Here is a 115,343-nt window from a genome sequence, read left to right as displayed (position 1 = left end):
TTAATAAAAAGAAGCGATGAAATAAATCGCTTCTTTTTTGTTTAGATATTCTTTTTTTATAAATTCTTCAGCTGCAACCAATTATAGAAAAATCATATGAATCCATAGTTTTCATACAGGTTGCATGTAAAAACTTCTTTTTCTCTCTATGTTTTTTCTTTTCCTTATAGAATCCTTATAATTGTCATTTATTCTAGAATTACAATATACGAGGAGGAAGTTTAGGATGAATGAGATTATGTTAGAAACAAAAAATCTTTGTAAAACATTTAGAAAGCAAAGTGTGGTACAAAATATTTCGCTTTCTGTACCGAAATATTCAATTTATGGATTGTTAGGTCCTAATGGAGCGGGGAAATCGACCACTTTAAAAATGATAACAGGCATGCTTACACCTACTTCTGGTGAGATTTACTTTGATGGTCATAAATGGACGCGGCACGATCTACATTCTATTGGTGCTTTAATTGAGTCTCCTCCGCTTTATGAAAATTTAACAGCAAGAGAAAACCTGCAGGTTCGTACGACTGTTTTAGGTTTGCCTAAATCAAGGATTAATGAAGTATTGCATGTTGTGGAGCTAGAGAATACAGAAAAGAAAAAAGCAAAGGATTTTTCTATGGGGATGAAACAACGATTGGGAATTGCGATTGCATTGCTGAACCATCCGAAGTTTTTAATATTAGACGAGCCGATGAATGGACTGGATCCTTTTGGAATTCAGGAATTAAGAAAACTCATTCTATCCTTTCCTGGAAAAGGAATTACGGTCATTTTATCGAGTCATATTTTAAGCGAAGTAAGTCAAATTGCAGATCATGTTGGGATTATATCAGGTGGTGTATTGGGGTATCAGGGGAAATTGAATAAGAATGATGACTTGGAAGATTTATTTGTACAAGTGGCTGGAAAGTATAGAAGGGAGGCATAAGAAATGAATCTATATATTGCATCTGAAAAAATTAAAATTAGACATACTTTTTTGAATAAACTTATATGGCTAGTTCCATTTGCTACAATGCTAATTGCCTTTTTATTATCGGCGGATTATTTTCAATTATCTAGTTACAACTGGTGGTACATTACGATGCTTCCGGGAATGGTTTCTTTAAGTTGTGTACTTCTTGCGGAGAAAGATAAAAAAATGAATAATCGTTCCATCTTATCGTTACCAGTTTCATTAAAACGAGTATGGATTTCTAAAGTATTACTAATTTTAGGGATTTTGAGTTTTTCATGCATACTGTTTTTCTGTGGAATCGAGTTATCTAGTTTACTAGTAAATAAAGAGAATTTCCGAATCATTCCTACGGTAAATGCACTATTAGGAAGCGTTCTTTTAATCGTTACTTTTATGTGGCAAATTCCAATCTGCTTGTTTTTAGGTAACAAAATAGGTTTATTTCCGACGCTTCTGTTGAATGTAGGGGCAAATGGAATTTTTGGAGTTGTATTGGCAACAAAAAATATTTGGATGATTAGTCCATACACATATCCAAGTAGACTGATGATCCCTATTTTGAAAATACTACCAAATGGTTTGTATGCAGAAACCGGAAGTGTAACGTTTAAACCAGAACTACTTTCCTACGATGCAATTTTGCCAGGCATAGTAATTTCTGTTGTGTTGTTCCTGTTATTCACTTACGTGACGGCAAAGTGGTTTGAAAAGCAGGAGGCAAAATAATATGGCGGTTTTGTCGAGGATATTAAGAGCTGATTTTATAAAAATGAAACACACGATTTTTTTCTGGATACATGTAGCGATGCCAATCATCGGTATTGCTCTTTTTTTAAGTTATTATTCCTTTTCAAAATTTGATTCTATAAATAAAGTTTCAGGCTATATACAAGTATTATCGATATCTTTTCCGTTGCTAATTAGCATAGTGTGTTCTTCTGTCGTGGAACAGGAAGCTTTGGCAGGAAATTTTAAAGAACTTTTATCAATGGAATACGGAAGACGTAAAGCGTTAATTAGTAAAGTATGTTTACTTTTAATATGTGGGTTTTGTTCCACTATGTTGGCAGTCGTTGGGTTTGCGACAGGTTTTCATTTTCTGCTAGGACAAAATGAAATTCCATTTGCTTTGTATGTTGAAATTTCCTTCATTCTTTTTAGTTGTCAAATCTTTATGTATATATGGCATCTGTTCTTAAATTTTCGCTTTAGTAAAGGTGCTTCCATTGGGATTGGAATTATAGACAGCTTGCTGGCAGCTTTAATGCTTACAGGGATGGGGGATGTAATTTGGAAATACATGCCATGTGCATGGGGCGCGAGATTATGCAATTATTTTTTGGGATACAAATTAAGTTCTAGTTCTATTCGTGTCTTACCAGTAGAAGCAGCAACTGGAGCAGTGATTTGTGTTTGTTTCACGATCATTGCATTTGTTATTTCTCTTATGTGGTTTTCCTTTTATGAAGGCCGTAAAGAAATGTAAGTACATTTGTATTATAATGGAAGCGAGAGGAGGGATTTTATATGGCAAGAATATTAGCAATTGATGATGAAGAAGGCATCCTTTATATTATAAAAAGTGCTTTAGAGAAAGAAGGCCATGAGGTAACTGCTGTTAGTAATCCTCTTACTATACCAAAGGAGAAATTTTGTCATTATGATTTAATTCTATTAGATGTCATGATGCCAGAAATAGATGGTTTTACACTTTGTAAGGAAATACGGGATTTGGTTGATAGTCCAATTGTATTTCTAACAGCCAAAATAATGGAGAAGGATCTAATCACAGGGCTTAGTCTCGGTGGAGATGACTATATTACAAAACCTTTTGGAATTGGAGAACTGCGTGCGAGGGTATCCGCGCATGTAAGGCGTGAGCATAGAGAAAAGCAAAATGCATTTTTCCTGTCAGGTCTTACATTTCATCTGTCATGTAAAGAAATATGGCATGACGATACATCTATCGCATTTACGAAAAGTGAGTATGGAATTTGCGAATATTTAGCTTTGAATCATGGACAAGTATTTTCAAGAGAAAAGATTTATGAAAATGTTTTTGGTTATGAGGGAGAAAGTGATAACCAAGTAATTGTGGAACATATTAAAAATATCCGTCATAAATTATCTAAGTATGGCATGAATCCAATAGAAACAGTATGGGGAATTGGTTATAAATGGAGAAAGTGAAAAAGCAAGTCAATCTTAGTAAGATTTTAATACAGTATATTTTTGCATTTTCAATAGGGACGATTGCATTAGTTACTTTTTTTATGATTCTATTCCAAGTTGGAGTTAACGCAGAGGTAATCCTGCCAGCAAATTATTATGAAAAGCAGATTGAGTCGCAAAGAGATGCTATAGTTAAAGCGAAGCAGGAAGATGATCAAATTTTAAAACAATATAAATATGCTCTGTATGATTTTTCAGGAAACCTTATACAAGGGAGTATTAATAAAGATTATGCAGGACAAATATGGAATAACATACATAATGATGAAAAAGGTGATAGTAAGTACTACTATGCAGTTATAGAACGTGATAAAGATATTTGTGTCATTCTATATACGTTACATGCTACTTTTAAAAATCCTTCTTTGCAGAAGTATTTACCGAGTCCGGAAGTTTGTGAAATTGTTCTTTTTATTCTACTATTTGTTGTCGAAGTGATATTTCTATCTCGCTCTTTTGGTAAATCATTGTCAAAGGAAATGATGATTTTGAGAAAGGTAACAGATAAAATTCAAAAGGAAGATTTAGATTTTCAAGTGGAACAATCTAAAATAAAAGAAGTGAATGAAGTATTAACTTCTTTAGTAAAAATGAAAGGTGAATTAAACCATTCGTTACGTACACAGTGGAATATGGAAACAAATAGAAGAGAGCAGATTGCTGCTTTGGCACATGACATTAAAACGCCGTTAACGATATTGAGAGGGAATGCAGAGCTATTAAATGAATCAACGCTAGATTCAAATCAGAAGAAATGTAATGAGCATATTTTGAAAAGTATTGATGAGATGGAAATATATATGAAATCTTTACTCGATATTACGAAATGTGAGGAAGGAGCTCCACTTCAATTCAAGCAAACAGATCTCCACGACTTTATTCATAATATTATAGAAGAAAGTGCAATTTGTGTTTTAGGCAAACAGTTAAATCTAATTGAAAATGTTCAGAACATACCAAATTTTATTCCTATTGACGAGACCGCTTTGAAAAGAGCAATTATGAATATAATGATGAATGCAATTGAATATTCTCCGACAAAGGGTGACTTGATGTTCTCAGTGGAAATGATTAGTGAAAAACTGCAATTTATTGTAGAGGACTCGGGAAGAGGGTTTACAGAAGAGGAAATGCATTCAGCTACAGAGCAGTTTTATAGGGGAGATAAAAGTAGAAACTCCAAAGATCATCATGGAATGGGGTTATACATTGCTAAAAGCTTTGCAAAGCAACACGGTGGAAACCTTTACTTAAGTAATTCGGAAAAGCTGCACGGTGCAAAAGTTGTTTTGGAAATATCAGCGTAGTAGAGAAGGAGCTTACGTTAGAAGAAAAATATGCACGTTTAGAAGCGGAGCGAAACCTACTAAAAGCTGAAAATGAGTTATTAAAAAAGATCAAATATAAACTAGAGATAACCTCAACCTATTTGTAATTTATATGTGCGTTCTCAATTTGTTTGTAAGGAAAGAGGTTTTTAATTTACAGATTTATCAGAATTATGTAAAGTGTAGATAAAACCATAAAATGGGGTGTTCTTTATGTGTACTAGTTTGACATTAGAGACAAAAAACGGTCAGCATCTTTTTGCAAGAACGATGGACTTCACATTAGATATGAATCAAGAAGTAATAATCATTCCTCGGCATTACCAGTGGAATAATATAACTGGTGAAATCATTAATACGAAACATGCTACGGTCGGAATGGGAATTAATCATCAAGGAAGGATCATTATGGCGGACGGAGTAAATGAAGCAGGTATGACATGTGCAACACTCTATTTTCCAGGATTCGCTACTTATAGTCAAAGCATAGATGACATTAAAACGAATTTAGCTCCATTTGATTTTGTAGCTTGGAGTCTTACACAATTCAATTCTGTCAAAGAGTTAAAGAAATCTGTAGATAGCATTACCTTTTTGGATATACCATTACCGGATTTAGGACTTACGCCACCGCTACATTGGATCTTAGCGGATAAATGGGGAGATTGCATTGTACTGGAGCCGACAAATGAAGGATTAAAGATGTATGATAACCCACTAGGAGTGATGACGAATAGTCCGGAGTTTAATTGGCATTTGCAAAATTTAAGACAATATATTGGCCTTAAATCGCAGCCATTCGCGCCAACAGAATGGAGTAATTTACCATTAAGTGCTTTTGGCCAGGGCTCAGGCTCAATGGGACTTCCAGGGGATTTCACCCCGCCATCGAGGTTTGTGCGGGCAGCATATGGCAAACAAAACATTCAAGGTATAGATAGTGAAGAAGAGGGAGTATCCGCCCTTTTTCATATCTTATCAAATTGCGAGGTACCTAAAGGTGGAGTAATAACAGAAGAAGGTGCATTAGATAATACCATATATACAAGTGTAATGTGTATGGAGTCCGGAACATATTATTATCATACTTACGATTGTAGACAAATTATAGCTATTCATTTATTTCATGAAAATTTAGATACAGATGAGATTAAAGCCTATCCGTTCCAACGGAAACAAAAAATATTTTATGAAAACTAAGCAGCTTTGAAACAATGTTTGGTGCATTTTTGAATATATATAATAGAGCAATAATGGTTTATATCATTCTTGGATGCTTCTTTAGCTTTGGGATTTATCATAAATTTACTCCTTTCTTCAATGACTCCAACAAGTAGAATTTTGCTGCTAGGAGCATTGGCTAAGGAGCAGTGAAGGTGGAATTTATTTATAAATAGTAAAGAACAAAAAAGGTGTGGAAAATATCCATACCTTTTTTGTTCTTCTATTATCTATGTATAAAAAAGCGCTGTATATCAGCACTTTTTAAAAGTACATGAGTTGTATAAGAAAGCCTTATATATTACCTATAACTATGCAAGGTCTAATATAGATTCTTATTTGATTAATTGTTATAAGAGCCTATACGCTTATTTATTTTTATTATTATTAATTTTTTCCGTATATAGCACCTGCTCTTTATAATGCTTCTTAATTGGGAAAGTATGTGTACCAGAGCCGTTTTTGAAATTTTTATTGATAGGGTTTTTTAGCGGGATTGTTGTAGTTTCAGTAAATTCATACGGGTAGTTTATTTTAGATTTATCTTCAAACATGAAAATGCCTCCTTTTACGATTTCCTGAATTCTTTACTATAACATGATATGCATATAGATTTTTTTTGGACTAGTTATTTATAGAGGTTAATGGAATTTAATTACGTAACTACTGAAGTGTTCTAAAGGAAAACAATTCGAGAAAGATATTGTATGAATAGCTGCTCACTATTGTTGTTGTTTAAATTATCATGGTGTATGTGAAATTCTGAAGAAACTTAGTATATATGTTTATCAAACAAGCACTATGTGATGAACTCTTTTATGTTAGGTGAAGTGATTTTTGCATATATATTCGTTATAAATTGTTTTTATAATATGTTTCATATAGGGTTTTCCTGATAATATAATGCGGGATATTATAGTGTTATTATGTTATTAGGAACATTTAATGCTGTTTCATAACTGAAAGGGAATTGAAAAAAAACTGAAACTTTTCTCATAAAAATTCAATCTTACTTGAAAAATGAAAGGAAAATGAAATTTTCCAAAAGATATTCTTTGTTAAGATAAAAAGCATACATAAATAAAGTGTTGACATATCTTAAAAATGTATTTTCAAGATATAGTGGGGGAAAAGATGAGAATAGAAAAACAATTAATAAAAAAGATGTATTATGAAACATTTCTAATGGAGAATGTAACAAAATCACCTCTTGACGTACTTGGAGAAGCTTATGTAAATGAAGAAAAAAATGAGGTTTCTGATGGATCTTATATTCGTTTTGCGCAAGGTGAATTTTATTATCGCCATCAAGATTTTGAAGCAGCTATTTTTAAATGGGAGAAGGTTAGTAATGAATTAGCACCGTGGGCACAAAAAAATATTGCGGATGCGTATTTCGAACTGAATCAATTATCAATTGCTGAAAATGTATATACTTCCATTACTACTGATAATAAAATATTGATGACTGAAATTAGACTACAATTACTTTCTCTTTACATAGAGCAAAATAATTTTGATTCAGCTTTCGCTGTTATTAAAGAAGCAGTTTCTTTAAATCCAGACTATCCGAATGTTACAAAAATTGCCCGTTCTTTTTATGAGGAACAACAAGATTTTGATAGTGCAGTAGAGCTTGCTGTGAATGAGTTAATTCGAACAGAATCTTATCCGTGGTTTGAGGTGTTAAAAGGATATATCGATAAAGGATTTACTAAACATATTTCACCAGATTATTTTTATGATGCATTAGTTACATTAAATAATGTAGATCAAGTACAATTTACGCAAATGGTTTCATCACTTTGGAACAGTTATAAAAATGAACAAAATTACTTATTGTGGCTTAACACAATAAATGAATTTTTCTTACATATTGAAATAGAGTCTTCCGATATATGGGACAAAATTTCTTCTCTTTACGAAGAAACATACTTTGCATTAATTCAAGGGAAATATACGCTTAGACAATTACACGATATCATTCCAAGTCTTTTAACAAATTGGTTAAAAGTAGTCAATCCGTCTTATGCTGTATTTCCATCAGCAGCTGTATTGGCATGGGATGAAATTTTTCCTAACCAAATAGATTCATCAAATATAAAACATGCGGAAAACCTACTGTCATATTCTATGAATCATGTGAATGCTTTAGAGTACAGTCTACATCTTTTTGAATCTATTACACAGTGGGCACAAAAGCACAATATAGAAATAGGTCACCGATTTAGATGGTTAGTTGACGAACTTGCGGATTTAAGAACAAATCGTATTTTAGTAACGGGAACTTCAGGGAACGGAAAAACTACATTTATTAACTCTATATTAGGAGAAAATATAGTAGAAAAATCAATTTCAAATGTAGTAGTTTTAAAAAATGATGCTCATACAGAAATTAACGCCATAACAGACGCTGCAATTACAACAACGGAAGATATCTCTGATTATCATAATATGATGTCTCAGCACCATCAAACGTATAGAGATAGAGCATGTGTTGAATTTAAATTACCATGTAGATTTTTAAATGAAAATAAACTTACATTTGTAGTTACACCTGGATTTAATAGGAATAATGACACTAGGGATGAAGTATTTGAATATCTAAATTCTGTGGATGAATTATTGTTTGTATTGAATGCGGATTCACCGTTTACTGATAAAGAGCGTGATATTTTATTAAGCATTCAAGAACATACACCAAATTTACAAATTCATTTCTTATTAAATAAAATTGATAACATTTACAGTGAAGCAGAAGTGAAAAGAGTATTACAAGATACGGCAGCGAGAATAAACACATATTTCCCGCAAGCGAGAATTTTTCCTTATTCTTCGTTATATACAAGCAATCAACAATTAAATGAGTTAACTGAGTTTATTCATTTTAACTTTAATCATAAAAATATTGATGCAGAACGTACTGAAAAGCTATTGTTCTTCATCCGAAAAACAATTACATATCTTTTAAATAAACGTGTTGAAAAAGAAAACAATCTTGTGGATGCTATTAATTGGAATGAAGATATGCTAGTGAAACTAAACGGTAGCATGAATAACCTTACTGCGTTTGAGAGGGAAAAAATTCATTTCATTACACAGTCATATCGTACAATGAAAATGGAAATTACGAACGAACTTACTGAAAATATACCGAAGATATTACAGAGTTGTTCTGATTTAATGAGTGAAGACAGTGATTTCGGTCACATGGATACAGAACTAAACAAAGCAATGAACGAAAGAGTGCATAAATATTTAGAACAAACTGTATTACCTCATCTTGCTCTTTCTATGCAAAATTGGATTGCCACTTCTCATAATGAGCTCCTTCAAAGTCAATCGTACTTAGAAGAACTTAGTGAAGGACTTAATTCTTTATTTGGAGAAAATCGAATACAGTTAGAATGTGACTTTAAAGTGCTTGATGACTGGCGCAGAGATACTGACAGAATGACGAATAGCATACAAATGGATGAAGTAAATATTTTACGTCGATTTACGCCAGCACAATTTTTATTGAAAAGTGCCGGTAAATTATTTGGAGTTCTTCCGAAAAACAAAACTATGCTATATAACAAATACAAACAGTATGTAGAAAATGAAGATTATACCGAGGTAACGGATTCTATTATGAAGAAATTTTTCTTGCAATTTGAGCTATTCGAAAACACACAAGAGCGAGATATTCATATATTCTTTAGGAATCCATTTAACTCCTTGAAACAAGCTGTAGAAAATATGCAATTCGAAATACAAGAAAAACAAGAGATGTTACATAAAATGAAATCAAACCCTGAAGTTTATCATGATTCTATCATGCTCTTTGAATTGAGATTACGTCAATGTGAAGTAATTTTACATATGGGTGATGATCATACTTATACAGATGTAATTTTAGAAACAAGTGCAGAATAAAAGTAAAATATATAAGATTTTTTATGTGAAATTGCATCACATGTTATAAGAGAGTAAAAGGGAGCAACTGTAACGAGTTGCTCCCTTTTCATATTAAGATTATTTTTCAGTCTCTTTAATTTTAGTTTGTACTTCACCAGTTTTAATTTTATTACTTTCTGAGAAACGTAATAAATCGCCTTCAATAATTTTGTCAGACATTCGTAATTCATTTTGTGCACGGTTAATGAGTGCTTGAGCTTCTTTTTTTGGTAAATTTACAATTTCACCTGTTATGCGGTCATAGAAAGTGTTGTTTTTGTATGCGTATTTGTCTGTAATGAAGCTACCATCACGTAAAACGACAAAACCGGTATATTTATCTGAAAACATATCATGACCAAAATGAATATCGTTCGTAGTATCAATCCCTAATAAATTGAGAATAGTAGGTTTTATATCGATTTGGCCCGTAGGCTTTGAAATCGTTTCACCTTCTGTTTGACCAGGCATATGAATATATAAAGGTGTACGTTGTAAATTTAAAGTGTCAAATTCTGTTATTTGATCTTTTTCTAAAAACTGTGCCATTGCGCGATTATGTTTTTCAGAAATGCCATAATGATCACCATATAAAACAATAATAGAATCATCATACATTCCCTCGGCTTTTAAACGCTCAATAAACTTTTTAATGGATTCGTCTAAGTAACGTGCTGTTACGATATAACGATCAAATACGCCATTACCAGAGTCATATGGTTCAATGAATTTAGTATCTTCATCATACGTAAATGGATAATGGTTCGTTAAAGTAAGGAAACGAGCGTAAAATGGTTGATCAATAGTTTTTAATATATCTACTGATTGATCAAAGTACTCGATATCTTTTAAGCCCCAATTTAAATTTGTTTCAGGCGTAATTTTGTAATCAAGTTCATTATAGTAACGATCATAACCGAGAGCAGAGTACATGATATTACGATTCCAAAATGTTGCATTATTCGCATGGAATACAGAAGTGAAATAACCTTGCTGACGTAAAATTTCTGGAGTCGCAGTATAATCATTGTTACCGTGTGTGAAGAATACAGCTCCTCGATTTAATGGATATAACGACGTATCGATTAGAAATTCAGAATCGGATGTTTTTCCTTGCCCAGTTTGGTGGAAAAAGTTATCAAAGTAATAGCTTTCATTTATGAATTCATTCAAAAATGGTGTAACTTCTTGTCCGTTAACTGTTGCGCCTATTAAAAAGGTTTGTAAGGATTCAAGAGTAACAACAATTACGTTTTTTCCTTTCGCTATACCAAACATGTTAGGATTCGGCTCACTTTCGTTTGCCTTCACGTAGTTTTCTGTTTCTTGTAATTTACTACTATCAGCAAGTGCCTTTTGTGATCCTGCTTTTACTTGTAGTGTTAAATCATATACTTGATGCGTGTATAGTCCTAAATTTTTAACAAGCATGACTCGGTCGAAAGATCTCGTTAGTAATTCAGGTCGCTCTTTTTCTGCAAGATGTAGATTTGCAAAAAATACACCAATCGTTAAGAGAAAATATAACAAGCGTGCCGAATGAGTTACGCGCCCCGTTTGGAAGACTAGTGCTTTCTTCTTTAATAAAATAAAGAAGAAAATAATATCTGCGAATGCGAGTATAATTTTGTAGTTCAATATTTCTATAATACTACCGCCTAATTGGCCAAAGTTTGATGTTTGTCCAAGTACTGGTAACGTAATGAAATCACTATAAAAATCATAGAACATTACATTCCCAACAAGTACAATTGTTAATAAGAAATTAATACATAGCGCGATATAATTTCGCTTTTCACCGGTTGCAAATAATGCGAATCCGACAAAAGCTAATGATGCAGCGAGAGGGCTAATAAACAAAATAAGCTCTTGTGTAGAAGATTCAATTTTTAAATCAAAACTGAATCTTGTAATAAGATATGTTTTTAACCATACTGCTAAAGCAATTATTAAAACAAAGCTTATATTTTGCATTTGTAAATTGATTTTATTTTTCATTTTTACTCCTTCTTTATACAATTTATTTAACTTGTGTTATATATTATATTTTTATAACTATTAGAGTGTAATAAACCAATTAGCTAATGGTTTCTAAAGGTAATAATATAAAGTATTCACATACGTACAATGAGGAAATGTAAAGCGTAAATCTATTTTTTAGAACAGAGCAGATAAAGTCATAGTTGTAGTAAAAAATACTTATAGACATCCTAACATATTAAACACTATGATGATGTTACAAAATATCGAACAAATGAAATGAGAAATGAATAGAGGCTTGTAAAACGATTGACATTCAATTCTAATAAATTGAATGTCAATCGTTTTACATACATAGTTATATTACATATGTATCTCGTAAAATTCCGATTTTTTACGGGGGAGTCGTTAGCGGGGGGAAGGATAAGGTACATAAATAAAGCGTTGTGAAATTTAAAATATTTAATTGGTATTTTAAAAGAATTTAAACCATAGATAAATATTTTCCAACATACAACCCACTTGCAGCAGCTTGAGATAATGAATGAGTGACGCCTGAACAATCTCCGACTAAAAATAGCCCATGTATACTGGTTTCAAAATGGTTATTGAGTTTTATCGTAGGAGCATAAAACTTTCCGTCAATTCCATATAATAAAGTATCTGTATCGATCGGTTCTTGGATAAATTGTTCTAAGCGTAATAAAAATTCTTTAAGTCCTTCAATATATAAGGGAGGAATTTCTGTATTCAAATCTCCATAATCTCCTTGTAGTGTAGGCTGTATACGGTTATGTTTCATATCGTTCGCTATTGTAGGTTCTTTTTTTAATAAGTCCTCTAAGCGCTGTATAACAATTCGCTCTCGTCCTTGGTTAATGTTTTTAATAATTGAGCTTGCATACAGATTTGCTTCTTTGAGAGTTGGAAAATAGCGCGGGATAAATAAAGTGAAATTTAAGTTAGGTGTACCAGTTCCTTTCTCTCGAAAATTTTGACCGTCAGGCATAACTAAACCTTCTTCGTACTTTCTAATGATGCGTCCTTTTGGATTCATACAGTACGTAGTTGCTGTGAAATCTTCCTGCTCATAAGAAAGTTTCGTCTCGAATGTATCTTTTAATATAGAGCGTAATTGGTGTTCTTTCATCTCTACTCTAATACCTAAATCTACACGAGTTTGTTCTTGAGAAATATTTAGTGAAGTACACATTTTTTTTAACCAGTTTGCTCCGGAACGCCCAGTTGCAAATACTAGTTGCTCAGATTGAACTGTTCCTTCATTTGTCTCTATTGTAAAATGATCTTTCTGTTTCATAATATGTTGCACATCTATATGAAATTGTATATTTATTTTCGGAAGTAAAAATTCATAGAGTTGATGAAAAATGTCACTTGAAAGGGTAGTACCAAGATGCCGTACTTCTGTTGTTAGCATTTGCAAACCACAAGCTTCAGCCCTCTTATTGAGAGTTGGATTTTCTGTAGAATATTTTGAAACAGAGCTTCCTCCGAACTGACATAGAATTTCATCTACTTCAGCCATAAGTTGTTTAAAGCCTTCTTTGCCGACTTTTTGCTCAAGTTCTCCACCAAATCCGTTTGTATAATTAAATTTCCCTTCAGATTTTCCTAGCCCGCCAAACCCAAAATATTTATCACATGTAGTACAAGTACACACTTTTCCTTCGTCTAAAGGACAATGGCGATCTTCTAGCGCTTTCCCTTTATCCAGAATTAAAACCTTTTTGTTACTGTTAGCTAGTAAATAAGCCATAAAAATGCTACTTACTCCAGCGCCGATAATTGTAACATCATACATATTCTTTCACCCGCTAACGAATAGTTTGTTTTTTATTTTTCTAGTGTATAACAATTTTATGAAGTTAAGAAATAGCTTTTATGAATAAAGAGGGAGTTTTTGAACTTGATGCTTTCTTAATTTTTCAGAGTGGTGGAGTAAATACAAATTTTTTATTTGAAAGAAGAGATAGTTTTAAAAGATCACTATGTCATATGATTAATAAAATCTTACATATAAAAAAACAGACCTTTTAAGTGAAGAGGTCTGTTAATGATTTTAAATGTTATTTAGCGAAGACGTGGTTACCGATTACTGCTACTGTTTGACGTGTCGTAATCCATTTGTCTGTTGATGTTTTTGGATTGTAGAAATAAAGCCAATCAGAATGTATTCCATTTGTGGAGATAGCCTCATCTACTGCCATTTTTGCTTCTGGGCTTGCAGGATGATTAATTCTTCCATCTGTAACAGGAGTAAATGCATATCCATATGTAATAGGTTCATAAATAACGCCTGTTATTGTATTTGGAAACCCGTTTGCATTTACACGGTTTAGGATAACTTTTGCTACAGCCACTTTTCCTTTATATGATTCTCCACCTGCTTCAGCGGTAACTAAGCGTGCCATTAAGTCTTTTTCTTTTTCTGAAATGCTTGAGTTGATTTTCAAATGTTGTCCTGCATAGAGCTTGTTTCCCACTGTATTGTTAATTTGCTTTATAGATTGAACGGTAACATTGTAACGCTTTGCTATCGTTTCCAATGAATCTCCCGGTTGTACTTGATAAATAATTTGCTCAGAAATGTTCGCAGGTTTGGCGTTTTGGTGAACAGTGATTTCATTTGAGTTGACGGAACCTGGAATATGTAACTGTTCGCCAATGAAAGTTTGATCGTTTCCTTTATGGTTAGCCTGTTTAATGGATTGTATTGAAACGTCGTATTGTTTACTAATGCCCCAAAGTGTATCATTCTTTTTTACTGTATGAATGGTAGAAGCCTCAGCTGTACTTTGACTACATACGAATGTAATTGCAGCCGCAGATAAAGGGATTATATGTTTTATTTTTAATAATTTCATTGTAAATCCTCCTAAGAAAAAATTAAGGTGAAGCTGTTCAGTAATCTAGTTTTGGATATTTATATACTTAATATATTAATGTAAGTATATTAGCACATATAAAATAAATAATCATTATAAGTTTCTTATTCATGTATTGTAGAGTTCTAATATGAAATATTGCATATGAAAATACATTGAAGTTCATATTGCTGATTACTATAATCTATTTAGTAGAAAGGGAATATGTTATATAAATAAAATCACTATAAATTAATATAATGATTAATTGTTGTTAATAGGAGGATTGAAGTAATGAAAATATTTCGAAAAATGTGTGCGTCAACTGTAATCATTACAACACTTTTAGGAACAGGAGGCACTATCAATAGTGTACATGCTAATTCTATAGAGCAGCAGAGTAAATTAGGAATAGATCAAGAAACAGATAAGCAAATCATTGTAAAATTTAAAGCGGATTTGAAATTTCCATATGAAGATGGTATTGAAAAACAAATACAATCTCAAACGAACGACAAAGTACTAGAAGATCTTTTGGTAGAATATCCAGATGTAACATTCACGCGTTTATTCACATCTGTAAGTCCAGAGGAAATAGAAGACCTTGAAGTGAAAGCACCCAATAATGTATCTACAAATTTATTAAACTACTATATTCTTCAAACTCAAAATGGTGAGCAGAAAGAAGAACTAGTAGATAGGTTAAAGAAATCTTCTTTAATAGGAGATGTGTATATGAAGAAGCAAGAAAAAATAACGCCACCAGAAGTGCGACCATCAAGTGTATCTCTTAGTCCTAATAACAATCCTAGATTTAAACAACAAGGTTATTTAGAAGCAGCACCATACGGTATTAATGCGCCCTTCGCCTGGGAAGTTCAAGGCGGTAACGGAAATGGTATAACTTTTGTTGATATGGAATATGGATGGTTATTAAATCATGAGGATTTAGTACATCAAAATATTGAATTAATGTCTGGAATAAATATAGATCAACATGTCGGTCATGGGACGTCTGTACTAGGAATTGTATCCTCTGAGGACAATGAAGTTGGGAATATTGGGATTGCGCCAAAAGCGAAAGCAAAGGTGATCTCTCAAATAAGAGATAACGGACAGTATAATACAGCTGATGCAATATTAAGTGCTGTGAATCAGTTAGAAGCTGGGGATGTTTTATTATTAGAGGCACAAGCTTCCTTTGATGGATATGGTGATAAATATTTACCTGTTGAGGTACAACCAGATATCTTTGATGCAATTCGTGCCGGTACAGATAAAGGTGTTGTCATTATAGAAGCTGGAGCAAATGGTTGGAATGATTTAGACCAATTTAAAGATAGAAATGGTAAACAAATTTTAAATCGTAATAGTAAAGATTTTAAAGATTCAGGTGCAATTATGGTAGGAGCGGGCTCTTCATCTTTCCCTCATGAGCGTATGTGGTTTTCGAATTATGGCAGCCGTATTGATGTGTATGGATGGGGAGAAAACGTAGATACAACTACAGCAGAGCAAAGTCGAAGTGCTGTAAATCTTTATACCTCTAGCTTTAGTGGCACGTCGAGTGCGTCACCTATTATTGCCGGAGCAGCGACTTTAGTACAAAGCATTGCGAAAGAAAATTTAGGACAACCATATAGACCGAGTGAACTAAGAGCAATATTAAGCAACCAGAGCACAGGAACAAAATCTAAAGATCCATATGCAGATAAAATTGGTGTTTTACCAGATTTGAAGTCTATACTAGTTAACTTAGGGTATGGACAAAGAAAACCAAACGGTGGGAATGAGTTACAAGTAACAGAAAATGAACCAAATAATGAACGTATACAGGCAAATAAAGTTAACTTTCATACACCGGTGAAAGGAACGTTACATAATAGTGATAGAGTAGATGTATTTACTTTCCAAATTGACTCTATGGAAAATATTAGCATATCCCTACTAAATGAACAAAATATCGGAATGACATGGGTACTTCATCATGAATCAGATTTAAATAACTATGTAGCATATGGTGAAAATGAAGGAAATGTAGTGAAAGGAACTTATAATGCAAAGCCAGGTAAATATTATTTATACGTCTATAAGTATGAGAATAAAGATGGTTCATATGTATTGAATATAAAGTAAACGAAAGGAGCTTCAGATGAAGTTCCTTTAAATTTTTCTAATTCAGGATATATGAATGTTTTTTAACTTTATTTCTATGCAATATTTCATACTTATGAAATGATATTTATTTTTTACTCACTAGATTATATTATATTCAATAAGTTTGATATAAAACAAAAAAGGAGGAATAATAATGGGCAGTAAGAAATTTATTTTGAAATTATTCATATGTAGTACGATATTTATCACATTTGTATTTGCTTTACATGAGAAGAGAGTCGTCGCGGCTAGCTCTGTTAATGAGCTTGAAAATTGGTCAAAATGGATGCAACCTATACCTGATAATATCCCGTTAGCACGAATTTCAATTCCAGGAACACATGATAGTGGAACGTTCAAGTTGCAAAATCCGATTAAGCAAGTATGGGGAATGACGCAAGAGTATGATTTTCGCTATCAAATGGATCATGGAGCTCGCATTTTTGATATAAGAGGACGCTTAACAGATGATAATACGATAGTTCTTCATCATGGGCCATTATATCTTTATGTAACACTGCATGAATTCATAAATGAAGCGAAACAATTTTTAAAAGATAACCCGAGTGAAACAATTATTATGTCTTTAAAAAAAGAGTATGAGGATATGAAAGGAGCAGAAGGTTCCTTTAGTAATACGTTTGAAAAAAATTATTTTGTTGATCCTATCTTTTTAAAAACAGAAGGAAATATAAAACTTGGAGATGCTCGTGGGAAAATTGTACTACTAAAAAGATATGGCGGTAGTAATGAATCTGGAGGATATAATAATTTTTATTGGCCAGATAATGAGACGTTTACGACAACTGTAAATCAAAACGTAAATGTAACGGTACAAGATAAATATAAAGTGGGTTATGATGAGAAAGTAAAATCTATTAAAGATACGATCAATGAAACGATGAATAATAGTGAGGATTTACATCATCTATATATTAATTTTACAAGTTTGTCTTCTGGTGGTACAGCATGGAATAGTCCATATTACTATGCCTCTTATATAAATCCTGAAATTGCAAACTATATAAAACAAAAGAGTCCTACAAGAGTAGGTTGGATCATTCAAGACTACATAAATGAAAAGTGGTCACCATTGCTGTATCAAGAAGTTATAAGAGCGAATAAGTCATTAATAAGAGATTAAAGATGATGAGAGTAAGAAGCGATAAAATATGTCGCTTCTTATTAAAAAACAGTGTATCTTGTAAATGGAACAATTTTTGAGTTATCTCAATCGATTTTTCATTATGAAGAGGCTAAACTTTTAAATCAAATTAATTTCAAATGAAAATTAGCATAAATAATCCTGCAAAAAAGCAACTGATCATAAGTGTTCAGTTGCTTTTTATTTTTAAAGTGGAGGAGCAAAAAAACATGAAAGTGGTTGGTCCGTTTTTGGCAAACATCCATTATGATAAGAGAAGAAAGGTAGTATGTTATTAACGTTTTAAAGAGGAAGTTCTTAATAAAAATAGACTGGCCTTAGAGAGGTGAAAATACAATGAGCTTTGCGATTTCACTAGTCGTTATTATTGTAGTTGGATCGCTGTTTGGGACCGTGCTAGTTGCGCGAAATGTGGAGGAGAATTACGGCAAGTCCACAAAGAGAAATGTGAAAAATTTATCTGCAATCTATATTCTCCTTCTTTTTGTACTACTGCTAGGGGTAACATGGTATGCGGTAATAATTTGATAGTTTGTAACAGAACTAAAGCGAGAGTATGAAGCTGGAATTTCAGAAGCTATCGAGTAATCAGAAACGGAGCTATTTTAATATATCCATTTTAGGATGAGAAAATGTGACTAATTAATACTATTTTTACGGTAAATACTGTTAGTAATAAATTGAGGGTAGTTAGCTTTGAAAGGAGGCAACTATATGGAATGGAAACCAAATCGTGCAGATAAGACGCCTGTATATAAACAAATAGCGGATTATATTGAAAGGGGTATTTCTTCAGGTGAGTTTCCTTCTGACAGTAAGTTACCTTCTGAGCGCATGTTAGCAAAAGAATTACAGGTGAATAGGAGTACGATAGTAGCTGCATATGAAGAATTAAAATCACTTGGAGTAGTAGAACGGCAAAAAGGAAGCGGAACACGGGTGAATACAGACATATGGGGTGTTTCACATAAACGAATACCGAACTGGGGTAGGTACGTTGAGGATGGATCGTTCTTACCTAACGTACCACTCGTTCAACAAATTAGAACGGAAACACAAAAAGAAGACTTAATTAATTTAGCGAGTGGTGAATTGTCACCAGAATTAATTCCGAGTGATAGATTCCGAACAATTTTGTCGGAGAAAACATTTATGGAAAACCTCGGTTATGACCATCCACTTGGAAATGAAATGTTGAGAAAAACAATTGCGGCACATGTTCAGCAATATAAACAAATTGAAGCAGATTCGAATTCTATCCTTATTACATCAGGAGCACAGCAGGCACTTAATCTTATCGTTCAATGCTTATTAAAACCTGGCGATGCGATTGCAATTGAGGACCCTTCGTATTGTTTTTCACTGCCGATGTTTAAATCTGCTGGCTTAAAAATATTCCATTTACCTGTTGATCAGCATGGAATGAATCCAGAAGACTTAATTGATTTGCATAAAAAGCATCGTATTCGTATGGTATTTTTAAATCCGGATTATCAAAATCCAACTGGAACTGTGCTTTCATTAGCAAGACGTAAAAAGATTTTAGAACTGTCTTCTGAATTTGGTATACCGATTGTAGAAGATGATCCGTATAGCTTAACTTCATTTAATGGAGAGGTGAATCCAACATTAAAATCAATGGATCAAAACGGCAATGTTCTTTATATAAGTTCATTATCAAAAATTGTTGCATCAGGATTACGTATTGGCTGGGTAATTGGCCCAATGCGTGTAATAGAACGTTTAGCGGATGCAAAGCAGCAAGTTGATTTTGGCCATAGCGTATTTACGCAGTGGGTGGCAAATCAATTTTTAGAATCAGAAGATTTTCATGCACATATTACAATGCTCCGTGGACAATTGAAGGAAAGAAGAGATGTGTTAATTAGAAAGCTTGAAGAAATATTAGGGGACCAGGTTGAATTCTTTGTTCCAGAGGGTGGAATACATTTATGGTGCAAAGTGCAAGGAACGTTTGATGAATATCATTTATTAGGTGAATCTATACGAAATGGTGTAGCGTTTGTCCCGGGGAGTGTTTTAGGTACTAAAAGTGAATATGTTCGTTTTACTTTTGGGAGAGTAAATGTCGAACAAATTCAGCTGGGAATGACGAGATTTGCGGAAACGTTAAATGAAATTTCATAATAGTAATGCGTAATATTGAAATGAGGGAAAGAAATGAAGTACGTGATGCTTTTACTTCAAGTAGGCGTGCTATATGTATTTAGCTTAGTTGGTACGTGGATTCAAGGGGTATTCCATCTATCAATGCCAGGAAGTTTAATAGGGATGTTAATGCTTTTTCTACTCCTTTCTATTCGTATTTTACCATTAAAGTGGTTTGAGGAAGGTGCGGAAAAGTTAATCGTATTTTTACCGTTATTTTTAATCCCTTCGACAACAGGACTGATGGAATATGGGTCTTTTCTTTTTAGTAAGGGAAGTAGTATATTCATTTTAGTAGTTGCAAGTACGGTAGTAACTTTGATTGTTTCAGGGTATATAAGTCAATTAGTAGTAACATCCAAAAAATAAAATCGACAAGGTGCAAGATGCAAATGGTCTTAATTATTATTACAGTAGTAATTTATTTATTGGCGACAAAGTTATATGAAAAATTTACGTTTCCATTCACGTTACCGGTGTTAACAGTTACTACAATTATGATTTGTTTATTTTTGATTTTTGGTATTTCTCATCATGAGTATAGGGGAAATGGGGGAGACATTCTTTCAAGCTTATTGAGTCCTGCAATCGTAGCGTTAGCGATACCACTATTTAAAGAGCGAAAGATACTGATGAAAAACTTTTTATCGATACTAATCGGCGTAGTGACAGGTATACTGGCTTTAACGACTATGAATGTAGTGATTGGTGGAATGTTACATATAGATAAGGAACTTATACTAACCACCCTACCACAATTAGCAACGATGCCTATTGCTATTTCAATAGCGGAGCAAATTGGTGGCATTCCATCTATGACTGCTAGTTTTGTAGTTGTTGCGGGAATAACAGGTGCTATGATTGGACCAACAGTACTTAAGTTGTTCCGTATAACAAGTACGATTGGAAAAGGAGTGGGAATGGGCTGCGCATCACATATTATCGGGGTAAGTCGTCTCGTGAAGGAAGGCGAGGGAGAAGCGACAATCGGTTCGGTGACGATGATTGTTACGGGAATACTTATTAGTATATTCATACCGTTTGGAACGAAATTTATATTTTAACATGTAATGGAGATGATGAAAATGACAACATGGTTTATAGTTACATTATTTGTTTTTGGAGCTATTAAAGTATTAGTTTCTAGTATGCCGACTTCTGTTGTAGAATCAATTATTAGTAAATTTGAATTGCATCAAAAACTTGAGGAAGAGAATACCTCTATATCGATAGATGGAAAAAATATAGAGGGAGAAACGAAACTACAAGTTATTCATGAATTTAATGAGGCTTTATTTTTAGATAAGCATTATTTTCCGCCGCACGGGGAAGGAACACCAATCGTGATTAAAACGAAGAAAGGGAATAAAGAGATTAGCTTTTCTCTATATAGCCATGAAGAACATGTTGATGTAATAAAGCAATATAAAAAGAAAATTGTTGCCTATCGTTTACGTTCAAAAAGTCTTCAAACTCTTGCACCATTAATAATAACCGAAGAGTATGCTTAAGAAGAGATCTATAAGGATTTTTCAGACTGTAGACAAACTATTTTTTAAGAGTTCAGATGCTAAAAATAGTTTGTCTCTTACTTTATAGTAAATTTACCCAATGAGATATATACGTAGTGTTTTCTATGCTACAATTTACTATAAGTGAGGAAGGAAGGTGTCTTATGAAAATATCCGTTTATGTTGCAAGTGCATTTAGCAAGGAGCATAAAGGCGGAAATAAAGCAGGAGTGGTATTTACTGAGAATAATACATTGACCACAACTCAAAAAATGGCAATAGCTAAACAACTGGGCTATGCGGAAACCGCATTTATATCAGAATCTGAAATTGCTGATTATAAATTTGAGTATTTTACACCAAAAGAAGAAGTTGATTTATGTGGTCACGCTACAATTGGCTCTTTCGTGATACTGATGCATTTAAATAAACTTTGCCAGAATCGCTATACGATTGAAACGAACAGCGGTGTTCTTACTATTACCATAAAAGATGACATCATATTTATGGAACAAAACAAACCGATATTCTATGATGTTGTATCTCCAAACGAGTTCATCGACTGTTTTGACATGAAAGCTATAGACGATAAATATCCAATTCAAATTGTCTCCACAGGCTTAAAAGATATTTTAATTCCTATAAAAAGCGAAACACGATTACATACACTGCAACCTAATTTTGAAAAAATTAAAGAAATTAGCAAGTATTATAATGTTGTCGGAATGCATCTATATACTTTTAATGACAATCGAATTATATGCAGAAATTTTGCTCCACTATACGACATCAATGAAGAAGCAGCGACTGGAACTTCAAACGGTGCATTAGCTTGCTACCTTTATGAACAGCACAACTTGCAAAAAGAAGTCTATGTATTTGAACAAGGTTATTCTTTACACTCGCCTTCTGAAATATTAGTTAAATTAGCAACCAATAGCAACAATAAAGTAGAAAAAGTTTATGTTGGCGGCAAAGGCTACTACTGTGAAACTAAGTATTTAAATGTAGAAAATATTGATTGAAAATAAAGAGATCTATAAGGATCTCTTTATTTTTGTATGAAATCATATACTTTCCAAATAAAAGAAAAGAAAATCATATAGCCAAATAAAGAATATGTATGATTCCAATCTAAGCAATGAATAAAGAAACCGAATCTTTCAGCAATCTGTTCAAAAATGCTAGCACAAATACCGATTGAAATAATAAAAAGAATTCTAGAAACTGTAGATAATCTTTTTGAAATTTGTATAAAAATCGTTGTTAAAATCGGTAGTACAAAGAGAGTAAAGCCGATGTTAACTGAAAATATGGAGGGAAAGGGTCTAACCGGAAAGGAATATAATTGTTTTGCAACAAAAAATGCATCTAAGTAAGTTCCGATAATAGAAGAGAGTAAGATTGTAATGACTAATGCGAAAAGGTTATTCGTCTTCTCGAAGGAGAACATTTTTCTTTGCAAGAATGGCAAGTTCAATTTTTTCGAGTGTTTTACAGTACTCTTCTGTAATTTGTCCATTTATATTTTCCTCCTTATCCACTAAGTAATTTACGACTTGCCAGTCCGTAAACCAATCTTCACTGTCAACTTCTTCATGCTCTATATCTCGCCATGCGTAGATGAGTGCAGGACTGTATATACGATAAGCGCCATTACGCAACTGGCATTTCTTTATTCGGCGTTTATAAAACTCACGGGAAAAAGATTCATTCACACTTGAAAATAAATGAGGCCAGTAATCTTTCCTTGAGCCTGTATGAGGATGGTGTTGGGCCCAGCTTATTACTTGAGATAAAACATGTGTATCCCGAAATAATAATGAATACAACCTTTTTCCAATTAAGATCCGTTCGTGTAAGGAAGTGAAATGTTTCATTGTATCACCAAATAGTAATACGTTTTGTTTCTTATCATTTGCGTAGAATGGGAACAGGATATGATTAAACTGAAAGAAATCAAATAGTTTAAATCCAATACTATTTAGTACAGTCTTTTTAAAGTGTACATTTTGAATCACTCTTTTTTCTAAGTAGTTTTGTTCATTAATAATAGTTGCAATTGCTAATGTTTTTTTGTTACCTGTTTTCCAAAAATCGTTCCACATCGTTTCCATAAATGTAGAAACATTTAGGTGAGGGAGAAGGTGAAATAGCTTTTGTGTTCTTTTTACACTTTGTTCATAAAGCAGAAATTGAGGATAGACATCTTGAAAAATAAGCCAATTTCCTCTTTCTAAAAAAGAAAAAAATGTGATTTGCTCTTTCTCTGATAAAATTTTCGTATATAAATCTCCCCTTAAATCAGTCATATTCCAACCGCCGTTACGTGATACCATATGCCCAAGTAGTGCCCAATGTATTTCCGGATATTGAACGTAAAATTGGTAGTATGCACGTGTTCTTGTGACATTATTTTTATTTAGCTGTTCTGTCTGCATTTTTATGTTGTTGATGATGATTTGCTCTTCTTTCGTTAATTTATACATCGTGCCAGAATGAGTGAGTTTACTTTTTTGTTTCAATTCATTTTTCACATCAAATAGGGAGAGAGGCAGTGCCTTGGAAGGTCCGTTATATGTATGATTTGAATTGCTTCGGTACATTCCGTTACCTCCCTTTTTCATAAATTTAAACATGACTATTGGCTATGAATCATTCTATTTATTTTATTACGAGTATAAGAAATAAATGAGCGCTGTTTATTACAAGGAATTTATCATACAAACAGTATAAAAAATCTTACTGTTTTTTATTTTGTCAATTAAATGTAACAAACGACGATTATGATTTGAATCAATTGAAAATAATTCAATAAATGTTAATTGAAATGCTTGGTAGGAGGAAAAGGAATGCTAAATAAAATAATTTTAATCACTGGTGGCACAGGTTCGTGGGGGCATGAGCTTATAAAGCAACTATTAGAAAAATCACCGAAAGAAATTAGGGTTTTTTCAAGAAATGAAACGGTTCAGTTTGAAATGCAGCAACAGTTTATAAATGATGATAGATTAAAATTTATTATTGGAGATATTCGTGACAAGGATCAATTAGTTTATGCATGCCAAGGTGTACATTATGTATTCCATCTTGCAGCTTTAAAACATGTTCCAGTATGTGAGTATTATCCTTATGAAGCTATAAAAACTAATATACATGGTACGCAAAATGTAATCGAAGCATCTTTACAGATGCAAGTTGAGAAAGTTATATATGTTTCAACGGATAAAGCAGCCGATCCATCAAATACGTATGGGATGACAAAAGCAATTGGTGAAAAGTTAATGGTTCATGCGAATGTACAAACGAAGAAAACAAAATTTATTTGTGTTCGTGGTGGAAATGTTTTAGGGACGAGTGGAAGTGTGGTACCGCTTTTTAAAAAACAAATTAAAAAATCTTCACAAGTAGGGATTACCGATGCGAATATGACTAGATTTTTCTTAACAATTGAAGATGCTGTTGGATTGTTATTTAAAGCCGTATATCAAGGCAGAGGCGGGGAGATCTTTGTTATGAAAATGCCGGCATGTAAAATAACAGATTTAGCAGAAGTGTTAATTGAAGATTCGAAAAAAGAAAATGTGAAGTTAAAAGAGGTAGGGATCAGGCCGGGTGAAAAATTAAGTGAAATGCTTTTATCTGAGGTAGAGAGTAAAACGAGTATAAGTTTTGATCAAAATTATTTTGTGGTACTACCTACTATTCCTATAGAAGGGCTTCAAGAATATTATGCTAGTTTTCCGCTTGTGGATGTGAAGAGTTTTAGTTCACAACAAGACTTACTTGCAAAACATGAAGTGAAACAAATGCTATTAAAAGGAGGATTTTTACGATGAAAAAAAATGCGAGCCTTTTAATAACTGGTGCAAATGGTTTTACAGGACGCCATGCTTGCCAATATTTTTTAGAACAGGGCTTTCATGTAATTCCTATGTTTCAAAATCGTACACATAGAGAAAAAAATGAAAATGGTATTACTTGTAATTTAACGAATAAGAGCGAAGTAATGAAGGTAATGAAACAAATAAAGCCAGATTATGTATTACATTTAGCCGGTAGGAATTCAGTCATAGAGTCTTGGACAGCTGCTCTTGAATATGTAGAAATTAATGCAATAGGGACGTTATATTTATTAGAGGCAATTAAGCAAGAAGCCTCGCATTGTAGAACATTAGTTATAGGATCTGCTTTGCAAGCAGATAGTATAAACGAAATAAAAATTTCAAATCCATATAGTTTAAGTAAAACGATGCAAGTCATTATTGCAGAGGCTTGGGGCGAATTAATGGGTTCAAATATTATCATTGCAAAGCCCTCAAACTTAATTGGTCCAGGAGTATCAAATGGCATTTGTTCGATTCTCGCAAAAAAAATGATAGATATAGAATCAGGTAGAAGTAAAGCCATTATTGAAGTAAACAGTTTGAAAGATAGTAGGGATTTTCTAGATGTACGTGATGCGGTTAAAGCGTATCATGTGTTATTACGAGATGGAATAAATGGAAAACAGTATAATATCGGATCAGGAGTGAAACGATCTTTATTAGAGGTACTAGAACAATATAAAGAATTAACTCAGCTGAATTTTTTCATAGAGGAAACAGAAAAAAGTGGGAGTGATTCAAATGATAGTTTAGTAATAGAGGAAATAAAAAGGTTAGGTTGGATCCCAGAAATTCAATTCCATCAATCATTAAAAGATGTACTTGAGTATGAGAAGTGTAGTGACATCTGCATGCAATGAAAAACAAAAAGGGTGTAAGAAATATATGAATGGCTATGAAACAATAAATAATCAAAATACACTATTTCTTTTAATTGTTGATACGCTGGACTGGAAGAATGAAGAAGAGCATGCTTTGCGTATCTATGAGGCGATAAATAAATGTCGAGCCTATGTGGAAGGGAAAAAGGGTGATCGAAAAAATCCAGTAATAGATGCAGGAACTAGGCCTGTAATCCGAGTTTTTGCTCAGTATGAATGTAGTGAGTATGGAAATGATTTTTATGACCTCATGAAAGATTTTTTGCAAGATATAGGATTTGAGTTAAAGGTTTATATATATAATGCTAAGGTTACTTACATGTAATAGATTAGTATAAAATAAGATTTTTTAATCATAAAGGTGGATATAAATTATGAATAAAAAGATTCTCTTTACTGGGGGCGGTACAGCCGGACACGTAATGATTAATATAGTATTGATTCCTAAATTTATGGAAAAAGGATGGGGAGTTGAGTATATTGGATCTCAAAATGGAATTGAAAAACTATTAGTTCAAAATGTTAAATACAATATTGTTTCAACAGGAAAGCTTAGGAGATATTGGGATTTGGAGAACTTTAAAGATCCTTTTAAAATAATAAAAGGTTGCATTCAAAGCTATAAATTAATGAAACGAATAAAACCAGATGTTATTTTTTCGGCAGGAGGATTTGTTTCTGTTCCTGTAGTAATAGGAGCATGGATGAATAAAGTACCCGTAATAATACGTGAACCAGATAGTACGTTAGGATTAGCAAATAAAATAGCATTACCTTTTACTACAAAACTATGTACAACATTTCCTCAGACAGGAGAAAATGTAAGTAATGAGAAGAAGGTTTATGTAGGACCAATTGTAAGGGAAGAAATTGAGAGAGGCAACGTATTGCGGGGAAGAAGCTATTGTAAATTTAAGCAAGATAAACCGGTATTGTTAATTATGGGTGGGAGTCAAGGCGCTCAATGGATAAATGATATGGTAAGAAAAAGTTTGGAAACATTGTTGTTAAATTTTAATATTGTTCATATGTGCGGTAAAGGGAAGGTAGATTCATCTGTTGGCATGGAAGGTTATATGCAATTCGAATATATAGGGGAAGAATTGCCGCACATACTAAATATGGCGAGTGTTGTAGTTTCCAGAGCGGGTTCTACTGCTATTTCTGAATTGTTATTTTTGAAGAAACCGATGTTGCTTATCCCGTTAACTAACAGTTCCAGTAGGGGAGATCAAGTTTTAAATGCTGAATATTTTTCTCGGCAAGGATATGCGGAAGTTATACTCCAAGACAGAGTAAGTACGAATACATTTATACATGCAGTAAATAAGTTGTATACAAATAAGGAGAGATATATTCAAAACATGAATGGATATAAGAAAACTAATAATGAGGGGATTCATCAATTAATAGATATAATAAATGAAGTAGTGAAGTAATAGAAATGTAAATAAAAAACAAAAGGAAAGAAGATCTCTTCTTTCCTTTTTGCTATAGTTGTTCAAATTCATTATTACTTATAACAATTAGCCATGTACTATGGGTGAATCCCGATTTCTAATAGTTCAGTAAATGCATGCGTATGGATAGGTTTACTATAATAGTACCCTTGAATAAACTGACATTTATTTTTTTGAAGGAAACTCACGTGTTCTTTCGTTTCTACACCTTCAGCGATAACTGACATTCCTAATGTATTTGCTAATGTGATGATCGTTTTAATAATTTCCATTCCATCATCACATGTTTCAGACATTGTAATAAATTCTCTCGGGATTTTTAACGTATCGATTGGATATAAAGGTAAATAGGCTAGCGAAGAATAACCAGTACCAAAGTCGTCAATTGAAATGTGAACGCCTAAACTCTTTAGTGTACGCAGTTTTATTAATGTTTCTCGCTCATCCATCATTGCAATTCGTTCTGTTAATTCAAGATCAAGAGAACTTGCTGGTAAACCTGTATTTGTTAATGTAGCAGAAATAGACTTTACAAAATCTTCTTGTTCAAATTCTTTAGCAGATAAATTTACACCTATTTTCAAATGTGAATATCCGCTTGTGTGCCAACGTTTCATTTGCTCACAAGCTTGTTGTAGTGTCCATTTTCCTATTGGAATGATTTGTAGCGTTTCTTCTGCAATCGGAATAAACTCGTATGGAGAAATAACACCTAATTCAGGATGATTCCACCTAATTAAAGCTTCAGCACCGATAATTTTGTTAGACTTGCTATCAACTTGAGGTTGATATAAAAGGAACAATTCTTCATTTTGAATTGCATTTGGTAAATCTTTTTCTAATCGCAATCGTCTTTCAATTTTTTTTGCAATTACATCATCATAAATAGAGACAGAATTAAGTTCTTTTGCTTTCGCATCATACATTGCAACATTAGCGTTTTTCAGAAGTGTAGCGGTATCGATTCCGGAATGTGGATAAATAGCGATGCCGATACTTAGTGATAAAGTTAATGTATGTTCATATATGACAAACGATTTTTCCATGCATTCAAATAACTGGTTGCATAACTCGAATAAGGAATCTTCGTCAGTATAGTTTTCAATTAAGATTGTAAATTCATCGCCACCGATTCTTGATAGATGAGTATGTGATGGAAGACATGATTGGAATCGCTTCGCTACTTCTTCTAATATGTGATCTCCTGCCGAATGTCCAAGTGTATCGTTAATTGCTTTAAAGCGATCTAAGTCCAAATATAATAATGCAAACTCGCTTTCTGTCGTTTTAGCATTTTTTATAATTCTTTTTAATTTCTTATGGAAAAAGGCACGGTTCCCAATTTTCGTTACAGTATCATGGAATGCTAAATATTTTATTTCTTCTTGCTGTTTTTTTAGCGCAGTAATATCTTTCATCATAATATAGCTTCCTGAAATTTGCCCGTCTATCATAATAGGGACGATGGTAACGTATAAAGAATAAGTAAATCCATCTTTATATTGAGAACTAAGTTGTAAGGATGCTGATTCTTGTTGTTTCACTTTTTCTAATGCAGATGCTAGTTTATATTTGTCTTCATCTAAAATAATCGAAAAACAAGTTTCACCAAGTAACTCATCCGTTGGTACACCGAGTAGTATACTTCCAGCTTTATTTACATTTAAGAATACGCCATTTAAATCAATTGTAAAAATAGGGTCAGGATGATATTCATATAATGATTTGAATTTTTGTTGCTTTTGAGATAGAGCCTCAGATTTATGAACTAAATCTGAAGTCCGTAAAGTAACCTTTTCTTCTAGTTGAGCATTAAATGCCTGTAAACGTTTAGTTAGGGAATTGTTTTGCATACGTACAATAGAATGACGAATGAGTACGAAAATAAAAGTAATACAATTTCCCGTAATGAGAGTGGAAGATGATGTTTGTTCCTTTAATGTAAACCCAATTAGTATTGCAACAGCAAGATAGGGAAATACAACTAAAGCCTTTTTTCCTATTATAGGGTTTACAATGAAATAATTTTTATGACTATTACGATCTTCTGAAATAGATCCAGCTATTGCAATAAGTAATATAGGTATTCTATATAAAAGACGTAATAATGTTATCGCTTCAGTTGATAAATGGTTATTTAAGTAAAAATAAATATAGTTAAAAGTTGCAGAACTTATTAATACAAAAATAAAGATATAAATTTTCCGTTTAGAATTAAAAATTGTTGGACGGAAAAAGAGACTAACACCTAGTAGAAGGAATAATAAATCTGCAATTGGATATAGAAATGAAAGAAAAACATCTCCTAGTGAAAGAGAGAATATATTTAAATTTGGTTGATTAAATAAATACCACTCTAATGTGAATATGGAAGTAAGTACTATGCATATATCACAAATAAAGAATGCTTTTTCCCATTTATCGCATTCTTTTAGGATTTTATAGCAGAAAGCGATAAGACAGAAGAGTAGAAAAAGCATATAAAATACATCAGAAATAGTAAAACGATGTATTGGAATTTTGAAGAAGCTATCTTGATATGTATATACTATTTTTCCTAATAAAAAACTACCAATTGCTATCGTGATACATATCCAAAACGGATTTGAACTAACTTTTTTAGAATATATAGAATAAATGAGTGATACAAATGTAATGGCTTCAACAATAAGTGAAGCGAAGCGTACATCCGAATTTGAAAAATGAGTGGGGAATAGATAGAAAAACATAAAATAGATTGAATAACATATTAATGTTCCAATTAATATACATAGTTGTAAATTTTTATTTAATTTCAATAAAATCACCTTCTTTAATTATGTACCATATTCGTAATATCTATACATAATAATATTATTTAAGAATTGTATCAGATTTCCTTATAAAAATCATGTTTATAAGGAAGTTTTGAAAAGTATAATTGCTCTAAAAAATGAAAAATATTGCATTTGATAGTATATACTGCATAAAGATTTTAAATAGAAATTGTATATTTAGTCATCTTTTGAATTGTAAAGGTTTTTTAGTGATTTGAAAGTAGAGATGCAAAATTGCATATAAAATGATAAAGGCTTTTTTGAATTTTAATTTTTGACTGATAGAGGTTATTTTAAGTAAGACCTTTGTATGTATTTATTCTTATACTAATGAGTGATTTCAAAAATGTGTTACGTATGTACAATAATACGTAATCATGTATGAAATTTTTAGTATGGGAGGAAAATCATGAAAAATTTGGTGAAGTTTCGAATCGCACGTCCGACGAATAAGTTTGAAGAGGTTATAGCATTCTATGAAAAAGGATTAGGCTTAAAACGTATAGGTGAATTTTACGATCATGAAGGTTATGATGGGGTCATGTTTGGGCTCCCAGATGAAGAGTATCATTTAGAATTTACAAGACATATTGATGGGAGTCCTTGTCCAGCTCCGACAAAAGATAATTTACTTGTATTTTATATGAGTGAAGATAGTGAAATGAAGAAGGTGAGTAAAAGGCTGCATACATTGGGATACGATGAATTGGAACCAGAAAATCCATATTGGAAAGATAAGGGGATAACGATAGAGGACCCAGATGGTTGGAGAATTGTGTTGATGAAAATAGAAGAATAAGGGGTTACAAAACTGATAAGAACAAGGTTTCAAATTGGATAGGGTAAAATAAATCAGCTTTCTTCTAGGAAATAAAAATAGAAGGAAGCTGATTTGTTTTTTTGTCTGAAAATTTAAATTTGACAATCAATTGTAGGGGATGTAAATTGGGAACGTGTATTCTTATAAATTTGATAGTGTTGCCATTCAAAAGGAATGTATAAATAGGGAGGATTTTTTATGTTATTTCGAATTGAAGATGCAGAAATATACTATGAAATTGTTGGAGAAGGAAAACCAGTCATTATCATACATGGCTGTGCTCCTGACCATAGGTTAATGATGAAATGTATGGAATCAGTATTTCAAAAAGATGAAGGTTATAAGCGAATATATATTGATTTACCTGGAATGGGAAAGTCGAACGCTCCAGATTGGATAAATAGTTCAGATCATATATTAGAAGTGTTAACTATGTTTATTGAAGAAATCATTCCAAAGAAAGATTTTTTACTAGTAGGAGAGTCTTTCGGTGGATATTTAGCTAGAGGGATACTTTCAAAAATGTTTGAGAGAGTCAATGGACTATTATTAATATGTCCTGTGGTTGTTGCGATGCAAAAAGAAAGACGTTTACCGGATAAACAGATAATTGTACAAGATAAGGAGTTTTTAAATACGTTAACTTCTACCGAAAGAGAAGAATTTAGCGAGTTAGCAGTAATAGCAAATGAATATACATATAAGCGATTTCAAGAGGAAATTAAGCCGGGGTTAAATGTTGCTAATTATGAGTTTATTGAAAGGTTGCAAAAAAATTACTCTCTTACTATAGATTTTCACCGTAAGAAATATGAGAAACCTGTTCTGTTATTAGCCGGAAGACAAGATATATCGGTAGGTTATCAAGATATTATAGAAATTATTGATGATTACCCAAGAGCGACATTAGCGGTGTTAGATATGGCAGGGCATAATTTGCAAATTGAACAGCCTGAATTGTTCGAGAGTTTAGTAGGAGAATGGATTAGACGAACAAATCAACAAAGTTTATAAAAAACGAATGAATATTTTCAAGGAGGAAGTATGAATACGTATATTTATATAGAAAGTATTTTTATCAACTATTTTTAGAATGTTAAATCAATAAGTAATTATTCGGTTTCTGAATAATATAATTGAAAGTTGGTTTAAGTAAACAATTTTAAATGTGACAAAACTCCAAACGTTGGATTTATATTCAATAGGAGAAAAAGATGTAGAATTTTGTCTTACTGTCCTCGTTTACTTTTTATTTCATTACATATAGGCTTTGTGGTGTAAGGGAGGACATCACCTTTACGCAAAATCTATAAGGAGGTCATTGTAATGAAACAAATTAAAAAGTTTGCGGGAGTTGCTTTAGCGGGAACGATTGGATTAAGTGGACTACTGTTTTTAGAACCAAGTATAAGCGCTGCGGAATCACAGCAAGTGAAAGAGGAGAATTTCAATGCAATTGATGTATCGATGAATCTAAATGAATTATATGTATTAAGTGGCAGAAGCATTGATATTCTTTCTGGAGATAAAGAAGCAATTCAGCTAAATAAATACACAATTCGTTTTAGTAAACCCGGGAAGTACGTTATTAGGGTAAATGGTTGTATTTATAACGATGTATATACTTTTATTGTGAATGAGTAGCATATATTCTTAAATTGTGAGATGAAAAAGAAACACCCTATTTGCGGTGAGAATCGTAAATAGGGTGAATTTATTTGTATTAAATTGTACTTTAAACATGTTCACTAACTTTATTTTTGGTTTGTAAAGTATGTAGTAGTGTTTGAAACACCTTAAATGATTGCTGAAAGATGGGACTTTGAATAAAAGTGTATAGAAAAGTTACGATAAAAACAGGACCACCGAGCATAAATCCAATAACTAGTACAATGCATTCTACAATGATTCGAGCACGGCTAATAGATAGACCTGTTTTGTCGGAAATAGTAAGCATGAATCCATCACGAGGTCCAGCACCAATTCCAGCCGCAACATACATACCTCCACCGATACCTGTAATGGCAATACCAGAAAATAAAATGAGTAAGTTTATCCATAAATAATCACTAGCGTTTGGAAGAATATTTGATTGTAAGAAAAAGTCCATAATGGGACCGATAAGTAGTGCATTTAAAAATGTTCCCACATTTATATATTTTCGATCTACTAGTAAAGAAATGAGAACGAGACATAACCCACATATGACACTCCACGTACCAATCGTCCATCCAAACCTTTGGTAGAGAGCCATATTTAAAACTTCCCAAGGATGTAAACCGAGAAATTTTACTTTGACTGCAAGAGCATTTCCAAGCCCAAAGAAAATTAACCCTAAGAAAAAAAGAAAATAGCGAAAGAGGGCTAGCTTCATCTTTCATACCTCCCATATTTATAATTATGTATGTTACATGTTAAAGTTTAAATGTACAAATGTTATATCTTTTCAAATTTATTGTAAATCATTAAAAATGTGGATGGAATATAGATCTTTACAGTCAAAAAAGTTAAAATATTTCGTCTCAAGGATTATAATAGAGAAAGAAATATAAAAGGGAGTGAATGAATTTGAAACAAGAACTTATTGAAAGATTTACGAGATATGTAAAAATTGATACGCAATCAAATGAAGAAAGTCATACAGTGCCAACAACACCTGGACAAATTGAATTTGGTAAGTTATTAGTGAAAGAGCTAAAAGAAATTGGGTTAACAGAAGTAACGATGGACGATAACGGGTATGTAATGGCAACACTTCCTGCTAATACGGATAAGGATGTTCCTGTAATCGGCTTTTTAGCACATTTAGATACGGCAACAGACTTTACGGGAAAAAATGTAAAACCACAAATTCATGAAAACTTTGACGGGAACGCAATTACGTTAAATGAAGAGCTCAATGTTGTGTTAACGCCAGAACAGTTCCCAGAATTACCGTCTTATAAAGGACATACGATTATTACAACGGACGGTACAACACTGTTAGGAGCAGATGATAAAGCTGGTCTTACAGAAATTATGGTTGCCATGAATTATTTAATACATAATCCGCAAATTAAACATGGGAAAATTAGAGTTGCGTTTACGCCGGATGAAGAAATTGGCCGCGGCCCAGCGCATTTTGATGTAGAGGCGTTTGGCGCTTCATTTGCTTATACGATGGATGGAGGTCCATTAGGTGGTTTAGAGTATGAAAGCTTTAATGCTGCAGGCGCTAAGTTAACGTTTAACGGAACGAATACACATCCTGGGACAGCAAAAAATAAAATGTGTAATGCAACTAAACTTGCGATGGAGTTTAATAGCTATTTACCGGTAGAAGAGGCACCAGAATATACAGAGGGTTATGAAGGATTCTATCACTTACTTTCTTTAAATGGTGATGTTGAGCAAAGTAAAGCATATTATATTATTCGAGATTTTGATCGTGAAAACTTTGAAGCACGTAAAAATAACGTTGAAAATATTGTGAAGCAAATGCAAGAGAAGTATGGACAAGATGCAGTCGTTTTAGAAATGAATGATCAATACTATAACATGCTTGAAAAAATCGAACCAGTGAGAGAAATTGTTGATATTGCATATGAAGCAATGAAAAGTTTAAATATCGAACCAAACATTCATCCGATTCGTGGTGGAACAGATGGGTCACAATTATCGTATATGGGATTGCCAACGCCGAACATTTTCACAGGTGGTGAAAACTATCACGGTAAATTTGAGTATGTTTCGGTTGATGTTATGGAAAAAGCTGTTCAAGTTATTATAGAGATTGCAAAACGATTTGAAGAACAAGCTTAAAAAAGAACCAAGTAGTGCAAATGTACTACTTGGTTTTTTAGTATAATAATCGCCACAAATAAAAAGTTGCGTAAGATTCCCAGTTGATCCAATTTGCCGCGAAATCTTTTATTTCCTGTTTAGTCGGTTTACTTTCGGAACCTGTTATATATTTAATTGCATTGTGCAAACCAACATCGTCAATTGGAAAAGCGGAAGGAAATCGTAAACAGCGCATTAAAACATAGTGGGCAGTCCACGGCCCTATACCATGTATAGCAGTTAATTGTTTTTCAGCAATCTTTACATCTTGTGTTTGTAGTAAAGATTCTTTTGATAGTTTTCCTTCTGTAATAAGCTTGGCAATACCGATTAAATATTCACATTTTCTAGTCGTCATTTTTAAATTTTTGAGATCTTCTACATGTAAATTGGCAATCGTTTCAGGTGATGGAAATATCCAATGTTTTCTATCATTCCACTCTACATAACTTCCAAAGTGTTCGACTAATCTTCTTTTTAGTGTATAAGCATATGTGAGGTTTATTTGCTGACCGATAATTCCCCAGGAAAGTGCTTCAAATAAGTCTGGAATACTTAAAGTACGAAGACCATAATATTGTTCAATTGGTCTTTGAAGGAGTACATCATGTTTAGCTAATGCATAAAAGGGAGCTAAATTAGTAGTTAAATCAAACCATTCAGTTACATAGTTAGCTACAGCATCGCGTATCGATTTTGCAGATGTATAGGATTCTTCTAAAAAACGTATTTGAATATATCCATCCGTATTCATACTAATTTCAACTAAAGGATTTACATCTTGAACAGGGATAACTTTGTAAATTTTGTTATTTTCAATGTAAAACATACATTCATTGTTAGAGCGTGATAGATAGCTTACATTTTCTTGGAAACTAAATTCTGTTGGAACTGCTAAAGTTAATGCGCTAGTATAGTTTGCTGTCATATGCATTGTACCTGCGATTTTTCTAATGTTAGCAATTCTTTCTTCATTTCTAATCCACCTCTAAAGCCGGTTAGTTTCCCATTCTTCCTTATAACACGATGGCAAGGAATTGTAATGAGAAGAGGGTTGGCTGCAATAGCGGTAGCAACGGCACGCACAGCAGTAGGTTTTTGTATTGTTTCGGCAATTTTTGAATAAGAATATGTCTTCCCATAGGGAATTTCACGTACCGTACTCCAAACAGATAATTGAAATGCAGTTCCGTAAGCATCGATAGGGGATGTAAAGGTTTCTCTCTTGTTTTCTAAATACTCGATAATTTCTTTTGTATATATTTGTAAGTAATCTGGACTATGGATCAATATATGTTGAGGCAATTTTTTTCTAGCCCATATATTTACTTCTTCAAAGGTTTCGTTTTGTGATCCAATGAAACATAGTCCAGTTTCAGTTGCAGCAATATGAAACTTCCAATTTGCATGTGTAAGTAGCGTCCAATATATATAATTATTTTTGTAAGAATTCATTATTGTATCCCTCTTTCATTTCATTCTTTTTTCGATATTCAGTAGGGGTAAATCCAGTTTTCTTTTTAAATAAAGTTGCGAAATATTCTGGGTTTTCTATCCCGACGGCAGTACTAATTTCTTTAATGGGTTGATTTGTGTGTAAAAGGTGTTCTGCTGCTTTAACAATTCTGAACTGCTGTATATATTCTATCGGACTTATTCCTATCATTTTTTTGAAAGTGCGTTGTAAATGAAAGGGGCTACCATGGCACATTTCTGCAAGTATGTCTAGAGTTAATAATTCATCAAAGTGTTTTTCGATATACTCTTTAATTTGTTCTACCCACTCTTCATTAGGTAAAGTGAGCCCATTTGGTTTACAACGTTTGCACGGGCGAAAGTTTTCACTTAATGCTTGCTCTGCATGATGAAAAATTCGTACATTGTTTTTATTCGGTATTCTTGATTTGCATGACGGTCGGCAAAAAACCCCGGTTGATTTCACGGCATAAAAGAATTTGCTATCATAGGAAGAATCATTATGAATAATTGCTTGCCAATGCTCATTTGTTAACGTAACTCTTTCATTGTGCAAAGAACATCACCTCTGAAATTAGTATAACCTGAATAAAGTGTGTATGTATGTATTCATAAATGTAAGAGCAAGATTACAAAGGTGAAAATATTGGATGGCGTTTAGATTATTTTGTTGTTTCCGAGAGAATGAAAGACCAAATAACAGCGGCGGAAATTAATAGTGAAGTAATGGGGTCAGACCATTGCCCAGTTGAATTACATATAAATTTCTAAAAAAAGAAGTATCTACCTAACATTAGGCGGATACTTCTTTTTTAATTCAGTTTGTTAAAATTTTTCAAATCTTTCTTGAAATAATTGCATATTAAATATATACTTAGTAACGATAATCATTATCAATGAAAAAGATTATCAACGGGTGAGGTATAAAAGAATTATAGCTTAGGGGAAGTGAACGAGAATGAGTTCTGGATAGAATTATTAATCTAATAAAATATATATGTAGGACAAGTTTCATATAGTTAAAATTTATTGAGAATATAGTTTGGAAATTCGAGAGGAGATATTTAAAGATGAATAAGAAGTTATTTACATTAGGTATGGTAACAGTTTTAAGTGTAGGACTAGCAGCATGTAATAGTACGGATAAAACTTCAGGAGAAAAAACTCAACAGACAAAGGCTAGTGAGACGAAAAAAGACGAAAAACGAAAAATTACATATTTAGGTAAAGAATATACAGTGCCAGCAAAAGTAGATAAAATTGCAACAGCTAGTTTAGAGTCAATGGAAGATGCAGCAGTACTTGGAATTAAACCAGTTGGTGCGATTACGGTTGGTGGTAAATTACCAAAGTATCTGGAGAAAGATTTAGAAGGTGCGAAATCTGTTGGTGAGAAAATGCAACCAAATTTCGAAACATTACTTCAATTAAAACCAGACGTTATTACATCTAGTACGAAATTCCCAGCAGAAACAGCTGAAAAGTTTACGAAAGTAGCTCCTACATTCCCGGTATCACATGTTTCAACAAATTGGGAAGATAACTTAAAGTTAATGGGAGAATTAACTGGTAAAAAAGATAAAGCAGAAAAAATTATTAAAGATTACAATGCGGACGCTGAAAAAGCAAAAGCAAAACTAGGAGATAAGTTAAAAGACAAAAAAGTCCTTGTAATCAGACTAAGAGCAAACGAATTATTCCTATACCCAGAAGGAGTATACTTCAACCCTGTAATTTATAAAGATCTTGGATTAACTGTTCCAGAACAATTGAAAACTGTAAAAGCACAAGAGAAAATTTCATTTGAAAAACTTGCTGAACTAAACCCAGATTATATTTTCTTACAATATGAAACAACTGAAAATAAAAACCCGAAAGTGCTAGAAGAAATTGAAAGTAATCCAATTTGGCAAAGTATGAATGCTGCGAAAGAAAAGAAAGTATTTGTAAACGTTGTTGATCCAATGGCACAAGGTGGTACTGCTTGGAGTAAAACAGCGTTCTTAAAAGAAGCAGTGAAAAATTTATCTAAATAATACAATAAGTAAGGTGCGTTGAATGATATGCAGAAAACAAATGCAATACCAGTAACTATATTATGTATAGCGCCCATACTCATCTTATTTACAGTTATACTTTCTATTTTGTATGGGGCGAAAAGTATTGATGCTCAAACAGTGTGGAACGCGTTATTTCATTTTGATTCAAGTGATGTAAATCATAATATTATTATTACTTCACGTTTACCAAGGGTAGTTGCAGCTCTTTTAGTCGGAGCATTTCTAGCCATATCAGGAGCACTTATGCAGGGGATGACAAGAAACTATCTTGCATCCCCTTCTATTATGGGTGTGACGGATGGGGCAGCTTTTGTTATTACACTTTGTATGATTTTTCTTCCGGGAATGTCATCGATTGGTATGGTTGTATGTTCAATGATTGGTTCTGCATTAGGAGCCGGTATCGTATTTGGTTTTGGTTCGCTCCTTCAAAATGGTTTATCGCCAGTTCGGTTAGCGATTATTGGGACAGTTATTGGAACATTTTTAAGCAGTGTGTCTGCTGCAATGGCTTCATACTTCCAAATTTCTCAAAATGTTAGTTTTTGGTTTAATGCAAAATTAGACCAAGTAGACCCTAATATCATTAAAATTACGATACCATTTGGGATAATTGGAATAATTTTAGCACTGTTAATATCAAAATCTATTACGATTCTCTCTTTAGGCGAAGAAGTTTCTATTAATCTAGGGCAACGTACAAAACTAGTTAAAGCGATGGCAATTTTATCGGTTATCTTTTTAACAGGAACGGCAGTTGCTTTAGTGGGGAAAGTTGGTTTTGTAGGTTTAATTATTCCGCATATTACTCGCTTTATAATTGGGGTAGATTATAAGTGGATTTTGCCATGTGCAGGCGTTATTGGTGGCGTTTTTCTAGCGTTATGTGATGTTTTAAGTAGATTTGTAAACTATCCATTTGAAACACCGATTGGAGTCGTTACCTCCTTAATTGGAATTCCTTTCTTCCTTTATTTAATCCGTACAAGAGGAGGAGAGAGACATGCTTAAAAGTTCAAGTCAACGTTTTGGAATGACGATGGGGATTATTATATTTTTAATACTATGTGCTATTTATATTAGTTTAACGAATGGTACGTTTGACATTACGATTACAGATGTATGTAAAACACTCCTTAGAATAGATCCAGTACCAGACCATGATTTAGTTATTTTGGAGTTTCGTCTTCCGCGCATCGTAATTGCTGGGTTAGTAGGATTAGGCCTAGGCGTTGCGGGTGCTGTTATTCAAGGTATTACGAGAAATGGATTGGCAGACCCGGGTATTTTAGGAGTAAATGCCGGAGCAGGAACAGCGATCGTCATCTTTATGTTTTTCTTTCAAGGACAATTAAAGAGCACGGACTGGGTTTCTATTATGATGATGCCAATGTTTGGTTTAGTTGGCGGATTAGGTGCAGCTATCATCATTTATCTGTTTTCTTGGAAAAACGGTAAGTTAGATTCGCAGCGTCTTTTATTAACAGGGATTGCAATTGGATCAGGATTTGGAGCATTTTCTATGTACCTATCACTCAAAATGAAGTCAACTGATTTCGAGATGGCTGCAGTTTGGGTGTCAGGCAGTATATATAGTGCAAACTGGAAGTATATTATTGCAATGTTACCGTGGCTTATCATACTAATTCCACTTATACAAAAGAAAGCTTATTTATTAGATTTATTTCAATTGGAAGAAACGAGTATTACAAGTTTAGGTGTTTCAGTAGAAAGAGAGAAATCAATTTTACTACTAAGTAGTATCGGACTTGTAAGCGCATGTGTTGCAGTTTCAGGAAGTATTGGTTTCATCGGATTAATGGCACCGCATATAGCGAAAAGACTTGTCGGTATTCAGCATAAGCATATCATTCCTACGTGCGGCGTAATCGGAATGTTTCTTGTAATTGCTTCAGACTTTATTGCAAAAACAGTTTTCACACCTGTAGAGTTACCAGTTGGAATCGTTATTTCTATTGTCGGTGTACCTTATTTCTTATATTTACTTTATAAGGCGAAAGCGTAAGAGGAGGAATAAAAGTGAGTATTTTAAGTGCGAAAAATTTAGAAACAAGTTATGAAAAGCTTACAGTGTTTCGCGATTTAAATGTGGAAATACAAGAAGGAAAAGTAACGACAATTATAGGACCAAACGGGTGCGGTAAATCGACATTGTTAAAAACAATGGGAAGAATTTTAAAGCAAAAGAGTGGTAAAGTATATTTACAAGGACAGGATCTACATACAATTCCAACGAAAGAAATTGCAAAGCAGCTAGCATTGCTACCGCAAACTCCAATTGCGCCAGGAGAGCTTAAAGTAGAAGAATTAATTTCTTATGGACGTTATCCACATCGAAATAATGTAAGTAAGTTAACTTCAAAAGATAAAGAGATGATTGACTGGGCATTAGATATAACGAAAACTTCTGCATTTCGAACGAGACAAATTGCAAATTTATCAGGTGGTCAACGACAAAAGGTATGGCTAGCAATGGCTTTAGCACAAGAGACAGAAGTGTTACTACTAGATGAACCAACTACATATCTTGATATGTCTCATCAATTAGATGTATTACAAATTGTGGAGAAGTTAAATAAAGAACATAATTGTACGGTCGTTATGGTACTACATGATATTAATCATGCAGCAAGGTTTTCAGATGAAATTATTGCAATGAAGGAAGGGGAAATTGTTACAACTGGTAGTCCAGAAGAGATTATTACAAATGAAGTATTAAAAGAAGTATTTCATATTGATGCACGTGTCATGATTGATCCATATAATGGGTCTCCTGTTTGTTTCGGTTATGATAGCGTTGTATCTCAAGAAGAAAAAGTAGAAATATATGTAACGAGTTAAGAAGGGGGGATATAAGATGAACACTACGATTGAAAAACAGCAGATTATAACATCTAATACAGAACAGTGGAACATGTATTCAAAAATAGAAGGTAAGGAATATCAAATTCATATTTCAAAGCCGAGGCAACCAGCATCGGATTCAGGATATCCTGTCATTTACGTATTAGATGGGAATGCCTTTTTTCAAACATTCCATGAAGCGGTTAAAATACAATCAGTTAGAGCAGAAAAAACAGGTGTTTCACCAGCCATTATAGTAGGTATTGGTTATCCAATCGAAGGGGCGTTTTCAGGTGAAGAAAGATGTTATGATTTTACGCCTAGCGTAATTTCAAAAGATGCGGCTTTAAAACCAGATGGTAAACCTTGGCCTAAAACAGGAGGAGCACATCATTTCTTTACTTTTATTGAAGAAGAATTAAAGCCGCAAATTGAAAAGAATTTTGAAATTGATAAAGGAAAACAAACATTATTTGGGCATTCACTAGGTGGTCTATTTGCTTTACATATATTATTTACAAACGTAAATGCCTTTCAAAATTATTTTATAAGTAGTCCATCTATTTGGTGGAATAACCAATCTGTGCTTGAAAAAGAAGGAAATCTTATAAATGAATTAAACAATGCAAAGGTTAAAACAAGAGTATTTCTTACAGTTGGTTCACTAGAACGAGAGCATATGGTTGTAGGTGCTAATGAATTGTCAGAGCGCCTTCTCCAAGTAAAACACGATCAGTTTCGGTTTACGTTTTATGAGGCTGAAGGGGAGAATCATGCATCAGTTGTGCCGACTTCTTTAAGTAAAGGATTGAGATATATTAGTTATGTATCCATTGATTAAACGGCTAGTGATTTGAGTGAATCTAGGTTAGTTAGTGGAACGATTGTTAATAAAATGCAAACAAAAGGCTATGGAGAAATTCTCCATAGCCTTTTGCTTTGAGAAGTAGAATTGTCCTTTTTGAAAGTTTTGTTTCAACTTTTCGTCTAAAGAGACAAAAAGTTGTCACAATTCGGTCACAATTAGCATAAACATAAAATAGACGAAATGAACTTATTTCCAAAAAGGCTTAGTTTATTTTCATCATGATTCGTAGAGCTGAAAAGCATGGATGAAAAGTTCACTATATTCTCAAGGAGGTAGATCGTATGAAAACTATTCTCGCTATCGCTGGACTTATTTGGGTTTTATCGCATGGTATCCCAATTTATGAAGGAGAACAAATTCGCAGTGCTCTAAATAAAAATTTTAATGAATATCATATCATTGATCGGCAAGATAACGTTGTGACAGTTCGTGTAAATGACTGTTTTCATACGGTAACCGTTGAAGGAACTTCAGTAGTGAATGATACAAAAGTATGTGATCAGCAATAATTATATATAGGAAGAAAAAGTCTCAATTTACATGTGTGAAGATTGAGGCTTTTATATTTGGGAATGAATAATAAGCGGGGATGGACAACCCTCGCTTATTATTGTTTTTTGAAAAAAGGAAAGGGTATAATGAAAATTAAGACTGAGAAGCTAACAATGTGTTAAGAATAATCATAACGTGGAAATATACTCATATGGGGTATCATGCATAGATATTTAATGCTATAATTGGTATACTCGTAAAAGTAATTGTTTTATTGGATGAAGAGAAACTTTAAGAAGGTGATAATATGGGGCATAAAGAGCATGAAGCAGTAACACATAGATCAGAAAAAGAAAAAGAGCAAATTATAAATAGATTGAAGAGAATTGAAGGGCAAGTTCGGGGTATTCAAAATATGATTGAAAATGATCGGTATTGCGTGGATATTTTAGTGCAAATTTCAGCGATTAATGCAGCGATGAAAAAAGTAGGAATGGGTGTATTAAAAAACCATACAAGTCATTGTGTTTCAGGTGCTATTAAAGATGGAAATGGTGACGAAGCAATTGAAGAATTAATGACAGTATTTGAACGTTTTTCAAAAGCGTAAAAACAAGCTAGTATGTAACTGGCTTGTTTTTTTGTTTACCTTTATATAGGATTTCAAGGTATGGGTGTGAAAAAGTGTATGTAAAATAAAGTTTTAGAAAATAATTGAAAAATCATGATACAAAACCATTGATTACCTTAGGGGGGTATGGTAAGATGTAATTGTGATTAACAAACAATGAAGAAACAAGAGGAGGATTTTAAATGGAACAGTTAACATTACAAGTTGAAGGTATGTCTTGTGGACATTGTGTAAATGCTATCGAAAGCAGTGTGAAAGAACTAAATGGTGTTGAGCAAGTAAAAGTTCAATTAGCAGAAGGAACTGTTGAAGTTATTATCGACTCGTCAGTTGTAACATTAAAAGATATCGTTGCTGTAATCGAAGATCAAGGATACGATGTTCAATAATTATTTTTAGATATGGAAATAAATCGTACTTTATAGGAAGTACGATTTATTTTGCTAATAATTATACCTCATAAGGGTATATAGAGGTGAGAGACATGAATGAACAAAAAGAGGCCAATCTTCAAATATCAGGAATGACATGTGCAGCATGTGCAAATAGAATTGAAAAAGGTCTAAAAAAAGTAGAAGGTGTTCATGATGCAAATGTAAATTTTGCACTTGAAAAAACCAAAATAATGTATGATCCCCAAAAAACAAATCCGCAACAATTTAAGGAAAAAGTTGAATCGTTAGGATATGGAATTGTAAGTGATAAAGCTGAATTTACTGTTTCAGGAATGACATGCGCAGCATGTGCCAATAGAGTAGAAAAGCGTTTAAATAAGTTAGAAGGTGTGAACGAGGCGACAGTAAATTTCGCTTTGGAATCGGCTACAGTAGATTTTAATCCTGATGAAATTAATGTAAATGAAATGAAGAGTGCAATTACGAAATTAGGATATAAATTGGAAGTGAAATCAGATGAGCAAGATGGATCAACTGATCATCGCTTACAAGAAATTGAGCGACAAAAGAAGAAGTTTATCATTTCGTTTATTTTATCATTCCCGTTACTGTGGGCAATGGTAAGTCACTTCTCGTTTACATCGTTTATTTATTTACCTGATATGCTTATGAACCCTTGGGTGCAGTTAGCTCTTGCAACGCCAGTTCAATTTATCATTGGTGGACAGTTTTATGTTGGGGCTTATAAAGCGTTACGTAATAAAAGTGCTAACATGGATGTTCTTGTGGCACTTGGAACGTCGGCCGCCTATTTCTATAGTGTATATTTAAGCATTCAATCTATCGGTTCTTCGGAACACATGACAGATTTATATTTTGAAACGAGCGCGGTACTTATTACACTAATTATTTTAGGTAAATTATTTGAAGCAAAAGCAAAGGGACGTTCATCAGAAGCAATTAAAAAGTTGATGGGTTTACAAGCAAAGACAGCTACAGTTGTGCGAGATGGAACAGAAATGAAAATTTTAATCGAAGAAGTAGTAGCTGGTGATATCGTTTATGTAAAGCCTGGTGAAAAAATTCCGGTAGATGGTGAGATTGTAGAAGGAAAGTCAGCAATAGATGAATCGATGTTAACAGGTGAAAGTATTCCAGTTGATAAAACAATTGGGGATGTAGTAATCGGTTCTACAATGAATAAAAATGGATTTTTAAAAGTGAAAGCAACTAAGGTAGGAAGAGATACTGCATTAGCTCAAATTATTAAAGTAGTAGAAGAGGCTCAAGGTTCAAAAGCTCCTATTCAAAGGGTAGCAGATCAAATTTCAGGTATTTTCGTACCGGTTGTAGTTGTGATTGCTATTATCACATTTGCAGTGTGGATGATATTTGTTACACCAGGCGATTTTGGCGGAGCACTTGAGAAAATGATAGCAGTACTTGTTATCGCTTGTCCATGTGCATTAGGTCTTGCAACGCCTACATCTATTATGGCTGGATCAGGAAGATCAGCTGAGTATGGTATTTTATTTAAAGGCGGAGAGCATTTAGAAGCGACGCATCGATTAGATACGGTTATTCTAGATAAAACAGGTACTGTGACAAACGGGAAGCCTGTGTTAACAGATGTAATTGTAACAGATGGATTCCATGAAGAAGAAGTACTACGTTTAGTAGGTGCGGCAGAAAAAAATTCTGAACACCCACTTGCGGAAGCAATTGTAGAAGGAATTAAAGAAAAGAAAATTAATATTCCAAGTTCAGAAACGTTTGAAGCGATTCCTGGATTCGGTATTGAATCAGTTGTAGAAGGGAAACAATTATTAATTGGTACACGCCGATTAATGAAGAAATTCAATATTGATATTGAAGAAGTTTCTAAATCAATGGAAGAGTTAGAACGAGAAGGCAAAACAGCAATGCTTATTGCAATCAATAAAGAATATGCTGGTATAGTGGCTGTTGCAGATACTGTAAAAGATACTTCAAAAGTAGCTATCGCAAGGCTTAAGAAAATGGGTCTAGACGTTGTTATGATTACAGGAGATAATACACAAACTGCTCAGGCAATCGCTAAGCAAGTTGGTATTGATCACGTAATTGCAGAAGTATTACCAGAAGGAAAAGCAGAAGAAGTGAAAAAACTGCAAGCGCAAGGTAAAAAAGTAGCAATGGTTGGAGATGGAATAAATGATGCTCCTGCTCTTGCAACGGCGGATATCGGTATGGCAATTGGGACCGGAACGGATGTAGCGATGGAAGCGGCAGATATTACGTTAATCCGTGGTGATTTAAATAGTATTGCTGATGCAATCTTTATGAGTAAGATGACGATAAGAAATATTAAGCAAAATTTATTCTGGGCACTAGCTTATAACGGCCTAGGAATCCCGATTGCAGCGTTTGGTTTCTTAGCACCTTGGGTTGCTGGAGCAGCAATGGCATTTAGTTCTGTATCCGTTGTATTAAATGCATTACGATTACAAAGAGTTAAATTAAAACCTTAAAAAGCTACATTAAGTAATTGAATAGAATTAAAAAACAATACTTGAATAAGTATTGTTTTTTTGTTCGTATAGAAATTAAAACGATATAATAAAGCAGAAATATTGAATCGTAGATGATAGAAAAGTTAAATGATAGTGTAGTAAGGAGACTTAAATATGTTAAAAGATACAATCATTAGGGCCTTCCATAAAGATGATTTAGACCAAGTATTACAGTTGTTCTATGAAACAGTTCATACAATTAATGCAAAAGATTATAACGTGTTACAGCTACAGGCATGGGCACCAGATCGACTAGATAGAGAAAGTTGGTTACATTCTTTAGAGAAGAATATTAGTTATGTAGCGGATTATAACGGTGTGATAGTGGGATTTGGGGATTATAATGATGATCATTACATAGATCGTTTATTTACACATAAAGATTACCAAGGGAAAAAGATAGCGTCATACATACTACAGGAGTTATAGAAAGAAGCAGTGAACCTAGGGCATAGGGAGATATATACAGAAGCGAGTATTACGGCAAAACCTTTCTTTGAAAGCAAAGGCTTTATTTGCATAAAGGAACAAAAGAAACAGCATAACGGTCAGATTTTTATTAATTATGTAATGAAAAAAATAGCCTTCTCATAAACGAGAAGGCTATTTTTTCATTATTTTACAGCTTCTTTAAGTTCTTTACCAGCTTTGAAAGCAGGTACTTTAGAAGCTGCGATTTGCATTTCTTCACCAGTTTGTGGGTTACGGCCTGTACGAGCAGCTCTTTCGCGAACTTCGAATGTACCGAATCCGATAAGTTGTACTTTTTCACCAGCAGCTAAAGTGTTAGTGATTGATTCTACTACAGTTTGTACAACTACAGTAGCTTCTTTTTGAGAAATCTCAGCATTTTGTGCTACGTTTTTAATTAATTCTGTTTTGTTCATGTTTTTCACCTCATATGTAAATAATGCTATTTAAGTTGTTATTATAACGTATAAAACATTCGAGAACAAGTGTACGCACGTATATTCGTAAAAAAAATGGGATTTGTAATATTTTTCAGGATTGCTGTATAGTCGTTCCATTTAAGCGGATACAGATTTTTTCTTTAATGCAGTTTGTTCTTCTTTGGAAGGCAGTTTCTTTTTATAAGATATAAAATAAGGTAATGCCACAAATAACATACCGCCTACTAAGTTTCCAAAGAAAACAAAAATAAAGTTTGGAAAATATTCAATCCAAGTTAAATGACCGGCAAAAATTGCAGCTGGGATGACAAACATATTGGCTACAACGTGTTGAAATCCAATTGCAACAAAAGTCATAACGGGGAACCAAATACCGATAATCTTGCCGATAAATTCTTTACTTCCCATGCTAAGCCAAACAGCTAAACAAACGAGCCAATTACATCCGATTGCAGAAATGAAAGCTTGTAGTGGTGTATCTTGTAGTTTAGCTTGCGCAACAGAAACTGTTTTTGCTAAAAAAGCTCCCTCTGTTAATCCGACGACATGGCCGAAAAAATAAGCAACGAATACAGCACCTACGAAGTTGCTAAACGTAACAATAATTAAATTTCGTATGAAATAAAATAAAGTAATTTTCTTTTGAATCCAGGCCATGGAAACTGTCATCATGTTACCAGTTACTAGTTCACCGCCTGCAAGAATAACGAGAATAAGACCGATAGGGAATACAGCAGCGCCTAGAAAACTAGTAAATGATCCCCAAGACTTTGGCATTGTTCCAATAACATGAATATCGAGTAAATACCCTAATGCTATGAAAGCACCGCCAAAAAAACCGAGAATTAGCATAGGGAGTAATGATAAATGGGCTTTTTTTCTTCCAGAATTAGCAGCAAGTTCCGTAATTTCTTCTGGTGTAAATACAGACATGAATAATCTCTCCTTAATAAAATGATGAAATAAATAGATGGAACATTTTTAAGAATCTATGTATTATAAAAATATGTTATGACTTCTGTATAAATTTGTCAAAGTGAGCAGTGATAAAATAGGATATAACTAACATTGTTCGTGTTGTCACATTCATGTAACAATAAGGCTTTAAAGTACGTCTAGAGGTGAGAACATGAATACGAATTATGTAAAAGAAGAACAGAAAAAATCAATTGTCAACATATCTATAATCAGTTTCATAAGTATAGTAATGATTTCTATAAGTTTGTATTTTTATGCGACAGAAATAGAACGAAAACTAGTAACAGTTACGTGGAATGAAATAGAAGCTTCTACAATTCCTAAAGAGTTTCATAATAAAAAAATATTGCAGTTTTCAGATGTACATTTAGGGCCAGAATTCACACTGAAACAACTAGAAAATTTGGTGGAGAAGATGAATGCGTTACGTCCAGATGTAGTAGTTTTCACAGGGGATTTAATAGATAAGTTTGGATCGTATAAAGCTGAAAGAGAAGAAGCGAAAGGTATTTTACAAAAAATACATGCGCCCTTAGGGAAATATGCAGTGTTTGGGAATCATGATAGAGGCGGAGGAGGTAGTTTATTTTATAAAAAATATATGGAGGAAGCTGGTTTCACTGTGTTAGTAAATGAAGTGCAGAAAATTAAAGCGGAAAACGGCAAGTATATTACAATATCAGGTTTAGATGATTTTTTATTAGGGAAGCCACAAATAGATTCGACTTTAAAACATGTAAGACAAGAAGATTTCAATATGCTATTAGTACATGAGCCGGATGTTGTAGATAAAGTAACTCGTTACCCGGTTGATGTGCAACTGTCAGGACATAGTCACGGAGGACAAGTTCAAATTCCTTTTATAGGTCCGTTAATTACGACAAAACTAGCTGAGAGTCATGTTGAAGGTATGTATGAATTAGAAGGGAAGAACAAGCCATTATATTTATATGTAAATCGAGGGATTGGGACAACCCGAATGCCTGTTAGATTTTGGAGTGTACCTGAACTTTCAGTATTTGTATTGAAGCAAAATAGTAACTAATGTATTCAATTCCGTATCATCATTCTCAACTTGATATTGATGAACGAGTGATGTTAATCAGTGGTAAATCACTTTTAAATCTCATAGATAGTTATATAAGAGATGGAAAAGAATCTCTTCATCATGTAGAAGTGAAAAAATAATTTGCATAAATAAAAACAACAATAGGTCATATAAAACCTATTGTTGTTTTTATTATTTTTGCAAGGGGATCGCATCGAAATATGTTCTATAGTTACTAGAGAATTCAAAGTTGTTTTTTGCATCCCAATTAATAGACCAAGACATTAGACCGCGGAATGCAGGATAGCCACTCTCATTTGAAAGTTTATACTTTCCTCCGAAAGGAATTCCCTTAATGATATAATCTAAAGCTTTTTTCATTTCAGTTGGAGAAATATACCCACCACTTGGAGCGGCCGCTGGTGCTGCAGGAAGTCCAATCATTACTTGATCCGAACGAAGAGCTGGGAACATGTTATTTGCATTACCACCTACAGGAAAACCATGTAAGAGCATATCTGCCATAGCGACCTCGTAGTCTGCAGTACCTTGATTGTAGTTATTACCGTCCATTCCAACCCCGCTGCCAGCGTTGTAGTGTTGAACGTGAATGTATGTCAGTTTGTCTTTCACTCCGTAAATAATCGGTAAATATGCCCCCCAGATGCTTCCGTATGCGCTATAACCTCCTTGAACATAAGCTGTTTCAGGAGCCATACTTAATAGAAAGTCGGGACCATAATGATCTGAGATTGTTCGAATAGCCGAAATAAGATTTACGATTTGAGGAGTAGTTGGGTTTTTGAAATTAGTGTCATTTCCGTTTAAGTAAATACCTGATTCAAGGTCAATATCTATTCCATCAAAACCGTATTTATCGATTAGAGATTGTATGGAATTAATGAAACGTTGCTTAGCAGCATTGTCAGGAAGTAAAACGACCCCGTTTTGTCCACCTATTGAAAGAACTACTTTCTTTCCTTTACTTTTTAAATAAGAAATATCTGATTTGAATTCTACATCTGTACCATACACAGGAGAAAATTCAACAGTAGAACGATCACCACCAGTTTCCCCGAAAGATACATTGATTACATCCCATTTTGGTGAAACGTCTCTTAATTTAATAATGCCAGTACCGTTATCAAAGTTATGCCAGTATCCAACGAGTAGTTTTGATCCTAAATTGTTTGCTGCTTGTGCTTGAAAGGGGGCTAGTGGTAGTAGTAAAAAAATTACTAACGTACAACAAATGAATTTGAACTTGTTTAACATATCAACACTCCTATACAAAAAGTTGTCTAGATGTATAATCTTGTTTATTTAATAATATCTGAAAATTCATTCTTTTGTAAGGTGACTATAATTTTCTCAACAATTGTATATGGAAAATTAGTAAACCTAATGTAATAATTTTTGTAGGAGTTTGTATTACATTTGTTAAATTCAGAATATTTTGATATATTTTAAAGTGTAGGCCAAGGTTTTTCGCATAATACTCTTACATAAAGTGAAACTTTAATCAGTGGGGGGCATCCCCCGCTGATTATCAGCCCTCACCAATCGGGCATTTACGGGCAGTAGATTCCCGCCTAACTTCTTTGCTTCCGCTAAATTTTGAGGTGGGGGTTTTACTGCCCGTTAATGCGGGGTAAATTTTAAAATTACGTTTGGAAGGGGATGTATAAGAGTTGGATAAAAATCTTAAGAAAGACCTCAAAATACGTCACATTACAATGATCTCAATTGGCGGCGTAATAGGAGCTGGTTTGTTTGTTGGAAGTGGGGCAGTTGTGCATTCAGCAGGACCAGGTTCTATCGTTTCATATGCATTAGCAGGACTTCTAGTCGTTTTCGTTATGAGAATGCTTGGGGAAATGGCAGCTATTAACCCGACAAGTGGGTCATTTGCAACATATGCAAGAGAAGCAATTGGTCCGTGGGCCGGTTATACAATTGGGTGGCTATATTGGTTTTTCTGGGTAATTGTTATTGCGATAGAAGCCACAGCAGGTGCTGGTATTATTCAATACTGGATTCCAGAAATCCCGCTTTGGTTATTAAGCCTAATATTAACGATTTTATTAACATTGACGAATGTTTTTTCAGTGAAATCATTTGGAGAGTTTGAATATTGGTTTTCTTTTATTAAAGTAATAAGTATTGTTTTATTCCTTTGTCTTGGGCTAGCTGTTATTTTAGGATTTGTACCAGGCACGGAAGCACCTGGCACTTCCAATTTAGTAGGACAAGGAGGATTTATGCCAAACGGTATAAGTTCGGTGCTACTTGGAATTACTGTCGTAATATTTTCATTTATGGGATCTGAGATTGTTGCAGTAGCTGCTGGAGAGTCTGCTGAACCTGTAAAAGCAGTAAAAACAGCAACAAATAGTGTAATTTGGCGTATTCTCGTATTTTTCATTGGATCTATCGCTGTAGTTGTTACACTTCTTCCGTGGAATTCAGCGAACATACTAAAAAGTCCGTTTGTAGCAGTACTGGAACATATAGGAATACCAGCGGCAGCACAAATTATGAATTTTATCGTTTTAACAGCTGTACTTTCATGTTTAAATTCGGGTTTATATACAAACTCAAGAATGCTTTTTTCGATGGCAGAAAGAGGAGATGCTCCAAAGGCGTTTTTGAAATTGAACAATAGTGGTGTTCCAGTTCGGGCAGTTTTATTCGGAACGTTCTTCGCTTATATTGGAGTTGTTTTTAGTTATATATCTCCAGATAAAGTCTTTTTATTTTTAGTGAATGCATCTGGCGGGATTGCGTTGCTCGTTTATCTCGTTATAGCTGTTTCACATTTAAATATTCGGAAAAAAATGGGGAGAGTAGAACAACAAAATTTGAAAGTGAAAATGTGGTTTTTCCCGTATGTGACGTATGTTACAATTGCAGCTATTATAGCAGTTTTAATTGCGATGCTTTTAATTGAATCTTTACGTTCACAAGCACTTTTGACGATGTTTGTTACGGTTCTTATAATCATTTCTTATTTTATTTTTAATAGAAATAAAAATAGTACAGTGTTGAATTCTAAAAGTAAAAATGAGGAATCTGTTCGATTCTAATTTCTTGTTTTAGAAGAGAGTTACACCCAATCATTGCTATAAAAGAATCATATATAATCATAGAAACAAGTAATTACTATTGTCATAGTGAATATAAACTTTTTTCTTGACTTTTTATACGAAGGCGAGCAAAATGATAAAAAGGGAAGGGGGGATGACGATGGAAGAGTACGTATTAGAGCTATATAACCTGTTATATACGACAGAATGGCAAGATATTGTTTCGTTTCTAGGAATCGTATTTTGTATGAAAATTGTAATTGTATATATGGAAGAGCAAGGTATGTTCTATTCCTTCTCATCCCCGTTCGATGTGCAACGCGAGCCGTTGCTGAACTATGCCAAGGTAAATTACGAACAATTTCCTTTTGTATTTTTCTTTATGATTCGATTTATAACAGCAATTGTAAAGAAAAAGGAAAGTGACGATGAAGAGTGCCACTCAACTTGTAATATAGCTAATGTTTTTTAAGCTAAATACAAGGAGGAGATTTATATGTGGTTTCGATTTCTTATGATTGGTTTCTTTTCATTAACAGCAATTTCTTTAATGGGATATCAAGTGTCTGAAATTTTTCAAGCATGTAGCGATACATTTTTTAACAAAAACTAATCGCATTGCTATTTGAATAATAAAGCGATAAAATCCTTCTTAAGAAGTTTTATTAAGAAGGATTTTTTCTTTGTTTTGTCTTGCTGTGTCAAACTATTGTCACATTTACACTGTGAATAGTATGTTAAAATAGTGAGGTTACGTATACATATTTGAAGGAAGAGGGAGTGACCATTTTGGTGGATCAATCAACAAATCAGAAAAGCTATGCTCCTATTGTGATAACGCTTTCTGTAATTGTAAATGCGATTATTTTATTTTTGTTCTTTGGACCTGTTGGCTATGAAGGAGAAGTACATTTTGATGTAACGATTTTACCAATGTTAAACGCAATTTTTAATAGCTTTACGTTCGTATTCTTATTAGCAGCTCTATACTCTATTATTAAGAAGAATGTGAAAATGCACCGTGGTTTTATCCTAGCAGCATTTACGACGACATTGCTATTTTGTATTTCTTATTTATCGTATCATTACTTAGCGCCGGCAACACATTTTGGTGGAGAAGGATTCATTAAATATGTGTATTTCATCATTTTAATTACACATATTATCCTAGCAGCAATTATTGTACCACTTGCATTGTTTGCACTTGTATTTGGTTTTACAAATCAATTAACACGTCATCGTAAAATTGTACGTTGGACGATGCCGATCTGGTTATATGTAAGTTTATCTGGTGTTATTGTTTACTTAATGATCTCACCTTATTATCAATAAAAAAATCTCAGCCTATAGGCTGAGATTTTTTCGTTAGGCAAATATTTTTGTAAAATGAAAAAAATATGGTATACAAAAGTATAGTTGCTTTTCATATAGAAGGGATGGTAAAGGGATATGCAAAATTTTGTATTTCGTAATCCAACGAAACTTATTTTCGGTAAAGGTCAATTAGAGCAATTGAAAACTGAAATTCCACAGTTCGGTAAAAAAGTTCTTCTCGTATACGGGGGAGGCAGCATTAAAAGAAATGGTATTTATGATAATGTAATTTCTATTTTAAAGGATATAAATGCGGAAGTATTTGAATTGACAGGTGTTGAACCGAATCCACGTGTATCAACTGTAAAGAAAGGAATTCAAATTTGTAAAGAGAATGGTGTTGAATTCATTTTAGCAGTTGGCGGAGGAAGTGTAATTGACTGTACGAAGGCAATTGCAGCTGGTAGCAAATATGATGGAGATGTATGGGATATTGTAACGAAAAAAGCATTTGCTAATGAGGCATTACCATTTGGTACCGTACTTACGCTTGCGGCAACAGGATCTGAAATGAATGCTGGTTCTGTCATTACAAATTGGGAAACGAATGAAAAATATGGCTGGGGTAGCCCAGTTACTTTCCCTCAGTTTTCAATTTTAGATCCGCTCCATACTGCGTCTGTGCCAAGGGATCAAACAATTTACGGTATGGTAGATATTATGTCACATGTATTAGAGCAATATTTCCATCATGGAACAAATACAGAATTACAAGATCGTTATTGTGAATCTGTTTTAAAAACAGTAATTGAGACAGCTCCTAAGCTTTTAAGTGATTTAGAAAATTATGAGCATAGAGAAACGATCTTATATTGCGGTACTATGGCGTTAAACGGGATTTTAGCGATGGGAGTAAAAGGAGACTGGGCAACTCATAATATTGAACATGCAGTTTCTGCGGTTCATGACATACCACACGGGGGTGGCCTTGCGATTCTATTCCCAAACTGGATGAAGCATGTTGTAGATGAAAATGTAAGTCGTTTTAAACAGTTCGCTATTCGTGTATTCGATGTAGAAACAGATGGAAAGACTGATCGAGAAATTGCGTTAGAAGGAATTGAGGCTTTACGTCAATTTTGGACTTCAATTGAGGCACCAGTAAAGTTATCTGATTACGCTATTGGAGAAAATGAAATTGATTTAATGGCGGATAAAGCGATGGCTAATGGCGAATTTGGTAACTTTAAAAAATTAAATAAAGACGATGTTTTAAGCATATATAAAGCTTCCCTATAAGTGAAGCGAGTAAAGAAACCCATTTGATATCACAATCAAATGGGTTTCTTTTTGTTGTTTATAACTGTTTGTGATTGTTTTTGGTTATTTATGAATGTTTATGGTTGATTTTTGTGATTGTTTTCATTATACTGTAATCAAAGAAGAGGTGAATAAAATGTTAACTCCTGAACGTCATCAAATGATATTGCAACTTGTAAAAGAGCAGAAGGTTGTTAAATTACAGCAATTAGTGGAAAGAACAGCGAGCTCTGAATCAACAATTCGTCGTGATTTAGCGCAATTGGAAAAACAACGGTTATTAAAAAGAGTTCACGGTGGTGCGGCTGTTTTAACAGGAAAAGGACAGGAGCCGACGATGGTTGAAAAATCATCCAAAAACATTCAGATAAAACAACAAATTGCGAAGTATGCGGCTAGCGTTGTGGAACAAGGTGATTGCATTTATTTAGATGCAGGAAGTACAACATTTGAAATGATTCCATTTTTAATAAATAAGGATGTTACTGTCGTTACGAATGGACTTATGCATATTGAAGCTTTAGTTGAAAATAATATTCGTGCTTATTTACTAGGCGGAATGATGAAGAGTAGGACGAAAGCTTTAATCGGTGCCATGGCACAGGAAAGTATGCAGAAGTATCGTTTTGATAAATGTTTTTTAGGGGCGAATGGTGCACATGAACAGCTTGGTTTTACAACACCAGATCCGGAAGAGGCGCTTTTAAAGCAAATGGCATTAACATTAGCAAATGAAGGATATTTCTTAATTGATGAAAGTAAGTTTTCGGAAGTTGCGTTTGCGAAAATTGCCAACGTTGAAGAGGCGAATATTATTACAAACCATTTAGAAATTGATTTAGAAAAATATAAAAGACAAACCAATGTAATTGAGGCTGATAAACAATGATCTATACAGTAACTTTAAACCCATCTATTGATTATATAGTACAAGTTAATTCCTTAGAGTTAGGCGCAGTAAATCGAGCAGAAAAAGATATGAAGTTTCCTGGAGGGAAAGGGATTAATGTTTCTCGTGTTCTTCATCGTTTAGGTGTTGAAAATGTAGCGCTAGGATTTACTGGTGGATTTACCGGTCGATTTATTAAAGATGTATTACAGACGGAAGGTGTAATAACAAACTTTATCCAAGTAAATGAAGATACTCGAATTAATGTGAAAATAAAAGGGAAAGAAGAAACAGAATTAAATGGGCAAGGACCTAGTGTGACTAAGGAACAATTTGAACAATTAATGAAACAAATTGAAAGTATGCAAAAGGGAGATTGTGTTGTACTAGCTGGAAGTGTACCAGCGTCTATTCCAACTACTTTTTATGAATCAATCGCAGCGTTCGGAGCTGAAAAAGGCATTCGTGTAGTAGTAGATGCAAGTGGTAGTGCCTTGCAGCATGTAGTTAAAAATAAACCATTTTTAATAAAACCAAATCATCATGAACTTGGTGAGTTATTTGGAGTAGAAATTTCAACAGCAGAAGATATTTTACCGTATGGAAGAAAATTAATTGAACAAGGTGTAGAGCATGTTATCGTATCAATGGCCGGAGATGGGGCTTTATTATTTACGGCAGAAGGTATATATGAAGCAACTATTCCAAAAGGTGTTGTAATTAATTCGGTTGGGGCTGGAGATTCTCTCGTTGCGGGATTTGTAGGAAGATATGAACAGACAAAAGATATTGAAAAGGCATTTCAATATGGCGTTGCAACAGGGAGTGCAACAGCATTTTCAGCCGATTTATGTGAAAAGGAAAAAGTAGAAGAATTATTGTCGCAAGTAATTGTAACTAAGCGATAGGGGGAAGCAACATATGAAAATTACAGAACTATTAAAAAGGGATACAGTTATTATGAATTTGACAGCTTCAAATAAAGAAGCTGTCATAGATGAGTTAGTTGGGAAATTAAACGGGGCAAATCGTTTAAATAGCAAAGCTGAATTTAAAGAAGCTATTTTAAAGCGGGAGTCACAAAGTACAACCGGCATTGGTGAAGGGATTGCTATACCTCATGCGAAAACAAAAGCTGTTAAGCAACCAGCGATTTGTTTTGGTAGAAGTGTAAGCGGTATCAACTATGAATCGCTTGACGGACAACCTGCGCATTTATTTTTTATGATTGCTGCAAGTGAAGGGGCGAATAATACGCATTTAGAAACGTTATCACGCCTATCTACACTATTAATGGATGAAGGGTTTCGTAAGCAATTGTTAGAAGCAAAGGATGAAGAAGAACTTCTTCGTTTATTTGATGAAAAAGAAAATGAAAAAGAAGAAGAAGAGGTTGAAGTTGCAAAACCAGAAGGGAATGAACCGTATGTATTAGCTGTTACAGCTTGCCCGACTGGAATCGCTCACACATATATGGCTGCAGATAGCTTGAAAGCAAAAGCAGCAGAGCTAGGAATTGCAATTAAAGTTGAAACGAATGGATCAACAGGTATAAAAAACGGTTTAACGAAAGAGGATATTGAACGCGCAACAGCTATAATTGTTGCGGCAGATAAACAAGTAGAAATGAATCGTTTTGCTGGTAAACATGTTATTCAAGTGCCAGTCGCTGACGGGATTAGAAAAACTGAAAAACTTCTTAATCGTGCTGTAAAACAGGATGCACCAATCTTTAAAGGTGTAAAAGAGGATGGAAAGGCAGAAAATACGGAGAAAGAAAATGGATTAGGAATTTATAAGCATTTAATGAACGGCGTAAGTAATATGCTTCCATTCGTTGTTGGTGGCGGGATTTTAATTGCGCTAGCGTTTTCGTTTGGTGGTATAAAAGCAGAAGGTCCTTTAGCTGAATTGTTCATGTCTATTGGAGGAGGGGGAACAGGGGCATTTTTATTCCTTGTACCAATTTTAGCAGGATTTATTGCTAGTTCTATTGCTGATCGTCCTGGTTTTATGCCTGGTGTTGTCGGAGGATTTTTAGCGGCACATGCGAATGCTGGATTTTTAGGTGGATTAATTGCTGGTTTCTTAGCCGGATATGTTGTTTTAGGATTGAAAAAATTATTTTCAGGGTTACCAGTACAGTTAGAAGGAATTAAGCCTGTTTTGTTATATCCAGTCTTTGGATTATTGATTACAGGAGTTGTTATGCAAAAAGTAGTAATTCCGCCTGTAGTAGCATTGAATGAAATGTTAACAGGATGGTTAAATGGTTTGAACGGTACAAATGCTATATTACTAGGTCTTATTTTAGGTGCGATGATGGCAATTGATATGGGTGGTCCAATTAATAAAGCAGCATTTACGTTTGGTATTGCTGCGATAGAAGCGAAGAACTTTGGGGTGCATTCAGCGGTTATGGCTGGTGGTATGGTGCCACCGCTTGCAATTGCGTTAGCAACTACCTTCTTTAAATCGAAGTTTACAGAAGCGGAACGTAAGTCTGGTTTAACAAATTATATTATGGGGGCATCGTTTATTACAGAAGGTGCGATTCCATTTGCAGCAGCAGATCCGGTTCGGGTAATTGTCAGTTGTGTTGTCGGTTCAAGTATTGCAGGTGCATTATCAATGTTATTCCAAATTACATTGCCAGCACCGCATGGTGGATTGTTTGTTATCGCTTTAGTAAATAAACCAGTGTTATATATTTTCTCGATATTGATAGGGGCAGTTGTTTCTGCTCTTATGATGGGAATTTGGAAAAAGAAAGTTAAATAATACGTGTAAAGGGAGTAGCTTTTATTAGCTGCTCCTTTTTATTACAAAAAAGGAGGTTGATAATTGGAGAATGATGAATTTTGGTAAAAGATGTAATGAAATGTGATTTTTTTGTAACAAAAAAGTAATACTGTAATTTTTTCTGGAAAAAAATTCTGGTGCTTGTATGTGGAAAATATATGAAAACTATTGGGAATTCTATAGGAAATGTAATTCATTAATATGGAAATTTATGTTACAGCTCATTAATCGTATATTACGAATGGTTTGTAATTGTGTGTTTTCTAAAAATCTTAAAAATCCGTTGCTATAATAAAAATACGAAAACAAAGCAAATGGAGGCTATTCATGAAAAAATTATTAGGTATAGCAACGGCGGCAGTTTTTGGTCTTGGGATTTTTGCAGGTTCTGCGAAAGCGGAAACGATTGTAACAACAGACGTATTAAATGTTAGAGAAAACCCAACTGTAGAGTCTAAGCTTGTAGGTAAAATGTTAAGTGGAAATAAATTAGATGTTGTAAATACAGAAAACGGATGGACAAAAATTAAATTAAATGGTCAAGAAGCGTTTGTAAGTGCTGAATTTACAAAAAGTACATATTATGTAACGGCGGGTGTGTTAAATGTTCGCGCTGGAGCGAATACTGACTCAGAAATTCTTGGAAAACTGAATAAAAATGATGTAATTGAAACGACAAATCAAGTTCAAAATGAATGGTTGCAATTTGACTATAATGGAAAAACAGGATATGTTCATGTGCCATTTTTAACAGGAACGGCACCAGTGATTGAAAAGAAAGAAGTTGCAACGAAAGAAGAAGCGCCGGAAAGAGTAAATATGCCGGTTAAAAGTAATAAAGTAGCTAAGAGTAAAGAATCTGTTAAGAATGTAGAATCAAGTAAACCTGTGGCAAAACAGCAGTCAACTACGAAACAAGTTGCGAAATCTAATGAAACAAGTGCACCGACTAGTGGACGTGAAATAACGGTAGAAGCGACAGCATATACAGCAGATCCGAGTGAGAATGGCTCGTATGGTGGTCGTGTATTAACTGCAATGGGGCATGACTTAACAGCGAATCCAAATATGAAAGTAATTGCTGTTGATCCTAAAGTAATTCCACTTGGATCAAAAGTATGGGTAGAAGGATATGGAGAAGCGATTGCTGGAGATACTGGTGGTGCGATTAAAGGAAATCGTATTGATGTTTTAGTTGGCTCAGATGGTAGTGCGAATAGCTGGGGGCGCAAATCTGTAAAAGTGAAAGTTATAGAGTAGTATATATGTATTAATATAAAAGGCGGTTGCTTGAAAGTATGTAAGCAATCGCCTTTTATGGATTATTGAAAAGGATAAATAGTTTTACCTGTAATAATTTTATATGCGCTGCAAAATTGGTTTTGTATATACTCTGTATCTTTATTTTCTAGATGTAATGTTGTTTCTTGGAGAGCAGAATGAAAAGAACGTAGTAAACAATTTAAGGCGAAGTATAATTCTTCTTGTGAACAATTGTGTTCTTTTGTAGCAGTAGCTAAAATGAGGTCTTTTGTCAAAGATGAAAAATTGATAGTGGATTGTTTCATAGTTAACTCATCCTCTCGAAGGTATTTTTAATCATGTATATGCGGAATTGGACAAACTATGTTCTTTTTTATTTATAATTTCATGTACCGTAATGAAAGAACTTGCAATCATGCCGTTAAAATTGGTAAGATTGGATATAATCAATAGATGGAGTACATTACATAAAGAGAGTTGAATGATATGGGAGAAGTGCAACGTGAAAAAGTTGCTGTCATCATTGGACCAACTGCTGTTGGGAAGACGAAGTTAAGTATTGATCTTGCCAAAGCGTTAAATGGTGAAATTATAAGTGGAGATTCCATGCAGATTTATCGTACGATGGATATTGGAACCGCAAAGGTGACGAAAGAAGAGATGGACGGAATTCCACATTATATGGTTGATATAAAAAATCCGGAAGAATCATTTTCGGTTGCCGAATTTCAAGAACGTGTTCGTAAGCATATTCGCGAGATTACAGAGCGCGGTAAATTGCCGATTATCGTTGGTGGAACTGGTCTGTATATACAATCTGTTTTATTCGATTATCAGTTTACGGATGATGCTAGTGATGCTATATACCGAGAACAAATGGAAAAGTTAGCATTAGAACGTGGTGTGGAATATGTACATAAGAAATTACAGGAAGTAGACCCAGAAAGCGCTGAGCGTATTCATGCAAATAATGTACGCCGTGTCATTAGGGCGTTAGAAATTTTCCACACGACGGGTGAAAAAATGAGTGATCAACTTGAAAAACAAGAAAACGATTTATTATACGATGTTTCCTTAATTGGCTTGACAATGGATCGTGAAATGCTATACGATCGCATTAACTTACGAGTTGATATAATGATGGACCAAGGTTTATTAGAAGAAGTAGAAGGGTTGTATAATCGAGGGATACGAGATTGTCAATCTATTCAAGCGATTGGGTATAAAGAGATATATGATTATTTTGAGGATCGTGTCTCTTTAGAAGAAGCGGTATCACAATTAAAGACGAATTCACGTCGTTATGCAAAACGTCAATTAACGTGGTTCCGTAATAAGATGGATGTCACATGGTTTGATGTTACAGACGGTGAAAAAACGTCAGAAATTTTACGATACATAGAAGGAAAGCTACAACTAAAGTCGAATAATAGTAAGTAGAGAAAAAGAGGAGGATTCGACATGAAGCAATCAATCAATATTCAAGATCAGTTTTTAAATCAACTCCGTAAAGAGAATACGTTTGTTACGCTGTACTTATTAAATGGTTTCCAGCTTCGTGGATTAATTAAAGGATTTGATAATTTTACAGTCCTACTGGAAACAGAAGGTAAGCAACAGCTTATTTATAAACATGCAATTTCTACATTCGTACCACAAAAAAATGTTTCAATTGAATTAGAATAGTAATGAATTATTGTACATAACAAAAAAGAGCGAAATTTCTCGCTCTTTTTTTATTTGCTATAAACAATAAATAGTGAAATTTAAGCGATTCTAAATACAGTTAGACGAATGTTAGTGTTTCCTGTTGCAGGGATCATAATCTCGTTAAGAGTAGATTGGACAGAAATGTTTGCTCCTGCAGCTAATGTTTCGATTGTAGTAAATGAAAGTGAGTCGCCTATTAAATTTGAAGAGAAGTTGTCAGTTGCGACTGCTCCATTTATTGAAATTCCTACTCCGAGTGGCGCACATCCTGGTGCAGTTGTAGAGATGGATACGCTAATTACATAAATACCACCGTTGATAACTGTAACTGTGTCTGTGCCATTAAAGATAATATTATTTACGTTAATTGCAGTACTGAAGATAAAGTTATTAAATTGTAGTACTGTTTGTTGAATGTTGTTTGTTACAACAATTGTTGCTATAGGGAAGCTAGGTCCAGAAGGCCCAGTAGGTCCGGTAACTCCTATACCAGTAGCGCCCGTTGGCCCTTGAACGCCTTGAGGTCCAGTGGCACCAGTAGCACCCGCCGGTCCTTGAACGCCTTGAGGTCCAGTGGCACCAGTAGCACCCGCCGGCCCTTGAATACCTTGAGGTCCGGTAGCACCTGTATTACCTTGAGGTCCAGTAGGTCCAGGAGGCCCACCAGAAGGCCCAGTAGGTCCGGTAACTCCTATACCAGTAGCACCCGTTGGCCCTTGAACACCTTGAGGTCCAGTGGCACCAGTAGCACCCGCCGGCCCTTGAACGCCTTGAGGTCCAGTAGCACCAGTAGCACCTGCTGGTCCTTGGACGCCTTGAGGTCCAGTAGCGCCGGTAGCACCTGCTGGTCCTTGAACGCCTTGAGGTCCAGTAGCGCCGGTAGCACCTGCTGGTCCTTGAACGCCTTGAGGTCCAGTAGCACCAGTAGCGCCTGTGTTACCTTGAGGCCCTTGAGGTCCAGTGGCACCGGTAGCGCCCGCCGGCCCTTGAGCACCTTGAGGTCCAGTAGCGCCGGTAGCACCCGTGTTACCTTGAGCACCCTGAGGTCCAGTGGCGCCGGTAGCACCCGTGTTACCTTGAACGCCTTGAGGTCCAGTAGCGCCGGTAGCACCTGCTGGTCCTTGAATACCTTGAGGTCCAGTAGCGCCTGTGTTACCTTGAACGCCTTGAGGTCCAGTAGCACCAGTAGCACCCGCCGGCCCTTGAACGCCTTGAGGTCCAGTAGCACCAGTAGCACCTGCTGGTCCTTGAACGCCTTGAGGTCCAGTAGCACCAGTAGCGCCTGTGTTACCTTGAGGCCCTTGAGGTCCAGTGGCACCAGTAGCACCTGCTGGTCCTTGGACGCCTTGAGGTCCAGTGGCACCAGTAGCACCCGTGTTACCTTGAACGCCTTGAGGTCCAGTAGCGCCGGTAGCACCCGCCGGCCCTTGAACGCCTTGAGGTCCAGTAGCGCCGGTAGCACCCGCCGGTCCTTGAATACCTTGAGGTCCAGTAGCGCCGGTAGCACCCGCCGGTCCTTGAATACCTTGAGGTCCAGTAGCGCCGGTAGCACCCGCCGGCCCTTGAACGCCTTGAGGTCCAGTAGCACCAGTAGCACCTGCTGGTCCTTGAACGCCTTGAGGTCCAGTAGCGCCGGTAGCACCTGCTGGTCCTTGGACGCCTTGAGGTCCAGTAGCACCAGTAGCGCCTGTGTTACCTTGAGGCCCTTGAGGTCCAGTGGCACCTGTAGCACCCGTGTTACCTTGAACGCCTTGAGGTCCAGTAGCGCCGGTAGCACCCGCCGGTCCTTGAATACCTTGAGGTCCAGTAGCGCCTGTGTTACCTTGAACGCCTTGAGGTCCAGTGGCACCAGTAGCGCCTGTGTTACCTTGAACGCCTTGAGGTCCAGTAGCACCAGTAGCACCTGCTGGTCCTTGAATACCTTGAGGTCCAGTAGCACCAGTAGCACCTGCTGGTCCTTGAACGCCTTGAGGTCCAGTAGCGCCGGTAGCACCTGCTGGTCCCTGGATGCCTTGAGGTCCAGTAGCACCAGTAGCACCTGCTGGTCCTTGGACGCCTTGAGGTCCAGTGGCACCAGTAGCACCCGCCGGTCCTTGAGGTCCAGTAGGTCCAGTAGGTCCAGGAGGCCCACCAGAAGGTCCAGTAGGTCCGGTAACTCCTATGCCGGTAGCGCCCGTGTTACCTTGAGGCCCAGTGGCACCGGTAGCACCTGTGTTACCTTGAACACCTTGAGGTCCAGTGGCACCAGTAGCACCTGTGTTACCTTGAACACCCTGAGGTCCAGTAGCGCCCGTGTTACCTTGAGGCCCAGTGGCACCAGTAGCACCCGTGTTACCTTGAGCACCTTGAGGTCCAGTGGCACCAGTAGCACCTGTGTTACCTTGAGCACCTTGAGGTCCAGTGGCACCAGTAGCACCTGTGTTACCTTGAGCACCTTGAGGTCCAGTAGCACCTGTGTTACCTTGAGCACCTTGAGGTCCAGTGGCACCAGTAGCACCTGTGTTACCTTGAGCACCTTGAGGTCCAGTGGCACCGGTAGCACCTGTGTTACCTTGAGCACCTTGAGGTCCAGTAGCACCGGTAGCCCCTGCTGGCCCAGTAGGTCCAGTAGGTCCAGTAGGCCCTTGAATGAATGAGGCAGAATTAACTAGAGCGGTTTGTAATGCTGCGATTAATTTAAGAAGCTCTTGAAGTGTGCAAGGGTCAATTCGGAATAGTTTTGTAATGGATAGTAAATAATTAATTAGATTTTGAAGCTCGATAAATACAGCGCTTGCTACGAAAGTTGGATTTTTTAATATAGTTATTAAGTTTTTAATAATAGCTAACCCTTGTGCTTTCAGGGAGGAAGTAGCATCTAGTGAACAAATAAATTTACTTAGTAGGTTCAATGTATCAATTAGATCTTCAATATTTTGGGGAGATGGATTTGCGAAAAGTTTTGGGATTATTTTTGTTAAATCGATAATGATTGCGCGGAATGTTCTAAGTTGTGCCTTAGTAACTGGGATTGATGGAGTATTTGGAATTCGTCCAGCGCTACTTGGAAAGCATGGTTTGGAGAATTTGTTCTGACTGTCGTTATAATGAGACATTAAATCTCTCCTTTCTCATGAGGATATGAACGAAACTCATCATAGTAGATGCAAAAATTAGTTAAATGGTCATAGTAAAATCGTTTGTTTGAAGAAAAAATAGAAAAAACGCCTTATGATAAGGCGTTTTTTCTATTTTCTGCATATTGATAATATCGTTTTAGTGAAATCTTTGATTTGAACCCAGCTAGCTTTATAATTTCTGACTCTGGAGTTTCTTTTTTTATTAAGTTTAAAATATAGGTGTTACGAAAGTGTTGTCCTGAGATTCCTTTGCGTAAATTAGCTCTGGATACTTCAAGGCGAATCATTTTTTGGATAGCGATTTCTGTTAATCCCTTCGGTGCATCATTTTCGTATACCCATCTGTATGTTCCACGATTAAAATCGAATGCGACAAATAATGGGTCATTACTATGATATTTTGGACGAACGGGTTCAGGGATGCTTTTGTAATAAGTATATAGTTGTTTTTTGTCTTCGTTAGTTAAAGTAATTGTTCTTTCTACTCCTGCGGTTGCAGGTATAGATAACGTGTTAGTTTCAAAGTGGACGTGATGCATAGTTAATGCTGTAAGTTCCTGTAAGGATAATCCATAGTCAATTAATAAATTTAAAATAGCGATATTACGATCCATCAATAAAGGGCGTACAGGACGTTGTTTTTCTGAAAGTCCTTCTAATGAAGTGACTATATGTTTTAATCTTTTTTCTTCATCAGATGAAATGAAATCTTCATTGCGGAGTGTGCGGTCTGGTTGAATAGAAATTTCCATGTTCTTTAATGGGTTGGGAATATTTAGAAAGTGATGCATTCGATTTAATACAATGAATACACGGTGCATCGTTTTCTCTGAGTAATGTCGATTCTTTTTTAAGTCGGAAAAGTAATCTTCGTAGTCTTTTGTACAAAGTGTAGCCCATATATTACTGGAAGGGAGCTTTTTGTTTTTTTCTAACCAATGTCCGAAATCTTCAATGTCATAAACATAACGTTTAATGGTTGAAGGTTTTCGGCCTTTATTCAATAAAAAAATAGAAAAGGCTTGTATTGTATCATGGAATTCCGTTGTCTCCATAGTCCCACCACCTTCATTATTTCTTTTATTATAGCAAACTTTTCTGAAAATAGTCATTTGCAAAGGAGACAAGAATAATAATATTTGGTGAGTGGATAAAATGAGGTGATTGTATGGAACAATCGATGCGAAAGAAAAATAATAATCAAATTAACATTGTGTTAAATCATCGAAAGAAAATTTCTTTACCGGCTGCAGAAAATAAAACAGTAATTTCAAATGAAACTACTACGAAACATGAGATGCTGCAAAGAATTGAAGAAGAGATGGGAAAACTCGTTGGGATGGATGATATAAAAAAGATAATAAAAGAAATATATGCTTGGATTTATGTGAATAAAAAAAGACAAGAAATAGGATTGAAGTCTGAGAAACAAGTACTTCATATGTTATTTAAAGGGAATCCAGGTACAGGGAAGACAACTGTTGCTAGAATGATAGGGAAATTATTATTTGAGATGAATATTCTATCAAAAGGGCACTTAGTTGAAGCGGAACGTGCGGATCTTGTAGGAGAGTACATCGGTCATACAGCTCAAAAAACAAGAGATTTAATAAAAAAAGCAATGGGAGGAATTTTGTTTATTGATGAGGCGTATTCATTAGCACGAGGGGGAGAAAAAGATTTTGGAAAAGAAGCAATTGATACGCTCGTAAAACATATGGAAGATAAACAACACGGTTTTGTATTGATTTTAGCTGGATATTCAAGAGAGATGAATCACTTTCTTTCATTGAATCCAGGACTGCAATCTCGTTTTCCATTTATAATTGAGTTTGCGGACTACTCAGTAAATCAGTTGTTAGAAATAGGGAAGAGGATGTATGAAGAACGTGAATATCAGTTATCGAAAGAGGCTGAATGGAAATTTAGAGATCATTTACATGCTGTAAAGTACTCATCGCAAATTACATCCTTTAGTAATGGACGATATGTCCGGAATATTGTTGAAAAATCGATTCGTACACAAGCTATGCGGTTGTTACAAGAGGATGCATATGATAAATATGATTTGATTGGAATATCAAGCAGTGATTTGATGCTTGAAGAGGAGACGCACAGTACGTAAGCTGTGCGTCTGTTTTTCTGTATAAGTGCTTCTATTATTTTTTTGCTTTTTCTTGATAAGATTTATGGAATCGTTCCATTTTAGCACTTTTTTCGTGTGCGGAATTAGGGTCGTGTTCAATTTGACCTACTGAGCTTTTTTGAGCCCCTTTATTCACATGGTTTGTCATTTGTATTCACCTCGCTTTGAGGATTAGTATAAACATTCTGTAAAGAAAAACTCATTAGAAAAGAAAAACCCCTTTACGATTTGTAAAGAGGTTGGATTGCTATTTATGCATTGAACGTTCGTTTGTGTCGATGCGTCTATGCGGTAAATGCCATTTGTAATGAATAGAAACCATGCGGAAGCAAACAATTAAAATGAATAAGGTGTATAGAGCCCAATCGCTAACAATAATTTGAGCGCCGATTAAGAAACCTGCCAGAATCGTCCAAAAAGCATATACATCAGCTCGAAGAACGAGAGGTTTTCTACGGGCTAAAAGATCGCGGATAATACCGCCTCCAATGCCAGTTAAAACAGCTGCTACGATTGTAGCGCTAATTGGTAAATTTAATTTTTGAGCGTATAATGCCCCTTGTACGGCAAATGCTGATAAGCCGATAGCATCAGTGATGTTTTCCCACTTTTTCCAGTGTCTAATTAATTTATTTGGAAAAAGAAAAATAATCGTCATTGATAAAAGTGCGATTTGGAATAACATGTCTTGTTGCCAAAACGCGACAATCGGATAACCGATTAATAAATTACGAAGGGCACCTCCCCCAAATGCGGTTGCCATTCCTAAAATATACACCCCGAAAATATCATAATCCTCTTCCATTGCAACAATAGCCCCGCTTAATGCGAAAGCAATTGTGCCTATGATGCTAAAAATCTCCCATGCCATGAATTTTCTCCCCCGCTAACTAGATGAAATGTGCTTCCTCTGCTATTATATTAGAAGGTTTAAATTTCGAAAAGGATGAGTGAACATATTTGATGGAAGAAAAAGAGAAAGTCATATTAGTGGGCTGTCAATTGCCGCAAGATGATGATGAAAAATTTATGCATTCCATGAAAGAACTTGCATCATTAGCGAAAACTGCACGAGCAGAATTGTTAGTGTCTACAACGCAAAAACGACCGAAGTTTCATCCAGCGACTTATATAGGTAAAGGTAAATTAGAAGAGCTTACAATGTTAACTGAAGAATTAGAACCGGATGTTATCGTATTTAATAACGAATTAACACCGAGTCAAATTCGGAATTTATCCTCAGTATTAGATGCGAGGGTAATTGATCGAACGCAACTTATATTAGATATTTTTGCGCAACGTGCGAAGTCGAGAGAAGGGAAGCTTCAGGTAGAATTAGCTCAGTTGCAATATACAATGCCGCGTCTTATGGGGCAAGGATTGTCTTTATCACGTCTTGGTGGTGGTATTGGAACGAGAGGGCCAGGTGAAACGAAACTTGAGACGGATCGTCGTCATATTCGAGCGCGCGTTGATGAAATAAAGAAACAACTTGCAGTTGTTGTGGAACATCGAAAAAGATATCGTGAGAGAAGAAAAGATAATAAAGTATTTCAAGTTTCTTTAATAGGATATACAAATGCGGGGAAATCTACGTTGTTTAATAGATTAACGGAAGCTGATACATTTGAAGAGAACTTGTTGTTTGCAACGCTAGACCCGACAACAAGGAAGATGCCGTTACCTTCTGGTTATACAGTATTACTAACTGATACGGTTGGTTTTATACAAGATTTACCTACATCATTAATTGCTGCATTCCGCTCGACATTAGAAGAAGCTGGTGAAGCGGATATTATTTTACATGTTGTGGATTCTGCCGATCCGAATTATGTAGGGCATGAGAAAACAGTAAAACAATTATTGTCAGAACTCGAAATCAATCATATTCCTATTATTACGTTATATAATAAAAAAGATGAATTACATCAAAACTTTATTCCGTTTCCGAAAAATGACTTCTTAATGACTAGTGCTTTTGAAGAAAATGATCTATTACATATAAAAGAAGCGATAGAAACGAAAATGAAGGAAGAAATGAATTGTTATCAAGTGAAAATTCCTCCGAGTGAAGGTAAGTTATTAACTCTATTAAAGACAGAGACGCTATTAACGAAAATGGAGTTTTTGGAAGAGAAATTTGTATATGATTGCGCGGGGTATATTTTTGCTCATTCATCGCTTAATGTACAATTAAAGAGATTTTTAGTGGAAGAAGGAGAAAATAAAAATGTTTGATCGTTTGAAAAATGGAGAAAAAATTGCTCCAATCGTAAAAGAAGTAGAGAGTCAAATTACAGAAGTACATAAACGTGCGGATGAAGTAATTGAAAGTAATCAGTTTCGTGTGTTAGAAAGTTTTCGTAAACATAAAATTAGTGATTCACATTTTATTCCGACGACAGGTTACGGTTATGATGATATTGGTCGTGATACGTTAGAAAAAGTGTATGCAGATGTATTTGGAGCGGAAGCTGGTCTTGTTCGTCCGCAAATCATTTCAGGTACTCACGCAATTTCAACAGCGCTATTTGGTATTTTACGTCCAGGAGATGAGTTGTTGTACATCACGGGTAAGCCGTATGATACGTTAGAAGAAATTGTTGGTGTACGTGGAAAAGGTGTAGGATCATTCAAAGAATATAATATTGGTTATAATGCAGTTCCGCTTACTGAAGAGGGGCTAGTTGATTTTAGAGCTGTTGCAGCTGCCATTCATAGTAATACGAAGATGATTGGAATTCAACGTTCAAAAGGTTATGCTACTCGTCCGTCGTTTACTATTTCTCAAATTAAAGAGATGATAGCGTTTGTTAAAGAAATTAAACCTGATGTCGTTGTGTTTGTAGATAACTGTTATGGCGAGTTTATTGAAGAGCAAGAGCCATGTCATGTTGGTGCAGATTTAATGGCAGGTTCGCTTATTAAAAACCCGGGTGGGGGAATTGTTAAAACTGGTGGTTACATTGTCGGTAAAGAACAGTATGTTGAAGCGTGTGCATATCGTTTAACATCTCCAGGAATCGGTGCGGAAGCAGGGGCATCTTTATACAGTCTGCAAGAAATGTATCAAGGTTTCTTCTTAGCGCCGCATGTAGCAGGACAAGCGCTAAAAGGTGCGATTTTTACAGCTGCATTTTTAGAAAAGTTAGGAATGAATACATCACCAGCGTGGAATGCACCAAGAACGGATTTAATTCAATCTGTTCAATTTGATGACAAAGATCGCATGATTGCATTCTGCCAAGCAATTCAATATGCATCTCCGATTAACTCTCATTTCACTCCATATGCCAACTATATGCCGGGGTATGAAGATGATGTAATTATGGCTGCGGGAACGTTTATTCAAGGTGCAAGTATTGAATTGTCGGCTGATGGTCCAATTCGTCCGCCTTATGTTGCTTACGTACAAGGTGGGCTAACTTATTCGCATGTGAAGATTGCGATTTGTTCTGCAATTGATGCATTAATTGAAAAAGAATTATTAACAATTTCTTAAAGGGAAGCTGTCAATTTTGACAGCTTTTTTTCGTGTGAAAGTAATGATTTATTTCATTAGAAAAAAGAATGAAAAAATTTATAAAAAATCATGTAAGAAAATCTAACATCTATTGACATCAAACATAACATGGTATAAAATGAGAAGCAGTTAAGGCGAAGGAGGAACTGAAGCAATGAAAGAAGATAGACGTTCTGCCCCGCTGTTTCCTATTGGTATTGTTATGGATTTAACACAATTGTCTGCACGTCAAATTCGCTACTATGAAGAGCATAATCTTGTTTCTCCAACCCGTACAAAGGGGAATCGTAGATTATTCTCATTTAACGATGTAGATAAGTTGTTAGAGATTAAAGATTTATTAGATCAAGGCTTGAATATGGCTGGTATTAAACAAGTGTTACTAATGAAAGAAAATCAAACAGAAGCAGTGAAAGTAAAAGAAGAAACGAAAGAAATTTCAAAAACTGAGCTTCGCAAAATACTTCGAGATGAACTACAACATACAGGTAGATTTAATCGAACTTCATTGCGACAAGGTGATATTTCAAGATTTTTTCACTAAAGAGAACTGATTCTGAAGGTGTTTAGAGGGACTAAGGAGGAATTTATAATGGCTAGGTACACAAAAGAAGATATTTTCCGTTTGGCGAAAGAAGAGAATGTAAAGTATATCCGTTTACAATTTACGGACCTTTTAGGGGTAATTAAAAACGTAGAAATTCCAGTGAGCCAATTAACAAAAGCTCTTGATAACAAAATGATGTTTGATGGATCTTCTATTGAAGGTTTCGTACGTATTGAAGAATCTGATATGTACTTATATCCAGACTTAGATACTTGGGTGATTTTCCCTTGGACAGCTGAAAAAGGTAAAGTAGCTCGATTAATCTGTGATATTTACAATGCAGATGGCACTCCATTTGAAGGGGATCCACGTAACAATTTAAAACGTGTATTAAAAGAAATGGAAGCTTTAGGATTCTCAGATTTCAATCTTGGACCAGAGCCGGAATTCTTCCTATTCAAAGTAGATGAAAAAGGAAATCCAACATTAGAATTAAACGATAACGGTGGATACTTCGACCTTGCGCCGATGGATCTAGGGGAAAACTGTCGTCGTGATATCGTTCTTGAACTTGAAGAAATGGGCTTTGAAATTGAAGCGTCTCACCATGAAGTTGCTCCAGGGCAGCACGAAATTGACTTCAAATATGCAAATGCAATTCGTTCATGTGATGACATTCAAACATTTAAACTTGTTGTAAAAACAATTGCTCGTAAACACGGTTTACACGCAACATTTATGCCAAAACCATTATACGGTGTGAACGGTTCAGGTATGCACTGTAACTTATCATTATTCAAAAATGGTGAGAATGTATTCTTCGATCAAAACGGTGACTTACAATTAAGTGATGATGCTCGTCACTTCATCGCAGGTATTTTAAAACACGCACCAGCATTTACAGCGGTAGCAAACCCAACTGTAAACTCTTACAAGCGTTTAGTACCTGGATACGAAGCTCCTTGTTACGTAGCGTGGTCTGCACAAAACCGTAGCCCATTAGTACGTATCCCTGCATCTCGTGGTATTAGTACGCGCGTAGAAGTACGTAGTGTTGACCCAGCTGCAAACCCATATTTAGTAATGGCAACATTATTAGCTGCAGGTCTTGATGGAATTAAAAACAAATTAACTCCACCAGCTGCAGTAGACCGTAACATCTACGTAATGACAAAAGAAGAGCGCGAAGAAGCAGGTATCGTTGACTTACCAGCAACATTAGCGCAAGCTTTAGTTACATTACAATCTAACGAAGTAATTAGTAAAGCATTAGGAGATCACTTACTTGAGCACTTCATCGAAGCGAAAGAAATTGAGTGGGATATTTTCCGTACGCAAGTTCACCAATGGGAACGCGATCAATATATGTCTCTATACTAAGAGGTGAGGAAGCCCTGATACTACGGTATCAGGGCTTTTTTATTTATTGGCAATATAGGTGATAGTTGAAATGAATTGAATAGATGTCTGAAGAAATTATGACGGTATTTAAATTTCTATTCCATATCTTTAATGTAACGTGGTGAAATTCGAATTGTTTTGTGTTCCAAAGGGGTGGATAAGTAAAAGTAACATGCGTAATATCTATGGGTATAAAAAATTGTATGATATGTTGTGTTCGGTATTGGATATGTTTCATACTAAAGTTCGAGTGTTTAAAAATATAGTACCTTGCAATAAATAATACTAAGTGGTATATTATGGATAAGGAAGGTACTGTTTATTGAACAGTACTGAAATGAGAAAGGGGGATTGTCCTTGAACGTTCAGTTTAAAAAAGGTGTGTTAGAACTGTGTGTACTGGCACTTGTGAAACGTAAGGATTGTTACGGTTATGAACTTGTTCAGCAAATCTCAAATAAATTTTTAATATCGGAAGGGTCAGTATATCCTTTATTACGCCGTTTAACGAAGGAAGGATATTTTCAAACGTATTTAAAAGAATCTACGGAAGGACCACCTCGCAAATATTATCAACTAACTGAGCAAGGGGAAACGCAACTGAATTTGTTAGTAACAGAGTGGCGTGATTTTGCGAAAGGTGTACAAGAAATTATTGAAGGGGTGGAATGGGATGAGTAAAGAACAGTTTCTTAAGGAATTATCAAGTCACCTTAGAAAGTTACCGGACGAAGAGAGAAAAGATATTTTATTTGATTATGAAGAGCATTTTCAGTTTGGGATAGAAGAGGGAAAAACTGAATCGGAAATAATAAAGGGGCTTGGTTCTCCGAAAGTAATTGCAAAAGAATTGCTTGCGATGTATCGTTTCGATGAAATGAAAAAAGATCCATCAACTTCAAATGTGACAAGAGCTGTCATGGCGGCGATTGGACTTAGTTTGTTTAATTTCATTATTGTGTTAGGCCCGTTATTTGCAATTATTGCTTTTATATTTTCTTTTTGGGTCGGTGGGATTGCTAGTATAGTGACACCATTTTTCGTAATTGGAAAAGTATTTATGGGTACCTTTATATGGTTAGATTTATTCGTTGGTATAACTTTTGTTGGAGTAGGTTTGTTGTTATGTATAATCGCTTATTATAGTACGAAGTGGTTTAAAAAGCTTTGCGTACGTTATGTAATATGGAACTTCAAAATGATAAAAGGGGAGTAGATGATGAAAAAAATATTGTTAGCAGCAATCGCTTGTATCATTATTGGAGTAATTGGGATTTCCCAAACATATGAAAAAGCAGTGCAAGCTGCAGAAGAAGGAAACAAAGAAGATAAAATTAAAAATGAAACACTAAAAAATATAGAAGTTAAGTTAGATGTCGGGGATATTGTTGTCCAAAAATCTCCTGACGCTTCTTTTTATGTAAAGCAATCAGGAGATGCGCGTAAACAAGAGATTCGTATTACTGAAGATGGTGACACATTAAAAATCATTGGGGAAAGAGAAAAAGATGCTTCATTTGATTTTTCTTTTTACGATTTTAGGTTTCAAACGTCTACATTGACTCTCCTTGTGCCTGAACGCTCTTACCAAGATGTAAAAGTAAATTCATCTGCTGGACAAATTGAAATAAGTGATGTGAAAAGTGACCGTGTAAGTGCTAGAACACTTACTGGAGAAGTGGATTTGAAACATGTAACGGCTAAGAATGTGGAGGGATCTACAAAAGCTGGTGAAGTAAACTTTAAAAAAGTAATAGGGAAAGTGACTGCAAAAACGACCAGTGGGGAAATAAATATTCTAGATCATGATTCTAAGTACAATCTAGAAGCAAGTTCAACTGCGGGAGATATAAATATTACTTTATCGGAAAAACCGAAAGATGCGGTAATTACTGGGCAAAGTGCTGCCGGGGATGTAACAATTTTTAATGAAGAAAATAAAGGCGTAACGATTGGTAATGGGAGTAAAAAGATTAGCGGTAAAACAGCTGCGGGCGATGTGACGATTGAAACGCGTTCATAAGAAATAGAATGTGTGAAAATCTATCAAAATACAAAAAGAAGATAATTACCGTATATAAATAAGGTAATTATCTTCTTTTATATTCTTAATGTAAATCACGATATACGCCAATTACTTTACCGATAACTGACACTTGCTTTAAAATGATAGGTTCTAATGAAGAGTTTTCCGGTTGTAGACGGAAATGGTCTTTTTCTTTATAGAAACGTTTAACAGTTGCTTCATTATCTTCTGTTAAAGCGACTACAATTTCACCATTATATGCAGACTGTTGTTGGCGAACAACAACTAAATCTCCATCGAAAATACCAGCTTCAATCATACTATCTCCAGAAATACGTAACATAAACACTTGATCTGCTCCTGCGACAATGCTAGCTGGAAGAGGGAAGTGTTCCTCAACGCTTTCGACTGCTGTAATTGGTAATCCAGCAGTAACTTTCCCGACAATTGGAACTTGAATAACAGATTGTGTTTCTGTATCCATTCGGTCTTCACCTAAAATTTCAATTGCACGTGGTTTTGTTGGATCGCGTCGAATGTATCCTTTTTCTTCTAATCTTGATAAATGTCCGTGCACTGTAGAACTAGAAGCGAGGCCGACTGCTTGACCAATTTCACGTACGGAAGGTGGATATCCTTTTTCTTGTACTTTTAGCTTAATAAAGTCGAGAATGTCTTGCTGGCGTTTCGTTAACTTTTCCATGTTTTCTAACACCTCGTTTTCTTTCATTTTCTTATTAATAAGTATAACATGTGAAAAAACATTCTACAAACATAAGTTCGAACAAAAGACGAATTTATGTTACACTAAAGGGAAATTATAGTGAGAAAGAGGGGTTCATAATGAATGCAATTATTTATGCGCGTGTGAGTACAACAAAAGAAGCACAAGAAACATCATTATTACGTCAAAAAGATGAATTATTGCATTTAGCGGAGCGCTATCAAATGAATGTTACTAAGGTGATTGAGGAACAGGCTAGTGGCTATACAATTGAACGTGACGGCATATTAGAAGTGCTAGATACAATTCGAGACGAACAAATTGATGTGCTACTTATACAAGATGAAACGCGCCTTGGTAGGGGTAATGCAAAGATTGCGTTAATGCACTGTTTACATAAAGAAGGAATAAAAGTATATACACATACACATAATGGTGAATTGCAATTGTCGGATTCTGATTCAATGGTATTAGATATTATTGGTATTGTTGAAGAGTATCAAAGAAAGATTCATAATTTAAAAATTAAACGTGGTATGCAACGAGCAGTAGAAAAAGGCTATCGTCCAGAAAATAATTTAAAGAATCGTCATTTAAGTGTAGGACGAGAGAAGAAAGAAGTGCCAATTGAGGAAATTGTACGTTTGCGCAAGAGTGAACTTACTTTCGAAGAAATTGCAGCAACACTACGTGGCTTTGGTCATAATGTCTCAAAAGCGACGGTACATCGTAGATATGTAGAGTATACAAAGCAATTGCTTGATAAAGAAGAGTAACTATTGTATGATAATAATCAGTTTTGAGTAGAAGGGGGATTCGAGATGCTTAGTCACGAACTCGTTGAACGCATTAACTTCTTAGCGAAAAAAGCAAAAGCTGAAGGTTTAACTGAAGAAGAACAACGTGAGCGTCAATCGCTACGTGAACAATATTTAAAAGGATTTCGTCAAAATATGTTAAACGAACTAAAAGGAATTAAAGTCGTTAACGAACAAGGTACTGATGTTACACCGGCGAAATTAAAAGCTTTAAAAAAGCAAGATAATGCAAAATTAAACTAAAAGATGGGCGAAGCCCATCTTTTTTATTTATTTAATAACTTTCCAGTTGTTATTAACGGTTGCTTCTATCTTTTTATGTTTCAATATATAGTTAGCAATAAGTTCAGACATATTTGTTGGTATGTCTTTTATTACGGGCTTATTTTGAAACATAAAGAAGTTCCCTCCGCCGCTTGCGCGATAATTATTCATAACGACGTCATATTCTTCGTTCATATTAAGGGGAGTGCCTTTATGTTGTAAAGATTCTACTCTTTCGCCAATTGGTTTTGAAATGTTTAATACGTACGAAATTCCTTCCCACATATCGTAATTATAGTGTTGCGGTTTTGGTTCTATGTAGCTAGGGTTTACGATGATGGTTCCATCGTCTTTTAATGTGAAATAAGAAGCAGAGAGTTCAAGGGCATCTTTTATATCTGCTCCAGTTATTCTAATTACTTGTAATGTATTGGGATAAATATAATTAGAAACGATGTCACGCATTGTTACATATGTCGGGAAACCTGGAGATGTATTATGGAATAAGCTTGTACAAGAAATAGAAACATTAGCTATATCCATCTGTATTTTATTTATGAATTCAATAAAAGGATGGTCTTGCAAACGAGTTTGCATAGCATCTGAAATTTGCATGTCACCGTGGATGGTTCCAATAGGTTGATCAAGCCATTTTTGTGTTTTCTCTTCATAATCGGTTACCAAGTAAAGAACATCTGGATCTGTCTCGATTTCTTGCACAGTCAATAGTTCTGAATAACTCTCTTTTTTTACCCACTCTTGTTTCATTTTTTCAAATGTTACAGTTACTTTTCCAACTGAATGTCCATTACATCCAGTCTGTAAAATTGTTACATCATTACCCACTGTTTGAGCAATTTTTCGGTGCTGATGGCCTGTTAATAAAATATCTATGCCCTCAATTTCATGACACATAGCATACCCTTGGTTTTCGCCTGTTAAAACTTCAGTCGGTTCTCCAGTTTGTAAATCGCGTTCAAATCCCCCATGATACGCTACGACTAGTAAATCTGGTTTCTCATGTTCGTGAATGTAAGAAACCCAATTTTTTGTTGTTTCTAACGCATCTTCAAATTGCAAGTCTTTAATGTGATGGGGTTGTTCCCAATTTGGAATATAATGCGTTGTCACCCCTAAAATAGCAATTTTTATATTTGCTTCAATATGTTTTATTATATATGGTTTCCCGAAATAAGGTTTTTTACTGCTTTTGTCTAAAATATTTGCTGATAAATATGGGGAGTTTGCAGTAGAAATAGCATTGTTTAATACATCCATTCCATAATTAAATTCATGGTTTCCAATCACTGCAGCGTCATAACGTAAATAGTTTGCTATTAATGACATTGGGTTTTTCTTATCTTTTTCATATGTAGCGTAATGGTAAGTAAATGGTGTTCCTTGTATGAAGTCACCGTTATCAATTAAAAGAACGTTTTTATTTTGGGACCGTTCTTTTTTTATAAGAGTAGAAATCTTAGCTAAACCAATTTCTGCTGGAGAGTTATCTTGGTAGTGAATTGGATAAACAGTACCATGTATATCACTTGTTAATAGGATGTTTAAAGTTACAATTTGATTTTGATTCAATATCATTCACCTTTTCTATTATTATCTACCGATTAAGCATATCAAATATATGGAGAGAATTTTAATGTGAGTGTATAGAATGTGTAAAGATTCTGTAAATAATCAATTATTTGTAAAAATGTGTGATATATTTCTTCATGTTTATGAAAGGTTATTTTATAACAATGAAAAATGGAGGCATTAACATGTTGAAAAAAGTTTTTGCAATGAGCACAACAGTTGTATTAGCAGCGGGTTTGTTAAGTGGCTGTGGAACGAAGGAATCAAGCGCAAGTAAAAATGCAGATACGAAAAAAGGGTATGTACCGAAGACTTTAAATGTTCAATTTGTTCCTTCTCAAAATGCAGATACGTTAGAGGCGAAGGCAAAACCACTTGAGAAGCTATTAAGTGATAAGTTAAATATTCCAGTAAAAGTTAGTATTTCGACGAATTACAATACAATTGTAGAAGCGATGGCATCTAAGCAAGTAGATGTAGGATTTTTACCTCCAACAGCGTATGTGCTAGCACATGAGAAAAAAGCTGCAAACGTAATTTTACAAGCACAACGTTTTGGAGTAGATGATGAAACTGGAGCTCCTACAAAAGATTTAGTAGACTTCTATAAATCTGAGTTTGTTGTTAAGAAAGATTCAAATATTAATAGTGTAAAAGATTTAAAAGGTAAAAAAATTGGCTATCAAGATGTAACTTCATCAGCGGGATATGTGTGGCCTGCGGCTGTACTATTAAAAGAGGGCGTTGATCCGTTAAAAGATGTGAAACCTGTTACATTAAAAGGTCACGATCAGTCGCTTATTGCTCTTTTAAATGGTGATGTAGATGCAGCTGTTGTATTCCAAGATGCTCGTAATATTGTAAAAAAAGATTATCCGAATATATTCGATCAAACGAAAATAGTGAAATTTACGGAGAAAATTCCAAACGATACGATTTCGGTACGTTCTGATTTAGATGAAGAGTGGAGCAAGAAATTACAGGATGCTTTCATTGAAATTGGAAAGAATGAGGAAGGTCACAAAATCATTAAAGAAGTATATTCACATGAAGGATATGTTAAATCTGATGATAGTAAATTTGATATCGTTCGTGAATATGGGAAGAAAGTAAAAACGCAATAATACATATGGAAATGGCAGCTAACTGGAAAGGTATGTTTTCAGTTAGTTTGCCGTTTTGAATTCATAGAAGGTAGGTAAGATGTGTGATAGAGTTTCGAAATGTTTCCAAAGTGTATCCAAATGGTACAAAAGGATTGAATGATATAAATTTGAAAATTCAAAAAGGTGAGTTTGTTGTAATGGTAGGGCTGTCCGGAGCTGGAAAGTCTACACTTTTAAGATCGGTAAATCGTCTTCATGAGATTACAGAAGGTGAAATCATGATTGAAGGTGAGTCTATTACTGCTGCAAAAGGAAAAGGATTACGCCGCATGCGCCGGGATATTGGTATGATTTTTCAAAGTTTTAATCTTGTAAAGCGATCAACGGTATTAAAGAACGTATTAGCTGGCCGTGTCGGGTATCATTCGACATTACGTACAACGTTAGGTCTATTTCCGAAAGAAGATTTGGAGCTTGCCTTTCAATCGTTAAAAAGAGTAAATATTTTAGAAAAAGCATATGCGCGGGCTGATGAATTATCAGGAGGACAACAACAACGTGTATCAATTGCTAGAGCATTGGCGCAAGAAGCAAAAATCATATTGGCAGATGAACCTGTTGCGTCGTTAGATCCGCTAACAACAAAGCAAGTATTAGATGATTTGAAAAAAATTAATGAAGATTTTGGAATTACAACAATTGTAAACTTACATTCTATTGATTTAGCTAGACAATATGCGACACGCATTATTGGATTACATGCAGGCGAAATTGTTTTTGATGGCCTAGTAGAAGAGGCAACGGATGAAAAATTTGCTGAAATTTATGGTGACGTAGCGCAGAAAAGCGAATTGTTAGAGGTGGCAGTTAAATGAATGACGTGACGATATATTCGAAATCGATACCGAAGCCGCCGAGTAAGTTAAAACATATGTTAACGGCTGTTCTAGTCATTTTACTGTTGTGGGGAAGTAGTATACAGGTCGACGCATCATTTTCAAAACTAGTAGTTGGTTTTCCTAATATGATGGATTTGCTAAAAGAGATGGTGCCACCAGATTGGAGTTATTTTCAAGTTATTACAACAGCAATGTTAGATACAATACGTATGGCGATTATTGGGACGACTTTAGGTGCGATTTTAGCTATTCCACTGGCACTATTTGCGGCAAATAATGTGTTTACTAGTGCATTTTTGTACAGTCCAGCTCGATTGATTTTAAATTTTATCCGAACGATACCAGATTTATTATTAGCGGCGATTTTTGTAGCTATTTTTGGAATAGGACCACTTCCAGGTATTTTGGCTCTTACTTTTTTCTCAATTGGGCTCGTGGCTAAATTGTTGTATGAGTCAATTGAATCGATTGATCCAGGTCCATTAGAAGCGATGACAGCAGTAGGAGCAAATAAAGTGCAATGGATTATTTATGGGGTAATTCCGCAAGTGAAAGCGCATTTTGTCTCCTATGTTCTTTATACATTTGAGGTAAACGTACGTGCAGCAGCTGTTTTAGGTTTAGTAGGGGCAGGTGGTATTGGGTTATATTATGATCGTACACTTGGATTTTTACAATATGAACAAACTGCATCTATTATTATTTATACCCTTGTTGTTGTATTGTTAATTGATTATGTAAGTACATTGTTGCGGGAGAAATTATAATGAGTAAAACGACGTTAATCGTACCAAAACCGAAGAAACCGAGTATGTATCGCTGGATTATTTTCATAGCACTTACATTTGTTTATGTATGGGCTTTTTCGGGAGTACCGCTAGAGGGAATCAAAGATACGGCGGGAGAAATTACAAAAGCAATTATGACAGGTGTATTGAATCCAGATTGGTCGTATGTATCTTTGTCAGATGGTGAAGATTTATTACATGGTTTAATTGATACGTTGGCAATTGCGATATTAGGTACATTTATTTCTGCCTTTTTATCTGTTCCATTCGCTTTTTGGGCGGCGACGAATATGAGTAGTGGAAAATTAACTTCGGGAACTGGGAAATTTGTACTTAGTTTTGTCCGTACATTTCCTGAATTAGTTATGGCCCTTCTATTTATAAAAGCTGTTGGACCAGGTTCTTTTGCCGGCGTTCTAGCTTTAGGGTTACACTCTATTGGAATGTTAGGGAAATTATATTCAGAAGGAATTGAAAATATAGATAAAGGACCGACGGAAGCGTTAATAGCAACAGGTGCGAATCGCTTTCAAATACTTTGGTATGCAGTATTGCCGCAAGTATTACCAGATTTTCTATCGTATACGTTATACAGGTTCGAAATTAATGTGCGATCCGCTGCCATTTTAGGTGTTATTGGAGCAGGTGGAATTGGCACACCTCTAATTTTTGCACTGAGTTCACGCAATTGGTCTCGCGTGGGAATTATTTTATTGGGCATCATTTTAATGGTCATTATCATTGATTTTATTTCAAGTTCGATTCGGAAACGGATTGTTTAACTGATTTGAAAAGCATCGAATTTAGATGCTTTTTTGTATTTTTAAAGCGGATTGAAAAAGTTAGTATAGAAGAATTTTGTATATCTGTATAAATATACAGATAATTCTCTCTCTTTTTAAAATAAAAATAATGAAAAAGTATGTCATATTGAATGCCCATACATTCCCGGAAACATTGATTTTTTTATAAAAAATCAAAAAAACATCAACATATTTGTCGATACATGTTGTATAATCTTGCGTGGGAAGCTATCATATAAATGTATAAAACGTTTACTAATATAAGCGAAGGGAAGAATAGCATGTCACATTCAATCGAACAACTTTCTATCAACACGATTCGCACATTATCCATCGATGCGATTGAAAAAGCAAACTCTGGTCACCCAGGAATGCCAATGGGTGCAGCACCAATGGCTTATACATTATGGACTCAATTTATGAAACACAATCCAAATAACCCAACGTGGTTTAACCGTGATCGTTTCGTATTATCTGCAGGTCATGGTTCAATGTTATTATACAGCCTACTTCACCTATCTGGTTATGATGTAACAATGGATGACTTAAAGAACTTCCGTCAATGGGGAAGCAAAACTCCAGGACATCCTGAGTACGGTCATACAGCTGGTGTAGATGCAACGACTGGTCCACTTGGACAAGGTATTGCAACTGCTGTAGGTATGGCAATGGCAGAAAGACATTTAGCTGCTAAATATAACCGTGATACGTATAATGTAGTAGACCATTATACATACGCTATTTGTGGTGATGGAGATTTAATGGAAGGCGTTTCTGCTGAAGCATCTTCATTAGCTGCTCATTTACAATTAGGTCGTCTTGTTGTGCTTTACGATTCAAACGATATTTCATTAGATGGCGATTTAAATCGTTCATTCTCTGAAAGTGTAGAAGATCGTTACAAAGCATACGGATGGCAAGTAATCCGTGTTGAGGATGGAAACGATATTGAAGCAATCGCGAAAGCAATTGAAGAAGCGAAAGCTGACGAAAAACGCCCAACGCTAATTGAAGTAAGAACGACAATTGGTTTCGGTTCTCCAAACAAATCAGGAAAATCAGCTTCACATGGTTCTCCACTTGGTGTAGAAGAAACAAAATTAACGAAAGAAGCATATGCTTGGACTGCTGAGCAAGACTTCCATGTAGCAGAAGAAGTATACGACAACTTCCGTAAAACAGTACAAGATGTTGGTGAAACTGCGCAAGCAGAGTGGAACACGATGCTAGGTGAATATGCACAAGCATACCCAGAATTAGCAAACGAATTCCAAGCAGCAATGAACGGTCAACTTCCAGAAGGTTGGGAGCAAAACTTACCAACTTATGAATTAGGATCAAAAGCAGCAACTCGTAATTCTTCTGGTGCTGTAATTAATGCAATTGCAGAATCTGTACCATCATTCTTCGGTGGGTCAGCTGACCTTGCTGGTTCTAACAAAACATACATGAATAACGAAAAAGACTTTACAAGAGATGATTACAGCGGTAAGAACATTTGGTACGGTGTACGTGAGTTCGCAATGGGTGCAGCAATGAACGGTATTGCACTACATGGTGGTTTAAAAACTTACGGTGGTACGTTCTTCGTATTCTCTGACTACTTACGTCCAGCAATTCGTCTTGCAGCATTAATGCAATTGCCGGTAACGTATGTATTCACACACGACAGTATCGCTGTTGGTGAAGATGGTCCAACACATGAACCAATCGAGCAATTAGCGGCGCTACGTGCAATGCCAAATGTATCTGTTATTCGTCCAGCTGACGGTAACGAGTCTGTTGCGGCTTGGAGACTAGCTCTAGAATCTACAAATAAACCAACTGCTTTAGTATTAACTCGTCAAGACCTTCCAACATTAGAAGGTGCAAAAGACGATACGTATGAAAAAGTAGCAAAAGGTGCATATGTAGTTTCTGCAAGCAAGAAAGAAACAGCTGATGTAATCTTACTTGCAACTGGATCAGAAGTAAGTCTAGCTGTTGAAGCTCAAAAAGCATTAGCAGTAGACGGTGTTGACGCATCTGTTGTCAGCATGCCATCTATGGATCGCTTTGAAGCTCAAACTGCTGAGTACAAAGAATCTGTATTACCAAAAGCAGTAACAAAACGTTTCGCAATCGAAATGGGTGCTACATTCGGATGGCACCGTTACGTAGGTCTTGAAGGAGATGTGTTAGGTATCGATACATTCGGTGCTTCTGCTCCTGGTGAGAAGATTATGGAAGAGTATGGATTTACTGTAGAGAACGTTGTTCGTAAAGTAAAAGAAATGCTTTAATGATTTTAGAAAAATCTCTCCGGCATGGAGAGGTTTTTCTATGTAAATGAGTTTTTTCGACAGAAAAAGTTTTTTCTCTCTCCGCAGTCAGACAATCATTGCAAAATTTCTTCTATATAATGAAGAGAAAAGGTTGTCCAGATTGGGAGGCGAAAGATGAAAACGTATGAATTGTATTTAATTCAAGAGGATATTGCGAAAGCTTACTTTGGTCGTGAATATTTGTTTTTTGATTTATTTGCTCGATTTTCAGAATCTGGGTCCCTTTCGGAGAAAAAAGTGCTATATAAACAAATGATGTATATAACGATGCCATTACAAGTAATGAAAATTCATCATAAATTAGAACAAGCTTTGCGCGTTCTTGGTAAATATGATCGAACACATCATACACATACACTTTATACAGGGGCAGAATATGGCGAAATAATGGTGAAACCACACTATATTCGCATGAATACCTCTGGAAATGTTTCTATGGAAACGACTTTCTTTGAGGTGCTTCGGAAGTGTGAATTAACATTTTTAGCTATGGATTATGAAAATACAAAGTACGGATGGCTGAATCCTCTAAAACAAGTACGAACATATGTGTAAAAAATGTCGAATTGTATCTTGTCTTATTGAAAAGGTTTTAGTACACTGTAAGGTAGACAACATGAAGGAGGAAAATATATGCCAATTTGGTTAGGTATTCTAGTGGGCGTAGTAGCACTAGTAGCAGGCGTGGCGTTAGGATTTTTCATTGCCCGCAAATACATGATGAATTACTTACAAAAAAATCCACCAATTAACGAACAAATGTTAAAAATGATGATGATGCAAATGGGACAAAAACCTTCCCAAAAGAAAATCAATCAAATGATGAGCGCGATGAACAAGCAACAAATGAAATAAGCGCTAAAAGACACTCGCTAAGAGTGTCTTTTCTTTTTGATATGGACAGAGTTTAAAACTTTTAAAAATTCTGTATTTTTGGTAAACTGAAAACATCGCTCATTTTAAGGGAGGAGGAAAAAAATGAAAGTGTTTATGAATTTAGCGTGGTTTTTTAAACAAGAAAAACGAGCGTACATAACTGGAATTATTTTGTTGTTTGGCGTTGCACTTTTAGAACTTGTAGCACCAAAAGTAATTGGAATCGTTGTAGATGAAATTAATGATGGAACATTGACGACCGATAAGTTACTAAAATGGGTTGTACTATTAGTAATTGTAGGTATTACGATGTACATATTACGTTACGTGTGGCGCATTATGATTTTTGGGTCTTCATTAAAGTTAGCTCGCCAATTACGGAAAAATTTGTATGAACATTTTACAAAGATGAGTCCATCTTTCTATCAGTCAAATCGCACAGGTGATTTAATGGCGCACGCGACCAATGATATTCAAGCAATTCAGCAAACTGCTGGGGCGGGTGTTTTAACACTTGTTGATTCATTAGCTGTTGGAGGATGTGTACTCGTAGCAATGGGTTTTACAATTAGTTGGAAGTTAACATTGTTAAGCTTAATTCCAATGCCGATTGTAGCAATATCGACAAATTATTACGGCACTTTATTACATAAAAGGTTTCATAAAGCGCAGCAATCGTTTTCGGAAATCAATGATAAAGTGCAAGAGAGTATGAGTGGGATGAAGGTAATTCGATCGCTTGGACAAGAAAAAGAAGATTTGCAAGCGTTCCGAAAAAAATCAGAAGATGTCGTACATAAAAATATGTTAGTTGCACGTATTGATTCGTTATTTGATCCAACAATCGCTCTTATCGTAGGATTTTCATTTTTAATCGCAGTATGTTACGGGTCAGTATTAGTTGTGAGAGGTGAATTAACAGTAGGTGATCTCGTTACATTTACGACGTATTTAGGTACCCTCGTTTGGCCGATGTTAGCGTTTGGATGGCTGTTTAATATTATGGAGCGTGGGCGTGCTTCGTATGACCGTGTAGAAAAAATTCTCTCACAAAAATCAGATGTAGTAAATAGAGAAAATGCTGTGCATACAGTAGCGAGCGGTGATGTTTCATTTGCGGTCGATTCGTTTTCGTATAAGAAAAATGAACTGTTACATTTAACAGATATTCACTTTGATTTGAAGAAGGGGGAAACTTTAGGGGTCGTGGGACGTACAGGTGCAGGGAAAACGACTTTATTAAAATGTTTAATCCGTGAGTATGATCATTTTAATGGTGAATTAAAAGTTGGAGAGCGGGATATTAGAGATGTAACACTTTACGGTGTCCGTTCTGCTATTTCATATGTGCCGCAAGATCATTTTTTATTTTCAGCGAGTATTGGGGAGAATATTGCCTTTGGAAAGGCGGATGCTACATATAATGAAATTACCCGTGCTGCAGAGATTGCTTGTATTCACAATGACATCCTTCAATTTTCAGAAGGATATGAAACAGTAGTTGGGGAAAGAGGTGTTTCTTTATCTGGAGGTCAAAAACAGAGAATTTCTATTGCGCGTGCTTTATTAACGGATGCTGAAATTTTAATTTTAGATGATTGTTTATCAGCAGTAGATGCAAAAACAGAAGAAACGATTTTAAATGCTTTAAAGAGGGAGAGAGCAGGGAAAACGACAATTATTACTGCCCATCGTTTAAGTGCAATTCAGCATGCCAATCTTATTCTTGTTGTGGATGAAGGTAAAATTGTACAACGAGGTACACATGAACAACTAATGAAAGAACATGGTTGGTATAAAGAAATGTATGAGAGCCAGCAGTTAGAAGCATTAGTCGAGAAAGGAGGCGTATGATGGCTGAGAAAAAACAGAGCGATTTAAGAAGATTACTGTCTTATATGAGGCCATATAAAGGACTGTTAGCATTAGCATTTTTATTTCTAGTTGGTGCAACTGTAACAGAAATGATGGGTCCTTTTTTAATTAAACAATTTCTTGATGAACACTTAGTACCACGTAACTTTGATCAATCAGCACTTGTTACTCTATTTGTAGTGTATATTGTTGCTCACTTATTAAAAGTATTATTTACTTATTTAGACTTGTTATATTTTCAAAATATCGCTTTTAAAATTGTTCAAGATATGCGTGTTGAAGTATATGAGCATGTTCAAAAGTTGTCATTAAGTTTCTTTGATCGTACGCCGATTGGTACGCTCGTATCGCGCATAACGAATGATACAGAAGCAATTAAAGATTTTTATGTCAGTGTATTATCAACATTTGTTAAAAATATCGTATTTTTAGTAGGGATTTTAGTAGCGATGTTTTTATTAAATGTAAAATTAGCGCTATTTTCTCTCGTATTAATTCCGATCATGTTTGCGATTATGGTGCTATATCGTCGGAAAAGTGCAGCTTTTTATTTAGAAGTCCGTAATCAATTAAGTGTGTTAAATGCAAAGTTAAACGAGTCCATTCAAGGGATGAATATTGTTCAAGTGTTCAGACAAGAAAAGCGTATGAGAAAAGAATTTGAAGAAGTGAATAATAAACATTATAGTGCAGGGCGACGTACATTAAAGTTAGATGCATTGCTTTTACGTCCAGCAACTGATTTAGTTCATATTGTAGCTATTGCGTTAGTACTTGGTTTATTTGGAATTGATGCTTTGAAGAGTCCTGTTGAAGTAGGCGTTTTATATGCGTTTGTTAACTATATCCATCGTTTCTTCCAGCCTGTAAATGAGATGATGATGAAATTATCATTTTTCCAACAGGCACTGGTTTCATCATCACGTGTATTTCATTTAATGGATGAGAAAGATTTAGCGCCAGTTCAAAAAGGGGATGGAAATCCTCAAGTTATTAATGGAGATATTGAATTTAAAAATGTTACTTTTTCGTACGATGGAAAACGTGATGTTTTAAAAAATGTATCTTTTCACGTGAAACAAGGGCAAACGGTTGCTTTCGTTGGGCACACTGGCAGCGGAAAGAGTACTATTATGAATTTATTACTGAGATTCTATAATATTAAGTCCGGAAATATTGTAATAGATGGTGTAGAGTTAGAGAAATTTGAAGAACAAGAAATTAGAAAGAAAATAGGACTTGTATTGCAAGATGCATTTTTATTTGCGGGAAATGTAAAACAAAATATTCGTATGTATAATGAAGAAATTACGGATGAAGAAGTAAAAGAAGCGGCACAATTTGTGCAAGCGAATACGTTTATTGAAAAATTACCAGAGCAGTATGAAACGGAAGTAGTAGAAAGAGGAGCTGCATTTTCTAGTGGTCAACGACAATTAATTGCTTTCGCTAGAACGATAGCGACGAATCCGAAAGTGTTAGTATTAGATGAAGCAACAGCAAATATTGATACAGAAACTGAAGATGCAATCCAAACAGCGTTACAGCAAATGCGAAAAGGACGGACTACGATAGCGATTGCACACAGATTATCTACCATACAAGATGCAGATCAAATTTTTGTTATGCACGATGGAGAGATAGTAGAAAGAGGGACACATCAAGAATTACTGAGTGAACAAGGATTGTATTATAATATGTATTTACTACAAAATAAAGGAAGTTTACAAAAGGCCTTGTAATTACAAGGCTTTTTTACTTTGTTTATAAAATATGTTTGCTCTTTATGTCTATAGTATAAACGTCGTCACAGCAGCGGTTTCATTAGAAGCTTTGCAAGGAAATGGAACAAATGGTGGTGGAAATGTTTCCCGGCCCAGTACTGCTACTGCAGTCTATGGTGTTACTGTAATTAATGGCGATAATGTAAATTTACGGGGTAGACCATCTTTACAGTCAAATGTAATCCGTCAGCTAAATAGAGGAGAATCATATGAAGTTTTGGACGAACAAGATAGTTGGATTGCTTTAGGTGGAAGCGAATGGATATACTATGATCCGAGTTATATTCAGTATGGTGTACAATAAAATGAACGTAAAAGGTATCTCGCTTGAGATGCCTTTTATTATAAATATGTAATTTTTACAAAGTGTATATTAAAAGCATAGTATAATATAATGGATGTTTATAAAAATAATTGAAAATGCAATAAAGGAGAAAAAATATGAATTATGTGCTAATAGGTGTAATTTTATTATTATTAGCTGCAGTATTCGTGCTGTTTTATAAAAATAAACAGCTAGAATCAGAGAGTCAGCAAGCGGAATTTGAAAAAAAACAAGCAATTGAAACGTACGAAAATGAAATTGCAGCTACGGTTACAGAACATAAAGAGCAGCAAAATACATTAAAAAATATGGAACAGAAAAAATACAATGATTTACAAATAAGTGCAGCGAGAGAACTTGAAAATATGCGTATGATGAAAAATCAATTAGCTGTGCAACATAGTAAAGAACGCAGTGAAATGCAAGAAAAACATAGTAACGAAATACATATGTTTCAAAAGTTAATTGCAGATTTGCGAGAGTATACGAAAAATGGAGCCGAAGTGAGTACACACGAAACATTACAGTATATGAAGCGTGGCTTCGTAGAGCAAGGCATAATACTAGATAATGAATTTCATATTATGCCGAATGTTTTTATGAGGAATCAGCATGGAAGAAATGATTTTCGAATTCATCATCTTGTTTTAAGTAAAACGGGTATGTATGTACTTGAAACGAAAGAATGGACAGGGAAATTAATTCATGGCTTAACGAAAGAAAATGCTAGTACATATTCATTTATGATTGATGAAATTGGCAAGTATCAACAAGAGATAGAGAAAGAAGAGACGTTTGAATATATTACAGGTGAAGATTCATTAACGATACAAGTGAAAAATGAAGGGAATCCAGTATATAGAGCGAAGAAACTATCTCATATTCTATACAATTGTTTGAAAGAAATGCAAGTTGATATTGTAAAGGAAAACATAAATCCGATTGTATATTTTTATAATGAGAATGGGAAAGAAGTGTTAGATCTTTCTGAAGAAAAAACGCCGAGATTAAAAGATAGAGAGCAACTTGTATCGTTTTTCAGAAATGAATTCTTAACGGGGAAAATAATATATACAGGTCAAGAGTTAGAAAAACTTCGAGAAACCATTAATCGAATGAATTATATAATGAATTAAAAAGAGGTGGGCTTTCTGAGTGCTATATTAAGGGGTATTTTGTATGTTTATATTTGTTTGTATATACTCATGTATCTTGCTTTTATGTTTATTATTGGTATGGCTCATACGTCATTAAGTGTAACGAGCATTTTTATAATAGTCATGCCATTTGTTTTATTAGTTATGATTCAAAAGTCGATCTTATATGTGGCTAAAAATCGTAATGAAGAAAAGAAGCAAATGTCGGGAGTATTAATAGTAGCACTTATTCCGTTAGTAGTATGTACTGCACAATTAAGTATGAATACGTACACTTCCAAGTTTAACCAAGATCGGTGGTTACATGCTGAAGATAAACGGGTACATATGGTAGATGATCTATTGCAAAAATATAAATTAACAGGAAAATCAAATGAAGAAATTACACAATTATTAGGAACGCCTACTGAAACGAGAAATGGAGAAAACGGGGTTATCACTTCGTACTATCTTGGAACTGAACGTGGCTTTATTCCCATAGATAGTGAACATCTTGTTTTACAATTTGATAGAGATGGTAAAGTTGTGGAATATAAGGTGCATACCGATTAAAGAACCGTTGAGAGAAGCTATATATTATAGCTTCTTTTTTATATTCCAATATAGTAAATGTAGGCAAATAGTAGTCATTCCTATCTATACGAATTGGAATGAGTCTGTTATATTGTAAATGGTTATGTTGCTTAATAGTTTAGTAGATAATCTATATTTTGGTTGAGGAGGGGAATTTTAACACGAATTTAATGATATGCGTGTTAAGTAGTATGATGAAAAAAGGATTTTATAATGTTTTAGCTGCATCAATTGTATTTAGTATGGTAACGATTCCAAATTATTCCTATGCTAATGAGCTTGGAAAAACTGTTACAGTTTCATCTGATGAACAAGCTTTAAAAAGTATTGAAAACCATATGAAAGATGAAGATGGTCGAGGGGAAGATAAAGGAGTAAGAAGTGAAGTGCAAGGTGAGTTTCTTGTACATATAGTGAAAGAAGTACTTTTATACGATTCTAGTAATTTCCAAAAAGAGACAGGGATTCGTATTTCGAATCAAGTTGTAAAAGCTGAGAAGAGAAAAGGAAACGCTTACTATGTTCAAACTTCATCGGGAACGGGATGGATACAAAATAGTGATGGAAATGTAGAGGTTAAAGAAATTCACCCGTTATTAAGTGAAAAGTTAGTTATTAATGAAGGAAGCTCTACTTACTCTGAACCATTTACTTCATACAAAGAAGAAAATGTACTGGAGCCGCAAACTATTCAAGCAATTGGACAGGCGGGAGAATGGTTCCAAGTAAAAATAAATAATGAGATGAAATGGATTCATTCACCTTCAGCAAAATTTGAAGGAACAAAAGCTTCACTTATACAAGATGCAGCACCAACACGTACAAAACGTGCAGCAGCTATGTATGCTGCGCCAATAGAAGAGAAAACAACGGATATTTATGGTGTACCTTTAAAAGAAATGATTGTACCAAAAGGAAATGAAAATATTCGTCCAGGTTATGCGATGAACCCGAAGTATATTACGATTCATGAGACCGATAATTATAGTGTTGGGGCAAATGCTAGAAACCATGCGATATATTTATATAACCAAGCAACGGGAACGGAAGATCGTTCAGCGTCGTGGCACTTTACGGTAGACGATAAAGAGATTTATCAACACCTGCCATTAAACGAAAATGCTTGGCATGCAGGAGATGGAGCAGAAGGAACTGGGAATCGAGAATCAATTGCGATTGAAATTGCTGTAAACGAAGATGGTGATTATAATAAAGCTGTTGAAAATGCTCGTAAACTAGCAGCTTATTTAATGGGGGAATTAAATATTCCTTTAGAAAATGTGAAAAAACATCAATTTTGGAGTGGGAAGATTTGTCCAGCCATTATGATTAAAAATAATGGGTGGGAACCATTCTTACAAGGAACAAAAGTTTATTATGATGCGAACCATAAAGATGATATAACGGGTGGTTGGTATGAAGCAGACATTCGTGAATTAGATAAGCGCGGTATTATGGTTGGAGATGGAAAAGGTTCTTATTGGCCAGAGCGCCTTGTGACACGTGGTGAATTTGCAAATTTAATATCAAGATCATTGCAGCTACCTGAAGGATCATCGAATTTTAATGACTTAAATACAGCACATCCATCGCTAATAGATGGTATTAATCGTGCAGCAAGTGCTGGGATAATAAGTGGTAGAGGAAATGGTATATTTGCTCCAAACGATACGATTAAACGAGATGAAGCTGTTATCATGATTGACCGTGCACTGCAATATAAAAAAATTAAAGGTAACTTAGTCTCGTTACCATTTTCAGATCAAGATTTAGCATATGATAAACAAGCTGTACAACGTGTTTATGGATTAGGTATTGTAAAAGGAAATGAAAATAATGAATTTATGCCGAAAGGTTCTGCAACGCGTGGAGAATCGGCAGCATTTATTAATAGAATGTTAAAAGTAATAGAAAGTAAATAATGAAAAAGCACTCGCTTTTGCGAGTGCTTTTTTATTTTTCAATATGTTATGGAAGGGAGCGGAGGTTTTTGAGTGGAATAAGGAATGAAAGCGGAGGTGATGCATATATATAGATGCGTTGGATTGTTTTTAACGAGCTATTTGCGAGCAGCCTGATTGAAAATCCATACTGGTTAAAGTTTTACTTTATCATATTGTATAAATGAAAAGGAGGTAAGACGGTGAAAGCTATACCGACTGATGTCCTGAGTAAAGAATTGATGGAAAGAGAAGGCGTTATATCTATTACAGTAAAGGAATTTGAAAAAATCGAAGTAGCTGGAGTAGTAGTCGCTGGCCCCGCGGTTATTTTGATTAATCAAGATTAAGTACATAGTATTGAAATAAAAAGTATCCTAGATGGATGCTTTTTATTTGTGTAGAAGAAAGAATATGGTGGATAATTGCCTTACTGGAGGGAGAGTATGTGGCAATTATTATAACGATGTTAGTAATGGGGATTTTATTAGGGTTTGTTGGAGCTGGGGGAGCCGGGTTTATTATCGCGATACTCACTTTAGTATTCCATATTCCTATTCACGTTGCACTTGCAACGTCTTTAACTGCTATGGCATTTACGACATTATCTGGGGTTATAAGTCATTATCGTGAAGGAAATGTAGTACTTACTATAGGCGGGATTGTTGGGGGATGTGGAGCGCTTGGTTCTTATATCGGTTCAAAAATTGGTTCACTTATACCAGGACATCTTCTTCATTGGTTTACAGCTGGGATGTTATTTTTATCTGCAATTTTTATGTTTATTAAATTAATTAAGTTTCAAAATAGGGAAGAGTTACTTTTAGCAGAGATTAAAGATTTTTCGAAAGAGAACATAATGAAATGTATATGTCTTGGATTAGTCACTGGAATGATGGCTGGTTCATTTGGGATTGGTTCTGCACCATTTATTCAACTTGGATTAATGGGTCTATTAGGATTGACGATTCAGCAATCTGTAGGAACAACAATGCTTGTTATATTGCCCATTGCGATTGGGGGTGGGTTAGGGTATAGTTCAGAAGGGTATCTAGATTATATATTATTATTGCAAGTATTAATTGGGACGATGCTAGGAGCTTATATCGGTGCGAAGTTTACAAATTATGCACCACGTATGCTTTTGAAGTTTTCAATGATTATGACACCAGTTTTCGCTGGATGTATGTTATTAATGGGATAAAAATAATATAGCAAACTAATATGTTTTACGAATGAATTATGTAAGTAATTCATATTTCCCATATAAAAGGATTTGCTTTAATATAATGAGTGTAAAGTTCGAGTATTCGAAGTACTACTTGAATTATATCCCTATCCCTTTTCTAAAAATGCGAACAAGTTTTGCCCTATTCTATTCAATATTTAATTGTATAGAAATATATTGTTCGATGACCATTATGGAACGTACATAATGGGAAAATCCCGATCCTTAAAGAGGATGCCCCTAATCTTCATGTGAAAATATGATCGGATATGAAAGCTGACCAATTTATGGTCAGCTTTCTTTTTGTTCAAAAACTATTTCTTCTTTAATTTCAGTTTGTAATAATAAAGCTTTTCCGAAACGACGTTTACATTCTGCACGCACTTTTTCAATGGCTAGTAGCTGAGTAGTAGCAGGAACTGTGACGATAGCTTGGCGAGGTTTTCGATTTTCTTCACAAAAGACACATTCCACAACATATTTAAAAATCATGCTTTCATCCTTCCGTTTTTAATTTCTAAGAAGGAACTGCCTATGAAGTTGATGTGAATTTTCGTCATTGTTTTCCTTTTTTCCTCTTTTTTCAAGGAGAAAATAAAAAAGGAGACGAATAGTAGTAGGGGAGGGATGTATATGGAAAGATGGATAGGTTGTGCAGCAGTATGTGTAAATGAAAGAAATGAGGTTTTAATGGTATTGCAAGGACAAAAAGGTGAAGAAAAAAGGTGGTCCGTCCCAAGTGGAGGACTTGAAAAAGGAGAAACACTAGAGGAATGTTGTATCCGAGAAGTTTGGGAAGAAACAGGTTACAATGTGGAAGTTGTAAGTAAAATATACGAAAAAGAAGGGATTACATATGGGGTTCCTGTATACGTTCATTATTATGTCGTAAAAAAAATAGGCGGTAGTATGAAAATCCAAGATCCTGATGAGTTAATACATGAAATTGCTTGGAAGAGGATAGATGAAATGAAGGAATTAACGTTATCTTTCCCGGAGGATTATGAGATTTTAAACAAATACATAAATAAAAAAGCGAGTGTGTAAACACTTGCTTTTTTAATGTATCCACGATAAGAAAAGCGGAACGATAACTAAACTAGCTCCTGCAGTTAAAAGCATAGATAAACTTGCAATCGTTCCTTCTACAGGACCGATTTCGAATGCTTTTGATGTACCGGTTCCATTTGCGCTCGTTCCTAACATAATACCTTTTGCAATTGCTGTTTTAATACGGCATATACGAATGAGAGAAGGTCCGAGCAATGCTCCTGTTAACGCAGTTAAAACAACAAATACTGCTGTTAATTGTGACATACCACCAATCATTTCTGAAATGGCCATTGCAATTGGCGTCGTTACAATATGAGGTGCTAAACTATGTTCTAACGATGAATCAATTTGAAAATAATTTGCTAGTAGTGCTGAAGTAATAACTGATAGAAACGAACCAACAATGACATTAAGTAAAATAGCTATTCCATGTTTCTTAAGTAAATCAAAGTATTTATAGATTGGCCATGCAAAAGCAACTGTTGCAGGTTTTAATAATTCTGTTAACCAGTGGCCTCCAGTTTCATACGTTTCATAAGATGTGTCTAGTCCGAGTAATAACGCGATTAAAATAATAGGACATACGAGAAGAGGAGAAAGTAAGCTCCAATTCCAGCGTTGATACATTTTCTTCGATATCCAATATGTGAATAGTGTTAATAGTAAACAAAGAAAGCTGATCATTGCACGGATCCTTTCCGCTTTAGTAGCAATTCTGTTAAGAGTCCTGTAACGAGAGTGACACAAAGTGTACTAATCATAATAATTAAGATGAGATCGATTCCATATTGTGATAGTGTATCTTTGTAGCGTATGACAGCGACTGCAGAAGGAATGAAAAATAAAATAAGTTCTTTTAATAAAAAGTCTGCACCGTCTTGTATCCACTCTTTTTTCACTAGGTTAAATTTTAATGAGATTAATAATAAAAAAATACCGATAATACTTCCTGGAACTGGGAGGTGTGCCTGTTTTGCAATCCATTCACCTGTCCAAGCGAAACAAAATAATAGTAAAATTTGTCCGCTTAATTTCCACCATTTCATACAGTAACCACCTCTTTCTTTTTTTACATAAAAATTGTAAAAAAGAATTAACAATTTTTACTATACGTTCATTCAAAAAATTTGTCTAATATATAAATTATATGTTATTAATATATTAGACGTATTAATTGAAATGGAAAAGGGTGTCCAAAATGGAATTACGGCATTTGCAATATTTTGTTGTAGTGGCAGAGGAGTTACACTTTGGACGAGCGGCTGCTCGTTTACAAATGACACAACCACCGCTTAGTCAACAAATTCAGCAATTAGAAAAAGAAATGGGAGTTATGTTATTTTCAAGAACGAAGAGAAAGGTTGAATTAACAGAAGCTGGAGAAATGTTTTTGAAAGAAGTAAAAAAAGCGTTCGAACAAATTGAAAAAGCGGTAGAGATTGCACAAAGTGCCCAAAGGGGAGAAGTGGGCTCACTTTCAATTGGTTTTGTAGGTGCGGCGATATATGATATTTTACCATCTATCGTAAGGGAGTATAGAAAGAAATTTCCGAGGGTGTCTGTTGCATTACATGAATTATCTACTCCAGATCAAGTGCATGCACTTCATGATAATCGTATTGATATTGGATTTTTGCGTCCACCAATCCCAACACAATTATTAGAGTTAGAGCCAATACAAAAACTATCTTGTACTTTATGTTTACCGAAGGCTCATCCACTTGCAGAGAAAGATGAAATACATATAGAAGATTTACGGGATGAACCGTTTGTATTTATTACGAGACCAGTATGGCCAGCGTTATACGATACAATTTTATCACTTTGCCGCGACGTCGGGTTTAGTCCGCGTATCGTACAAGAAGCGACGGAATATCAAACAGTTATGGGACTTGTAGCAGCGGGGATTGGAATTACAGTCATACCCGTATCGGCAAATAAATTATATAAAACAGAAGTTGTATATAAAGAGCTATATGATTCTAATTTTGTTGCAGAAATGTCAGTAGCTTACAAAAAAATGAATAGCAATCCAGAGCTACTAGAGTTTTTAAAAATTGCAAGAGAGAAGAAAAGAATAGAAGTTGAGGATGAGATTAATTAAGTTATTAAAAAGTACACCTCATTAAACAATAAAGCGGAAAGGCAATATAATTGCCTTTCCGCTTTATTGTTCTTTTTTTAGTTCTATACTAAAGAGATAAACATGTTTATTTTTGTTTTCTAGGACTAAAGGCTTAGAAAAAACTCCGATTGTAGTGCGATGTTTAAAATGTCATATTTTTATACACTAGTAGTATAGAATGCGTATGTAATAAGGTAGGGGAAGAATTTTATGTCTTTATGTCGGTTAGCGAGAAAAAATATAAGAACATTTGCTACCAAAAGGATGAAGCAATTTATGTGGATTGCTATGAGTATTATGATTTTGTTTTTTATGATATCGCTACAATTTAATGAAGTAGTTGCTGGGGAATTAGGGACTACACTTTTATTTCAAATGTGTTTTTACACGTTGTTTATCGTAGTCATTTTCATATGTACGTTTATTACATATAAAATGACTTATTCTCTTCTGCAAGCGAGGAAAGAAGAAATTAAATCTTATGTAGCAGAGAATAGGAAGAGAAATGATGTACTATGTTTATTATGTCAGGAACAATTATTTATTTATGGAGCAGCGTTTGTTTTTGGATTAGTTAATGGGATGTTATTTTTAAAATTATTTACGATTATCTTTATGAAAATAACAGGAATACAAGGGATAAATAGTGCACCGATTACAATATATGCAATAGTAGTAGTGAGTATAATTATGATTGTTATTTTTCTATTATCGATGGTGCAATGTATTCGATTTGTTCAAAGTTTACAAGATGAAAATTCATTTCAGTTTAAAGAAAAGGCATGAGAAATCATGCCTTTTTCCATTTTACACATAAAAATAATCATGTTACAGTGTAAAGACCTGACAAAGAATGGGAAGGAAAGGTTGTATAGCATGACAAATGAACAATCAATTGTAAAGGTCGAGCGGTTAACGAAGCGAATCGGTTCAAAGACACTTGTAGAAAATATTAGTTTCGAAGTTAAAAAAGGTGAAGTAGTTGGTTTGCTTGGACCAAATGGTGCTGGAAAAACGACTTTAATGAGAATGATGGTCGGCATGATTCGTATGACAGAGGGCGAAGTTTGGATTGACGGTCAATCTGTAAAACAGCAATTTGAAAGTACTGCCTCGAAAATTGGAGCAGTAATTGAGGCACCGGAATTTTATCCATTTTTGAGCGGCTATGAGAATTTAACATATTTCGGACGCATGAATGGTAACGTGACAGAAGAACGTATCGATGAAGTAGTGAAATTGCTAGGGATGGGACAAGTAATTAATCGCAAAGTAAAAGCATATTCACTCGGCATGAGACAACGTTTAGGAATTGCCCAAGCGCTTATTCATGATCCAGATGTATTAATATTAGACGAACCAACGAATGGATTAGATCCTAGTGGAATACATGAAATGAGAATGTACATAAAGAAAATTGCACATGAACAAGGAAAAGCGGTACTTGTATCTAGTCACTTACTTTCGGAAGTTGAATTAATGTGTGATAGAGTTATCATTATTCAGCACGGAGAATATGTCGCGACGCAAAATATTCAGCATAATCAAAGTGAAGAGATGGAGACAATCCGTATACGCGTAGATGATGCGAATAAAGCGGCAGAAATGTTAGACCAAGATGTTTTAATAAAAGGTAATGATTTACTTATTCATGTAAAAGATGAAGAAATCCCAAATGTTATTCGTACATTGCTTGAGAAAAACATTCAAGTGTATCGTGTATATGAAGAAAGAAAAACGTTAGAAGAGCAATTTTTAGAATTAACAGGGGGAAAAGATATTGTTTAATTTAGTGTATAACGAATTGTATAAAATATTTAAGCGAAAGCGAACGATTATTCCATTTGCAGTTATTGCAGTATTAATAATCGGATTAGGATGGGTTACTGTAAAGTATTTGGAGCCGGAAACAAAAGGATGGAAAGCTGATTATACAGAACGAACTGTAGAAATTGAGAAAAAGCTAGGCATGGAAAAAGAAGCAATTTTAGCGGAACGATCTGGGGATGAGCTTGTAAAGGAATATCAGCTTAAGATGAAGCATTTAGATACAGATACAGCACCTGCAAGTAGTTCTCCGCTTTCTTTCATGAGAGATACAGGTTTTATCGTATTTCCAATATTGCTCCCGTTTATCCTCGTGTATGCAAGTACAATTTTTGCGAATGAATATAGCTGGGGAACATATAAATTTTTAACGATACGACCAGCAAGTCGCTTTAAAATTTTGACAGCTAAATTTTTAGCAATTGTCATATTTGCAGCGCTATTGTTTATATTTAATATGATTTTTTCCATTTTATGTGGACTTGTTATTTATAAATTCCAGCAGCCTGCATGGAGCGAGTTTATTTTCCAAGATGGAAATATTATAAAACAAAATATTTTTGTAGAAGCTAGTAAGTATTATATTTTATCGTGGTTGCCGACGATTGTGTACGCAGCGTTTGCATTTATGATTTCTGTACTAACAAGATCTAGTGGAGGCGCGATTGGTATTTCACTATTTCTTGCTTTATCAGGAAACATCGCATTACTAGCAGCAACTAGATATGATTGGGCGAAATATTTATTGCCAGCAAACACAGATTTATATAGTATTGCAAAGAATGGAAGCTTTATTGATGGAGTAACGTTCCCGTTTGCATCATGTATGTTAGTACTGTATTTATTTGTATTTTTAATCATTTCCTATACAGTATTTTTAAAACGTGATTTAACTTAAAAAAAAGAGCCGTTAAGCATTTCTTAACGGCTCCTTTTTTAGGAAAAGTGTTTAAGTGCTTTTTCAGCTAACAAAGTGAAGTATTCTGCACTTATGGGTAACGCTCGCTCATCTACTGTAAAGCTTGGATGATGCCATTCATGTGTACCACTCGTTCCCATAAAGACGAATGATCCTGGTATGTGTTGTTGATAAAAAGAGAAATCTTCGCCAGCCATGGAAGGAGTAGGGGTAATCACGTCTAGTGACATTTCCTGTGCAGTTTGTGTACATAAATGAGTAAGACTTTCATCATTATGGACAGCAGGAGGACCTGAATGAAAATGGAATTCTGTTTTTACACCTAGTGCATCAGAAACGCCCTTAATGATACGTTCCATTAAGGCTGGAATTTTTTCGCGTGTTTCAGCTTGGAAAGTACGAACAGTACCTTCTAATATTGCTTTTTCAGGAATAACGTTCCACGTATTTCCTGAGTGGATGTTTGTGACACTAACGACGGCATTATGTGAAGAACTTATATTTCGGCTTACAATTGTTTGTAATGCCATCACAATTTGAGAAGATGCGACAATTGGATCTACCCCAGCATCTGGTACAGCTGCATGTGTACCAACTCCGTGAATTTCAATTTCAAATCGATCAACTCCAGCCATCAGTGGACCATCTTTAATACCGATTGTACCGACTGGTAAATCAGGTTTATTATGCATGCCGAAAATAGCTTGCACGCCATGTAAATGCCCGGCTTCAATTACTTTGCAAGCACCATTACTGCTTTCTTCAGCTGGCTGGAATATAAAGCGTACAGTTCCGCTAAGAGAAGATTCTTTTTCTTTTAGCAAATAAGCAGCCCCTATAATAGCAGCTGTATGAAAATCATGTCCGCAAGCATGCATCCTGCCGTGAATTTTTGAAGCGTACGGTAAATTTGTTTCCTCTTGAATAGGCAGGGCATCAATATCAGCACGGATTGCTATAAGTGGTCCGTTACTATTTCCAGAAATTTCAGCAATAACGCCTGTTTCTAAATTAGAATGTATAATCGTAATGTTTTTTTCTTCCAACCAATTCTTTATAGCTTTCGTCGTTTCAAATTCTTCGTATGATAGTTCTGGATGCTCATGTAAATTTCGACGAATAGAAATTAGCGTCTCAGTTAATTGCTCTAGATTTGCAGCCACGTATAATGCCTTCTTTCTTAAATAAAGTATTTACATCAAGTATACAATATTAAAAGAGAGGATTCTCAAATGAAAATCCTCTCTCGTTTATGCTGCCAATTTTTTGTGTGTATGATGTTTACGATAACGTCCACGCATTGCATAGGCAATTTGCGGGATTGCAATACCGATTAAAATAAGTGATACACCGAACCATTGTGAAGAGAGCACAGCTTCTTTTAAAACGAATACAGACATAATTGTAGTAACGGGTAATTCTGCTGCACCAAGAATAGTTGCTAAGCCAGAACCAATCTTTGGAATACCAATTGTAAAGGCGATAGAAGGAATAACGATACTAAATGTTCCTAAACCTAAACCGTATTTCCAAAGACCTTCAGAAATTGCACCGTTAAAAATAAATGTTGGAGGGAATACGATCATTACTAAAGTTAAAGCGCCAGCCATTAGGAGAACACCACGTGGTAATGAAGGTACTTCAACAGCAACTTTTCCGCTCACAAAAATGTATGTTGCAAATGTAACAGCAGATAACAGGCCTAGTATAATTCCTGTCGTATCGAAATCACCTGCTGATTTTTCTAGTAAACCACTTGATAAAAATGTACCTGCAAGTAAGAAAATAACGGAAATAACCTTTTCTCTTGAAGGTAATGTTTTTGTTGCGACTGCTTCAATAATAATTCCGACCCAAACGAATTGAAATAAAAGTATAATTGCAATAGATGCTGGTACAGTTTTTAATGAAGCATAATAAAAAATTCCAGTGAAACTTGCAGATGTACCTGCAACGAATAAAGTTAATGCTTGTTTTAATGGAACACGATGTCTAGAAAATAGAAGTGTAATAGCAAGCAAAATAATCCAACCGAACAAATATTGGCTGCCAATTACCTCTCCAAGTGAAAATCCTTCTGCATATGCAAGTTTAACGAAAATAGCTAAAATCCCATAACTACACGCTCCTAATAAAACTAAAAGAGAATAACGAAGCATGAAAAATTCCTCCCATCTATATGAACTTGTTCCGTAACGGACATATATAACTAGAGGGAAGTATACAAAATTAAAAATGAAGGGTCAAATAAAAGAAAAGTGTGACATTTTATAGAATAATAATAAAAGTATGATATTTATGCATAATCTTGAAATTAGTAATAATAGAAGTATTGTAAAATCAGCTTTGTATTGTATAAAGACAGCATTTGAAAAAAATATTTTTTAATCAATATGTATATAGACATACGAATAATATGCTAATCATTTGAGAAACTATGTTACCTTTGTTATGTTAATAACATTAGAGAGGTTTTGTAGTTTAATTGAGATTTTTCTATATAATAGAAGGAACTGAAAACGTTTTTTTAGAAAAAGCGTGAAAGGGTAGTTTTTCTTATTATCACGTTGGAAAAGTGATTTCACGAATTGTTCACAGTATTTTTATATGTTTTTGCTACAATATGTAAAGAGAGGAGTGGAACAATGCAAGATATTAGTATTTTTTTAGCGTTTGGCGCCGGGTTTTTATCATTTATTTCCCCATGCTGCTTACCGCTTTATCCGGCATTTTTATCGTACATAACAGGTATGTCGGTTTCTGAGTTGAAAGAAGAAAATGCAATGCTTCGCAAAAGAAGTATGATACATACAGCGTTTTTCTTACTTGGATTTTCAATTATATTTATGGCAATTGGATTTGGTACAAGTTTTATTGGAGGCATTTTTACAAATTATAAAGATTTAATTAGACAGTTAGGTGGTATATTTATCATCGTATTTGGTCTTATTATTGTCGGTGTGTTTAAGCCGAAGTTTTTAATGCAAGATCGTAAATTCACGTTTAAAAATCGTCCGAGTGGTTATTTTGGATCCGTTCTAATTGGGTTGGCATTTGCGGCAGGATGGACACCTTGTACTGGACCTATTTTAGTATCGGTTATTGGATTAGCAGCAACAAATCCAGAATCAGCAATGATTTATATGATTGCATACATACTTGGATTTGCTATCCCGTTCTTCGTACTATCATTCTTTATTACGAAAATGTCTTGGATTAAAAGAAACAGTATGAAGTTCATGAAAATCGGGGGATACATTATGATTATCATGGGTATCTTCTTATACTTTAACTGGATGACAAAAATTATCGTATATTTCTCAAGTTTATTTGGTGGTTTTACGGGTTTTTAGTATTATTCTGTGAAAATGTTGGAAATACTAACGGAAAAGCATATAATGAAAGTATATTTTGCATATAGCCACAAAAAAGGATGAGAAAATATGAACATAGTTGTTTTATCCAGTATCGTTGCTGTTTGTATGGCTGTTGGTGCGATGTTTATTCGTTTAAAAGCAGCTAAGAAACCTGCAACATTGAAAAAAATTATACTTCCACCATTTTTTATGAGTACGGGAGCGTTGATGTATGTTTTTCCTGAATTTCGATTAACTCCAGCAGAAATGTTAGAAGCAATTGGCGTCGGTTTGTTTTTCTCTATTTTTCTTATTAAAACATCTAAATTTGAGATTAGAGGACAAGAGATTTATTTGAAGCGTTCAAAAGCCTTTGTTTTTATATTAATTGGATTACTTGTCGTGCGAATTGTATTTAAAACATACTTAAGCCAATCTCTTGATTTAGGACAACTTAGTGGCATGTTCTTCTTACTCGCGTTCGCAATGATTGTGTCATGGAGAATTGCGATGTACCGTTCCTTTACGAAATTGCAAAAGGAAATGGAAAAAGAAGATGGTTTTTATAATGAAAAAGATATGAAATTAACTTAAAAACTGTATATGTATAAAATAAAAAGACAGCGTTTTTTGACGCTGTCTTTTTATTTTATATTGCTAACATCTTCTATTCCAACCGCGCCGGATAAAACGTTCCCCATTAAAGAAACAATTTAAATTTGGTGAGACGAACGGACCGATAAACGGAATAATGTTTGGCTCTGAAGTTTCATCAACGGAAATCGGTGGTTTAGTAGGATCTGGTCTGAGTGTATAGCGAATGCGAGCGGTATTTCGAATGAGACCATTTCGTGGCTCTGCTGTTACTTGAACGATAAAACGAACAACAACGGATTCACTTGGATTAACAGTATTGATAAGAATACCGATAGTTGGGTTAGTTCCGGGACGTGCTACTCCATTTACTGTTACTGAATTTGGATAGAAAGTAACCTCAGGAGGAAGTGGGTCGGTAATGAGTACGTTATTTACTGGGATGATGCCATTGTTAGTAAAGGTAAGTGTATATGTGATGAAATCACCGAGATGGGCGCTATTTACATTTGCGGTCTTAATAAATGTGTTTGGCTCATTAGGGTTTACTTCTATCGTAATTGGTGGTGTTGTAGTCGTTGTTGTGATAGGTGGTCTAGTCGGGTCGGGTTGAGAAGTATACGTAATGGATGCGATATTTGTAATCATTCTATTAGCTGGAAGTGTAATAACCTGTACTTGGAATGAAATAGTTACGGATTCTGTTGGATTAAGAGTTCCGACTGGAATGCCTGTGGATGGATTTGCGTTTGGAACGGGAATGTTATTAATTGTGACACTATTTGGAACGAATGATGTGCCGACAGGAAGTGAGTCTGTAACAGAAATGTCAGTGACAGGAATCGTACCTTCATTTTGGAATGTGATAGTAAATGTAATCGTATCACCTACTGAAACGATGGATTTATCAGCGGTTTTTATCGGGTTAATAGTCCCAACGTTTACAGGAGTAATTGTAGTAGGTGTAGGGGTAGTAACGGATACCGGTGGTTTAGTAGGATCGGGTTGGTACTGGAAGGAAACGTTACCTTGGTTTTGAATTTCTCCGCTTGGTGGAATTGAAGTAACTAGGACACGGAAAGAAATCGTTGCGGATTCAGAAGGAGCAAGTGTTGAAATTGGGATGCCTGCTGATGGATTTGCAGTTGGTTGCGGCACGTTGTTAATTGTTACACTATTTTGGATGAACGAAGTACCGATAGGAATTGTATCAGTTACAAGTATATGATTAGCAGGAATGGTACCTGTATTTTGGAGAGAAATCGTATACGTAATGATATCACCTAAAGTAACTGTTTCCGGCGTGGCTGTTTTTTCCGGATTTAATATAGCTGTATTTACATTCGTTGTGTTAATTGGAGTAGGGTCTGTAATTGTAATAGGAGGTTCACCAGGACCTGGTTCATATGTGAAAGTAACAGTTGCTTGATTTCGAATAATACCACCAGGTGGTACACTTGTGACTCTTGCTTGGAATTGAACAGTAATTGTATCGTTTGGATTGACTGTTCCAACAGGTATACCTACAACAGGATTTGCTCCAAGATCTGGAATGCCATTTATTACAACAGTACCTGGAAGAAACGTTAACCCATTTGCTAACGGATCAGTAATGATAACGGAAGTTGCAGGGACTGATCCGCGATTTTGGAAGGTTACAGTATACGTTATGATTTCATTTATATCTACAATTTGTTTGTCGGCTAGTTTATTTGGGTTAGGTGTAGGTGTAATAACGGATACTTCAACAGTTGGAGTAGGATCTGTAATAGTAATAGGGGGTTCGCTAGGGTTTGGCTGGAATGTGTAAGTGACAGTTGCAGTGTTTTTAATAATACCGTCTGGTGGGAGTTCAGTTACAGTAACTTGATAAGTTAATGTAACAATTTGTCCTGGAGTTACAGTCCCAACGTTTACACCACTATTTGGATTTGCTCCAGGTGAAGCAACACCATTAATCGTAACACTGTTCGGAATGAAAGTAGTACCAGCTGGAGTAGGGTCTGCAATAATAACATCTGACGCATTAATATTCCCTACATTTTGGAACGTAATTGTATAAGTGACAGTATCACCAAGGTTAATAACTTGAGGAGTAGCTTGTTTGTTAGGATTAGTAGTAACTTCACTTACTTGCGTCTTTGTAGTAGGTGTAGGCGTAGTAACGGATACGGGAGGTAAATTTGGATCTGGCTGGTACTGGAATGAAACGCTTCCTTCATTTTCGATAAAACCTGTCGGTGGTATCGATGTTACTTGAACTTGGAAAGTTACGACGGCTGAAGTGTTAGGTTCTAATGTACCGATAAGAATTCCAGAACTAGGAACGATATCTGGTTGTGGAATGCCGTTTATCGTAACGCTATTCGGAATGAAAGTAGTACCAGCTGGAATAGGGTCGGTTACAAGTACATTTGTTGCAGGGACAGTTCCTGTATTTTGTAAGGAGATTGTATAGGTGATTGTGTCGCCTAATAAAGCAAATACTTTATCTGCGGATTTTGTAGGGTTCGTTGTTGCGGTATTGACATTTGTAGTAGTAGGTGGAGTCGGTGTAGTTACTGTTACTGGGGGTTCTCCAGGATTAGGTTGGAATGTGTAGGTGATAGTAGCTTCATTTACAATAATTCCGTTAGGTGGTATGGAAACAACACGAACTTGGAAAGTTACAACAACTGATTGACTAGGATTTAATGTGCCAAGAGGAATGCCAAGAGCTGGATCAACATCGCTCGTTGAGATACCATTAATTGTTACACTATTTGGAATGAAAGTCGTACCAATTGGAATCGAATCTGTGAAAATAATATTTGTTAGTTCAACAGTTTGTAAGTTTTGGAAGATAACGGTGTACGTAATGATATCACCTATATCAACATTGTTTCGATCAGCTGTTTTTGCTGGATTAATAATGCTGTTAATAATTTCAGTATTAACTGGAGGAGTTTCTTCTGTTTTTGTAATAGGAGGTTCATTTGGGTTAGGCTGAGATGTAAAGTTGATTGAACCAATATTTGTAACAACACCGTTAGGAGGTATATTTGTAATCGTTACCTGGAACGTGATGGTTACTATTTGATTAGGCTGTATTGTGCCGATAGGTATCCCGATACTTGGATCAATACCTGGTTGCAAAATCCCATTTATTGTAACAGAATCCACAATAAATTGTGTGCCTACTGGTGCTTGATCCATGACGGATACATTTGTCATTGGAATATTTCCGAGGTTTTCAAGAGTGATTGTATACGTGAGTGCATCTCCAATGTTAGCAACTGATAAATCTACTGTTTTAGTTGACTCTAATTCTGCATTTTGTACAATTGTTTCTGCGATTGGAGTCGGTGTGGTTGTTGTAATAGGCGGGAGTGTCGGATCTGGTTGAGATGTGTAAGTGACATTTGCTTCATTTGAGATAATGCCATTTGGTGGTAAAGCTGTTATTTGTACTTCTAAAGTAACAGTCACTATTTGTCTAGGGTTTAATGTGCCAACTGGGATTCCTATTTCAGGGGTCAAATTAGGTTGTGGAATGCCATTAATCGTAACGCTACCAGGGATAAATGTAGTTCCAGTAGGGATAGAATCTGTAATAATGACATTAGTTGCAGGTATATTACCAGTATTTTGAAGGGTGATTGTATAAGTGAGCGTATCACCAATACTTGCAAACTCACGATCCACTGTTTTTTGCGGGTTCGGGTTAGCGGTACGAACAGGTAAAGTTACGGTAGGAGTCGTTTCTGTTGTTGTAATAGGAGGTTCGCTAGGATTAGGCTGAGAAGTGTAGGTAACACTTGCTGTATTTTCTATTTTTCCATTAGGAGGAATAGCGTTTATTTGAATCTGGAATGTAACAGTAACTGTCTCGCCGGGATTAACTGTTCCAACAGGAATTCCTGTGACTGGACTTACGCCGGGTTGAGCGACATTGTTTACAGTAACACTATTCGTAATAAAAGTTGTACCCGGTGGCAAAGAGTCTGTAACTGTTACACCTGTAGCAGGTATAGTTCCTTGGTTTGTAAATGTGACAGTATAAGTTACAATATCGCCAATTTCTGCAAACGTAAGGTTTGCTGTTTTTGTCGGACTTATGACTACAGTTTGGATAGGAGTCGTTGTTTCAGGAGTTGTTTCTGTTTTTGTGACTGGAGGTAAATTTGGATCCGGTTGATAATTAAATGTTGCACTACCTTGATTTCGGATTTCGCCGCTAGCAGGGATGTTTATTACTCGTACTTGGAAAGTAATCGTTGCGCGTTCGGATGGCGCTAAAGTTCCAAGTGAAATTCCTGATGATGGATTTGTTCCTGCTTGAGGAATCCCATTAATCGTAACACTATCTGGAATAAATACAGTACCGGCAGGGATAGAATCTATTACTGTTATATTCGTAGCAGGAACAGTACCGGTGTTTTGAAATGAGAGAGTATAGGTAATGACATCATTTAATGCAACGAAGGAGCGATCTGCTGTTTTTTGTGGATTTAGTGTAGCGGTATTAACTGCTGTTTCTGTTTCAGGAGTTGTAATAGTTGTCGTAACGGGAGGTTCATTTGGATTTGGCTCGTATGTGAATGTAATATTTGCTTGATTTCTAATAACTCCTCCGGGCGGGATACTATTTACTACACCTTGGAACGTAACTGTAATACTTTGACCGGGATTTACAGTGCCGACGGGTATACCAATTTCAGGGTTTTCTCCAAGTTGTGATGTGCCATTTACGACAACGCTACCTGGAACGAAAGAAACACCAGATGGAAGTGCATCTTTTATAATAACATTTGTAGCGGGGACGGTCCCTCTATTTTGGAATGTTACAGTAAAAGTAATCGTATCCCCTATATCAGCAACTTGTCGATCAGCAGATTTTGTAGTCGTTGGATTAGGATTATTAATTGGAATGTTTACACTTGGAGTGGTGGTAGTTGTTGTAACAGGAGGCTCACTTGGGTTCGGTTGATATTGGTAAGTGAAGGATGCTTGGTTTCTAATTATTCCATCAGGTGGTAAGTTTGTAACGACAACTTGATACGTGATTGTTTTTGTTTCTCCGACAGAAATGGTACCAAGTGGTATACCAAGTGATGGGGCTGCTCCTGGCGTTGTAATGCCATCGACTGTAACACTATTTGGAACGAAAATAGTCCCGTTAGGTGTAGGGTCTGTAACGACTACATTTGTAGCCGGAACGGTCCCGTTATTTGTAAATGTGACCGTGTAGGTAATCGTATCTCCTAAATCAGCAACTTGTTTGTCGGCAGATTTTGTAGGCGCTGTAATAACGGTCCCAACTTGAGTTTCTGTTTTAGGAGTTGGGGTAGTTGTTGTAACAGGAGGCTCATTTGGATTAACAATATAATTAAATGATACACTGCCTTGGTTTTCTATAATTCCATTTGGTGGGACACTTGTAACTTGAACTTGGAATGTAATTGTTTTTGCTTGATTTGGATTTAAAGTACCGATTGATATACCGTTTTCAGGATTACTGTTAGGTTGTGAGACACCATCAATCGTGACGCTATTTGGAATAAATGTTGTACCGTTTGGAATTGGATCTGTTAGTACAATATTTATTGAGGGAACAGTGCCGTTATTTTGTAAACTAATTGTATACGTAATAACATCACCAATATCAACGAAAGTACGATTAGCAGATTTTGTAGGGTTAACTGTAGCGGTATTAACAGAGACTGTAGTAGGTGCTGTCGGTTCGGTTGTGGTAACCGGCGGTCTTGTTGGATCTGGCTGGTACGTATATGTCGTTGAAGCTGCGTTTGTAATAACACCGCCAGCTGGAATTTGTGTAACAAGAACTTGGAAAGATAGTGTTTTGGTTTCACCGGGATCAATTGTTCCAACTGGGATTCCTAGTGCGGGATTTGAATTTGGAACCGGTACATTATTTAAGATTACGCTATTCGGAATGAATGTTGTACCAGTAGGAATGGTATCAGTAAAAACTACATTTGTAGCAGGGATCGTACCATCATTAGTGAAAGTAATCGTATACGTAATAACATCACCGATATCAACAGTAGTTTTATCCGCCGTTTTAACAGGGTTTGTAATAGCGGTGTTAACAGGAGTAGTAGTAGGTGGTGTAGGGTTTGTTGTTGTAATAGCTGGTTTTGTAGGATCTGGTTGATACGTAAATGTTGTGGTTCCGATATTTCGGATTAGGCCATTCTCTGGGAGAGAGGTAACTTGAACTTGGAAAGTGACAGTGACAGTATTACCAGCTGCGATTGTTCCAATTTGTATACCACCAGAAGGGTTTACGCCAGGTTGTGAAGTACCGTTAATTGTGACGCTATTCGGAATAAATGTAGTGCTACTTGGAATCGGATCAGTCACAATAACATTAGTTGCAGAAATATTTCCTGTATTCGGTAATGTAATCGTATACGTAATCGTATCGCCAATATCGACAACTTGTGGACTAGCAGATTTTGTAGGATTTACAATTGCAGTTCGTACAGAAGTAGTTGTTGGAGGTGTTGTTATCGTAGTGGTTGTTGGGGGTTCAGCCGGATTCGGTTGCGACGTAAATGTTATATTTGCTTCGTTAGTAATCGTTCCGTTAGCTGGAAGGGAAGTGACTTGGACTTGAAATGTGACAGTTGTAGTTTGACCAGCAGGAATTGTACCTAGCGGAATATTTGTTGGAGTTACGCCAGATTGTGCCGTTCCATTAACTGTAACACTGTTTGGAATAAAAGTAGTGCCAGTAGGGATAGGGTCGGTGATGGAAACATTTGTTGCTGAAGTATTACCGTTATTTGGAACAGTAATCGTATACGTAATGATGTCACCAATATTTACAATTTGTTGGTTTGCACTTTTAGTTGGATTTATGATAGTAGCATTAATTTGTGTTTCAACTATATTACTTGTAGAGTTTCTGTTAATTGGTGGTTGGTTTGGTGGATTATATTGAAAGCTTGAAGTTGCACTATTTGGAATAGGGTTTGGTGTAGGGAGAGTATTAACTTGAACTTGAAACGTAATTGTAGCATTCCCGTTTGCAGCAATCGTTCCTACATTTATTCCAGTAGCAGGATTATCTGTAGTAGAAGTACCATTAACTGTAACGCTACCCGGTACGAACGATGTGCCGGCAGGAGGCGTGTCTGTAATGATAACATTATTAGCAGCTAATGTGGCTTGATTTGTGGCTGTAATTGTATACGTAATCGTATCACCGATAGTAGCAATTGTTTTATCTACTGCTTTTGTTAATGCGACATTAGCTGTGAAAATGTCTGTATTAACAATATTGCTTGTTGTTGTACGTGTGATAGTGGGTGCGTTAGGTGCAGGTTGAAATTCGTATCCAAATGATGCTACGTTACTTGCAATTGGTGGGGTAGGGACACTTGTAACATCTACTTGAAAGGTAATTGTAACAGAGCCGCCAGCAGGAATGTTGCTAATGGGAATACCAGTAGCAGGATTTCCAGCTGTTGCAACGCCATCAACTGTAACGCTGTTTGGAACGAAAGTAGTGCCAGCAGGTATGGGGTCTGTAAATGTAACGTTTTGGGCAGGAAGTGTTCCGGTATTTTGGACAACGATTGTATAGGTTAAACGACTTCCTATTGTTGCTATTGCCATTAGATTCGTCCTTTCTAGATGAATTTAAATCCGATCAATAGTTAGGCATTTACAAATAGCATCCATTTAAAATTGAAAGCTGGTTCTATTTGTAAAAAAATATGAAAAATGAGCTCGTCATTGCATCCTATTCAAATATAAATGAATAGGAATAGGCAAAGGCTTTTTTTTTGCCTAAATTAGCTCGTACGTATATAAATGGAACTTTTTCGTTTTGCTCGCATTAAATGAAATAGCGAATAAATATTTATTTTCATAGAAAGGTAGTGAGGTCTTGGCCTTCGTTCAAGCTTACGGTAAAAACGATAACTTATTTATGATGCATACAGGCAATACGATGGGAATGCGAGGTACTGCTAATACAAACTTTGCTTATAATGCACTTATTACATTAAATACTGACACCACTTTCGGAGGGGTGCCTTCATCGACGGATCCAAATACATTTGGAGGTACGACAAATGATTGGACACTAGATGGTTCATGGGCTGAATTAAATCCATCAACTACTATCGTTCCAACTACAGCAGTTGTAGATTTTGCATTACTTGTTTGGTCAGGTGGGTTGGATACGGCTGTTACAACCGCTGTTGTTGATGCGAATCCACCAAATTTAGTTACGCCTGATGGAACGAGTACACAAGTGACAATAAATTCAGCATGGTCATCAGGAGGGACGAATTTACCTTTTATAGCCAATGTATATAATCGAGCAGCAGACGTTACATCTTTACTACAAGGGCTACCAAATCGCGCAGCAGGAAGATATAGTGTGACAAGATTACCTACGCGTCAGCCAGTTGGTTATGGTGCAGGATGGTCGTTGATTGTTGTATATCGTGATTCCTCATATCCGATGAGAAATGTGAGTTTATTTCCAGGTTTTTTATTATCAGGTACACCGCAAACCCTTTCTGGATTTTTTACACCAGCTACAGGGACGGTGACAGCAAGAGCTTTTGTAATGGCGGTAAATGGTGATCCGAATTTTACAGGTGATAATTTTCAATTGAACTCTGTGACATTAACAGGACCAAATAATCCAATAGGGAACTTTTTTAGAGGGCAAGTAAATGATATTAATGGAAATTTAAATACAATTGGTAGTTTTGCAGATCGGAATTTTTCTGGAACGACTACAACTGCAAATGCAAGAGCTGAGTTTGATATTACAAATGTAAATGCTACAGGTTCTATTGCACCAAATACGACATCTACACAAGTAAATATTACAGGTACCGGAGATACAATTTATACAAGTGCGGTTGGATTACAAATAGACTTGGCGGAGGCTAAATTAACAGCAGTAAAATCAGTAACTGTAAGTTAAAAAAGATTGCTATAAGTTAGCAATCTTTTTTATGAGAGGTATTTTGTTAGTAATGATTGATAGTTAGAATAATCAATCTCTTTTTCTTGTAGTTTTTTCACTAAAAATTTATGGTCGCGTTTTGGTGTAGCGATAATATATCCTTTAATAATTAAATCTTGTGTAATTTGAGAGGCTTTTTCTTGTAATGCAAGTTCTCCGATTTTTCCGGCAATTTTCGATTTAGCAACATCGCGAAATAGTTCTGGAACAGGACTTACGAGCTCTTCTAACAATTGTTTTTGTTCGTCATCCCACAAATGTCTAGTTTTATTAATATAGTGCTCTTCCCAATCTAAAATGGACATACCATCTTCTTTTGGTAATCGTTTCAGGAATTTTCTGAACATAAAATATCCACCGATAGACATAAGCCCTAATAAAATAACAGTCCATAGCACAATAAACCAACTGAACCATCCTTCGAGCAAATATATCCCCCCTTAATGATTGCGGTTTTCTATTATTCATATTATAAACAGTGAGATTCATAGAAAGCAAGAACGCTTGGTCATTTTGACCAAGCGTTATCATTTAAACAAAGTATAGTTGTTCCACACATAAATTATTATTATCATCTTCTACATATTCAATGATTAATGTGCCAACTTTACGATCTTTATCTTCAGTTGTGAAAATAGAGTAAGAAGTAAAACGTGCTGTTGATAGGCCGCTTATATGTGTAGGTAAAGAAATGTAGTCGTTATCGCGGAAGAATTCCATCAGTTCAATATCCTCAAATTCTTTTCGGTCAACTTGTTTGTTTGTATAGCGGCGTTGAAGTTGTTTTAAAGACTCATTCCAAGAAATTGCTTTTGTGTCGTATACCATTTTGTTCTATCTCCTTACTGTATGTAATCATTAAGAACATACGTTCTAATCTAGTATACTCTTTTTATTAGAAAAGGGAAAGCAAAAAATAATGTAAGCTTGGATTTCCAAGCTTACATTATTGATGCGTTCGTCATAATCTCTATTTTTTATTATAAGTTACATAAGAATAAGAAACAAGATGATATATATTTTGTTGATAGTTTTCAAGATTCTGTATATTATAGTTTTACTAAAGCGCAAGGGAATGAGAGGAATGGCATATGTAATTTCACTCCAAGGACCGATGGCAAGCGGAAAAACGACATTGGCTAAAAGGTTAGAGCGATGTGGGTTTTCAGTTATATATGAAAATCCTTATCCAATTGTAGAAAAGCGAAGAGTATTAAATTTGGATATGAATTCAAAAGAAGGGTTTATTTTAAATCAAAAAATGTTTATGGAAGCAAAAATAAAGGAGTTTCAAAATGTAAAAGATTCAGTTGTGATTTTTGATCGCGGGCCAGAAGATATTGAGTTTTTTACGCTCTTTTATCCAAAGATTATAGGAGAAGAGTGGGATATAGAAACTGCATTAAGAGATGAATTATATAAATTAAGAGAATGTCGTTCAGATGCTATTTTTTATTTAGATGGCTCGGAAAGTAATTTATATAATAGAAAAAATAATGATAGAACAAGAAACAGAAGTACATTTGAGGAGCAATTTAAATTAGTAGAAATGGAAAAAGACTGGTATAAACAATTTCCTGTAACTTATGTGGACACGAATAGATTAACAGTGGACGAATTAGAGATATATTTTATGAGATGGTTGAAGGAGAGAGGGCTGTGAAAAAAATACTTTTATTTGTATATCCTACATTTGCGGAGTTTGAAATTACGGTAGCAACGGCATTGTTGAAAAACAAATATGAAATTATTACAGCGAGTTTAACGAAAGAATTGATTATAAGTGAAACAGGTTTGAAAGTGCAACCACATATAGAATTAAGAGAAGTGCGTGTAGAAGAATATGAGGGGATTATTATTCCAGGCGGAGATGCAATACATATGAAGGATGCAGAAGTACTCTTTTCAGTTATCCGTCAATTTCATGAACAAGAAAAATTAGTAGCTGCTATTTGTGCTGGGCCGTATGCGCTAGCAAAAGCAGGCTTATGCAAAGAAATCTCATATACGGTGACTATGGACTACCAAAAATTAGATTGTTTTCCAGTAGAAAATTTTGTCTATGAAGAAGTTGTGCAACAATCAAATATTATTACAGCACAGGGGCATGCATTTGTACCATTTGGAATAGCGATTGCCTCTTATTTTGGAGTAACAAACGAACATAATATAAATTTTTACAGTGGTAAGGGGAATGTGATGATGGAGGAGCTTTTGCCTGAGAATGTATAAAAGCTAGCATTTGCTAGCTTTTTTCTTTTTGACATCGATAAATGGCTAACGTTTTCGGATCACGCCATATACCGTTATGAATTGCAGATTCAAACCTTTCAAGTAATTTTTCTTCAATTCGAAAATGAATATCTTTTCGCTTTGTCATTGAAAATTCGCTCCTTTGCATCTGTTAGTGAGACTATAGCATGCCTGAAAAAATTGTGTAAATCATTTGTGTACACAAATGGAGGAGATGAAAAAATTATTTGAATGTGAGTTTAAACTATTGACGATTTAACCGTTTTCATATATTCTTAAATTAAGAAATATTCAAATAATTAAAAGGAATGAGAGAGTCACATGCTTCTTCAAGGAACACATCGAATTGGTCGTATGGCCATGCTGTTGGCACTTGCGGATGAGAATGAAAGTCCTGTATTATCTATTCCAAAAGGTTGGAAGTATTGTACGGGGAAAGTGGGTTCGATGAATTCGCAAAAGGTTGTCGCAGCAATGGAAACAGCGGC

At 35.1% G+C, this 115,343-nt stretch carries 107 protein-coding genes and 5 pseudogenes (1 of these 112 only partly in view); 82 read left to right on the top strand and 30 right to left on the bottom strand.

All coding sequences use genetic code 11. From position 1 onward, the window contains the following. Nucleotides 1–226 precede the first annotated feature (226 nt). From ACTFSI_RS00845 to ACTFSI_RS00820, 6 genes are all read left to right on the top strand, one after another. On the top strand, nt 227–931 hold the full coding sequence (locus ACTFSI_RS00845) for a lantibiotic protection ABC transporter ATP-binding protein (RefSeq protein ID WP_048550037.1): 705 nt from the start codon (nt 227–229) through the stop codon (nt 929–931). Nucleotides 932–934: 3 nt separating this feature from the next. Continuing rightward, nucleotides 935–1,687, top strand: coding sequence for a lantibiotic immunity ABC transporter MutE/EpiE family permease subunit (locus ACTFSI_RS00840; protein WP_001055401.1), 753 nt, complete (start codon nt 935–937; stop codon nt 1,685–1,687). A 1-nt stretch (nt 1,688) separates the two neighbouring features. Beyond that, entirely contained in the window at nt 1,689–2,447 is a 759-nt protein-coding gene (locus tag ACTFSI_RS00835; protein WP_138321254.1) for a lantibiotic immunity ABC transporter MutG family permease subunit, read from the top strand. A 41-nt stretch (nt 2,448–2,488) separates the two neighbouring features. After that, nucleotides 2,489–3,151, top strand: a complete 663-nt coding sequence (locus ACTFSI_RS00830; RefSeq protein WP_440045207.1) for a response regulator transcription factor — start codon at nt 2,489–2,491, stop codon at nt 3,149–3,151. Next, nucleotides 3,139–4,500, top strand: a complete 1,362-nt coding sequence (locus ACTFSI_RS00825) for a sensor histidine kinase (RefSeq protein ID WP_048550035.1) — start codon at nt 3,139–3,141, stop codon at nt 4,498–4,500. The genes ACTFSI_RS00830 and ACTFSI_RS00825 overlap by 13 nt, the downstream gene beginning before the upstream one ends. 234 nt (nt 4,501–4,734) lie before the next feature. Further along, nucleotides 4,735–5,721 (top strand): choloylglycine hydrolase family protein, encoded by a 987-nt coding sequence (locus ACTFSI_RS00820; protein WP_138321255.1) that lies wholly within the window; start codon nt 4,735–4,737, stop codon nt 5,719–5,721. Between the two features lie 389 nt (nt 5,722–6,110). Here the strand turns inward: ACTFSI_RS00820 and ACTFSI_RS00815 are convergent, their stop codons facing one another. Then, nucleotides 6,111–6,296, bottom strand: coding sequence for a hypothetical protein (locus ACTFSI_RS00815; RefSeq protein ID WP_000461128.1), 186 nt, complete (start codon nt 6,294–6,296; stop codon nt 6,111–6,113). A 550-nt stretch (nt 6,297–6,846) separates the two neighbouring features. On the opposite strand from ACTFSI_RS00815, the gene ACTFSI_RS00810 reads away from it, so the two are divergent. After that, nucleotides 6,847–9,660 carry a dynamin family protein gene (locus tag ACTFSI_RS00810; RefSeq protein WP_440045206.1) on the top strand — a complete coding sequence of 938 codons (2,814 nt, stop codon included), beginning with the start codon at nt 6,847–6,849 and terminating at the stop codon, nt 9,658–9,660. 99 nt (nt 9,661–9,759) lie between these two features. Here ACTFSI_RS00810 and ACTFSI_RS00805 read toward each other — a convergent pair whose 3' ends face one another. The 3 genes from ACTFSI_RS00805 to ACTFSI_RS00795 form a co-directional block, all read right to left on the bottom strand. Next, a complete protein-coding gene (locus tag ACTFSI_RS00805; protein WP_044791599.1) occupies nt 9,760–11,679 on the bottom strand; it encodes an LTA synthase family protein in 1,920 nt (639 codons plus the stop codon). 466 nt (nt 11,680–12,145) lie between these two features. After that, entirely contained in the window at nt 12,146–13,483 is a 1,338-nt protein-coding gene (locus ACTFSI_RS00800) for an NAD(P)/FAD-dependent oxidoreductase (RefSeq protein WP_139895600.1), read from the bottom strand. A 265-nt stretch (nt 13,484–13,748) separates the two neighbouring features. Then, nucleotides 13,749–14,546: a cell wall hydrolase gene (locus ACTFSI_RS00795; RefSeq protein WP_000771000.1), complete on the bottom strand. Its 798-nt coding sequence runs from the start codon at nt 14,544–14,546 to the stop codon at nt 13,749–13,751. A 294-nt stretch (nt 14,547–14,840) separates the two neighbouring features. Between ACTFSI_RS00795 and ACTFSI_RS00790 the strand changes: the two genes are divergently transcribed. The 9 genes and pseudogenes from ACTFSI_RS00790 (at nt 14,841) to ACTFSI_RS00750 (ending at nt 22,573) form a co-directional block, all read left to right on the top strand. Beyond that, on the top strand, nt 14,841–16,682 hold the full coding sequence (locus tag ACTFSI_RS00790; RefSeq protein ID WP_440045205.1) for a S8 family peptidase: 1,842 nt from the start codon (nt 14,841–14,843) through the stop codon (nt 16,680–16,682). Between the two features lie 175 nt (nt 16,683–16,857). Beyond that, nucleotides 16,858–17,847: a phosphatidylinositol diacylglycerol-lyase gene (gene plcA, locus ACTFSI_RS00785; RefSeq protein ID WP_270363094.1), complete on the top strand. Its 990-nt coding sequence runs from the start codon at nt 16,858–16,860 to the stop codon at nt 17,845–17,847. Between the two features lie 48 nt (nt 17,848–17,895). Beyond that, nucleotides 17,896–17,991, top strand: a pseudogene (locus tag ACTFSI_RS00780) (GntR family transcriptional regulator); the annotation flags it as partial. 213 nt (nt 17,992–18,204) lie between these two features. Further along, the gene (locus ACTFSI_RS00775) at nt 18,205–18,396 is read left to right on the top strand and encodes a hypothetical protein (RefSeq protein ID WP_270363093.1); all 192 of its coding nucleotides are present in this window, start codon (nt 18,205–18,207) and stop codon (nt 18,394–18,396) included. A gap of 186 nt (nt 18,397–18,582) precedes the next feature. Then, the gene (pdxR, locus tag ACTFSI_RS00770; RefSeq protein WP_440045204.1) at nt 18,583–20,016 is read left to right on the top strand and encodes a MocR-like pyridoxine biosynthesis transcription factor PdxR; all 1,434 of its coding nucleotides are present in this window, start codon (nt 18,583–18,585) and stop codon (nt 20,014–20,016) included. Between the two features lie 33 nt (nt 20,017–20,049). Continuing rightward, nucleotides 20,050–20,406 carry a CidA/LrgA family holin-like protein gene (locus ACTFSI_RS00765; protein ID WP_440045203.1) on the top strand — a complete coding sequence of 119 codons (357 nt, stop codon included), beginning with the start codon at nt 20,050–20,052 and terminating at the stop codon, nt 20,404–20,406. Between the two features lie 23 nt (nt 20,407–20,429). Continuing rightward, on the top strand, nt 20,430–21,101 hold the full coding sequence (locus tag ACTFSI_RS00760; protein WP_138321268.1) for an LrgB family protein: 672 nt from the start codon (nt 20,430–20,432) through the stop codon (nt 21,099–21,101). A 21-nt stretch (nt 21,102–21,122) separates the two neighbouring features. After that, nucleotides 21,123–21,548 carry a YfmQ family protein gene (locus ACTFSI_RS00755; protein WP_044791608.1) on the top strand — a complete coding sequence of 142 codons (426 nt, stop codon included), beginning with the start codon at nt 21,123–21,125 and terminating at the stop codon, nt 21,546–21,548. A 164-nt stretch (nt 21,549–21,712) separates the two neighbouring features. Then, nucleotides 21,713–22,573: a PhzF family phenazine biosynthesis protein gene (locus ACTFSI_RS00750; RefSeq protein ID WP_138321270.1), complete on the top strand. Its 861-nt coding sequence runs from the start codon at nt 21,713–21,715 to the stop codon at nt 22,571–22,573. A gap of 26 nt (nt 22,574–22,599) precedes the next feature. On the opposite strand, the gene ACTFSI_RS00745 is transcribed toward ACTFSI_RS00750, so the two are convergent. After that, complete coding sequence (locus ACTFSI_RS00745) at nt 22,600–23,070, bottom strand: CBO0543 family protein (RefSeq protein ID WP_270363084.1); 471 nt, start codon at nt 23,068–23,070, stop codon at nt 22,600–22,602. Beyond that, nucleotides 22,976–24,154, bottom strand: coding sequence for a DUF2515 domain-containing protein (locus tag ACTFSI_RS00740; protein ID WP_440045202.1), 1,179 nt, complete (start codon nt 24,152–24,154; stop codon nt 22,976–22,978). The genes ACTFSI_RS00745 and ACTFSI_RS00740 overlap by 95 nt, the downstream gene beginning before the upstream one ends. Nucleotides 24,155–24,400: 246 nt before the next feature. On the opposite strand from ACTFSI_RS00740, the gene ACTFSI_RS00735 reads away from it, so the two are divergent. The 4 genes from ACTFSI_RS00735 to ACTFSI_RS00720 are packed head-to-tail and all read left to right on the top strand — an operon-like array spanning nt 24,401 to nt 27,755. After that, on the top strand, nt 24,401–25,387 hold the full coding sequence (locus ACTFSI_RS00735) for a UDP-N-acetylglucosamine 4,6-dehydratase family protein (protein WP_000932606.1): 987 nt from the start codon (nt 24,401–24,403) through the stop codon (nt 25,385–25,387). After that, nucleotides 25,384–26,295 carry an NAD-dependent epimerase/dehydratase family protein gene (locus ACTFSI_RS00730; RefSeq protein ID WP_070806733.1) on the top strand — a complete coding sequence of 304 codons (912 nt, stop codon included), beginning with the start codon at nt 25,384–25,386 and terminating at the stop codon, nt 26,293–26,295. The genes ACTFSI_RS00735 and ACTFSI_RS00730 overlap by 4 nt, the downstream gene beginning before the upstream one ends. 25 nt (nt 26,296–26,320) lie before the next feature. Next, the gene (locus ACTFSI_RS00725) at nt 26,321–26,641 is read left to right on the top strand and encodes a DUF6572 domain-containing protein (protein ID WP_044791616.1); all 321 of its coding nucleotides are present in this window, start codon (nt 26,321–26,323) and stop codon (nt 26,639–26,641) included. Nucleotides 26,642–26,690: 49 nt separating this feature from the next. Further along, the gene (locus ACTFSI_RS00720) at nt 26,691–27,755 is read left to right on the top strand and encodes an undecaprenyldiphospho-muramoylpentapeptide beta-N-acetylglucosaminyltransferase (protein WP_001035067.1); all 1,065 of its coding nucleotides are present in this window, start codon (nt 26,691–26,693) and stop codon (nt 27,753–27,755) included. Between the two features lie 98 nt (nt 27,756–27,853). On the opposite strand, the gene ACTFSI_RS00715 is transcribed toward ACTFSI_RS00720, so the two are convergent. Continuing rightward, nucleotides 27,854–30,574 (bottom strand): sensor domain-containing phosphodiesterase, encoded by a 2,721-nt coding sequence (locus tag ACTFSI_RS00715; RefSeq protein ID WP_000773544.1) that lies wholly within the window; start codon nt 30,572–30,574, stop codon nt 27,854–27,856. Nucleotides 30,575–31,001: 427 nt separating this feature from the next. Between ACTFSI_RS00715 and ACTFSI_RS00710 the strand changes: the two genes are divergently transcribed. The 3 genes from ACTFSI_RS00710 to ACTFSI_RS00700 all read left to right on the top strand — a co-directional run bounded on the left by ACTFSI_RS00710 (nt 31,002) and on the right by ACTFSI_RS00700 (nt 33,056). Continuing rightward, complete coding sequence (locus ACTFSI_RS00710; protein ID WP_440045201.1) at nt 31,002–31,391, top strand: VOC family protein; 390 nt, start codon at nt 31,002–31,004, stop codon at nt 31,389–31,391. A gap of 219 nt (nt 31,392–31,610) precedes the next feature. Beyond that, nucleotides 31,611–32,426: an alpha/beta fold hydrolase gene (locus tag ACTFSI_RS00705; RefSeq protein ID WP_000898907.1), complete on the top strand. Its 816-nt coding sequence runs from the start codon at nt 31,611–31,613 to the stop codon at nt 32,424–32,426. A gap of 312 nt (nt 32,427–32,738) precedes the next feature. Beyond that, nucleotides 32,739–33,056 carry a hypothetical protein gene (locus ACTFSI_RS00700; protein WP_000809487.1) on the top strand — a complete coding sequence of 106 codons (318 nt, stop codon included), beginning with the start codon at nt 32,739–32,741 and terminating at the stop codon, nt 33,054–33,056. Nucleotides 33,057–33,147: 91 nt separating this feature from the next. On the opposite strand, the gene ACTFSI_RS00695 is transcribed toward ACTFSI_RS00700, so the two are convergent. Then, nucleotides 33,148–33,786 carry a YczE/YyaS/YitT family protein gene (locus tag ACTFSI_RS00695; protein ID WP_000761596.1) on the bottom strand — a complete coding sequence of 213 codons (639 nt, stop codon included), beginning with the start codon at nt 33,784–33,786 and terminating at the stop codon, nt 33,148–33,150. A 194-nt stretch (nt 33,787–33,980) separates the two neighbouring features. Between ACTFSI_RS00695 and pepT the strand changes: the two genes are divergently transcribed. Continuing rightward, nucleotides 33,981–35,213, top strand: coding sequence for a peptidase T (gene pepT / locus ACTFSI_RS00690; protein ID WP_000807022.1), 1,233 nt, complete (start codon nt 33,981–33,983; stop codon nt 35,211–35,213). 37 nt (nt 35,214–35,250) lie between these two features. On the opposite strand, the gene ACTFSI_RS00685 is transcribed toward pepT, so the two are convergent. From ACTFSI_RS00685 to adaA, 3 genes are read right to left on the bottom strand one after another with little or no spacing between them, the layout of a single operon-like run. After that, the gene (locus ACTFSI_RS00685; RefSeq protein ID WP_000126418.1) at nt 35,251–36,162 is read right to left on the bottom strand and encodes a DNA-3-methyladenine glycosylase family protein; all 912 of its coding nucleotides are present in this window, start codon (nt 36,160–36,162) and stop codon (nt 35,251–35,253) included. Then, the gene (locus ACTFSI_RS00680) at nt 36,159–36,689 is read right to left on the bottom strand and encodes a methylated-DNA--[protein]-cysteine S-methyltransferase (RefSeq protein WP_440045200.1); all 531 of its coding nucleotides are present in this window, start codon (nt 36,687–36,689) and stop codon (nt 36,159–36,161) included. Before ACTFSI_RS00680 ends, ACTFSI_RS00685 begins: the two co-directional genes overlap by 4 nt. Next, complete coding sequence (adaA, locus tag ACTFSI_RS00675; RefSeq protein ID WP_138321281.1) at nt 36,670–37,266, bottom strand: bifunctional transcriptional activator/DNA repair enzyme AdaA; 597 nt, start codon at nt 37,264–37,266, stop codon at nt 36,670–36,672. Before adaA ends, ACTFSI_RS00680 begins: the two co-directional genes overlap by 20 nt. Nucleotides 37,267–37,343: 77 nt before the next feature. Between adaA and ACTFSI_RS00670 the strand changes: the two are divergent. From ACTFSI_RS00670 to ACTFSI_RS00620, 11 genes and pseudogenes are all read left to right on the top strand, one after another. Continuing rightward, nucleotides 37,344–37,481, top strand: a pseudogene (locus ACTFSI_RS00670) (exodeoxyribonuclease III); the annotation flags it as partial. Nucleotides 37,482–37,780: 299 nt separating this feature from the next. Then, complete coding sequence (locus ACTFSI_RS00665) at nt 37,781–38,746, top strand: iron-hydroxamate ABC transporter substrate-binding protein (RefSeq protein WP_138321283.1); 966 nt, start codon at nt 37,781–37,783, stop codon at nt 38,744–38,746. Nucleotides 38,747–38,773: 27 nt separating this feature from the next. Further along, nucleotides 38,774–39,781 carry a FecCD family ABC transporter permease gene (locus ACTFSI_RS00660; protein WP_440045199.1) on the top strand — a complete coding sequence of 336 codons (1,008 nt, stop codon included), beginning with the start codon at nt 38,774–38,776 and terminating at the stop codon, nt 39,779–39,781. Further along, entirely contained in the window at nt 39,774–40,796 is a 1,023-nt protein-coding gene (locus ACTFSI_RS00655) for a FecCD family ABC transporter permease (RefSeq protein ID WP_044791636.1), read from the top strand. Before ACTFSI_RS00660 ends, ACTFSI_RS00655 begins: the two co-directional genes overlap by 8 nt. A gap of 14 nt (nt 40,797–40,810) precedes the next feature. Continuing rightward, the gene (locus ACTFSI_RS00650) at nt 40,811–41,632 is read left to right on the top strand and encodes an ABC transporter ATP-binding protein (protein ID WP_138321287.1); all 822 of its coding nucleotides are present in this window, start codon (nt 40,811–40,813) and stop codon (nt 41,630–41,632) included. A gap of 16 nt (nt 41,633–41,648) precedes the next feature. Further along, nucleotides 41,649–42,476, top strand: coding sequence for an alpha/beta hydrolase (locus ACTFSI_RS00645; RefSeq protein WP_138321289.1), 828 nt, complete (start codon nt 41,649–41,651; stop codon nt 42,474–42,476). A 308-nt stretch (nt 42,477–42,784) separates the two neighbouring features. Beyond that, nucleotides 42,785–43,012, top strand: coding sequence for a hypothetical protein (locus ACTFSI_RS00640; RefSeq protein WP_000849103.1), 228 nt, complete (start codon nt 42,785–42,787; stop codon nt 43,010–43,012). Between the two features lie 290 nt (nt 43,013–43,302). Then, entirely contained in the window at nt 43,303–43,605 is a 303-nt protein-coding gene (locus tag ACTFSI_RS00635; RefSeq protein WP_000509876.1) for a metal-sensing transcriptional repressor, read from the top strand. 203 nt (nt 43,606–43,808) lie between these two features. Further along, the gene (gene copZ / locus ACTFSI_RS00630) at nt 43,809–44,015 is read left to right on the top strand and encodes a copper chaperone CopZ (RefSeq protein ID WP_000436971.1); all 207 of its coding nucleotides are present in this window, start codon (nt 43,809–43,811) and stop codon (nt 44,013–44,015) included. 95 nt (nt 44,016–44,110) lie between these two features. Next, nucleotides 44,111–46,531 carry a heavy metal translocating P-type ATPase gene (locus ACTFSI_RS00625; protein WP_275893670.1) on the top strand — a complete coding sequence of 807 codons (2,421 nt, stop codon included), beginning with the start codon at nt 44,111–44,113 and terminating at the stop codon, nt 46,529–46,531. Nucleotides 46,532–46,687: 156 nt separating this feature from the next. Continuing rightward, nucleotides 46,688–47,167: pseudogene (locus ACTFSI_RS00620) on the top strand (GNAT family N-acetyltransferase). 20 nt (nt 47,168–47,187) lie between these two features. On the opposite strand, the gene ACTFSI_RS00615 reads toward ACTFSI_RS00620, so the two are convergent. Together ACTFSI_RS00615 and ACTFSI_RS00610 are read right to left on the bottom strand one after the other, a co-directional pair. After that, nucleotides 47,188–47,460 carry an HU family DNA-binding protein gene (locus ACTFSI_RS00615; protein WP_001043904.1) on the bottom strand — a complete coding sequence of 91 codons (273 nt, stop codon included), beginning with the start codon at nt 47,458–47,460 and terminating at the stop codon, nt 47,188–47,190. A gap of 141 nt (nt 47,461–47,601) precedes the next feature. After that, the gene (locus tag ACTFSI_RS00610; RefSeq protein WP_275893669.1) at nt 47,602–48,417 is read right to left on the bottom strand and encodes a formate/nitrite transporter family protein; all 816 of its coding nucleotides are present in this window, start codon (nt 48,415–48,417) and stop codon (nt 47,602–47,604) included. A 196-nt stretch (nt 48,418–48,613) separates the two neighbouring features. Here ACTFSI_RS00610 and ACTFSI_RS00605 point away from each other — a divergent pair, with 196 nt between their 5' ends. Continuing rightward, nucleotides 48,614–49,507, top strand: a complete 894-nt coding sequence (locus tag ACTFSI_RS00605; RefSeq protein WP_440045198.1) for a metallophosphoesterase — start codon at nt 48,614–48,616, stop codon at nt 49,505–49,507. 195 nt (nt 49,508–49,702) lie between these two features. On the opposite strand, the gene ACTFSI_RS00600 is transcribed toward ACTFSI_RS00605, so the two are convergent. Beyond that, on the bottom strand, nt 49,703–50,785 hold the full coding sequence (locus ACTFSI_RS00600; protein WP_070806718.1) for a chitinase: 1,083 nt from the start codon (nt 50,783–50,785) through the stop codon (nt 49,703–49,705). 416 nt (nt 50,786–51,201) lie between these two features. Between ACTFSI_RS00600 and gabP the strand changes: the two genes are divergently transcribed. The 8 genes from gabP (at nt 51,202) to entD (ending at nt 60,181) form a co-directional block, all read left to right on the top strand. Further along, a complete protein-coding gene (gene gabP, locus ACTFSI_RS00595) occupies nt 51,202–52,596 on the top strand; it encodes a GABA permease (RefSeq protein ID WP_440045197.1) in 1,395 nt (464 codons plus the stop codon). A gap of 133 nt (nt 52,597–52,729) precedes the next feature. Next, entirely contained in the window at nt 52,730–53,068 is a 339-nt protein-coding gene (locus ACTFSI_RS00590) for a hypothetical protein (protein WP_440045196.1), read from the top strand. 317 nt (nt 53,069–53,385) lie between these two features. Continuing rightward, nucleotides 53,386–53,928 (top strand): DUF420 domain-containing protein, encoded by a 543-nt coding sequence (locus tag ACTFSI_RS00585; protein WP_440045195.1) that lies wholly within the window; start codon nt 53,386–53,388, stop codon nt 53,926–53,928. 117 nt (nt 53,929–54,045) lie between these two features. Next, nucleotides 54,046–55,209: an iron-containing alcohol dehydrogenase gene (locus ACTFSI_RS00580; RefSeq protein WP_001179082.1), complete on the top strand. Its 1,164-nt coding sequence runs from the start codon at nt 54,046–54,048 to the stop codon at nt 55,207–55,209. 157 nt (nt 55,210–55,366) lie between these two features. After that, entirely contained in the window at nt 55,367–56,119 is a 753-nt protein-coding gene (locus ACTFSI_RS00575) for a DeoR/GlpR family DNA-binding transcription regulator (RefSeq protein WP_000957267.1), read from the top strand. Further along, a complete protein-coding gene (pfkB, locus tag ACTFSI_RS00570; protein WP_070806717.1) occupies nt 56,116–57,027 on the top strand; it encodes a 1-phosphofructokinase in 912 nt (303 codons plus the stop codon). The genes ACTFSI_RS00575 and pfkB overlap by 4 nt, the downstream gene beginning before the upstream one ends. Before the next feature lie 13 nt (nt 57,028–57,040). Continuing rightward, the gene (locus ACTFSI_RS00565) at nt 57,041–58,900 is read left to right on the top strand and encodes a PTS fructose transporter subunit IIABC (RefSeq protein WP_440045194.1); all 1,860 of its coding nucleotides are present in this window, start codon (nt 57,041–57,043) and stop codon (nt 58,898–58,900) included. Between the two features lie 348 nt (nt 58,901–59,248). Beyond that, the gene (entD, locus tag ACTFSI_RS00560; RefSeq protein WP_440045193.1) at nt 59,249–60,181 is read left to right on the top strand and encodes a cell wall-binding protein EntD; all 933 of its coding nucleotides are present in this window, start codon (nt 59,249–59,251) and stop codon (nt 60,179–60,181) included. Nucleotides 60,182–60,243: 62 nt separating this feature from the next. Here the strand turns inward: entD and ACTFSI_RS00555 are convergent, their stop codons facing one another. Beyond that, nucleotides 60,244–60,489: a hypothetical protein gene (locus ACTFSI_RS00555; RefSeq protein WP_000814415.1), complete on the bottom strand. Its 246-nt coding sequence runs from the start codon at nt 60,487–60,489 to the stop codon at nt 60,244–60,246. A 181-nt stretch (nt 60,490–60,670) separates the two neighbouring features. Between ACTFSI_RS00555 and miaA the strand changes: the two genes are divergently transcribed. Both miaA and hfq read left to right on the top strand, forming a co-directional pair. Then, nucleotides 60,671–61,624, top strand: coding sequence for a tRNA (adenosine(37)-N6)-dimethylallyltransferase MiaA (gene miaA / locus ACTFSI_RS00550; protein ID WP_440045192.1), 954 nt, complete (start codon nt 60,671–60,673; stop codon nt 61,622–61,624). 21 nt (nt 61,625–61,645) lie between these two features. Further along, nucleotides 61,646–61,870, top strand: coding sequence for an RNA chaperone Hfq (gene hfq / locus ACTFSI_RS00545; RefSeq protein WP_000813896.1), 225 nt, complete (start codon nt 61,646–61,648; stop codon nt 61,868–61,870). A gap of 80 nt (nt 61,871–61,950) precedes the next feature. Here hfq and ACTFSI_RS00540 read toward each other — a convergent pair whose 3' ends face one another. Together ACTFSI_RS00540 and ACTFSI_RS00535 are read right to left on the bottom strand one after the other, a co-directional pair. After that, a complete protein-coding gene (locus tag ACTFSI_RS00540) occupies nt 61,951–64,989 on the bottom strand; it encodes a Gly-Xaa-Xaa repeat protein (RefSeq protein ID WP_440045191.1) in 3,039 nt (1,012 codons plus the stop codon). A gap of 113 nt (nt 64,990–65,102) precedes the next feature. Further along, the gene (locus ACTFSI_RS00535) at nt 65,103–66,068 is read right to left on the bottom strand and encodes a tyrosine-type recombinase/integrase (protein ID WP_000450311.1); all 966 of its coding nucleotides are present in this window, start codon (nt 66,066–66,068) and stop codon (nt 65,103–65,105) included. A gap of 113 nt (nt 66,069–66,181) precedes the next feature. On the opposite strand from ACTFSI_RS00535, the gene spoVK reads away from it, so the two are divergent. Continuing rightward, nucleotides 66,182–67,138 (top strand): stage V sporulation protein K, encoded by a 957-nt coding sequence (gene spoVK, locus ACTFSI_RS00530; RefSeq protein WP_000438181.1) that lies wholly within the window; start codon nt 66,182–66,184, stop codon nt 67,136–67,138. A 34-nt stretch (nt 67,139–67,172) separates the two neighbouring features. On the opposite strand, the gene ACTFSI_RS00525 is transcribed toward spoVK, so the two are convergent. Together ACTFSI_RS00525 and ACTFSI_RS00520 are read right to left on the bottom strand one after the other, a co-directional pair. Continuing rightward, nucleotides 67,173–67,307 (bottom strand): hypothetical protein, encoded by a 135-nt coding sequence (locus ACTFSI_RS00525; RefSeq protein WP_276570327.1) that lies wholly within the window; start codon nt 67,305–67,307, stop codon nt 67,173–67,175. 99 nt (nt 67,308–67,406) lie between these two features. Continuing rightward, on the bottom strand, nt 67,407–68,030 hold the full coding sequence (locus ACTFSI_RS00520) for a trimeric intracellular cation channel family protein (protein ID WP_000312265.1): 624 nt from the start codon (nt 68,028–68,030) through the stop codon (nt 67,407–67,409). A gap of 92 nt (nt 68,031–68,122) precedes the next feature. Between ACTFSI_RS00520 and hflX the strand changes: the two genes are divergently transcribed. The 7 genes from hflX to ACTFSI_RS00485 all read left to right on the top strand — a co-directional run bounded on the left by hflX (nt 68,123) and on the right by ACTFSI_RS00485 (nt 74,653). After that, complete coding sequence (gene hflX / locus ACTFSI_RS00515) at nt 68,123–69,397, top strand: GTPase HflX (protein ID WP_000391391.1); 1,275 nt, start codon at nt 68,123–68,125, stop codon at nt 69,395–69,397. Continuing rightward, nucleotides 69,390–70,661, top strand: coding sequence for a methionine gamma-lyase family protein (locus tag ACTFSI_RS00510; RefSeq protein ID WP_000460298.1), 1,272 nt, complete (start codon nt 69,390–69,392; stop codon nt 70,659–70,661). The genes hflX and ACTFSI_RS00510 overlap by 8 nt, the downstream gene beginning before the upstream one ends. 175 nt (nt 70,662–70,836) lie before the next feature. Further along, a complete protein-coding gene (gene glnR / locus ACTFSI_RS00505) occupies nt 70,837–71,226 on the top strand; it encodes a transcriptional repressor GlnR (RefSeq protein ID WP_000656783.1) in 390 nt (129 codons plus the stop codon). Between the two features lie 48 nt (nt 71,227–71,274). Beyond that, on the top strand, nt 71,275–72,609 hold the full coding sequence (gene glnA / locus ACTFSI_RS00500; RefSeq protein ID WP_000135327.1) for a type I glutamate--ammonia ligase: 1,335 nt from the start codon (nt 71,275–71,277) through the stop codon (nt 72,607–72,609). A 378-nt stretch (nt 72,610–72,987) separates the two neighbouring features. After that, nucleotides 72,988–73,311 (top strand): PadR family transcriptional regulator, encoded by a 324-nt coding sequence (locus ACTFSI_RS00495; protein ID WP_001102620.1) that lies wholly within the window; start codon nt 72,988–72,990, stop codon nt 73,309–73,311. Continuing rightward, entirely contained in the window at nt 73,304–73,846 is a 543-nt protein-coding gene (locus ACTFSI_RS00490; RefSeq protein WP_044793454.1) for a DUF1700 domain-containing protein, read from the top strand. The genes ACTFSI_RS00495 and ACTFSI_RS00490 overlap by 8 nt, the downstream gene beginning before the upstream one ends. Further along, entirely contained in the window at nt 73,847–74,653 is an 807-nt protein-coding gene (locus tag ACTFSI_RS00485; RefSeq protein WP_277616990.1) for a DUF4097 family beta strand repeat-containing protein, read from the top strand. Between the two features lie 85 nt (nt 74,654–74,738). On the opposite strand, the gene lexA is transcribed toward ACTFSI_RS00485, so the two are convergent. Beyond that, nucleotides 74,739–75,359, bottom strand: a complete 621-nt coding sequence (gene lexA / locus ACTFSI_RS00480; protein ID WP_000413738.1) for a transcriptional repressor LexA — start codon at nt 75,357–75,359, stop codon at nt 74,739–74,741. Nucleotides 75,360–75,499: 140 nt separating this feature from the next. Here lexA and ACTFSI_RS00475 point away from each other — a divergent pair, with 140 nt between their 5' ends. Further along, nucleotides 75,500–76,156 (top strand): YneB family resolvase-like protein, encoded by a 657-nt coding sequence (locus tag ACTFSI_RS00475; RefSeq protein ID WP_000991471.1) that lies wholly within the window; start codon nt 75,500–75,502, stop codon nt 76,154–76,156. A gap of 45 nt (nt 76,157–76,201) precedes the next feature. Further along, on the top strand, nt 76,202–76,441 hold the full coding sequence (locus ACTFSI_RS00470) for a DUF896 domain-containing protein (protein WP_000948565.1): 240 nt from the start codon (nt 76,202–76,204) through the stop codon (nt 76,439–76,441). Between the two features lie 27 nt (nt 76,442–76,468). Here the strand turns inward: ACTFSI_RS00470 and ACTFSI_RS00465 are convergent, their stop codons facing one another. After that, entirely contained in the window at nt 76,469–78,052 is a 1,584-nt protein-coding gene (locus ACTFSI_RS00465) for a bifunctional metallophosphatase/5'-nucleotidase (RefSeq protein WP_440045190.1), read from the bottom strand. Nucleotides 78,053–78,237: 185 nt separating this feature from the next. Here ACTFSI_RS00465 and ACTFSI_RS00460 point away from each other — a divergent pair, with 185 nt between their 5' ends. From ACTFSI_RS00460 to ACTFSI_RS00390, 15 genes and pseudogenes are all read left to right on the top strand, one after another. Beyond that, nucleotides 78,238–79,176, top strand: coding sequence for a phosphate/phosphite/phosphonate ABC transporter substrate-binding protein (locus ACTFSI_RS00460; protein WP_000915049.1), 939 nt, complete (start codon nt 78,238–78,240; stop codon nt 79,174–79,176). 83 nt (nt 79,177–79,259) lie between these two features. Beyond that, nucleotides 79,260–80,033, top strand: coding sequence for a phosphonate ABC transporter ATP-binding protein (gene phnC, locus ACTFSI_RS00455; RefSeq protein ID WP_044793451.1), 774 nt, complete (start codon nt 79,260–79,262; stop codon nt 80,031–80,033). Further along, nucleotides 80,030–80,824, top strand: a complete 795-nt coding sequence (phnE, locus tag ACTFSI_RS00450) for a phosphonate ABC transporter, permease protein PhnE (protein WP_044793450.1) — start codon at nt 80,030–80,032, stop codon at nt 80,822–80,824. The genes phnC and phnE (ACTFSI_RS00450) overlap by 4 nt, the downstream gene beginning before the upstream one ends. Continuing rightward, nucleotides 80,824–81,627 carry a phosphonate ABC transporter, permease protein PhnE gene (gene phnE, locus ACTFSI_RS00445; protein ID WP_044793449.1) on the top strand — a complete coding sequence of 268 codons (804 nt, stop codon included), beginning with the start codon at nt 80,824–80,826 and terminating at the stop codon, nt 81,625–81,627. The genes phnE (ACTFSI_RS00450) and phnE (ACTFSI_RS00445) overlap by 1 nt, the downstream gene beginning before the upstream one ends. A gap of 302 nt (nt 81,628–81,929) precedes the next feature. After that, nucleotides 81,930–83,930: a transketolase gene (tkt, locus tag ACTFSI_RS00440; protein ID WP_000019784.1), complete on the top strand. Its 2,001-nt coding sequence runs from the start codon at nt 81,930–81,932 to the stop codon at nt 83,928–83,930. A gap of 156 nt (nt 83,931–84,086) precedes the next feature. After that, nucleotides 84,087–84,527, top strand: a complete 441-nt coding sequence (gene sirA / locus ACTFSI_RS00435; RefSeq protein WP_000860645.1) for a sporulation inhibitor of replication protein SirA — start codon at nt 84,087–84,089, stop codon at nt 84,525–84,527. A gap of 78 nt (nt 84,528–84,605) precedes the next feature. Further along, nucleotides 84,606–84,827 (top strand): YneF family protein, encoded by a 222-nt coding sequence (locus ACTFSI_RS00430; RefSeq protein WP_001123317.1) that lies wholly within the window; start codon nt 84,606–84,608, stop codon nt 84,825–84,827. A 123-nt stretch (nt 84,828–84,950) separates the two neighbouring features. Beyond that, nucleotides 84,951–86,702, top strand: a complete 1,752-nt coding sequence (locus ACTFSI_RS00425; protein ID WP_000862463.1) for an ABC transporter ATP-binding protein — start codon at nt 84,951–84,953, stop codon at nt 86,700–86,702. Further along, the gene (locus tag ACTFSI_RS00420) at nt 86,702–88,465 is read left to right on the top strand and encodes an ABC transporter ATP-binding protein (RefSeq protein WP_000818391.1); all 1,764 of its coding nucleotides are present in this window, start codon (nt 86,702–86,704) and stop codon (nt 88,463–88,465) included. The genes ACTFSI_RS00425 and ACTFSI_RS00420 overlap by 1 nt, the downstream gene beginning before the upstream one ends. A 64-nt stretch (nt 88,466–88,529) precedes the next feature. After that, nucleotides 88,530–88,799: pseudogene (locus tag ACTFSI_RS00415) on the top strand (SH3 domain-containing protein); the annotation flags it as partial. A 149-nt stretch (nt 88,800–88,948) separates the two neighbouring features. Then, nucleotides 88,949–89,968 carry a nuclease-related domain-containing protein gene (locus tag ACTFSI_RS00410; protein ID WP_001110285.1) on the top strand — a complete coding sequence of 340 codons (1,020 nt, stop codon included), beginning with the start codon at nt 88,949–88,951 and terminating at the stop codon, nt 89,966–89,968. A 6-nt stretch (nt 89,969–89,974) separates the two neighbouring features. Continuing rightward, nucleotides 89,975–90,541, top strand: coding sequence for a hypothetical protein (locus tag ACTFSI_RS00405; protein WP_014481737.1), 567 nt, complete (start codon nt 89,975–89,977; stop codon nt 90,539–90,541). Nucleotides 90,542–90,756: 215 nt separating this feature from the next. After that, the gene (locus ACTFSI_RS00400; RefSeq protein WP_440045255.1) at nt 90,757–92,484 is read left to right on the top strand and encodes an S-layer homology domain-containing protein; all 1,728 of its coding nucleotides are present in this window, start codon (nt 90,757–90,759) and stop codon (nt 92,482–92,484) included. 221 nt (nt 92,485–92,705) lie between these two features. Further along, nucleotides 92,706–92,852 carry a BC1881 family protein gene (locus tag ACTFSI_RS00395; RefSeq protein WP_000644411.1) on the top strand — a complete coding sequence of 49 codons (147 nt, stop codon included), beginning with the start codon at nt 92,706–92,708 and terminating at the stop codon, nt 92,850–92,852. Nucleotides 92,853–92,950: 98 nt separating this feature from the next. After that, nucleotides 92,951–93,706: a sulfite exporter TauE/SafE family protein gene (locus tag ACTFSI_RS00390; RefSeq protein ID WP_000974646.1), complete on the top strand. Its 756-nt coding sequence runs from the start codon at nt 92,951–92,953 to the stop codon at nt 93,704–93,706. A 315-nt stretch (nt 93,707–94,021) separates the two neighbouring features. Here the strand turns inward: ACTFSI_RS00390 and ACTFSI_RS00385 are convergent, their stop codons facing one another. Continuing rightward, nucleotides 94,022–94,222 (bottom strand): DUF3903 domain-containing protein, encoded by a 201-nt coding sequence (locus ACTFSI_RS00385; protein ID WP_000576449.1) that lies wholly within the window; start codon nt 94,220–94,222, stop codon nt 94,022–94,024. Nucleotides 94,223–94,363: 141 nt separating this feature from the next. Here ACTFSI_RS00385 and ACTFSI_RS00380 point away from each other — a divergent pair, with 141 nt between their 5' ends. Next, nucleotides 94,364–94,777, top strand: coding sequence for an NUDIX hydrolase (locus ACTFSI_RS00380; RefSeq protein WP_000442971.1), 414 nt, complete (start codon nt 94,364–94,366; stop codon nt 94,775–94,777). A gap of 12 nt (nt 94,778–94,789) precedes the next feature. On the opposite strand, the gene ACTFSI_RS00375 is transcribed toward ACTFSI_RS00380, so the two are convergent. Both ACTFSI_RS00375 and ACTFSI_RS00370 read right to left on the bottom strand, forming a co-directional pair. Then, a complete protein-coding gene (locus tag ACTFSI_RS00375; protein ID WP_440045189.1) occupies nt 94,790–95,467 on the bottom strand; it encodes an LrgB family protein in 678 nt (225 codons plus the stop codon). Next, nucleotides 95,464–95,829, bottom strand: coding sequence for a CidA/LrgA family holin-like protein (locus ACTFSI_RS00370; protein WP_000872364.1), 366 nt, complete (start codon nt 95,827–95,829; stop codon nt 95,464–95,466). The genes ACTFSI_RS00375 and ACTFSI_RS00370 overlap by 4 nt, the downstream gene beginning before the upstream one ends. 152 nt (nt 95,830–95,981) lie before the next feature. Between ACTFSI_RS00370 and alsR the strand changes: the two genes are divergently transcribed. From alsR to ACTFSI_RS00350, 4 genes are all read left to right on the top strand, one after another. After that, nucleotides 95,982–96,887: an acetoin biosynthesis transcriptional regulator AlsR gene (gene alsR / locus ACTFSI_RS00365; RefSeq protein ID WP_000423223.1), complete on the top strand. Its 906-nt coding sequence runs from the start codon at nt 95,982–95,984 to the stop codon at nt 96,885–96,887. A 231-nt stretch (nt 96,888–97,118) separates the two neighbouring features. After that, nucleotides 97,119–97,694 carry an FtsX-like permease family protein gene (locus ACTFSI_RS00360; RefSeq protein WP_138321305.1) on the top strand — a complete coding sequence of 192 codons (576 nt, stop codon included), beginning with the start codon at nt 97,119–97,121 and terminating at the stop codon, nt 97,692–97,694. 90 nt (nt 97,695–97,784) lie between these two features. Further along, nucleotides 97,785–98,696 (top strand): ATP-binding cassette domain-containing protein, encoded by a 912-nt coding sequence (locus ACTFSI_RS00355; RefSeq protein ID WP_440045188.1) that lies wholly within the window; start codon nt 97,785–97,787, stop codon nt 98,694–98,696. After that, complete coding sequence (locus ACTFSI_RS00350) at nt 98,689–99,633, top strand: ABC transporter permease (RefSeq protein WP_000482766.1); 945 nt, start codon at nt 98,689–98,691, stop codon at nt 99,631–99,633. Before ACTFSI_RS00355 ends, ACTFSI_RS00350 begins: the two co-directional genes overlap by 8 nt. 38 nt (nt 99,634–99,671) lie before the next feature. Here the strand turns inward: ACTFSI_RS00350 and ACTFSI_RS00345 are convergent, their stop codons facing one another. Next, nucleotides 99,672–100,817 (bottom strand): M20 peptidase aminoacylase family protein, encoded by a 1,146-nt coding sequence (locus ACTFSI_RS00345; protein ID WP_440045187.1) that lies wholly within the window; start codon nt 100,815–100,817, stop codon nt 99,672–99,674. 87 nt (nt 100,818–100,904) lie between these two features. Then, nucleotides 100,905–101,813, bottom strand: a complete 909-nt coding sequence (locus tag ACTFSI_RS00340) for an EamA family transporter (protein ID WP_139896242.1) — start codon at nt 101,811–101,813, stop codon at nt 100,905–100,907. A 486-nt stretch (nt 101,814–102,299) separates the two neighbouring features. On the opposite strand from ACTFSI_RS00340, the gene ccdA reads away from it, so the two are divergent. Next, nucleotides 102,300–103,007 (top strand): cytochrome c-type biogenesis protein CcdA, encoded by a 708-nt coding sequence (gene ccdA / locus ACTFSI_RS00335; protein ID WP_242261496.1) that lies wholly within the window; start codon nt 102,300–102,302, stop codon nt 103,005–103,007. Nucleotides 103,008–103,097: 90 nt separating this feature from the next. After that, a complete protein-coding gene (locus tag ACTFSI_RS00330; protein ID WP_001028639.1) occupies nt 103,098–103,604 on the top strand; it encodes a CcdC family protein in 507 nt (168 codons plus the stop codon). Between the two features lie 63 nt (nt 103,605–103,667). Here ACTFSI_RS00330 and ACTFSI_RS00325 read toward each other — a convergent pair whose 3' ends face one another. After that, nucleotides 103,668–111,230 carry a DUF7507 domain-containing protein gene (locus ACTFSI_RS00325; RefSeq protein ID WP_277616993.1) on the bottom strand — a complete coding sequence of 2,521 codons (7,563 nt, stop codon included), beginning with the start codon at nt 111,228–111,230 and terminating at the stop codon, nt 103,668–103,670. A 274-nt stretch (nt 111,231–111,504) separates the two neighbouring features. On the opposite strand from ACTFSI_RS00325, the gene ACTFSI_RS00320 reads away from it, so the two are divergent. Beyond that, on the top strand, nt 111,505–112,560 hold the full coding sequence (locus ACTFSI_RS00320; protein WP_000896233.1) for a hypothetical protein: 1,056 nt from the start codon (nt 111,505–111,507) through the stop codon (nt 112,558–112,560). Nucleotides 112,561–112,589: 29 nt separating this feature from the next. On the opposite strand, the gene ACTFSI_RS00315 is transcribed toward ACTFSI_RS00320, so the two are convergent. Together ACTFSI_RS00315 and ACTFSI_RS00310 are read right to left on the bottom strand one after the other, a co-directional pair. Continuing rightward, on the bottom strand, nt 112,590–113,030 hold the full coding sequence (locus ACTFSI_RS00315; protein WP_044793439.1) for a DUF2621 domain-containing protein: 441 nt from the start codon (nt 113,028–113,030) through the stop codon (nt 112,590–112,592). A 103-nt stretch (nt 113,031–113,133) separates the two neighbouring features. After that, on the bottom strand, nt 113,134–113,430 hold the full coding sequence (locus tag ACTFSI_RS00310; protein ID WP_000262403.1) for a hypothetical protein: 297 nt from the start codon (nt 113,428–113,430) through the stop codon (nt 113,134–113,136). Between the two features lie 247 nt (nt 113,431–113,677). Between ACTFSI_RS00310 and ACTFSI_RS00305 the strand changes: the two genes are divergently transcribed. Both ACTFSI_RS00305 and ACTFSI_RS00300 read left to right on the top strand, forming a co-directional pair. Next, nucleotides 113,678–114,265, top strand: a complete 588-nt coding sequence (locus tag ACTFSI_RS00305) for an AAA family ATPase (RefSeq protein WP_139896245.1) — start codon at nt 113,678–113,680, stop codon at nt 114,263–114,265. After that, nucleotides 114,262–114,834, top strand: a complete 573-nt coding sequence (locus ACTFSI_RS00300; RefSeq protein ID WP_044793437.1) for a DJ-1/PfpI family protein — start codon at nt 114,262–114,264, stop codon at nt 114,832–114,834. The genes ACTFSI_RS00305 and ACTFSI_RS00300 overlap by 4 nt, the downstream gene beginning before the upstream one ends. Nucleotides 114,835–114,910: 76 nt before the next feature. On the opposite strand, the pseudogene ACTFSI_RS00295 reads toward ACTFSI_RS00300, so the two are convergent. Then, nucleotides 114,911–114,982: pseudogene (locus ACTFSI_RS00295) on the bottom strand (class I SAM-dependent methyltransferase); the annotation flags it as partial. A 194-nt stretch (nt 114,983–115,176) separates the two neighbouring features. Between ACTFSI_RS00295 and hutP the strand changes: the two are divergent. Further along, nucleotides 115,177–115,343, top strand: partial view of a hut operon transcriptional regulator HutP gene (gene hutP / locus ACTFSI_RS00290; RefSeq protein WP_000926516.1) — the beginning only. It continues 274 nt past the right edge of the window; the window shows 167 of its 441 coding nt (coding positions 1–167); the start codon lies at nt 115,177–115,179; its stop codon lies beyond the right edge, outside the window.

Origin of the sequence: Bacillus cereus group sp. MYBK101-2 (assembly GCF_051918845.1) — a bacterium.
Taxonomy (GTDB): domain Bacteria; phylum Bacillota; class Bacilli; order Bacillales; family Bacillaceae_G; genus Bacillus_A; species Bacillus_A paranthracis.
Note: the sequence above shows the minus strand (reverse complement) of the source record. Positions and strands in the feature narration are given on the sequence as shown.

What these genes read in the sequence shown, in the direction of transcription:
- ACTFSI_RS00660 (WP_440045199.1), top strand. Translation starts at nt 38,774, where the DNA reads ATGCAGAAAACAAATGCAATACCAGTAACTATATTATGTATAGCGCCC.
- ACTFSI_RS00375 (WP_440045189.1), bottom strand. Translation starts at nt 95,467, where the DNA reads ATGATCAGCTTTCTTTGTTTACTATTAACACTATTCACATATTGGATA.
- ACTFSI_RS00540 (WP_440045191.1), bottom strand. Translation starts at nt 64,989, where the DNA reads ATGTCTCATTATAACGACAGTCAGAACAAATTCTCCAAACCATGCTTT.
- ACTFSI_RS00360 (WP_138321305.1), top strand. Translation starts at nt 97,119, where the DNA reads ATGTCTTTATGTCGGTTAGCGAGAAAAAATATAAGAACATTTGCTACC.
- ACTFSI_RS00575 (WP_000957267.1), top strand. Translation starts at nt 55,367, where the DNA reads ATGTTAACTCCTGAACGTCATCAAATGATATTGCAACTTGTAAAAGAG.
- ACTFSI_RS00695 (WP_000761596.1), bottom strand. Translation starts at nt 33,786, where the DNA reads ATGAAGCTAGCCCTCTTTCGCTATTTTCTTTTTTTCTTAGGGTTAATT.
- ACTFSI_RS00380 (WP_000442971.1), top strand. Translation starts at nt 94,364, where the DNA reads ATGGAAAGATGGATAGGTTGTGCAGCAGTATGTGTAAATGAAAGAAAT.
- entD (WP_440045193.1), top strand. Translation starts at nt 59,249, where the DNA reads ATGAAAAAATTATTAGGTATAGCAACGGCGGCAGTTTTTGGTCTTGGG.
- ACTFSI_RS00760 (WP_138321268.1), top strand. Translation starts at nt 20,430, where the DNA reads ATGGTCTTAATTATTATTACAGTAGTAATTTATTTATTGGCGACAAAG.
- glnR (WP_000656783.1), top strand. Translation starts at nt 70,837, where the DNA reads ATGAAAGAAGATAGACGTTCTGCCCCGCTGTTTCCTATTGGTATTGTT.
- ACTFSI_RS00685 (WP_000126418.1), bottom strand. Translation starts at nt 36,162, where the DNA reads ATGACAGCAAACTATACTAGCGCATTAACTTTAGCAGTTCCAACAGAA.
- ACTFSI_RS00645 (WP_138321289.1), top strand. Translation starts at nt 41,649, where the DNA reads ATGAACACTACGATTGAAAAACAGCAGATTATAACATCTAATACAGAA.
- ACTFSI_RS00730 (WP_070806733.1), top strand. Translation starts at nt 25,384, where the DNA reads ATGAAAAAAAATGCGAGCCTTTTAATAACTGGTGCAAATGGTTTTACA.
- phnE (WP_044793450.1), top strand. Translation starts at nt 80,030, where the DNA reads ATGAATGACGTGACGATATATTCGAAATCGATACCGAAGCCGCCGAGT.
- phnE (WP_044793449.1), top strand. Translation starts at nt 80,824, where the DNA reads ATGAGTAAAACGACGTTAATCGTACCAAAACCGAAGAAACCGAGTATG.
- ACTFSI_RS00555 (WP_000814415.1), bottom strand. Translation starts at nt 60,489, where the DNA reads ATGAAACAATCCACTATCAATTTTTCATCTTTGACAAAAGACCTCATT.
- ACTFSI_RS00420 (WP_000818391.1), top strand. Translation starts at nt 86,702, where the DNA reads ATGGCTGAGAAAAAACAGAGCGATTTAAGAAGATTACTGTCTTATATG.
- sirA (WP_000860645.1), top strand. Translation starts at nt 84,087, where the DNA reads ATGAAAACGTATGAATTGTATTTAATTCAAGAGGATATTGCGAAAGCT.
- ACTFSI_RS00520 (WP_000312265.1), bottom strand. Translation starts at nt 68,030, where the DNA reads ATGGCATGGGAGATTTTTAGCATCATAGGCACAATTGCTTTCGCATTA.
- ACTFSI_RS00425 (WP_000862463.1), top strand. Translation starts at nt 84,951, where the DNA reads ATGAAAGTGTTTATGAATTTAGCGTGGTTTTTTAAACAAGAAAAACGA.
- ACTFSI_RS00605 (WP_440045198.1), top strand. Translation starts at nt 48,614, where the DNA reads ATGAATACGAATTATGTAAAAGAAGAACAGAAAAAATCAATTGTCAAC.
- ACTFSI_RS00765 (WP_440045203.1), top strand. Translation starts at nt 20,050, where the DNA reads ATGAAGTACGTGATGCTTTTACTTCAAGTAGGCGTGCTATATGTATTT.
- ACTFSI_RS00325 (WP_277616993.1), bottom strand. Translation starts at nt 111,230, where the DNA reads ATGGCAATAGCAACAATAGGAAGTCGTTTAACCTATACAATCGTTGTC.
- ACTFSI_RS00410 (WP_001110285.1), top strand. Translation starts at nt 88,949, where the DNA reads ATGAATTATGTGCTAATAGGTGTAATTTTATTATTATTAGCTGCAGTA.
- ACTFSI_RS00340 (WP_139896242.1), bottom strand. Translation starts at nt 101,813, where the DNA reads ATGCTTCGTTATTCTCTTTTAGTTTTATTAGGAGCGTGTAGTTATGGG.
- lexA (WP_000413738.1), bottom strand. Translation starts at nt 75,359, where the DNA reads ATGGAAAAGTTAACGAAACGCCAGCAAGACATTCTCGACTTTATTAAG.
- ACTFSI_RS00735 (WP_000932606.1), top strand. Translation starts at nt 24,401, where the DNA reads ATGCTAAATAAAATAATTTTAATCACTGGTGGCACAGGTTCGTGGGGG.
- ACTFSI_RS00330 (WP_001028639.1), top strand. Translation starts at nt 103,098, where the DNA reads ATGAACATAGTTGTTTTATCCAGTATCGTTGCTGTTTGTATGGCTGTT.
- ACTFSI_RS00460 (WP_000915049.1), top strand. Translation starts at nt 78,238, where the DNA reads ATGTTGAAAAAAGTTTTTGCAATGAGCACAACAGTTGTATTAGCAGCG.
- ACTFSI_RS00750 (WP_138321270.1), top strand. Translation starts at nt 21,713, where the DNA reads ATGAAAATATCCGTTTATGTTGCAAGTGCATTTAGCAAGGAGCATAAA.
- ACTFSI_RS00475 (WP_000991471.1), top strand. Translation starts at nt 75,500, where the DNA reads ATGAATGCAATTATTTATGCGCGTGTGAGTACAACAAAAGAAGCACAA.
- ACTFSI_RS00580 (WP_001179082.1), top strand. Translation starts at nt 54,046, where the DNA reads ATGCAAAATTTTGTATTTCGTAATCCAACGAAACTTATTTTCGGTAAA.
- ACTFSI_RS00310 (WP_000262403.1), bottom strand. Translation starts at nt 113,430, where the DNA reads ATGGTATACGACACAAAAGCAATTTCTTGGAATGAGTCTTTAAAACAA.
- ACTFSI_RS00590 (WP_440045196.1), top strand. Translation starts at nt 52,730, where the DNA reads ATGATAAAAAGGGAAGGGGGGATGACGATGGAAGAGTACGTATTAGAG.
- copZ (WP_000436971.1), top strand. Translation starts at nt 43,809, where the DNA reads ATGGAACAGTTAACATTACAAGTTGAAGGTATGTCTTGTGGACATTGT.
- ACTFSI_RS00430 (WP_001123317.1), top strand. Translation starts at nt 84,606, where the DNA reads ATGCCAATTTGGTTAGGTATTCTAGTGGGCGTAGTAGCACTAGTAGCA.
- pdxR (WP_440045204.1), top strand. Translation starts at nt 18,583, where the DNA reads ATGGAATGGAAACCAAATCGTGCAGATAAGACGCCTGTATATAAACAA.
- ACTFSI_RS00790 (WP_440045205.1), top strand. Translation starts at nt 14,841, where the DNA reads ATGAAAATATTTCGAAAAATGTGTGCGTCAACTGTAATCATTACAACA.
- ccdA (WP_242261496.1), top strand. Translation starts at nt 102,300, where the DNA reads ATGCAAGATATTAGTATTTTTTTAGCGTTTGGCGCCGGGTTTTTATCA.
- ACTFSI_RS00655 (WP_044791636.1), top strand. Translation starts at nt 39,774, where the DNA reads ATGCTTAAAAGTTCAAGTCAACGTTTTGGAATGACGATGGGGATTATT.
- ACTFSI_RS00600 (WP_070806718.1), bottom strand. Translation starts at nt 50,785, where the DNA reads ATGTTAAACAAGTTCAAATTCATTTGTTGTACGTTAGTAATTTTTTTA.
- ACTFSI_RS00835 (WP_138321254.1), top strand. Translation starts at nt 1,689, where the DNA reads ATGGCGGTTTTGTCGAGGATATTAAGAGCTGATTTTATAAAAATGAAA.
- ACTFSI_RS00830 (WP_440045207.1), top strand. Translation starts at nt 2,489, where the DNA reads ATGGCAAGAATATTAGCAATTGATGATGAAGAAGGCATCCTTTATATT.
- hfq (WP_000813896.1), top strand. Translation starts at nt 61,646, where the DNA reads ATGAAGCAATCAATCAATATTCAAGATCAGTTTTTAAATCAACTCCGT.
- ACTFSI_RS00740 (WP_440045202.1), bottom strand. Translation starts at nt 24,154, where the DNA reads ATGTACCGAAGCAATTCAAATCATACATATAACGGACCTTCCAAGGCA.
- ACTFSI_RS00470 (WP_000948565.1), top strand. Translation starts at nt 76,202, where the DNA reads ATGCTTAGTCACGAACTCGTTGAACGCATTAACTTCTTAGCGAAAAAA.
- ACTFSI_RS00825 (WP_048550035.1), top strand. Translation starts at nt 3,139, where the DNA reads ATGGAGAAAGTGAAAAAGCAAGTCAATCTTAGTAAGATTTTAATACAG.
- ACTFSI_RS00485 (WP_277616990.1), top strand. Translation starts at nt 73,847, where the DNA reads ATGATGAAAAAAATATTGTTAGCAGCAATCGCTTGTATCATTATTGGA.
- ACTFSI_RS00370 (WP_000872364.1), bottom strand. Translation starts at nt 95,829, where the DNA reads ATGAAATGGTGGAAATTAAGCGGACAAATTTTACTATTATTTTGTTTC.
- ACTFSI_RS00805 (WP_044791599.1), bottom strand. Translation starts at nt 11,679, where the DNA reads ATGAAAAATAAAATCAATTTACAAATGCAAAATATAAGCTTTGTTTTA.
- plcA (WP_270363094.1), top strand. Translation starts at nt 16,858, where the DNA reads ATGGGCAGTAAGAAATTTATTTTGAAATTATTCATATGTAGTACGATA.
- ACTFSI_RS00795 (WP_000771000.1), bottom strand. Translation starts at nt 14,546, where the DNA reads ATGAAATTATTAAAAATAAAACATATAATCCCTTTATCTGCGGCTGCA.
- ACTFSI_RS00305 (WP_139896245.1), top strand. Translation starts at nt 113,678, where the DNA reads ATGAGAGGAATGGCATATGTAATTTCACTCCAAGGACCGATGGCAAGC.
- ACTFSI_RS00610 (WP_275893669.1), bottom strand. Translation starts at nt 48,417, where the DNA reads ATGTCTGTATTTACACCAGAAGAAATTACGGAACTTGCTGCTAATTCT.
- ACTFSI_RS00755 (WP_044791608.1), top strand. Translation starts at nt 21,123, where the DNA reads ATGACAACATGGTTTATAGTTACATTATTTGTTTTTGGAGCTATTAAA.
- tkt (WP_000019784.1), top strand. Translation starts at nt 81,930, where the DNA reads ATGTCACATTCAATCGAACAACTTTCTATCAACACGATTCGCACATTA.
- ACTFSI_RS00705 (WP_000898907.1), top strand. Translation starts at nt 31,611, where the DNA reads ATGTTATTTCGAATTGAAGATGCAGAAATATACTATGAAATTGTTGGA.
- ACTFSI_RS00840 (WP_001055401.1), top strand. Translation starts at nt 935, where the DNA reads ATGAATCTATATATTGCATCTGAAAAAATTAAAATTAGACATACTTTT.
- ACTFSI_RS00510 (WP_000460298.1), top strand. Translation starts at nt 69,390, where the DNA reads ATGTTTGATCGTTTGAAAAATGGAGAAAAAATTGCTCCAATCGTAAAA.
- pfkB (WP_070806717.1), top strand. Translation starts at nt 56,116, where the DNA reads ATGATCTATACAGTAACTTTAAACCCATCTATTGATTATATAGTACAA.
- ACTFSI_RS00385 (WP_000576449.1), bottom strand. Translation starts at nt 94,222, where the DNA reads ATGATTTTTAAATATGTTGTGGAATGTGTCTTTTGTGAAGAAAATCGA.
- ACTFSI_RS00525 (WP_276570327.1), bottom strand. Translation starts at nt 67,307, where the DNA reads ATGACAAACCATGTGAATAAAGGGGCTCAAAAAAGCTCAGTAGGTCAA.
- ACTFSI_RS00720 (WP_001035067.1), top strand. Translation starts at nt 26,691, where the DNA reads ATGAATAAAAAGATTCTCTTTACTGGGGGCGGTACAGCCGGACACGTA.
- ACTFSI_RS00625 (WP_275893670.1), top strand. Translation starts at nt 44,111, where the DNA reads ATGAATGAACAAAAAGAGGCCAATCTTCAAATATCAGGAATGACATGT.
- hflX (WP_000391391.1), top strand. Translation starts at nt 68,123, where the DNA reads ATGGAAGAAAAAGAGAAAGTCATATTAGTGGGCTGTCAATTGCCGCAA.
- ACTFSI_RS00820 (WP_138321255.1), top strand. Translation starts at nt 4,735, where the DNA reads ATGTGTACTAGTTTGACATTAGAGACAAAAAACGGTCAGCATCTTTTT.
- ACTFSI_RS00615 (WP_001043904.1), bottom strand. Translation starts at nt 47,460, where the DNA reads ATGAACAAAACAGAATTAATTAAAAACGTAGCACAAAATGCTGAGATT.
- ACTFSI_RS00400 (WP_440045255.1), top strand. Translation starts at nt 90,757, where the DNA reads ATGAAAAAAGGATTTTATAATGTTTTAGCTGCATCAATTGTATTTAGT.
- spoVK (WP_000438181.1), top strand. Translation starts at nt 66,182, where the DNA reads ATGGAACAATCGATGCGAAAGAAAAATAATAATCAAATTAACATTGTG.
- ACTFSI_RS00810 (WP_440045206.1), top strand. Translation starts at nt 6,847, where the DNA reads ATGTATTTTCAAGATATAGTGGGGGAAAAGATGAGAATAGAAAAACAA.
- ACTFSI_RS00680 (WP_440045200.1), bottom strand. Translation starts at nt 36,689, where the DNA reads ATGAATTCTTACAAAAATAATTATATATATTGGACGCTACTTACACAT.
- ACTFSI_RS00745 (WP_270363084.1), bottom strand. Translation starts at nt 23,070, where the DNA reads ATGGACAAATTACAGAAGAGTACTGTAAAACACTCGAAAAAATTGAAC.
- ACTFSI_RS00845 (WP_048550037.1), top strand. Translation starts at nt 227, where the DNA reads ATGAATGAGATTATGTTAGAAACAAAAAATCTTTGTAAAACATTTAGA.
- ACTFSI_RS00700 (WP_000809487.1), top strand. Translation starts at nt 32,739, where the DNA reads ATGAAACAAATTAAAAAGTTTGCGGGAGTTGCTTTAGCGGGAACGATT.
- ACTFSI_RS00640 (WP_000849103.1), top strand. Translation starts at nt 42,785, where the DNA reads ATGAAAACTATTCTCGCTATCGCTGGACTTATTTGGGTTTTATCGCAT.
- ACTFSI_RS00565 (WP_440045194.1), top strand. Translation starts at nt 57,041, where the DNA reads ATGAAAATTACAGAACTATTAAAAAGGGATACAGTTATTATGAATTTG.
- ACTFSI_RS00665 (WP_138321283.1), top strand. Translation starts at nt 37,781, where the DNA reads ATGAATAAGAAGTTATTTACATTAGGTATGGTAACAGTTTTAAGTGTA.
- ACTFSI_RS00355 (WP_440045188.1), top strand. Translation starts at nt 97,785, where the DNA reads ATGACAAATGAACAATCAATTGTAAAGGTCGAGCGGTTAACGAAGCGA.
- ACTFSI_RS00710 (WP_440045201.1), top strand. Translation starts at nt 31,002, where the DNA reads ATGAAAAATTTGGTGAAGTTTCGAATCGCACGTCCGACGAATAAGTTT.
- ACTFSI_RS00535 (WP_000450311.1), bottom strand. Translation starts at nt 66,068, where the DNA reads ATGGAGACAACGGAATTCCATGATACAATACAAGCCTTTTCTATTTTT.
- ACTFSI_RS00725 (WP_044791616.1), top strand. Translation starts at nt 26,321, where the DNA reads ATGAATGGCTATGAAACAATAAATAATCAAAATACACTATTTCTTTTA.
- glnA (WP_000135327.1), top strand. Translation starts at nt 71,275, where the DNA reads ATGGCTAGGTACACAAAAGAAGATATTTTCCGTTTGGCGAAAGAAGAG.
- ACTFSI_RS00800 (WP_139895600.1), bottom strand. Translation starts at nt 13,483, where the DNA reads ATGTATGATGTTACAATTATCGGCGCTGGAGTAAGTAGCATTTTTATG.
- alsR (WP_000423223.1), top strand. Translation starts at nt 95,982, where the DNA reads ATGGAATTACGGCATTTGCAATATTTTGTTGTAGTGGCAGAGGAGTTA.
- ACTFSI_RS00775 (WP_270363093.1), top strand. Translation starts at nt 18,205, where the DNA reads ATGAGCTTTGCGATTTCACTAGTCGTTATTATTGTAGTTGGATCGCTG.
- ACTFSI_RS00635 (WP_000509876.1), top strand. Translation starts at nt 43,303, where the DNA reads ATGGGGCATAAAGAGCATGAAGCAGTAACACATAGATCAGAAAAAGAA.
- miaA (WP_440045192.1), top strand. Translation starts at nt 60,671, where the DNA reads ATGGGAGAAGTGCAACGTGAAAAAGTTGCTGTCATCATTGGACCAACT.
- ACTFSI_RS00490 (WP_044793454.1), top strand. Translation starts at nt 73,304, where the DNA reads ATGAGTAAAGAACAGTTTCTTAAGGAATTATCAAGTCACCTTAGAAAG.
- ACTFSI_RS00815 (WP_000461128.1), bottom strand. Translation starts at nt 6,296, where the DNA reads ATGTTTGAAGATAAATCTAAAATAAACTACCCGTATGAATTTACTGAA.